The 115,343-nt window shown below is 45.7% G+C and carries 113 protein-coding genes and 2 riboswitches (1 of these 115 only partly in view); of the genes, 23 read left to right on the forward strand and 90 right to left on the reverse strand.

The window, feature by feature from the left end; all coding sequences use genetic code 11:
• Positions 1-206 precede the first annotated feature (206 nt).
• The 6 genes from ACFQ1X_RS04180 to ACFQ1X_RS04205 form a co-directional block, all read right to left on the reverse strand.
• Positions 207-1,811 (reverse strand): pyruvate oxidase, encoded by a 1,605-nt coding sequence (locus tag ACFQ1X_RS04180; protein WP_144840274.1) that lies wholly within the window; start codon positions 1,809-1,811, stop codon positions 207-209.
• A 64-nt stretch (positions 1,812-1,875) separates the two neighbouring features.
• Positions 1,876-2,556, reverse strand: a complete 681-nt coding sequence (locus tag ACFQ1X_RS04185) for a TrkA C-terminal domain-containing protein (RefSeq protein WP_379081489.1) — start codon at positions 2,554-2,556, stop codon at positions 1,876-1,878.
• A 682-nt stretch (positions 2,557-3,238) separates the two neighbouring features.
• Positions 3,239-3,805 carry a D-glycero-alpha-D-manno-heptose-1,7-bisphosphate 7-phosphatase gene (locus ACFQ1X_RS04190; RefSeq protein WP_144840271.1) on the reverse strand — a complete coding sequence of 189 codons (567 nt, stop codon included), beginning with the start codon at positions 3,803-3,805 and terminating at the stop codon, positions 3,239-3,241.
• On the reverse strand, positions 3,786-4,364 hold the full coding sequence (locus tag ACFQ1X_RS04195; RefSeq protein WP_144840270.1) for a nucleoside/nucleotide kinase family protein: 579 nt from the start codon (positions 4,362-4,364) through the stop codon (positions 3,786-3,788). The genes ACFQ1X_RS04190 and ACFQ1X_RS04195 overlap by 20 nt, the downstream gene beginning before the upstream one ends.
• Before the next feature lie 707 nt (positions 4,365-5,071).
• Complete coding sequence (locus ACFQ1X_RS04200; RefSeq protein WP_144840269.1) at positions 5,072-6,055, reverse strand: ring-cleaving dioxygenase; 984 nt, start codon at positions 6,053-6,055, stop codon at positions 5,072-5,074.
• Positions 6,056-6,124: 69 nt separating this feature from the next.
• Complete coding sequence (locus ACFQ1X_RS04205; protein ID WP_144840268.1) at positions 6,125-6,559, reverse strand: MarR family winged helix-turn-helix transcriptional regulator; 435 nt, start codon at positions 6,557-6,559, stop codon at positions 6,125-6,127.
• Between the two features lie 190 nt (positions 6,560-6,749).
• Positions 6,750-6,846, forward strand: a riboswitch (guanidine-I (ykkC/yxkD leader).
• Positions 6,847-6,900: 54 nt separating this feature from the next.
• On the opposite strand from ACFQ1X_RS04205, the gene ACFQ1X_RS04210 reads away from it, so the two are divergent.
• A complete protein-coding gene (locus tag ACFQ1X_RS04210) occupies positions 6,901-7,242 on the forward strand; it encodes a DMT family transporter (protein ID WP_379081494.1) in 342 nt (113 codons plus the stop codon).
• On the forward strand, positions 7,242-7,556 hold the full coding sequence (locus tag ACFQ1X_RS04215; protein ID WP_144840267.1) for a DMT family transporter: 315 nt from the start codon (positions 7,242-7,244) through the stop codon (positions 7,554-7,556). Before ACFQ1X_RS04210 ends, ACFQ1X_RS04215 begins: the two co-directional genes overlap by 1 nt.
• A 114-nt stretch (positions 7,557-7,670) precedes the next feature.
• Here the strand turns inward: ACFQ1X_RS04215 and ACFQ1X_RS04220 are convergent, their stop codons facing one another.
• A complete protein-coding gene (locus tag ACFQ1X_RS04220; RefSeq protein ID WP_144840266.1) occupies positions 7,671-9,551 on the reverse strand; it encodes an FAD-dependent oxidoreductase in 1,881 nt (626 codons plus the stop codon).
• A 188-nt stretch (positions 9,552-9,739) separates the two neighbouring features.
• On the opposite strand from ACFQ1X_RS04220, the gene ACFQ1X_RS04225 reads away from it, so the two are divergent.
• The 4 genes from ACFQ1X_RS04225 (at position 9,740) to ACFQ1X_RS04240 (ending at position 13,641) form a co-directional block, all read left to right on the forward strand.
• Entirely contained in the window at positions 9,740-10,321 is a 582-nt protein-coding gene (locus ACFQ1X_RS04225; RefSeq protein ID WP_144840265.1) for a CDP-alcohol phosphatidyltransferase family protein, read from the forward strand.
• Between the two features lie 15 nt (positions 10,322-10,336).
• Positions 10,337-11,428 (forward strand): FAD-dependent oxidoreductase, encoded by a 1,092-nt coding sequence (locus ACFQ1X_RS04230; RefSeq protein WP_144840264.1) that lies wholly within the window; start codon positions 10,337-10,339, stop codon positions 11,426-11,428.
• Between the two features lie 91 nt (positions 11,429-11,519).
• A complete protein-coding gene (locus ACFQ1X_RS04235) occupies positions 11,520-11,996 on the forward strand; it encodes a DUF948 domain-containing protein (RefSeq protein ID WP_144840263.1) in 477 nt (158 codons plus the stop codon).
• Positions 11,997-12,138: 142 nt separating this feature from the next.
• Positions 12,139-13,641, forward strand: a complete 1,503-nt coding sequence (locus ACFQ1X_RS04240; RefSeq protein ID WP_379081500.1) for a BCCT family transporter — start codon at positions 12,139-12,141, stop codon at positions 13,639-13,641.
• Positions 13,642-13,800: 159 nt separating this feature from the next.
• Here ACFQ1X_RS04240 and ACFQ1X_RS04245 read toward each other — a convergent pair whose 3' ends face one another.
• Both ACFQ1X_RS04245 and ACFQ1X_RS04250 read right to left on the reverse strand, forming a co-directional pair.
• Positions 13,801-14,763: a carbohydrate kinase family protein gene (locus ACFQ1X_RS04245; RefSeq protein WP_144840261.1), complete on the reverse strand. Its 963-nt coding sequence runs from the start codon at positions 14,761-14,763 to the stop codon at positions 13,801-13,803.
• A 32-nt stretch (positions 14,764-14,795) separates the two neighbouring features.
• Positions 14,796-16,265: a glycoside hydrolase family 32 protein gene (locus ACFQ1X_RS04250; RefSeq protein WP_144840260.1), complete on the reverse strand. Its 1,470-nt coding sequence runs from the start codon at positions 16,263-16,265 to the stop codon at positions 14,796-14,798.
• 635 nt (positions 16,266-16,900) lie between these two features.
• On the opposite strand from ACFQ1X_RS04250, the gene ACFQ1X_RS04255 reads away from it, so the two are divergent.
• Complete coding sequence (locus ACFQ1X_RS04255) at positions 16,901-17,221, forward strand: ArsR/SmtB family transcription factor (protein WP_379081503.1); 321 nt, start codon at positions 16,901-16,903, stop codon at positions 17,219-17,221.
• Positions 17,222-17,278: 57 nt separating this feature from the next.
• Positions 17,279-18,565 (forward strand): NAD(P)-binding domain-containing protein, encoded by a 1,287-nt coding sequence (locus tag ACFQ1X_RS04260; RefSeq protein ID WP_144840259.1) that lies wholly within the window; start codon positions 17,279-17,281, stop codon positions 18,563-18,565.
• Between the two features lie 208 nt (positions 18,566-18,773).
• On the opposite strand, the gene parC is transcribed toward ACFQ1X_RS04260, so the two are convergent.
• From parC to ACFQ1X_RS04275, 3 genes are all read right to left on the reverse strand, one after another.
• The gene (gene parC / locus ACFQ1X_RS04265; protein WP_144840258.1) at positions 18,774-21,200 is read right to left on the reverse strand and encodes a DNA topoisomerase IV subunit A; all 2,427 of its coding nucleotides are present in this window, start codon (positions 21,198-21,200) and stop codon (positions 18,774-18,776) included.
• Positions 21,197-23,173: a DNA topoisomerase IV subunit B gene (parE, locus tag ACFQ1X_RS04270; protein WP_144840257.1), complete on the reverse strand. Its 1,977-nt coding sequence runs from the start codon at positions 23,171-23,173 to the stop codon at positions 21,197-21,199. The genes parC and parE overlap by 4 nt, the downstream gene beginning before the upstream one ends.
• 119 nt (positions 23,174-23,292) lie before the next feature.
• Positions 23,293-23,706 carry a CoA-binding protein gene (locus ACFQ1X_RS04275; protein WP_144840331.1) on the reverse strand — a complete coding sequence of 138 codons (414 nt, stop codon included), beginning with the start codon at positions 23,704-23,706 and terminating at the stop codon, positions 23,293-23,295.
• Between the two features lie 129 nt (positions 23,707-23,835).
• On the opposite strand from ACFQ1X_RS04275, the gene plsY reads away from it, so the two are divergent.
• Positions 23,836-24,426, forward strand: coding sequence for a glycerol-3-phosphate 1-O-acyltransferase PlsY (gene plsY / locus ACFQ1X_RS04280; RefSeq protein ID WP_144840256.1), 591 nt, complete (start codon positions 23,836-23,838; stop codon positions 24,424-24,426).
• Positions 24,427-24,467: 41 nt separating this feature from the next.
• Positions 24,468-24,752: a HesB/YadR/YfhF family protein gene (locus ACFQ1X_RS04285; protein ID WP_144840255.1), complete on the forward strand. Its 285-nt coding sequence runs from the start codon at positions 24,468-24,470 to the stop codon at positions 24,750-24,752.
• Between the two features lie 87 nt (positions 24,753-24,839).
• Here ACFQ1X_RS04285 and ACFQ1X_RS04290 read toward each other — a convergent pair whose 3' ends face one another.
• From ACFQ1X_RS04290 to ACFQ1X_RS04305, 4 genes are all read right to left on the reverse strand, one after another.
• Positions 24,840-25,142, reverse strand: a complete 303-nt coding sequence (locus tag ACFQ1X_RS04290) for a hypothetical protein (protein ID WP_144840254.1) — start codon at positions 25,140-25,142, stop codon at positions 24,840-24,842.
• Positions 25,126-25,566 (reverse strand): acyl-CoA thioesterase, encoded by a 441-nt coding sequence (locus tag ACFQ1X_RS04295; RefSeq protein ID WP_144840253.1) that lies wholly within the window; start codon positions 25,564-25,566, stop codon positions 25,126-25,128. The genes ACFQ1X_RS04290 and ACFQ1X_RS04295 overlap by 17 nt, the downstream gene beginning before the upstream one ends.
• Before the next feature lie 582 nt (positions 25,567-26,148).
• A complete protein-coding gene (acnA, locus tag ACFQ1X_RS04300; RefSeq protein ID WP_144840252.1) occupies positions 26,149-28,863 on the reverse strand; it encodes an aconitate hydratase AcnA in 2,715 nt (904 codons plus the stop codon).
• Between the two features lie 125 nt (positions 28,864-28,988).
• Entirely contained in the window at positions 28,989-29,495 is a 507-nt protein-coding gene (locus ACFQ1X_RS04305; RefSeq protein ID WP_144840251.1) for a DinB family protein, read from the reverse strand.
• Between the two features lie 318 nt (positions 29,496-29,813).
• Here ACFQ1X_RS04305 and ACFQ1X_RS04310 point away from each other — a divergent pair, with 318 nt between their 5' ends.
• From ACFQ1X_RS04310 to ACFQ1X_RS04320, 3 genes are all read left to right on the forward strand, one after another.
• A complete protein-coding gene (locus tag ACFQ1X_RS04310) occupies positions 29,814-30,665 on the forward strand; it encodes a site-specific integrase (RefSeq protein ID WP_144840250.1) in 852 nt (283 codons plus the stop codon).
• A gap of 519 nt (positions 30,666-31,184) precedes the next feature.
• Positions 31,185-31,727 carry a cysteine hydrolase family protein gene (locus ACFQ1X_RS04315; RefSeq protein ID WP_144840249.1) on the forward strand — a complete coding sequence of 181 codons (543 nt, stop codon included), beginning with the start codon at positions 31,185-31,187 and terminating at the stop codon, positions 31,725-31,727.
• Positions 31,728-31,816: 89 nt separating this feature from the next.
• Positions 31,817-32,083 carry a GlsB/YeaQ/YmgE family stress response membrane protein gene (locus ACFQ1X_RS04320; protein ID WP_144840248.1) on the forward strand — a complete coding sequence of 89 codons (267 nt, stop codon included), beginning with the start codon at positions 31,817-31,819 and terminating at the stop codon, positions 32,081-32,083.
• A 53-nt stretch (positions 32,084-32,136) separates the two neighbouring features.
• On the opposite strand, the gene ACFQ1X_RS04325 is transcribed toward ACFQ1X_RS04320, so the two are convergent.
• Positions 32,137-32,784 carry a lytic transglycosylase domain-containing protein gene (locus tag ACFQ1X_RS04325; RefSeq protein WP_144840247.1) on the reverse strand — a complete coding sequence of 216 codons (648 nt, stop codon included), beginning with the start codon at positions 32,782-32,784 and terminating at the stop codon, positions 32,137-32,139.
• 121 nt (positions 32,785-32,905) lie between these two features.
• Here ACFQ1X_RS04325 and mscL point away from each other — a divergent pair, with 121 nt between their 5' ends.
• The gene (gene mscL / locus ACFQ1X_RS04330; protein WP_144840246.1) at positions 32,906-33,289 is read left to right on the forward strand and encodes a large conductance mechanosensitive channel protein MscL; all 384 of its coding nucleotides are present in this window, start codon (positions 32,906-32,908) and stop codon (positions 33,287-33,289) included.
• Between the two features lie 392 nt (positions 33,290-33,681).
• On the opposite strand, the gene ACFQ1X_RS04335 is transcribed toward mscL, so the two are convergent.
• The 4 genes from ACFQ1X_RS04335 to ACFQ1X_RS04350 form a co-directional block, all read right to left on the reverse strand.
• On the reverse strand, positions 33,682-34,239 hold the full coding sequence (locus tag ACFQ1X_RS04335; protein WP_144840245.1) for an SCO family protein: 558 nt from the start codon (positions 34,237-34,239) through the stop codon (positions 33,682-33,684).
• A gap of 95 nt (positions 34,240-34,334) precedes the next feature.
• Positions 34,335-34,460, reverse strand: a complete 126-nt coding sequence (locus tag ACFQ1X_RS04340) for a YvrJ family protein (protein WP_144840244.1) — start codon at positions 34,458-34,460, stop codon at positions 34,335-34,337.
• 61 nt (positions 34,461-34,521) lie between these two features.
• Positions 34,522-34,737 carry a DUF2922 domain-containing protein gene (locus tag ACFQ1X_RS04345; RefSeq protein WP_144840243.1) on the reverse strand — a complete coding sequence of 72 codons (216 nt, stop codon included), beginning with the start codon at positions 34,735-34,737 and terminating at the stop codon, positions 34,522-34,524.
• A 22-nt stretch (positions 34,738-34,759) separates the two neighbouring features.
• Positions 34,760-34,978, reverse strand: coding sequence for a DUF1659 domain-containing protein (locus ACFQ1X_RS04350; RefSeq protein ID WP_144840242.1), 219 nt, complete (start codon positions 34,976-34,978; stop codon positions 34,760-34,762).
• 120 nt (positions 34,979-35,098) lie between these two features.
• Here ACFQ1X_RS04350 and ACFQ1X_RS04355 point away from each other — a divergent pair, with 120 nt between their 5' ends.
• Positions 35,099-35,533 (forward strand): DUF2621 family protein, encoded by a 435-nt coding sequence (locus tag ACFQ1X_RS04355; protein WP_144840241.1) that lies wholly within the window; start codon positions 35,099-35,101, stop codon positions 35,531-35,533.
• Positions 35,534-35,551: 18 nt separating this feature from the next.
• On the opposite strand, the gene ACFQ1X_RS04360 is transcribed toward ACFQ1X_RS04355, so the two are convergent.
• The 8 genes from ACFQ1X_RS04360 to ACFQ1X_RS04395 form a co-directional block, all read right to left on the reverse strand.
• Positions 35,552-36,052, reverse strand: coding sequence for a CcdC family protein (locus ACFQ1X_RS04360; RefSeq protein ID WP_144840240.1), 501 nt, complete (start codon positions 36,050-36,052; stop codon positions 35,552-35,554).
• The gene (locus tag ACFQ1X_RS04365) at positions 36,045-36,368 is read right to left on the reverse strand and encodes a thioredoxin family protein (protein WP_144840239.1); all 324 of its coding nucleotides are present in this window, start codon (positions 36,366-36,368) and stop codon (positions 36,045-36,047) included. The genes ACFQ1X_RS04360 and ACFQ1X_RS04365 overlap by 8 nt, the downstream gene beginning before the upstream one ends.
• Positions 36,369-36,392: 24 nt before the next feature.
• On the reverse strand, positions 36,393-37,103 hold the full coding sequence (locus tag ACFQ1X_RS04370; RefSeq protein ID WP_144840238.1) for a cytochrome c biogenesis CcdA family protein: 711 nt from the start codon (positions 37,101-37,103) through the stop codon (positions 36,393-36,395).
• A gap of 344 nt (positions 37,104-37,447) precedes the next feature.
• Positions 37,448-39,229, reverse strand: coding sequence for an ABC transporter ATP-binding protein (locus ACFQ1X_RS04375; protein WP_379081518.1), 1,782 nt, complete (start codon positions 39,227-39,229; stop codon positions 37,448-37,450).
• Positions 39,226-40,983, reverse strand: a complete 1,758-nt coding sequence (locus tag ACFQ1X_RS04380; RefSeq protein ID WP_144840237.1) for an ABC transporter transmembrane domain-containing protein — start codon at positions 40,981-40,983, stop codon at positions 39,226-39,228. Before ACFQ1X_RS04380 ends, ACFQ1X_RS04375 begins: the two co-directional genes overlap by 4 nt.
• A 190-nt stretch (positions 40,984-41,173) precedes the next feature.
• Complete coding sequence (gene argH / locus ACFQ1X_RS04385) at positions 41,174-42,550, reverse strand: argininosuccinate lyase (protein ID WP_144840236.1); 1,377 nt, start codon at positions 42,548-42,550, stop codon at positions 41,174-41,176.
• Positions 42,547-43,809, reverse strand: a complete 1,263-nt coding sequence (locus ACFQ1X_RS04390) for an argininosuccinate synthase (RefSeq protein WP_379081522.1) — start codon at positions 43,807-43,809, stop codon at positions 42,547-42,549. Before ACFQ1X_RS04390 ends, argH begins: the two co-directional genes overlap by 4 nt.
• Positions 43,810-43,965: 156 nt before the next feature.
• A complete protein-coding gene (locus tag ACFQ1X_RS04395) occupies positions 43,966-44,913 on the reverse strand; it encodes an MBL fold metallo-hydrolase (protein WP_144840234.1) in 948 nt (315 codons plus the stop codon).
• A gap of 375 nt (positions 44,914-45,288) precedes the next feature.
• On the opposite strand from ACFQ1X_RS04395, the gene proC reads away from it, so the two are divergent.
• Together proC and namA are read left to right on the forward strand one after the other, a co-directional pair.
• Positions 45,289-46,092: a pyrroline-5-carboxylate reductase gene (proC, locus tag ACFQ1X_RS04400; protein ID WP_144840233.1), complete on the forward strand. Its 804-nt coding sequence runs from the start codon at positions 45,289-45,291 to the stop codon at positions 46,090-46,092.
• A gap of 42 nt (positions 46,093-46,134) precedes the next feature.
• Positions 46,135-47,151 (forward strand): NADPH dehydrogenase NamA, encoded by a 1,017-nt coding sequence (gene namA / locus ACFQ1X_RS04405; protein WP_144840232.1) that lies wholly within the window; start codon positions 46,135-46,137, stop codon positions 47,149-47,151.
• 536 nt (positions 47,152-47,687) lie between these two features.
• Here namA and rnz read toward each other — a convergent pair.
• Together rnz and ACFQ1X_RS04415 are read right to left on the reverse strand one after the other, a co-directional pair.
• A complete protein-coding gene (gene rnz, locus ACFQ1X_RS04410; RefSeq protein WP_144840231.1) occupies positions 47,688-48,632 on the reverse strand; it encodes a ribonuclease Z in 945 nt (314 codons plus the stop codon).
• Positions 48,633-48,639: 7 nt separating this feature from the next.
• The gene (locus tag ACFQ1X_RS04415; RefSeq protein WP_144840230.1) at positions 48,640-49,881 is read right to left on the reverse strand and encodes a DNA polymerase IV; all 1,242 of its coding nucleotides are present in this window, start codon (positions 49,879-49,881) and stop codon (positions 48,640-48,642) included.
• 476 nt (positions 49,882-50,357) lie between these two features.
• On the opposite strand from ACFQ1X_RS04415, the gene ACFQ1X_RS04420 reads away from it, so the two are divergent.
• Positions 50,358-50,489 carry a hypothetical protein gene (locus tag ACFQ1X_RS04420; RefSeq protein ID WP_379081611.1) on the forward strand — a complete coding sequence of 44 codons (132 nt, stop codon included), beginning with the start codon at positions 50,358-50,360 and terminating at the stop codon, positions 50,487-50,489.
• Here ACFQ1X_RS04420 and ACFQ1X_RS04425 read toward each other — a convergent pair.
• The 4 genes from ACFQ1X_RS04425 to mce form a co-directional block, all read right to left on the reverse strand.
• Entirely contained in the window at positions 50,437-50,733 is a 297-nt protein-coding gene (locus ACFQ1X_RS04425; RefSeq protein ID WP_144840229.1) for a TIGR04104 family putative zinc finger protein, read from the reverse strand. The two genes, ACFQ1X_RS04420 and ACFQ1X_RS04425, sit on opposite strands and share 53 nt — an antisense overlap.
• 262 nt (positions 50,734-50,995) lie before the next feature.
• A complete protein-coding gene (locus tag ACFQ1X_RS04430; protein ID WP_144840228.1) occupies positions 50,996-52,114 on the reverse strand; it encodes a M20/M25/M40 family metallo-hydrolase in 1,119 nt (372 codons plus the stop codon).
• A gap of 18 nt (positions 52,115-52,132) precedes the next feature.
• Positions 52,133-53,674, reverse strand: a complete 1,542-nt coding sequence (locus tag ACFQ1X_RS04435) for an acyl-CoA carboxylase subunit beta (RefSeq protein ID WP_144840227.1) — start codon at positions 53,672-53,674, stop codon at positions 52,133-52,135.
• A 15-nt stretch (positions 53,675-53,689) separates the two neighbouring features.
• Positions 53,690-54,088, reverse strand: a complete 399-nt coding sequence (gene mce / locus ACFQ1X_RS04440; protein WP_144840226.1) for a methylmalonyl-CoA epimerase — start codon at positions 54,086-54,088, stop codon at positions 53,690-53,692.
• 167 nt (positions 54,089-54,255) lie between these two features.
• On the opposite strand from mce, the gene prli42 reads away from it, so the two are divergent.
• Positions 54,256-54,351, forward strand: coding sequence for a stressosome-associated protein Prli42 (gene prli42, locus ACFQ1X_RS04445; RefSeq protein ID WP_154718724.1), 96 nt, complete (start codon positions 54,256-54,258; stop codon positions 54,349-54,351).
• 39 nt (positions 54,352-54,390) lie between these two features.
• Here prli42 and ACFQ1X_RS04450 read toward each other — a convergent pair whose 3' ends face one another.
• The 13 genes from ACFQ1X_RS04450 to ACFQ1X_RS04510 form a co-directional block, all read right to left on the reverse strand.
• Complete coding sequence (locus ACFQ1X_RS04450; RefSeq protein ID WP_379081603.1) at positions 54,391-55,380, reverse strand: aromatic acid exporter family protein; 990 nt, start codon at positions 55,378-55,380, stop codon at positions 54,391-54,393.
• A gap of 67 nt (positions 55,381-55,447) precedes the next feature.
• Positions 55,448-55,888: a BrxA/BrxB family bacilliredoxin gene (locus ACFQ1X_RS04455; protein WP_144840225.1), complete on the reverse strand. Its 441-nt coding sequence runs from the start codon at positions 55,886-55,888 to the stop codon at positions 55,448-55,450.
• Positions 55,889-55,952: 64 nt separating this feature from the next.
• Positions 55,953-57,020, reverse strand: a complete 1,068-nt coding sequence (gene meaB / locus ACFQ1X_RS04460) for a methylmalonyl Co-A mutase-associated GTPase MeaB (protein ID WP_144840224.1) — start codon at positions 57,018-57,020, stop codon at positions 55,953-55,955.
• On the reverse strand, positions 57,020-59,167 hold the full coding sequence (scpA, locus tag ACFQ1X_RS04465) for a methylmalonyl-CoA mutase (protein WP_144840223.1): 2,148 nt from the start codon (positions 59,165-59,167) through the stop codon (positions 57,020-57,022). The genes meaB and scpA overlap by 1 nt, the downstream gene beginning before the upstream one ends.
• Positions 59,160-60,863, reverse strand: a complete 1,704-nt coding sequence (locus tag ACFQ1X_RS04470) for a methylmalonyl-CoA mutase family protein (RefSeq protein ID WP_144840222.1) — start codon at positions 60,861-60,863, stop codon at positions 59,160-59,162. Before ACFQ1X_RS04470 ends, scpA begins: the two co-directional genes overlap by 8 nt.
• A gap of 275 nt (positions 60,864-61,138) precedes the next feature.
• Complete coding sequence (locus tag ACFQ1X_RS04475; RefSeq protein ID WP_144840221.1) at positions 61,139-62,470, reverse strand: dihydrolipoamide acetyltransferase family protein; 1,332 nt, start codon at positions 62,468-62,470, stop codon at positions 61,139-61,141.
• A gap of 606 nt (positions 62,471-63,076) precedes the next feature.
• Positions 63,077-64,060, reverse strand: coding sequence for an alpha-ketoacid dehydrogenase subunit beta (locus ACFQ1X_RS04480; protein ID WP_144840214.1), 984 nt, complete (start codon positions 64,058-64,060; stop codon positions 63,077-63,079).
• Positions 64,060-65,064 (reverse strand): thiamine pyrophosphate-dependent dehydrogenase E1 component subunit alpha, encoded by a 1,005-nt coding sequence (locus tag ACFQ1X_RS04485; RefSeq protein WP_144840213.1) that lies wholly within the window; start codon positions 65,062-65,064, stop codon positions 64,060-64,062. Before ACFQ1X_RS04485 ends, ACFQ1X_RS04480 begins: the two co-directional genes overlap by 1 nt.
• 15 nt (positions 65,065-65,079) lie before the next feature.
• The gene (gene lpdA, locus ACFQ1X_RS04490; protein WP_144840212.1) at positions 65,080-66,507 is read right to left on the reverse strand and encodes a dihydrolipoyl dehydrogenase; all 1,428 of its coding nucleotides are present in this window, start codon (positions 66,505-66,507) and stop codon (positions 65,080-65,082) included.
• Between the two features lie 27 nt (positions 66,508-66,534).
• On the reverse strand, positions 66,535-67,611 hold the full coding sequence (gene buk / locus ACFQ1X_RS04495) for a butyrate kinase (protein ID WP_144840211.1): 1,077 nt from the start codon (positions 67,609-67,611) through the stop codon (positions 66,535-66,537).
• Between the two features lie 20 nt (positions 67,612-67,631).
• Positions 67,632-68,726, reverse strand: coding sequence for a Leu/Phe/Val dehydrogenase (locus ACFQ1X_RS04500; RefSeq protein WP_144840210.1), 1,095 nt, complete (start codon positions 68,724-68,726; stop codon positions 67,632-67,634).
• Between the two features lie 23 nt (positions 68,727-68,749).
• A complete protein-coding gene (gene yqiS / locus ACFQ1X_RS04505; protein ID WP_144840209.1) occupies positions 68,750-69,664 on the reverse strand; it encodes a phosphate butyryltransferase in 915 nt (304 codons plus the stop codon).
• A gap of 132 nt (positions 69,665-69,796) precedes the next feature.
• Complete coding sequence (locus ACFQ1X_RS04510; RefSeq protein ID WP_144840208.1) at positions 69,797-71,842, reverse strand: sigma-54 interaction domain-containing protein; 2,046 nt, start codon at positions 71,840-71,842, stop codon at positions 69,797-69,799.
• 122 nt (positions 71,843-71,964) lie between these two features.
• Between ACFQ1X_RS04510 and ACFQ1X_RS04515 the strand changes: the two genes are divergently transcribed.
• A complete protein-coding gene (locus ACFQ1X_RS04515; RefSeq protein WP_144840207.1) occupies positions 71,965-72,198 on the forward strand; it encodes a DUF2627 domain-containing protein in 234 nt (77 codons plus the stop codon).
• A gap of 654 nt (positions 72,199-72,852) precedes the next feature.
• Here the strand turns inward: ACFQ1X_RS04515 and ACFQ1X_RS04520 are convergent.
• From ACFQ1X_RS04520 to ACFQ1X_RS04605, 18 genes are all read right to left on the reverse strand, one after another.
• On the reverse strand, positions 72,853-73,569 hold the full coding sequence (locus tag ACFQ1X_RS04520) for a glycerophosphodiester phosphodiesterase (protein WP_144840206.1): 717 nt from the start codon (positions 73,567-73,569) through the stop codon (positions 72,853-72,855).
• 172 nt (positions 73,570-73,741) lie between these two features.
• The gene (gene spo0A, locus ACFQ1X_RS04525) at positions 73,742-74,500 is read right to left on the reverse strand and encodes a sporulation transcription factor Spo0A (protein WP_144840205.1); all 759 of its coding nucleotides are present in this window, start codon (positions 74,498-74,500) and stop codon (positions 73,742-73,744) included.
• A gap of 34 nt (positions 74,501-74,534) precedes the next feature.
• Positions 74,535-76,232, reverse strand: coding sequence for a DNA repair protein RecN (gene recN / locus ACFQ1X_RS04530; RefSeq protein WP_144840204.1), 1,698 nt, complete (start codon positions 76,230-76,232; stop codon positions 74,535-74,537).
• Between the two features lie 17 nt (positions 76,233-76,249).
• Positions 76,250-76,699 (reverse strand): transcriptional regulator AhrC/ArgR, encoded by a 450-nt coding sequence (gene ahrC, locus ACFQ1X_RS04535; RefSeq protein ID WP_144840203.1) that lies wholly within the window; start codon positions 76,697-76,699, stop codon positions 76,250-76,252.
• Positions 76,700-76,801: 102 nt separating this feature from the next.
• Positions 76,802-77,623 (reverse strand): TlyA family RNA methyltransferase, encoded by an 822-nt coding sequence (locus ACFQ1X_RS04540; RefSeq protein ID WP_144840202.1) that lies wholly within the window; start codon positions 77,621-77,623, stop codon positions 76,802-76,804.
• Positions 77,620-79,524: a 1-deoxy-D-xylulose-5-phosphate synthase gene (gene dxs, locus ACFQ1X_RS04545; RefSeq protein ID WP_144840201.1), complete on the reverse strand. Its 1,905-nt coding sequence runs from the start codon at positions 79,522-79,524 to the stop codon at positions 77,620-77,622. The genes ACFQ1X_RS04540 and dxs overlap by 4 nt, the downstream gene beginning before the upstream one ends.
• A gap of 94 nt (positions 79,525-79,618) precedes the next feature.
• Positions 79,619-80,497, reverse strand: a complete 879-nt coding sequence (locus tag ACFQ1X_RS04550) for a polyprenyl synthetase family protein (RefSeq protein WP_144840200.1) — start codon at positions 80,495-80,497, stop codon at positions 79,619-79,621.
• Entirely contained in the window at positions 80,494-80,730 is a 237-nt protein-coding gene (locus tag ACFQ1X_RS04555) for an exodeoxyribonuclease VII small subunit (protein WP_144840199.1), read from the reverse strand. Before ACFQ1X_RS04555 ends, ACFQ1X_RS04550 begins: the two co-directional genes overlap by 4 nt.
• The gene (gene xseA, locus ACFQ1X_RS04560; protein ID WP_144840198.1) at positions 80,723-82,084 is read right to left on the reverse strand and encodes an exodeoxyribonuclease VII large subunit; all 1,362 of its coding nucleotides are present in this window, start codon (positions 82,082-82,084) and stop codon (positions 80,723-80,725) included. Before xseA ends, ACFQ1X_RS04555 begins: the two co-directional genes overlap by 8 nt.
• Before the next feature lie 84 nt (positions 82,085-82,168).
• Complete coding sequence (gene folD / locus ACFQ1X_RS04565; protein ID WP_144840197.1) at positions 82,169-83,029, reverse strand: bifunctional methylenetetrahydrofolate dehydrogenase/methenyltetrahydrofolate cyclohydrolase FolD; 861 nt, start codon at positions 83,027-83,029, stop codon at positions 82,169-82,171.
• A 15-nt stretch (positions 83,030-83,044) separates the two neighbouring features.
• A complete protein-coding gene (gene nusB / locus ACFQ1X_RS04570) occupies positions 83,045-83,434 on the reverse strand; it encodes a transcription antitermination factor NusB (protein WP_144840196.1) in 390 nt (129 codons plus the stop codon).
• Positions 83,435-83,640: 206 nt separating this feature from the next.
• Entirely contained in the window at positions 83,641-84,039 is a 399-nt protein-coding gene (locus ACFQ1X_RS04575) for an Asp23/Gls24 family envelope stress response protein (protein ID WP_144840195.1), read from the reverse strand.
• Between the two features lie 14 nt (positions 84,040-84,053).
• Entirely contained in the window at positions 84,054-85,403 is a 1,350-nt protein-coding gene (accC, locus tag ACFQ1X_RS04580; RefSeq protein ID WP_144840220.1) for an acetyl-CoA carboxylase biotin carboxylase subunit, read from the reverse strand.
• Positions 85,404-85,420: 17 nt separating this feature from the next.
• Complete coding sequence (gene accB, locus ACFQ1X_RS04585) at positions 85,421-85,918, reverse strand: acetyl-CoA carboxylase biotin carboxyl carrier protein (RefSeq protein WP_144840194.1); 498 nt, start codon at positions 85,916-85,918, stop codon at positions 85,421-85,423.
• 229 nt (positions 85,919-86,147) lie between these two features.
• Positions 86,148-86,708, reverse strand: coding sequence for an elongation factor P (gene efp / locus ACFQ1X_RS04590; protein WP_144840193.1), 561 nt, complete (start codon positions 86,706-86,708; stop codon positions 86,148-86,150).
• 16 nt (positions 86,709-86,724) lie between these two features.
• Entirely contained in the window at positions 86,725-87,792 is a 1,068-nt protein-coding gene (locus tag ACFQ1X_RS04595; RefSeq protein WP_379081548.1) for a M24 family metallopeptidase, read from the reverse strand.
• Positions 87,789-88,229 carry a type II 3-dehydroquinate dehydratase gene (aroQ, locus tag ACFQ1X_RS04600; RefSeq protein WP_144840191.1) on the reverse strand — a complete coding sequence of 147 codons (441 nt, stop codon included), beginning with the start codon at positions 88,227-88,229 and terminating at the stop codon, positions 87,789-87,791. Before aroQ ends, ACFQ1X_RS04595 begins: the two co-directional genes overlap by 4 nt.
• 369 nt (positions 88,230-88,598) lie before the next feature.
• On the reverse strand, positions 88,599-91,157 hold the full coding sequence (locus ACFQ1X_RS04605) for a vitamin B12-dependent ribonucleotide reductase (RefSeq protein ID WP_144840190.1): 2,559 nt from the start codon (positions 91,155-91,157) through the stop codon (positions 88,599-88,601).
• A gap of 484 nt (positions 91,158-91,641) precedes the next feature.
• Here ACFQ1X_RS04605 and ACFQ1X_RS04610 point away from each other — a divergent pair, with 484 nt between their 5' ends.
• Positions 91,642-92,025, forward strand: a complete 384-nt coding sequence (locus tag ACFQ1X_RS04610; RefSeq protein ID WP_144840189.1) for a rhodanese-like domain-containing protein — start codon at positions 91,642-91,644, stop codon at positions 92,023-92,025.
• Positions 92,026-92,128: 103 nt separating this feature from the next.
• Here ACFQ1X_RS04610 and gcvPB read toward each other — a convergent pair whose 3' ends face one another.
• From gcvPB to comGA, 10 genes are all read right to left on the reverse strand, one after another.
• Positions 92,129-93,592, reverse strand: a complete 1,464-nt coding sequence (gcvPB, locus tag ACFQ1X_RS04615) for an aminomethyl-transferring glycine dehydrogenase subunit GcvPB (RefSeq protein WP_144840188.1) — start codon at positions 93,590-93,592, stop codon at positions 92,129-92,131.
• Positions 93,585-94,931 (reverse strand): aminomethyl-transferring glycine dehydrogenase subunit GcvPA, encoded by a 1,347-nt coding sequence (gene gcvPA, locus ACFQ1X_RS04620; RefSeq protein ID WP_144840187.1) that lies wholly within the window; start codon positions 94,929-94,931, stop codon positions 93,585-93,587. The genes gcvPB and gcvPA overlap by 8 nt, the downstream gene beginning before the upstream one ends.
• 27 nt (positions 94,932-94,958) lie before the next feature.
• Entirely contained in the window at positions 94,959-96,056 is a 1,098-nt protein-coding gene (gene gcvT / locus ACFQ1X_RS04625; protein ID WP_144840186.1) for a glycine cleavage system aminomethyltransferase GcvT, read from the reverse strand.
• 141 nt (positions 96,057-96,197) lie between these two features.
• Positions 96,198-96,289: riboswitch (glycine riboswitch) on the reverse strand.
• A gap of 132 nt (positions 96,290-96,421) precedes the next feature.
• A complete protein-coding gene (locus ACFQ1X_RS04630) occupies positions 96,422-96,943 on the reverse strand; it encodes a shikimate kinase (RefSeq protein WP_144840185.1) in 522 nt (173 codons plus the stop codon).
• Positions 96,944-97,150: 207 nt separating this feature from the next.
• Complete coding sequence (locus ACFQ1X_RS04635) at positions 97,151-97,600, reverse strand: competence type IV pilus minor pilin ComGF (protein ID WP_144840184.1); 450 nt, start codon at positions 97,598-97,600, stop codon at positions 97,151-97,153.
• On the reverse strand, positions 97,588-97,908 hold the full coding sequence (locus ACFQ1X_RS04640) for a hypothetical protein (protein WP_379081555.1): 321 nt from the start codon (positions 97,906-97,908) through the stop codon (positions 97,588-97,590). Before ACFQ1X_RS04640 ends, ACFQ1X_RS04635 begins: the two co-directional genes overlap by 13 nt.
• Positions 97,877-98,281: a GspH/FimT family pseudopilin gene (locus ACFQ1X_RS04645; RefSeq protein ID WP_144840183.1), complete on the reverse strand. Its 405-nt coding sequence runs from the start codon at positions 98,279-98,281 to the stop codon at positions 97,877-97,879. Before ACFQ1X_RS04645 ends, ACFQ1X_RS04640 begins: the two co-directional genes overlap by 32 nt.
• Positions 98,282-98,307: 26 nt before the next feature.
• Positions 98,308-98,622: a competence type IV pilus major pilin ComGC gene (gene comGC, locus ACFQ1X_RS04650; RefSeq protein WP_144840182.1), complete on the reverse strand. Its 315-nt coding sequence runs from the start codon at positions 98,620-98,622 to the stop codon at positions 98,308-98,310.
• A 12-nt stretch (positions 98,623-98,634) separates the two neighbouring features.
• A complete protein-coding gene (comGB, locus tag ACFQ1X_RS04655) occupies positions 98,635-99,675 on the reverse strand; it encodes a competence type IV pilus assembly protein ComGB (RefSeq protein ID WP_144840181.1) in 1,041 nt (346 codons plus the stop codon).
• Positions 99,632-100,672: a competence type IV pilus ATPase ComGA gene (gene comGA / locus ACFQ1X_RS04660; RefSeq protein ID WP_144840180.1), complete on the reverse strand. Its 1,041-nt coding sequence runs from the start codon at positions 100,670-100,672 to the stop codon at positions 99,632-99,634. Before comGA ends, comGB begins: the two co-directional genes overlap by 44 nt.
• Before the next feature lie 722 nt (positions 100,673-101,394).
• Between comGA and ACFQ1X_RS04665 the strand changes: the two genes are divergently transcribed.
• Complete coding sequence (locus tag ACFQ1X_RS04665; RefSeq protein WP_144840179.1) at positions 101,395-101,637, forward strand: DUF2626 domain-containing protein; 243 nt, start codon at positions 101,395-101,397, stop codon at positions 101,635-101,637.
• A gap of 66 nt (positions 101,638-101,703) precedes the next feature.
• On the opposite strand, the gene ACFQ1X_RS04670 is transcribed toward ACFQ1X_RS04665, so the two are convergent.
• Positions 101,704-102,342, reverse strand: a complete 639-nt coding sequence (locus ACFQ1X_RS04670; protein ID WP_144840178.1) for an MBL fold metallo-hydrolase — start codon at positions 102,340-102,342, stop codon at positions 101,704-101,706.
• 151 nt (positions 102,343-102,493) lie between these two features.
• Here ACFQ1X_RS04670 and ACFQ1X_RS04675 point away from each other — a divergent pair, with 151 nt between their 5' ends.
• Positions 102,494-102,676, forward strand: coding sequence for a DUF2759 domain-containing protein (locus tag ACFQ1X_RS04675; protein WP_144840177.1), 183 nt, complete (start codon positions 102,494-102,496; stop codon positions 102,674-102,676).
• 99 nt (positions 102,677-102,775) lie between these two features.
• On the opposite strand, the gene ACFQ1X_RS04680 is transcribed toward ACFQ1X_RS04675, so the two are convergent.
• The 13 genes from ACFQ1X_RS04680 to ACFQ1X_RS04740 all read right to left on the reverse strand — a co-directional run.
• The gene (locus ACFQ1X_RS04680) at positions 102,776-104,689 is read right to left on the reverse strand and encodes an LTA synthase family protein (RefSeq protein WP_144840176.1); all 1,914 of its coding nucleotides are present in this window, start codon (positions 104,687-104,689) and stop codon (positions 102,776-102,778) included.
• 178 nt (positions 104,690-104,867) lie between these two features.
• Positions 104,868-105,059 (reverse strand): YqgQ family protein, encoded by a 192-nt coding sequence (locus ACFQ1X_RS04685; RefSeq protein ID WP_144840175.1) that lies wholly within the window; start codon positions 105,057-105,059, stop codon positions 104,868-104,870.
• Positions 105,056-105,631 (reverse strand): 5-formyltetrahydrofolate cyclo-ligase, encoded by a 576-nt coding sequence (locus tag ACFQ1X_RS04690; protein WP_144840174.1) that lies wholly within the window; start codon positions 105,629-105,631, stop codon positions 105,056-105,058. The genes ACFQ1X_RS04685 and ACFQ1X_RS04690 overlap by 4 nt, the downstream gene beginning before the upstream one ends.
• 59 nt (positions 105,632-105,690) lie before the next feature.
• Positions 105,691-105,840 (reverse strand): 50S ribosomal protein L33, encoded by a 150-nt coding sequence (rpmG, locus tag ACFQ1X_RS04695; RefSeq protein WP_084226083.1) that lies wholly within the window; start codon positions 105,838-105,840, stop codon positions 105,691-105,693.
• A 226-nt stretch (positions 105,841-106,066) separates the two neighbouring features.
• Positions 106,067-106,726, reverse strand: coding sequence for a phosphate signaling complex protein PhoU (phoU, locus tag ACFQ1X_RS04700; RefSeq protein WP_144840173.1), 660 nt, complete (start codon positions 106,724-106,726; stop codon positions 106,067-106,069).
• A gap of 18 nt (positions 106,727-106,744) precedes the next feature.
• Positions 106,745-107,575 carry a phosphate ABC transporter ATP-binding protein PstB gene (pstB, locus tag ACFQ1X_RS04705; RefSeq protein WP_144840172.1) on the reverse strand — a complete coding sequence of 277 codons (831 nt, stop codon included), beginning with the start codon at positions 107,573-107,575 and terminating at the stop codon, positions 106,745-106,747.
• A gap of 18 nt (positions 107,576-107,593) precedes the next feature.
• A complete protein-coding gene (pstA, locus tag ACFQ1X_RS04710) occupies positions 107,594-108,472 on the reverse strand; it encodes a phosphate ABC transporter permease PstA (RefSeq protein ID WP_144840171.1) in 879 nt (292 codons plus the stop codon).
• 1 nt (position 108,473) lies between these two features.
• Positions 108,474-109,400: a phosphate ABC transporter permease subunit PstC gene (gene pstC, locus ACFQ1X_RS04715; protein WP_144840170.1), complete on the reverse strand. Its 927-nt coding sequence runs from the start codon at positions 109,398-109,400 to the stop codon at positions 108,474-108,476.
• Between the two features lie 67 nt (positions 109,401-109,467).
• Positions 109,468-110,418: a PstS family phosphate ABC transporter substrate-binding protein gene (locus ACFQ1X_RS04720; RefSeq protein WP_144840169.1), complete on the reverse strand. Its 951-nt coding sequence runs from the start codon at positions 110,416-110,418 to the stop codon at positions 109,468-109,470.
• 184 nt (positions 110,419-110,602) lie between these two features.
• Positions 110,603-112,810 carry a peptidoglycan D,D-transpeptidase FtsI family protein gene (locus ACFQ1X_RS04725; protein WP_144840168.1) on the reverse strand — a complete coding sequence of 736 codons (2,208 nt, stop codon included), beginning with the start codon at positions 112,808-112,810 and terminating at the stop codon, positions 110,603-110,605.
• 114 nt (positions 112,811-112,924) lie between these two features.
• Complete coding sequence (locus ACFQ1X_RS04730) at positions 112,925-113,533, reverse strand: superoxide dismutase (RefSeq protein ID WP_144840167.1); 609 nt, start codon at positions 113,531-113,533, stop codon at positions 112,925-112,927.
• A 110-nt stretch (positions 113,534-113,643) separates the two neighbouring features.
• Complete coding sequence (locus ACFQ1X_RS04735) at positions 113,644-114,123, reverse strand: DUF456 domain-containing protein (RefSeq protein WP_144840166.1); 480 nt, start codon at positions 114,121-114,123, stop codon at positions 113,644-113,646.
• An 83-nt stretch (positions 114,124-114,206) separates the two neighbouring features.
• On the reverse strand, positions 114,207-115,343 hold the 3' portion of the coding sequence (locus tag ACFQ1X_RS04740; protein ID WP_144840165.1) for a Na/Pi cotransporter family protein. It continues 495 nt past the right edge of the window; only the last 1,137 of its 1,632 coding nucleotides appear in the window; the start codon falls outside the window, past its right edge; it ends in the stop codon at positions 114,207-114,209.

Consider the following 115,343-nt stretch of genomic DNA (forward strand, 5'->3'; position numbering starts at 1 on the left):
CTGTTTTATTGGTGTTAAAATTGCTGATGACATAAAATTAAATATGTTCATACTGTCACAAAACAAAAAAACGAAATTGCCTGTGGAACTTTCAGCAATCTCGTTTTTTGTTTCTTTAATCTTTTTTGTACAGTTTCAATTTTTAATTGTTTGCTGCATTCCAATTTTTATCATTCCATTTAATCCAAATCATCTCTGATTCAACTTTACAGCGTCTCAAAATCAATATCTTCCACATACGCATCAATTACCGCAGCTTTGTTGCCGGCTTTAGCCATTTTCAGCGCTTCTTTTAACTCCTGCCGGTTTCTGGCTGTGTATCCGCGGCCGCCGCATGCTTCAGCAAACGCCGCAAAATCAATATTGGCCAGCTCAATATTCGTCGGTTTATTCCCCATTTCTTCCTGTTCAGTTTCAATCAATTGAATTTTCTGGTTGTTCATGACCACAATAATGATTGCCAGATCGTATTTGATCGCTGTCACAAAATCCTGCATGCCCATTGAAAATCCACCATCACCGATTAAAGCGATTACTTGTTTTTCGGGATATGCCAGTTTTCCGGCTATTGCTCCGGGCAACCCACACCCCATCGTTGCAATCCACGCGGAAACGACCAGTTTCTGATCCGTCAATTTTAAATAACGTGCTGACCAAAGCGTCACGCTTCCGACATCGAGAGATACGACCGCTCCAGGTTCCAAAATATGCTGCACTTCTGCTATGACTTGCTGCGGTTGCAGCTGTTCTGTTTCCCGCTCCATCTCCTGCTGCAACTGCTGATCCCACTTGTCCCGTTTATCCTGGTACTTTTTCAGGAAATCTTCCTGTTTTGGTTCAATATTCTCAATCAACCAGGCCATCACGGGTTCGAGTTCGCTGGCAATGCCTGTAGTTACCGGGTAATATTTGCCGATGACAGCCGGATCAATATCAATCTGTATAGCAGTTGCGTCGCTCGGTAAATAATCCCGATAAGGATAAGCGGTTCCCGCCAATATCAGAAGATCCGCTTCCTTCATAACTTCCTTAGCCGGTTCAGTACCCAATTGCCCCAGATGGCCCAAATGGTTTGGATGTTCATCTGGAATCAAGCCTTTTGAAGGAAATGATGCGATAACCGGCGCTTTGATCTCTTCAGCAAACAACAATAACTCGGCTACTGCCCCTTTTGCCCCTTTGCCTGCTAAAATGACTGGTTTTTTTGCAGTTTCAATCAATTCTGCCGCTTTTTTCAGGTCTTCCGCCGCCGCTCTGATTTTCGGTTGGGAATACGAAGCTGAAGTCATTGGTTTTTCATATTTTATCTTCGTGCTGAATAAATCGTCCGAAACAATCAGCACTGCTGGGCCATTTTCTGCATACGCTGTCCGAATTGCCTGATTCAGCATGTCCGGCAGCTGCTCGGCTGTCTGCACACGTCTATTGTAGACCGCAACCTGCTCAAACATCGATTCCAGTTTCAGTTCCTGGAAATTATCTGTTCCGACCAATTCGCTGCTGACCTGGCCGACAATCGCCAGCATCGGCACTTTGTCTTTTTTCGCGTCATACAAGCCGTTTTGCAGGTGAACCGCTCCGGGACCGGCGATAGACATGCAGACACCGATTTGCCCTGTCAATTTGGCATAAGCAGCCGCAGCAAGTGCACCGGTCTCTTCATGGCGAATCTGGATAAACCGGATTGCTTCTTCCTTCCGCAGCTCTTCCATGAATTCATTGATTGAATCACCGGGCATACCGTAAATATGGTTAACCTGCCATTCTTTTAAAAGATCAATGACATAGGCCCCTGCTTTTTTTTCGAACATCAAATCACTCCTTTTTTCGCATTGTATAACACTTGTTTACTTTAATTGTTCACTTTTTAATTGTTTACGTCTCATCTTCCGATAGCATTCCTTCAAATTTTTCTTTTATATCATCCTCTTTCCCGATAACCATCACTTTGTCGCCAACCTGCAGCTCTTCTTCAAAAAGGTCGAAACGCAGAATTTCATCTCCTCTCCTGAGGATCAGCAGGACGACATCACGATTTTCTTCCACTAAAGTTTTGCCTTTAGCACCGATATAGTTGGAATCGTTTTTGATTTCGATAATGGCCACCATCTCTTCGTCATCAAGAGCAAGTGCGGTCTTCATCGGCCAGTCTTCCAAATTGTATTCGGTATCCATTTCATGCTCGAAGCGGTTTTCCAAAGTGGCAAAAATCTTTTTATTCCTAAAAATCAGTAGCGCTGCCAGTAAAATGGAGATGATTATGAACAGCAATTCTATCCGAAGATCATTGGAGAGCAAGTTTGCAATGGAGGAAATGATGACTGCAAGGGAAAAGTAACCGAAGAGAATGATCCCGCTACTGATTCGTCTCCGGATCGGATGGTCAATGATCAGAGCCGATTCCTCCGTAGTAAAGCCAGTGCCCGTCAACATGGATATCACTTGGTAGCGCGCAATTTCCTTTTTCAGGCCAGTCATATGAAAAAGTATCACGCCTATTTCAATTACAATTGCCATTATCAATGCATAGAGGGCAATAAACGAAAAATTCCACATGAACATCACCTCATTTTCTATCCTTTACCTTATGAAATTGTTTTTAAACCCTTACTGCCCTAAACAGGATGATTAAAAAATAAGAAATAACGTTCAGTGCAATATCATTCATATTTAATATTTAATCAAAAATATATTAATTTATCTTTACTTCCCCGAATAAACTGGATATTGTGAAGAGAAAGATATTATTGAAATCATTCGACTTGATACCTGATATCGTCACTTGCTCTATTGTTTCACCAGGTTCTGACTTCAGCACAAATATACCTTATCAACGCAAGTGCGGAATTGCTTTTGCACATCCGTTATCTAGGCATTAGAGGAGTGAAATACATGAAGTATTTTGTCGATCACCTGAGAAAAAGAATCCATTCCCAAAAATTTGCAGGAGATTCCTGCGGGTTTATTAACACCCCTGTCAATTACCGGGAATTCACGACTTGCTCTGCTTATGTCAAAAGGCTGACAGGTGAGAAAGATTATACTGAATGTCCTAACTGTGTTACAGCTCCAACACGGCTCCAAGAAAAAGTGATTTCTTAACTTACAAGAACCTGTCATCCTGGTTTTCTCGATTTGCGCCGTTTCACCGAGTCAACCGCTGTCCATTAGAACCGAGTTTTAACTAGTAAAAGCGGGAATGTCTGAAAGGACATTCCCGCTTTTATGGTGATTATGTTTATGTGTTATTCTTACCCTTCAGATCGTTCAGAATCCACTCTGCCGCTCCCAATAAATTTTCAGCAATATGGTCCGGTTCAGTACCTGGCCAATGGCTATTGTATTCGGTGAGCGAATCTTCTCCCTTGCCGGTTTTCACCAATACCATTTTGGTGCCGGCCCGGCTTGCAGCCAGCATGTCCGAGCCTCCATTGTCCCCCACCACATAGCATTGACCAAGATCAAGAGAATGTTCCTTTCTGGCCCGCTCCAGCATGCCGGTTTCGGGTTTCAGGCAGTCACAATTGTCCTCCGGATGATGCGGACAATAATAAATGCCGTCCAGAAAGGCAGATTGTCTTTTCAGTTCGTTTTCCATCTTCTCAAAGCCCTTGAGCAATTCCTCTTCAGTAAAATAACCTCTTCCCACCCTGGACTGATTGGTGAACAGCAACACTTTCACCCCCGCATCATTCAGCAATTTAATGGCAACAGGCGTAAAATCAAACATCGTGAACTTGTCGGGATCAATGCCATGGCCATCTCCGCCCATCGTTCCGTCACGGTCAAGAAAAACTGCTTTCATTTGTTATCCCCCTATTTCGAAAGAGCTTACTTTTTTCAGCAATTGAATGAACGATATCTAAAACGGTTTGATTGCCATCTATTACTGCATCGGAATCCGGTTTTATCGTCGATAACATATGGAGATATGCCTCTCTGCCGCTCCGGGCATAATAGCGGACATCCTCAAGTATCCTATCCCCGGCAGCACCGGAAAAATCTCTCATCAACCGGCGTGATAAAGCGAGATCGAGCGGTGTATCAATGAATACAGTGAAATCGATGTATCGGCAGGACTGGGCTTGCTGATAAGCAAAAGGAAAATCCAGAATTATGTAATCCAACGGTTCGGCAAGCAATAGTTTCAGCTCAGCCAACAATGGCGTCAGGTCCCATTCATTGGGATCGGCTCCCTTGTCCAGCCATTGCATCATATCCTCGGGTCCTGCGAAGTCGTATTGATCAAAGTAAAGCGCTTTGGCATTCGGCAGAACTTGCGTTAAGCTCTCGACTGCGGTCGTTTTGCCGCCGCCTGATACACTGGCAATTGCAATTACAAACGGTGCTGCTATAGATTCCATGGCTCGATTCCCCTTTTGCTTCTTTTTCTTAATCATACAGGAAGACTCGTTTTGATTATAGAATTTATGCCATTAGCCAAAAGTATTGTGCCAATAAAAAAAGATGCCGCGGAGGCACCTTCAAACTTATTCTATTTAAGTTGAACTAAAGATTTTTTATAACCGATATTCCGCAAAACAGCTTCGAAGACAGTAGACGTGTCCTGCACGGAAACTGTCTTTGCGACGAAGTGCGCAGCACTGCAGGAGCACGATTTTAAGGCTGCTCCTGCATCGCTTCGCTAGCTTCGTCGCAAAGCGTCGGCCGAACTACCTTCGGCCAACACTTGGCTCGCGCTGAGCTAACTCGGTCTCGTTTCACTTCGCCCGAGTGGATCTTGCACTTCGTCGGCATTCGCCTGCTCCCCTGGGCGTCTGCGCTGTTTTGCTCCATATCTAAGCAATTCTCTCAGCACTGGCGCTGCTCAGGAGCAGGCGAATGCCGACGGAGCAATAAGTCGAGTGGTCATTTCAGCTTATTGCGGGAGCCAAGGTGTGCCCATACGAAGATGGCACCTCCTTTGCGACGAGCTTGCGCAGGAGCATAATCTTTGTTTTGGCCCTTCTGCGACGAGCAGTGCGCAGGAGCATATTCTTTACCCTTGTCCATAGCGCCAGAGCGATATAGAAATCCTAATTCTATATTTCAACATATATAAAATTATTTCTTACAAATACTCTTTTTCAATCGTCCGCGTACTCCGGACAGTATCAATCGGGCGCACCATATTTTCTATGCGATCGCGCTGTACTTCAAGGAATGGCGGAAGACTCAGCTTTTCGCCAAGCGTTTCATATGGCTCATCCCCGAGGAAGCCTGGTCCATCGGTTGCCCACTCAAACAAAATCCCCGGTGCCACTCGTGCATAAAGGGATTCAAAGAAAAAGCGGTCGACATAGCCGGAAGTGCCGAAGCCTGCCGTTTGCATATGATCGATCCATTCGTTCAATGCTGCTGTGTCATGCACACGGAAAGCAGTGTGATGGACCGTGCCGAACCCTTGCTGGCCGGCTGGCAGGATAGCGTTGTATTCGACGATGACTTGTGCACCGTTTCCGCCCTGGCCCATTTCGAATAAATGCAACGCACCTTCTTTTTCAATTTCCCGCATGTTCATCACTTTTTCCAGCACTTCTTTCAGGTAATCGAATTGCGCAATGCGGATGTGCATCGGTCCCAAACCGGTGATTGCGAACTCGAGCGGAACGGGTCCATTTTGCCATGGCGTGCCTGACTCTACCCCTTCATTGAGTTCATCTGACACAAGCATATACTGTTGATCATCGAAATCGGCGAAAGAAAGGGTGTTCTTGCCGAATAGATCTTTGATGCCGGTATGCTTCACTTCGTATTTATCAAAGCGTTTGATCCAATATTCCAGTGCCGCATCTGTCGGTACACGGAATGAGGTCTTATAGATTTCATTCGTGCCGTGGCTGCCTTTGGGGATTCCAGGAAAATCGAAGAATGTCATATCGGTTCCTGCTGACCCCTTATCATCGGCAAAGAATAAATGATAGGTCTGGATATCGTCCTGGTTGACGGTTTTTTTAACAAGGCGCATGCCCAGTACATAGGTGAAAAATTCGTAGTTCTTTTCTGCACTGCTGGTGATTGCGGTTACGTGGTGGATACCTTTTAATTCATTCATTATTGATTCTCTCCTTTAAGGTTATCGTTGCTATTATCTCGAAGTAAGGATAATTTCCCATAAAATTTTTTAGACTTTCATTGCCTGATAACCCACTTTTTTCAGATCGCTGATCATCGCTTCGGTTTCATCGTCATTCAAGCCCGAAAATAATTCATCGATCTTCGCTTCATGTTCCGGCCAGATCCGGTTCATCAAACCATTGCCTTCATCAGTCAGTTCTGCGTAGGTGACTCTGCGGTCTTCCGCGCATTCCGAACGTTTGACATAATCTTTTGCTTCGAGCTTGTCGACTACATACGTAATGCTGCTGCTGGCAATCAATACTTTTTTGCCGATAGCTTGAATCGGCTGTCTGCCCTGATGATACAGCAGTTCCAGTACGGAAAATTCGGTAGGATTAAGGCCATTGCTTGCTGCATCGCTTTTAATCACTTCACGAATGGCATCAGCAGCCCGGATAATGACAGTGACGGCTTTTAAATTGCGGTTCAGCACTTCCATCCTTTTCACCTCATATTATTTGTAATTCATATATCTTTAATTCGAGATAAGTATATCATGCTGAAATTTAACTGTCAACAGGACTGCTTCCCTCCCTGGTACTTCTTTTAACAATTCTCCCGCGAACTCAAAAGCTTTTACTACCCCTCCTCCGCAAACCTGTGTATAATTTGGGGTAATCATATAGAACAAAAATGTTTTCTAGGGTTCCGCAAGCTGCTGCTTGGCCTGGTCCGAGAGAAAACGCACAGCTTGCTGTGACACGGAAGGACAAAAGCCTGGGAGAAACTGTTTAACAGTGGCTTCCCAGGCTTTTTTATTTGGAAACAGGAGGTTTCAGCATGAATATTGAATGGACAAAAGTGTATATTGCGGCTTTTTTCGAAGTTTTCTGGGTCATTGGCCTGAAACATGCGGACGGCTTCTGGCCATGGAGCGGAACGATACTGGCGATCATCATCAGTTTCTATCTGATGATCATGGCAGGAAAAAAGCTGCCGGTCGGCACGGTTTATGCGGTTTTTGTCGGCATAGGGACAGCCGGAACCGTACTGTCAGAAATTCTGTTTTTCGGTGAACCGCTGCAATTGGCGAAACTATTGCTGATTGGTGTATTGCTTGCTGGAGTCATCGGATTGAAATTGGTTACCGATGATCATCCCGAAAAAGGAGTTGAAGCGTGATGGCCTGGATGTTTCTTGTAGCCGCTGGTGTCTTTGAAATGGCCGGCGTGGCAATGATCAACAAATGGCATTTGGAACGGAATTGGCCGGCCTTCCTGCTGATGTTGTTAGGATTCGGACTCAGTTTCATCTTCCTGTCACTGGCGATGCAGACGCTTCCGATGGGAACGGCCTACGCAGTGTGGACGGGAATCGGTGCGTCCGGTGGCGCGATCCTCGGCATGCTTTTTTACAATGAAGCAAGAGACTGGAAACGCATCCTTTTCATTGCCATGGTGCTCGGTTCTGCAGTCGGTTTGAAAATGGTTTCCTGAATTCAATTTTCATCAAAAAAGAAGGCTTCCGGCAAATTCCGGAAGCCTTCTTTACTTTTGCCGAGAAAGTTATCAACCAACGCGTAAAGAGTACATAATATCTCTTCTTTTCCACTAGCTGCGTTTGTGTGAAGCGATGGTCATATATCTTCTTTTCATTTCTTCATAGCGCTCGCGATTGACTCCTGCATCTGAATAGCCGACACGAGAGGCTGAACGAAATTCGATCTGTCCATCATCATCGTTAAAGTAGAATTCAAGATCGTCTTTAAACTTGAATGCCTTTGATTTGGCAATAGCATAGACATAATTCTGTTCTACCTGAACAATATCCACCCCTTCATAACCTTTCAGCATACCGATCAAACATTTTTCCGCTTCCTCCCGGCTTCCTGAGTAGGGAAAGGCCGGCACATATTTATCCTCAGCTTTCGTTTGGGAGGAAACAGCGTTCGGTGTTTTCGGCACTTCTTTCAACTGTCCGTCTTTCACTCCCAGCTTGGGTTTGATGTTGTTCTTAATGGCCATATTGGCAACAGCGATTCCTGCAACAGTTACAGCGCCGAAAATCGCTATTTTTTCAGCAGGCAATTCGCCGGCTCTCGCTTTGTTGAAGGTTTTCACAACCGGCTGATTCATAAGATTATCGACATACACTTTTTTGCCGATTTTCACCAGTACTTCACTATAGGTCGGATAAGGATGAATGACACCCGATAATTTACCCATATTGATATGAAGCGATTTAATCGTCTGGATCTGGCTGATGATTTCCCCTGCACGGTCTCCCAGTATACTTGCACCAAGAATGTAGCCTTTTTTATCCAGGATAACCTTCACGTGGCCGATGCTGTCTTTTTTCGTGTTGGCCCGGTCGATATCAGCATAATCATGTTCATAAACCCGGATGTCTTCTCCGTATTTCTCACGTGCTTGCTCTTCTGACAAACCGGCCCTGCCGAGTTCAGGATCCGTATAAGTGCACCATGTCACCTGTTCGTAATCGATCTTTTTATTGATCGGTAAAATGGCATTTTGTGTGGCAGTGATGCCCTGATAATTTGCCATATGCGATAGCTGGTATGGTCCCACGACATCCCCGATGGCATAAATCCCTTTTGCGCTCGTTTCCATATGATCGTCCACCTGGATACTTTTCGAATCATAGTTTACACCAGCTGTTTCAAGGTTGTAGCCATCCACATTCGCTTTGCGGCCAAGTGCCACCAATAATCCTTCGTTGGTAATCGTCGTTTCCTTGCCATCCTTTTCGATAACCAGATCAATTTTCTCACCGTTCTGTGCAGCTTTGACTGCTGTTGCAGAAGTATGGATCGTCACCCCTTCATCCAGCAGGCGCTGATGAATCAGCCGTACCTGGTCTTCCTCATCTTTCGGCAATATTCTTTCGGATTTCTCGACGATTGTCACACGGACCCCAATCCGGTTCAATGCCTGGCTCAATTCAACTCCAATTGGCCCACCCCCCAGAATGGTCATTGTCTTGGGGAAGGTTGTCAGGTTAAAAATGGAGTCATTCGTCAAATACGACGCCTTATCAAGCCCTTCAATCGGCGGCACCAATGGAGATGAACCGGTAGACAGGATGATCTTCTTCGCTTCAATGCGCTCGCCTTCAACTTCCACAGTGTGGGTGCCGACGAATTTTGCATAACCATTGATGAAATCGATGCCCGACTCTTTCAAAACTTCCGGGGATTCACCTGCATAAACTTTTTGGATGATATCCTGTATATCTTTCAATACAACTGCTGTATCGACTTGAAGATCCGGTGTGTATTTTTTTGCATGATGGACTTCTTCAGCAATATTGATCAATGATTTACTGGGAATGCAGCCTGACCAGGTACATTCTCCACCCGGCAGGTTTTTGTCGATCAGCACTACTTTTTTTGAAAATCCCGCAGCTGTAAATGCAGCTGTCAGACCGGCGGCACCCGCTCCAATTACTGCTATGTCGTATTTTTTTACCATCTATACCATTTCCTTTCTGTTCCTTTACTCACTGTATTTTAACCATACAGTTTGAATACCTGTTCTTATTTTCCCTCGAGTTGACGCAACAAATCCTATACTATGTCTTTTGCATTAAAGCAAAAATACAGGTTTGAATTTCAAAGTTATACTATACTGATATTATCTTTAAACGAAAAGGTGATTCTATGCTGGATACTCATGCACGAAAATATATTCAGCCTGTAATCGAAAAAACGGCTGATTTTTTACTGAAACGGGGCTTTACAGCTGATGGCGTAACAAAAGCTGCCTTCGCAGTCGGAATCTCTTCCGGTGTTTTCATTTATCTGGACCTTCCTTTCCTGGCTGTATTGGCTCTGTGGATATCCGGTTATTTGGATGTAGTGGACGGAACCATGGCCCGGAAAACAAAGCCTTCCTCCTGGGGAACCCTGTTGGATATCAGCTTTGACCGCCTAGTGGAAATCTCCGTTATTTTAGGGTTGGCATTCCGATTTCCCGAATCGATGTGGGCATTGTTGCTGTTGAGTGCATCCATCATTATAGCCATGACTGTGTTTCTCACTGTGGGCGCCCTGTCCGACAAACAAGGAATGAAATCCTTTTATTACCAGGCCGGACTCACTGAAAGAACCGAAGGGTTTATTCTCTTTACCCTAATGATTATCTTTTCAACATATTTAACTGCCATTACTCTGATTTTTTTGGCCATGCAAATCATTACCATTTTCCAACGCATGACAGAAGCAAGAAAAATTTTAAAATAGATGGGAGGTGGTTTAGTGAAAACTCTAGTCCTGGTTGGAGGTGGGCATGCTCATCTGCATTGCCTTGAGCAGATGAACAAACAATCACTTCCGGGATGGCGTGTGCTTTTAATTTCTTCATCCGTCCATCAATATTATTCCGGGATGTTTTCCGGATTTACAGAAGGCGTTTATACTTTGGAGGATATAAGGATTGACCTGAAGCGGCTGTGCGAAAAAATTGGTGCAGATTTCAAAGCTGACCGAATTGTTTCGATAGATCCACATTCCAGGCAACTGACAGGTGCTCACGGCTCTGTTTACGGCTATGACCTTGTATCTTTTGATATTGGCTCAATAACTGCTGTGCCACAGGGTTTTCAACAACAAATTTCAACAATAAAGCCGAATCATCTTTTTCCGGAGCAACTAATGCGGATCAGGGAGGCTGTATCCCCGGTCATTGTAGGTGGCGGCGCATCGGGGATTGAGCTGTCGTTTTCGATTCATGCCTGGAGAAAACAGCGACAGCTTCCAGCGAATGTTGTCCTTTTGAGTTCCACTCCCCTTCTGCACAGCCAGGGCAATGGGGTGGCGGATACCATCGAAGCGATAGCAGATCGTAAAGCCCTGCCATACTATACGGGAGAAAAAGTTGAACAAATTGACGACGATAGAGTTTACACACATAATGGCCGGTCGTTTCCACAATCCGATGTCCTGTGGTTAACCGGTCCGAGCAGTACGGACCTGTTCAAGTCTTCGGGTGTGCCGACAAATCACAGGGGTTTTCTTCTCGTCACCAATCAGCTGCAAAGTGTGGAATACCCGGAAATGTTTGGAGCGGGAGATTGCATCTCTATTGAAGAAAATCCAAACCTGCCCAAGAACGGTGTTTATGCAGTCAGGCAAGGTCCGATCCTGTGGCACAATCTTATGAACAGTGCTGTTTCCGATAAACTCAAATCCTTTAATCCCCAAAAACGATATCTGTCCATTCTTTCTACAGGTGACGGTGAAGCTTTATTAACTTACGGAAAACGCCGGATCCACGGAAAACTGCCCTGGCTGATCAAGCAGACAATTGACCGCCAATTCATGAAGCGATACAAAAAGCTCTATGAATAAAATGCGGAATACATAATGGGGTTTAGGTTAATTGGCATAACTTTAGGGTATAGGAAGAGCAATACACGAATGAAATGAAGGAGGAAAAAGAATGGACTTAACAATGTGGCTGTGGATCGCACTCGCAATTCTTGTAGTAGGACTAATTATTGCAGGCATCGGAGTGGGTATGTTTGTAAAAGGCATGAAGGAACCGATGAAAAAAATTAAAGGATCGGCAAACAACCTGAAAGAGCGAGTCGATAAGTTAAACTTGGAGGCATCAAGCCTCACACACACGACTACTGAACTGCAGGAAGAAATTGCAGTGAAATCCGAAAAAGTAAGTGTTCTTACTGACGCCATCAAAGGCACCAAAAATTCGCTAATCGATTTAAATGCGTCCGTGCGGTCGGTTACAGACAAAATCGTCTACCGGGCGGAACATGACCGGGAAAATGTACGGCAGGTCAAGAAAATTACCTCTACCACGGAAGACATCCTCCACTTGCCGGAGAATCTGCAGACACTCAATCCGGATGCTTCAAATGAAAATTACGATACTCTATATTTTGGAAAAGTACGCTAATCCAGATCAAAAAGGCAGCCTAAGCCGGCTGCCTTTTTTTGATGGAATGCTTTTAGTGAATATATACGAAGACGTGTTTAGTTCTTTTCAAAAGGTGGAAAACCTTTTATTAACAATGTCTTTTTGCTTAAGGAGTAATTTTATGCGTGACAAAAATATTGGAACAGTATTTTATGTTTCTTTCACTATAGTCATCGCCCTGGTTTTGACAGGCATCTTTATTCCTGAAGTCCTACAGCAATGGAGCAGCGCAGCATTGACATGGGTACAAAAAGGTTTTAGCTGGTTCTATATGTTGATCATGACATTTTTTGTAGTAATGGCACTCTTTCTTGGATTTGGGCCTTACCGGAAAATGCGTCTCGGTAAATCAGATGAGGAGCCTGAGTATTCATTCTACACTTGGATCGGGTTGATTTTTGCGGCTGGCATGGGTGTGGGTCTTGTATTTTACGGAACAGCTGAACCTATTCTCCATTACACCAATCCGCCGCCCGGTACAGAAGCGGAAACCGTGGAAGCGGCGAGAACTTCCCTGAAATACAGTGCCTTTCACTGGGGGCTTCAGCCATGGGCCGTTTACGCCACGGTGGGACTGGCAATCGCCTTCATCAAATTTCGGGAAGGCTACCCGGTTCTTCTCAGCCAGGCCTTCCGTCCATTGATCGGCGACAGGGTTGAGGGGTTCGCTGGAAAAACGATCAACATTGTGGCGGTCATTACAACAGCTATCGGTGTTGCCACAACTTTCGGTTTGAGCGCGCTGCAGGTCACCGGCGGCATTTCTGAAGTGTTTCCTGTGCCAAATTCAACAGCCACTCAAATGACTATCATCGCAGTCATCTCTGTTCTGTTTATGATTTCTGCATTATCCGGTGTCAATAAAGGCATTCGGTATTTAAGCATGGTCAACCTGGCCATTGCAGGTCTACTATTACTCGCCGTTATCATTCTCGGACCGACCGCCTTTTTGTTTGAGAACTTTACAACGGCAATCGGCTCCTATTTAGGCAATTACATCGAACTCAGTCTGACACTTGCACCCTATTCCGATGAAGGCTGGTTCGGCGAATGGACCATCTTCTTCTGGGCATGGGGCATTTCATGGGCACCCTATGTCGGGACATTCATCGCCAGGGTATCGCGCGGGCGTACTATCCAGGAATTCATCATCGGTGTGCTTGCAGTGCCTTCCCTACTGGGCATTTTATGGTTTACGGTATTCGGCGGCACAGCGATTGACCAACAGATTAGCGGCGTCGCTGATATTGCTGGTCCCAGCCAGGAAAATCAGGAGCTTGCCCTATTCCTGATGCTGCAGAACCTGCCCGGAGGATTAATCCTTAGTATCATAGCTTTGTTGCTGATCATTATTTTCTTTATCACATCCGCTGACTCGGCCAGTTATGTACTCAGTACATTAACCTCAAAGGGGGCCATTAAGCCCGGCAAAGCAATCCGACTTACCTGGGGCATTCTGATCGCCGCCACTGCAGCAGCACTGCTGTTGAGCGGTGGGCTTCAGGCTCTCCGATCAATAGCAATCATCACTGCGCTGCCGTTTTCAATCATCATATCTGTTATGGCCTTTTCACTCATCAAAGGTCTTAAAAATGACAAAAACCGAAAAGAGTGGAAAAAATGACTGCTCAGCAAGCTCTTTCTTTCTACTAGATTACTTTCAATTAAGTAAAAATAAAGCTCATTACATCAGTTAATGAAACTAATGTAATGAGCTTTTCTATAACCTTTAAGACCCTCAACAATTTTGTGTAAATAAGTAAATCCTATTCTTGTCTGTTTACTATATTAACTGCAAGACCTGTTCTTTCGTGGGAAGGGAAGAAATGGCCCCTTTTCCGGTAGTAACCAAAGCTCCACTGGCGTTTGCAAACGCCAGTAATTCCTGGTGATGTTCACTTACTATGTCCTCCAGATTGTCCTGTCCTGCATTCAACTTCAGCAATTGGTACAAGAACCCGCCAGTGAACGCATCTCCCGCCCCCGTCGTGTCCTCCACTTTCACAGCATATCCCGCGGATGAATATTTTTGATCCTGTACATATAGATCTGCCCCTTTCGCCCCTTTCGTTAACACCACTACCTTTACATCCCCGGTGAACAAAGTTGCAATTGCTTTTGATTCATCCGCAATACCTGTGATAAACTCCAGCTCATCATCGGAGATTTTGACAATATGGGCCATCGGAATAAATTCCAGAATGGTCTTCCGGCATTCTTCCGGAACGTCCCACAGAGGCAGACGCACATTTGGATCAAAACTGATAACGCTGCCCCGCGCCTTGGCTGCTCCAATCGCTTTCACATGTGCTTGTTTCATCGGGCTTTCGACTAAATCCACAGAACCAAAATGCAAAAAATCCCCTTGTTGGAACCAGTCGTCATTTACTTCTGAGTCTTCAAGCAGCAGATCTGCAGAAGGGTTACGGTAAAATGAAAAGTCGCGTTCACCGTTTTCCAGCAAGGATACAAAGGCAAGTCCGGTATTCGCCTCCTTGGTTCTTACAATCTTATCTGTTTTCACACCGTTTTTTGTCAGTTCTTCCAAAAGAAAATCACCAAAGGCATCTTTCCCTACTTTGGTGATCAGTGAAGCGGTTCCGCCAAACTTGGCAACTGCGGCTGCCACATTTGCAGGAGCACCGCCAGGAACTCGCGTAAAAGAAACCACGTCTTTTAAGGCGATTCCTTTTTGGTGGGGGATAAAATCTATTAATATTTCGCCAATAGAGAACAAATTTCCCATTCAGCACATCTCCCTCTTTGGACTTTCATCTATTAATAGTCCCACTTTACTGCTTTAAACGCCGCAGAACCACCTGTTGCATAAAACCGGATTTCCTGGCTTCTGATATCCGGGAAAATCCGGGCGGTAAACACTTCTTCTCCATCGTCCACAAAAATCTCCACGGAGGAAGAATCAACAAACAAATGAAACTTGTGAGCATCCCCAACAATTTGGCATTTTCTTTCTGTTCCATACTTGCTGCCAATCACTTTGCCCGAAAATGTGCGGTCCAGTATGATTTTCCCCTGGACTGCATCATATTTGATCACCGTTTTTTCTTCAGAACCAGCACGGATTTCTATGCCATATTCCAAGGCGTCTCCTTGTTCAAACTCACAGACAAGCTCATATGTGATCCCTGAGAATCCTTCATACGTTTTCTTTTCATCCCAAATTTCATCTTGTGCTTCGATTTTGTTTTTACGGAGTGACTGAAGTTCCGGAACAGGTTTTTGTATCAGTTTTCCATCGTGAAGCGATAATTCTCTAAGGATGGTCAAGCAGTTTGCCCATCCATTTATATCGCTTGGGTACTCGATTTCAGGCAAACCCATCCAGGCGACCATAAGACGTCTGCCATTTGGGTCCTTCATGGTTTGCGGGGCATAAAAATCAAAACCACGATCGAGTTCGATAAAATCTCCGTGAGTCAATTCCCGTCGTTGCAGATCGATTTTCTCGCCAACCACGTAACCCGCCTGGTAGATATTTTGATAAAGATCTCCAACAGGCTCCAGTCCTTGCGGAGAGAAAATCAGGATCCCCTTATCCTCCATTTCAAAATAATCCGGACATTCCCACATAAAACCGAAGTCATCCAGGTTTGTGGCCAGTTCTCCTTCAAATTTCCATTCCAACAAGTCCGATGAACTTAATAAGCAGACCCCCCCTGTTTTATCGGTTCTTTGGGCACCTATAACCGCATAAAATTTTTCATCCTCTTTCCATAATTTCGGATCGCGGAAATGCTCGGTATATCCTTCTGGAACTTTATCGAGAACTGATTTTTTCGATTTAATGATATTCCCGTCATCATCCATCAGGGCTATACAGAGATAAGGATGTCTCTCGAGATTCTCATCCCGGGTATTGCCTGTGTATAACAGATACAAGTTTCCGTTATGCTCAACCGCACTTCCCGAATAGGCGCCGTGGCTGTCGAAATACTCGTCCGGCTTAATGGCAATCCCGACATTCGTCCAGTTTACAAGGTCTGTTGATTTGGTATGGTACCAATATTTCAAGCCATGAAAAGGCCCTAACGGATGCCATTGATAATACAAATGATATTCACCATTGTAAAAACAGAAACCGTTCGGATCATTGAGAAGGCCGGAAACCGGTTGGATATGAAACGTTTGCCGCCACGTACAGCTATTTACCCTTAAAATCAACTTATCTATATCTTCCTGGTTGACCTGATCGAGACGGATATAACTTTTCCCCCGTGGTAATTCCATTTTATTTGTACTCCTTTCTTGTAAAAGTAAAAGCAACATTTTCCTTGCAGCATGTACCGAAAAATTATCTTGTAATGAACCCTTCCCCCGGCCAAAAGCGTTTATTGAACCGGTTCCATGAATGGCTTTAAATAGATGCTGTTCTTGCAGTGGTTGTTAAATGAAGTTAATCGCTGAATCCATCAATATACAAGATATTTTTTAATTCTGCGTGGAGTATATGAGGGGAAGCCAATGCTCGTGACAACAATGGCTGTTTTGTCTGAGGGTTAAAAGAACTGCTGCCTGGTTTTCCAGGTTTGTAATATGAGGGTGGCATTCGCTCGCTTCATTCCCAGGAAGGGTTGTCATCCATTTTTGTGAAAATGGTAACAATTCACTCGAAATGTAATCGCTTACACACTTAAATTATATTCCCCCTTTAATTTATTTGCAACGCTGGCTCCTTCAATAATCTGGGATTCTGACCAATTTATGAGCGGATTGTGACGACTTTCAACAAGGTATTTGCTGTATCTTAAATGCTAAAATAAATTAATCAAATTATTTTGATTTAATAGTTGAAACTGAAATTATTATAAGGTATTATTGATATATCAAATAAATTTGATATATTCGAAAGTGAGGGATGGTTTATGTCTGCTGTTTCCGTTGAACCTTTAAAGAAATCCGATGAGCTTGAGAAGCTGGCTATGAAATACAAAGCGTTGGCAGATCCAAAGCGGCTCGAAATCCTCAATAGAATTTGTATGAAAAAAACCGCCTGTGTCTGTGATCTGACAGATGAAATGGATCTCCCACAGTCAAAACTATCGTATCATTTGAAAATCCTGTTGAACGCCGGGTTATTGGATAAGGAAACTAAAGGTACATGGAGTTTCTACTCGATCAATCAGAAAGAAATGAACCGGTTGATTTCCAACCAGATTTGCAATGTCATCACGCCTTCCTGTTAAAGGAAGGCTCCACTTTAACTTTATACATCAAAAAAAATTGATGAAGGAGCGGAAAAAATGAAAAACTCACAATTGCCAGTAGCTATAATCGGTGGTGGACCTGTCGGAATGGCTGCAGCTGCTCAGCTTGCAGTAAAAGGACAAGATTTCATGTTATTTGAGGCAGGGTCTGAGCTTGGTGCAAACTTTTTGGATTATGGACACGTACGATTGTTTTCCACCTGGCGCTATAATATGGATGCTGCAGCTAAACAATTGCTTCAGAAACATGGAATTTCGCTTCCGGATGAAGAGCACCTTCCGTTGGGGCGTGAAATCGTTACCGAATACCTGAAACCTCTTGGAGAATTGCCGGAAATGACCCCTTTTATTCATTTGAACAGCAAAGTGGTCCATATTTCCAGAAAAGGCCTGGATAAGATGAAAGACCGTAATCGGGAAGAACTTCCCTTCCTGCTGGTCATTGAACAGGATGGCAGACACATCGAATTTGAAGCGAAAGCAGCCATAGATGCTACAGGAACTTGGCGCAATCCAAACCCGCTGATTTCAGGCGGGCTACCGCTAAATGATGATTCCATTCATTTCCGTCTGCCTGATATTCCAGGGAAAGACCGAAGAGCTTTTGCCGGAAAAAATATAGCAGTTGCCGGAAGCGGCCATTCCGCTTTCAATTCGCTGTTGGATTTATTGGAACTGCAAAAAACGGCACCTGAAACCACCATTACATGGATTGTACGAGGTGAACTCAAACCTTCTCTATTTGGTGGCGGTGCTTCCGATCAGCTTGCTGCCAGAGGCGAACTGGGAACTCGGATAAAAGAGATCATAGACCAAGGGGGAGTTAATCTTATCCCCGAGTGTTTCATACGGAAAATCGAACGCAATGAGGATGGAAAAATTTTGCTGACAGCAATCCAAAAAGACGCCGAAAAAATCATTGGCCCTTTTGATGAAGTGATTGCCAATACAGGATCCCGTCCAGATTTTTCGTTTTTAGGTGAAGTCCGCTATTCATTCGACTCTTCCCTGGAAAGCGTCTCGGCTCTGGCTCCACTGATAGACCCGAATGTCCATAGTTGTGGAACTGTTAGGCCGCACGGTGAAAAGGAATTACGCCAACCAGAAAAGAATTTCTATATCGTTGGAGCGAAAAGTTACGGGCGAGCCCCTACTTTCCTGTTGGCTACCGGTTATGAGCAAGTCCGGTCAGTCGTAGCTTATTTAACAGGAGACCAGGAAGCAGCAAACAGAGTGGAATTATCACTGCCTGAAACAGGTGTCTGCAGTTCCCGGTCTATTCCAGTAAATTTGATTGGAAAACCAAGTGTCGCTTGCTGTTAAAGCACGTTGACAAGAAGGCTTCTTACCAGAAGCCTTCTTTCTATTTTACTGTGTGCATAATCATCAATTAAATCAAATTATAACCCAAAATTTTAGTTTACATAATAATAATATAATAACATAAGTAATTACTTATGAGTGATGTCAGGTCCCTTCCCTGTTGATTTTAGCCGAAAAAAATACCCCCCATTACGGGAGGTATTCCACATCACTCTTTAACTTGTTTCAAGTAAACTTCCTGTACTTTTCCGTCCGTAGACTCATCAAGTACAAATGAACCGTTCGAATAACGGTCTACCGGTTTGAGATTCGCTGCAGGCAATGTCAGACGAATATTTTTGGTTGTCTCCAATATTATCTCTTCGCCGCCTGTTACTCCGTGAATTGAAACGATCCTATGGGGATTCGATTTCAGTTCACGTAACATCACAACTCCGCGCTTGGCTCGGCTGCCGGTTTCAAATTCGTTGATACGCATCTTTTTGGCTGCCCCGCGCTGTGTTACGAGAACAAGATCCTGCTTCACTTCTGAATCGATCAGAATCGCTGATATGGCCACATCTTTATCTTTCAGATTAATGCCTTTGACTCCCCCAGTACGGAGGCCAGTCAACGGAACTTCTTCCATTGGGAACCGGACGCCATAAGCATGGTTCGTGCCAATGAACAGTTCGTTTTCTTTAGTAACAAGTCCTGCAAAAATCATCGCATCGTCTTTTTTCAGATTCATCGTCTTGATTGCACGTGAGTAACGCTGAACTTTATAGTCCTGCAAAGCAGAGCGCTTGACCTGGCCCAGCTTCGAAACCGTCAGGATACTGGCATCTGCATCAAAGTTTTCAAAAGGATAGACGGCCAGAATCGATTCGTCGGATTCCAATTGGACGATGCTGGATAAATGCTGTCCAAGATCCTTCCATTTGATATCCGGCAACTCATTGATCGGCTGATAGACAAAATTTCCTTTTGTCGTGAAAATCAATATAGTGTGCTGAGTATTCAGATTCGCTTCGAACAAGAGGTGATCCGATTCCTTCATCGCAAAATCCCGGCCGTTGGAAGCTGCATGGCTTCTTGTGCTCGTTCTCTTCACATAGCCTTCTTTGGTTACTGTCACAACCACTTCTTCGCTTGGAATCATCACTTCGCGTGTGATTGTAATTTCTTCAATTTTGTCCTCTATAACCGAACGACGTGGTTCTGCAAACTGTTTGCGTACACCGGCCAGCTCTTTTTTGATGACATTCTTTAATTTCGTCGTGCTTGTCAGGATGCCGGTCAATTCATCAATCAGTTTTTTTAACGCCGTTTCCTCTTTCTGCAATTCCGTGATATCTGTATTGGTCAATCTGTATAATTGCAGGGAAACGATGGCCTCTGCCTGCGCTTCAGAAAATGAAAATGATTCGATCAGGTTATTTTTAGCGTCGCGCTTGTCTTTTGAAGCACGGATGGTTTTGATGACTTTATCCAGAATGGATAAAGCTTTCATAAGCCCTTCCACAATATGCATGCGGTCTTTGGCTTTATGAAGATCAAATTCCGAGCGTTTGGTCACGATCTCTTTTTGATGTGCAATATAAGCATCGAGCAGCGTTTGCAGTGTCATCATCGTCGGACGGCGTTTGTAGATGGCAACCATGTTGAAATTATAGCTGACCTGAAGATCTGTATTCTTATACAAATAATTCAGGATACCCGCTGCCTGAACATCTTTTTTCAATTCAATGACGATGCGCAGACCGCTGCGGTCCGACTCATCGCGGACCTCGGAAATGCCCTCAAGTTTGCGGTCAAAGCGCTGATCATCAATTTTTTTGATCATCGTGGCTTTATTGACTTCAAAAGGAACTTCCGTAATGACAATCTGCTCCTTACCGCCTTTCAGCGGTTCAATGGCGGCTTTTGAACGGACAATGATCTTGCCTTTACCTGTTTCATAAGCTTTTTTGATGCCATCAATACCCTGGATGATTCCGCCTGTGGGGAAATCGGGCCCTTTGATGACTTTCATCAATTCATCAACAGTGGCATCCGGATTGTCCATTCGCATCAATACAGCGTCCAGCACTTCATGCAGCGCATGCGGCGGAATATCCGTGGCATAACCGGCGGAAATACCGGTGGAACCATTCACCATCAAGTTCGGGAAACGGGCGGGCAGAACAGTCGGCTCCATATCGGAATCATCAAAGTTTGGAATGAATTCGACAGTCCGTTTATCGATGTCACGCAGCAATTCACCTGAAATGGCGGAAAGACGCGCTTCTGTGTAACGCATCGCTGCAGGTGAATCCCCGTCCATCGACCCGTTGTTGCCGTGCATTTCCACGAGCATATGGCGTATCTTCCAGTCCTGGCTGAGGCGCACCATCGCTTCGTAGACGGAACTGTCACCGTGCGGATGATAGTTGCCGATAACATTACCGACAGTTTTTGCCGATTTACGGAACGCTTTGTCATTGGTATTGCCTTCGTGGTACATCGCATACAGGATGCGGCGCTGAACCGGCTTCAAGCCGTCACGCGCATCTGGCAACGCCCGGTCCTGGATGATGTATTTACTGTAACGCCCAAATCGATCGCCGATGACTTCTTCCAATGGCAGATCTTGATAACGTTCGATTTGCGTCATACGAGTTCCTCCTCAGCGTGGATCAGGTCGTTCTCCAGAATATTGCTGTCTTCTTCCATACCAAAGTCGACATTATTCTCTATCCACTTTCTTCTTGGTTCAACTTTATCGCCCATCAATGTTGTAATGCGGCGTTCAGCGCGGGCGCCGTCTTCAATGGTGACACGGATCAATGTACGCGATTCCGGGTTCATCGTCGTTTCCCATAACTGGTCTGCGTTCATCTCCCCGAGACCTTTGTAGCGTTGCAGCGTATAGCCCTTGCCAACTTTTTTCGTCGAGGCTTCAAGATCAGCTTCTGTCCAGGCGTAATCGACCACTTCTTTTTTGCCGATTCCTTTGGATACTTTATAAAGCGGTGGCAATGCAATGAAGATTTTTCCTGCTTCAATCAGAGGTTTCATGTAACGGAAGAAGAAGGTCAACAGCAACACCTGGATATGGGCTCCGTCTGTGTCCGCATCCGTCATGATGATGATTTTATTGTAAGCAATGTCGTCTATTGAAAAATCAGAAGAAACCCCGCCGCCGATCGCGTGGATGATTGTCGAAATCTCTTCGTTTTTCATGATTTCCTCAAGTTTTGCTTTTTCCGTATTGACCACTTTTCCGCGCAGCGGAAGAATGGCCTGGAATGAGCGGTCACGGCCCTGTTTCGCAGAACCTCCTGCAGAATCACCCTCCACCAGATACAGTTCATTTTTCGCTGCATTGCGCGATTGCGCAGGAGTCAATTTGCCGGACAATAAAAGATCGGATTTTTTGCGCTTTTTGCCATTTCTTGCGTCTTCACGTGCTTTGCGTGCGGCCAGGCGTGCCTGTGATGCACGAATCGCTTTGCGCACCAAAGAGGCACTGAGATCAGCATTTTCTTCCAAAAAGTACATCAGCTTCTGGGATACGACCGCATCTACGATACTTCGTGCCTCACTTGTTCCCAGTTTGCTTTTGGTCTGCCCTTCAAATTGAAGCAAAGCTTCAGGAATCCGGACAGAAACAATCGCCGCTATCCCTTCACGGATATCAGAGCCTTCGAGGTTTTTGTCTTTATCCTTCAATAAATTGATTTTCCGCGCATAATCATTGAAAACACGTGTCATTGCCGCTTTTGCGCCAGTTTCATGCGTACCGCCGTCACGTGTCCGGACATTATTGACAAACGACAGAATCGTTTCGGAGTAACCGTCATTGAACTGGAATGAAAATTCGACTTCCAGTTCATCCTGTTTGCCTTCGATATAGGCAACTTTATGGAGAACGTCTTTTTCTTCATTCAGGTATTCGACAAATGCTTCAATACCGGTTTCATAGAAAAATTCCGCGTATTGCTCTTCATCGCTCCGTTTATCGGTAAGTTCAATCTTCAAACCTTTTAACAGGAATGCAGACTCGCGCAGCCGTTCACTCAAAGTTTCGTAATTGTATTTTGTAGCGGAAAAAATGGCCGGGTCGGGGCGGAAATGTATATTCGTTCCACTTTCCTTTGTCGAGCCGATCTCTTCCAGTGTGGTGGCCGGCTTGCCGCCGTTTTCAAAGCGCTGACGGTATTTTTTGCCATCCCGGTAGATTGTCACTTCCAGGTGTTCTGACAATGCATTCACTACCGACGCACCAACCCCGTGAAGCCCTCCACTGGTTTTATAGCCTCCCTGCCCGAATTTACCTCCGGCATGAAGAACCGTCAAAATAACCTCAGGCGTCGGCTTGCCGCTGCGGTGCATACCTGTTGGCATGCCGCGGCCATAATCCCGAACGCTGATGCTATTATCTTCGTGTATAGTGACACTGATCTTATCGCCGAAACCGGCCAATGCTTCATCAACAGAATTATCGATGATTTCATAGACCAAGTGGTGAAGTCCGCGTGTATCCGTGGAACCGATATACATACCTGGACGCTTTCTAACGGCATCTAAGCCCTCGAGTACCTGGATCGCTTCTTCGTTGTATGCCGTATTCTTCGTTTTAGCCATCTAATTCCCTCCAACAAACATCTGTTCGCATATCTCTATCTTTTAATCGTATCGATAAGTCCGGCATCTGTCAATATCCATAGAAAAAGAGCGCCAGGCGCCCTTTTCCTCTTGCAGCCCTATTTAAGGATGGCGTGTTCGACTTTGATGCAACGGTCCATTATGACCGTATAACCAAGATCGGTTAAACGTTTGAAGACATTATCATCCACAACATTCAATTGGGTCCAGAAAACCGGGCTATCGATTTCGGTGAATTCTTCAGCCAGCTCTTCCAGAAATTCACTGCGCCTGAAAACGTTGACGATATCCACTGGCTCGGGAATATCTTTCAGCGAAGCATAGCTCTTTTCGCCCAAAACTTCATCAGCAGCCGGATTAACAGGAATGATCCGGTAGCCTGCCTTTTGCATCGATTCTGATACCATATAGGATGTTCTGTTCGGATTGGGACTGAGTCCTACTACAGCTATCGTTTTGGCATTGTCCAAAACTTCTTTGATCACTTCGCGCGTTGGATTATTCAAGTGGATCACCTGTCCTTTTTATTCTATCATACACGATATTCTCGCTGTTTCATAAAAATCCTGCAAGTATTGTTCACAAATCTTGTAGCGTGTTAAACTTAGATTACTAAATAGAGAGATTAAAAGGAGTCTGTTATGGAAATATTGCTTCCTGTGTTATTGGCCTACTTACTTGGCTCGATCCCTTCTGCATTATGGGTCGGCAAAATATTTTATAATACCGATGTACGCACTAAAGGCAGCGGAAATCTTGGCGCCACCAACACCTTCCGGGTGCTTGGCAAAACTGCAGGACTGATTGTCACCATCCTGGACATTCTGAAAGGTACTGCGGCAACCCTCATTCCCTTCTTCATCGATACGAACATCCACCCTCTTGTTTTCGGGCTTATCGCTGTCGTGGGTCATATGTACCCGGTGTTCGCAAAATTCAAAGGCGGGAAAGCTGTCGCTACTTCCGGCGGCATCCTGTTGGGCTATCAATGGCCGTTGTTTCTCGTTGCAGTTGCAGTGTTGCTCATCGGCCTGAAAATCACCAAGATGGTATCGCTGTCTTCGATGATCCTCGCTGTAGTTGCTGTTATTTATGCCATCATCTATGCTGTAAATACTGGAGACTATCCATTCCTCGCCGTGATTCTGGTGCTGGCAACATTTATCTTTTACCGCCACCGGGCGAACATATCGCGAATCCGGGCGGGTACAGAGCCTAAAATCAAGTGGTAAGATCGGTTTACAACCTGTAATCTGAAAGGACGTGTTGCTTGATGGAAATTAAAATCAGTGAAGATGCTTTCAAATGGTTCCAGGAAGAAATGGAAGTCGCGGAAGGGGAAGCCGTACGATTTTATGTGCGGTACGGTGGATCTGGATTGCAGCCCGGTTTTTCACTGGGGGTTACAAAAGACCAGCCCGATGAAACTGCTGCAGAAGTTGAAAAGGACCAAGTCGTTTATTTTGTCGAACAGAAAGACCTCTGGTACTTCGACAGCCACAATCTCACAGTAACTGTGAATGATGAACTCGATGAATTGGATTATTCATACGAATAAAGCAGGAAAGCCGGAAAGAAGAGTCAAATCTTCTTTCCGGCTTTTTGAGTTCATATTCAGATTTTACTGCGCTTGTTTATAAGTGGCCTATTTTCTCTCCAGTTTATGGAGCTGTTCAAGCATATTTTCTGCTTCCAGAATGAATCTCTGCCGGTCGCCGAACAGGTCAAAATGGGGATAGTTTCCGCGCAGGTCCAACCATTCGGGACGAAGACCATATTGCAGTCCCCAATCCTTCAATTTAACCAAATCGCTGCAGCCGACTTTCGTCACGGTGCTGCAGCCGGGAAACCGGTCATCGATCCAGTAATGGGTCAGGAAAGAAATATTGCCTTCTTCCACGTCCACTTTCCACCGGTTCAATTCTGCTCTTCTAATTCCGAACGCCATATTCTTCCCTCTTTTTTATTTCTTCATATTTCTCGTGCCATTCCGGGTAAATTTTCTGCAAAGAAACTGGCCGGAAATTCTCTTTCTTCACTACGACGTGTTCAGACGTTGCTTTTGCTGCCAATGTTCCATCTTCGTGCAGCACTTCGTAACCATATTTTGTCCGTAATCGCCCGTGCTCTTCCACCCACGTTTTGATGATTGCTTTCTGGCCATAGCGCAAGGCTGCTTTGTATTGGATGGAAATATCGGTAACCGGAGACAAATAGCCCTGGCTCTCCATTTCCGCATAGGTGAAACCGACGTCTTCAATTAATTTCGTTCTGCCGATTTCCAACCACACCAGGTAATTGGCGTGATAAACGACTCCCATCTGATCTGTTTCCGCATAGCGGATTTCTATTTCTTTTTCACTGATATGCATTCCAGTTTCACCTCTAAAGTAAGTATACAGAATCCCGTTGTTATTTTCTAAAAGAAAAGACTGTCGATATACATCATCTACTTCAACCATTTCGCTGCAGGCGGACGCGTTCCGCGGGGAGCTGCCTGAGTCTCCTCGTCGCTTCGCTCCTGCGGGGTCTCAGGACTAGCTCTATTTCCCGCAGGAGTCGCCGCCTGCTGCTCCATTCACTTTGTGACTTAAACTAAATCACTGGTCACTTAACTACTTAAAATATTTTCTAGATTCTTATATTATGGAAAGTTATTTTAGATATGGAGCAAAACAGCGAAGAGTTGAACGAAGCCTGCGAGGGCAACTCTTTGCGACGAAGCTAGCGCAGCGATGCAGGAGCACAGGGTTTAATTAGCTCAGCGCAAGCCAAATAAAAAACCGTGCTCCTGCAGTGCTACGCACTTCGTCGCAAAGGCATTATCCTCGCAGGCGTCGGCTAATGCCTTCGAAGCTGTTTTGCGGAATATCGGTTTATTCAATAATATTTAAAAGCAAGACAAAAAGGCTACCCGAGGGCAGCCTTATTTATTTTTCTATAGGATTCTGAAATTATACTTCCAATAACTTATTGCGAAGCACCATTTGCAGGATGCCGCCGTGGCGGTAGTAATCTACTTCAACTTCAGAGTCGAAACGTGCAAGAACATTAAACTCTGTCACTTTGCCGTCTTCTGCTGTAGCAGTCACTTTCAGAATATCACGCGGTTTAACGTTATCCGATAAGTTGACTGAGATCGATTCGTGGCCGGTAAGACCAAGAGAATCAGCACTTTCACCATTCAGGAACTGAAGTGGCAGAACGCCCATCATGACAAGGTTAGAACGGTGGATCCGCTCGTAGCTTTCAGCGATGACCGTTTTGATGCCCAGGAGGAATGTCCCTTTGGCAGCCCAGTCACGTGAAGAGCCCATGCCGTAATCTTTTCCTGTCAGGATTGCAAGACCAGTGCCCTGTTCCTGATATTTCATGGCTGCATCGTAAATCGCCATTGTTTCACCCGTTGGCCAGTAAGTTGTGTAGCCGCCAGTTGTTCCTGGTGCCACCTGGTTACGGATACGGATATTAGCGAATGTTCCGCGCATCATAACCTGGTGGTTACCGCGACGAGAACCATACGAGTTGAAATTGCGTGGTTCCACGCCGTTTTCACGCAAGTATTTGCCTGCCGGCGTATCTTTGCCGATAGCGCCTGCCGGTGAAATATGGTCCGTTGTGATCGAGTCAGCGAATTTCGCGACTACACGCAAATCAGATAACGGTTGGATCGGTGCCGGTTCTGTCGACATATTTTCGAAGAACGGCGGGTTTTGGATATATGTTGAATTATCATCGAAATCGTAAAGCGCGTCGTCATTCGTTTCAATGGCATTCCAGGCTTCGTTTTCGCTGAATACATGCTCGTATTCTTTGCGGAACAATTCCGGAGTCACTGTTGAATGAACAACATCTTTGATTTCGGCTGTTGTTGGCCAGATATCTTTGAAGAAGACATCGTTGCCGTTTTTGTCCTGTCCGATTGGATCCACTTCAAAATCGATATCCACTGTACCTGCAAGTGCATAAGCAACAACAAGCATCGGTGATGCAAGGTAGTTGGCTTTCACTAACGGGTGGATACGGCCTTCAAAGTTACGGTTACCAGAAAGAACAGAAGAGACAAGCAAGTCGTTGTCCAGAATCGTATCTTCGATTTCAGGAAGCAATGGACCCGAGTTACCGATACAAGTCGTACAGCCGTAACCGACAAGGTTAAAGCCGATTTGGTTCAAGGAATCAAGCAATCCTGAATCCTGTAAGTAACCTGTAACAACTTTCGAACCTGGCGCAAGTGAAGTTTTCACATATGCAGGAGGAGTCAGTCCCAAATCGACCGCTTTTTGCGCGACAAGACCAGCACCGAGCATAACGTATGGATTCGATGTGTTCGTACAAGATGTGATTGCTGCTATAGCCAGTGAACCGGTTTTCATTTCAACGGAACGACCGTCTTTGAAATCAACAGTCGCTGTTTTGGCGATTTCAGCATCATTAAGCGCAAAACCGTGTGGGCCTTCAGGCGCTGTAACGGCTTTGTTGAATTCTGTTTTCATTTGAGACAATGGGATCAAATCCTGCGGACGTTTCGGCCCTGCAAGGTTCGGTTCGATTTCAGAAAGGTTGATTTCAACCATATCCGTGTAAATCGGATCTTCATTCTCAACAGTGAAGAACATATCGTTCGCTTTCAAGTATTCTTTCGTGATTGCGATCTGCTCTTCAGTACGGGCAGTCAGACGCATATAATTCAATGCCTCTTCATCAACCGGGAAGAAACCGCAAGTTGCGCCGTATTCTGGCGCCATATTGGCAATCGTAGCACGGTCAGCAAGCGGTAAAGTTGTAACACCAGTTCCGAAGAACTCGACGAATTTACCAACTACACCTTTTTTACGCAATGTTTCAGTGACTTTAAGCGCCAAATCTGTTGCAGTTGCGCCGTTTGGCAATTCGCCAGTCATTTTCACACCGATAACTTCCGGAATCGGGAAATAAGATGGCTGTCCAAGCATACCGGCTTCCGCCTCGATGCCGCCAACGCCCCAGCCAAGTACGCCGATGCCATTGATCATTGTCGTATGGGAATCCGTACCAACCAATGTATCCGGGAACGCTTCGAATGTGCCGTCTGCATTTTCAACTGCATGGACGACATTCGCCAGATACTCAAGGTTAACCTGGTGAACGATACCTGTAGCCGGTGGCACTGCACGGTAGTTGTCATAAGCTTTTTGTGCCCAGTTCAGGAACTGGTAACGTTCCGCGTTGCGGTCAAATTCCAATTCCATGTTGATGCGAAGTGCATCTTCAGTACCGTAGTTGTCTACTTGTACAGAGTGGTCAATGACCAGGTCAACCGGAATTTCCGGATTGATCTTGTCAGGGTCTCCGCCAAGTTTCGACATTGCAGAACGCAATGCTGCCAAGTCAACTACAACTGGAACTCCAGTGAAATCCTGCAAAATTACGCGGGATGGTTTGAATGGAACTTCAGCTTCCTTGTTGGCATTTTTGCCCCATTTTGCTAATTCTTCAACGTGCTCATCTTTGATCACATATCCGTCATGCTGGCGCAATACGGATTCCAATAGAACTTTGATTGAATAAGGAAGGCGTGATACTTTCGCGATTCCTGCTTCTTCTAGTGCAGCTAAACGATAGTAATTATATGTGTTGCCGTTTAGCTCAAAAGAAGTACGGCTGTTGTGCAAACTGCTTTTTGCCATGTCGTGTTCCTCCTTTGAATCTTCTGAAAAGGCCTAAAATAGTTCTTTTCTCCAATACCATCATAACGAAATCCCATGCATAAGTAAATTACATTAAAATTATGGAATGTGATAAGTTTTTCTAATTACTGATTTGTTTGTCCATTGATTTTGCTTAACGTGTCTTCCAACTGTTTAAAATGCCTTTTTTCATGAAGCCCGACAAATGGGAACCATTGGATCAGCGGTACTTTACCGAAAACCGGATGGGGCAATGATTTGGATTTCAAAGTTTCCTTTGAAGCATTATCGAAAATCTGATTCAGCTGGTTGCGCGATGTTTCCAGTCTGGATTTCATCTCAGCTAAATCAATAAAGTCTGCTGAAGGCTGCGTATAGGAAGGCGCATCGACTTTGATGGTTCTGCTGACTGTCAATTGAATCGGTTTTTTCACCGCTTTTTTACTGCTTCCCCGCTCCAGTTCTTTTGCTATGTTCCTTGCAATGACGTTTTCCATCAATTGTAGGTGATCCAGGATTTGCATCGCCGACCATTTTCCCTCTGCTGGCTTGTGATTCAATTGGTCATCAGAAAACCTTTCTGCTGATTCCAGAATGCGTCTTCTGATTCTTTCATTGTCTTCTTTGAACATGTTCCCTCCCCTTTCTGCTTGGATAACCAGCCTTACTCTTTCCATACCCTGTTTTTGCAGGTACAACTCACTGTTTTTCGTTACTTCTTTCCATATAAGTATGAACGATTTCATTTTTCTTGTCGACTTGTTTTGAACTTTCTGTTATGACCTTATGTATTAAAATATTCAAGGAAATCCATTATTTAAATAAATTCCTGCGAACTTTTTCTTACTCAATCTCAAATCCCTCCCTTTCGCCTTTATGGGAAAGTACGTTCCCTCTCTCTTTGATTATGATATAATTAACAGTAAATACAGGAGCAGAGGTGAACTGATATGCCCTATGGCTATGAAAAATATCGGCTGCAAAATGGCATCAGCCCGAATACGGTTGTCCATGAAGTCCAGTTGATCCATTCCCTGTTCGCTTTCCTCACCCGGCATTACAAAAAGCGTATTGAGCCGCATGAAATTCGGCCAGCGGATATCCAGCTATTTTTACAGGAACAGCGTGCTAAAGGCATCAAAGACAGCACATTGAACAGAAAAATCATCTTCATCCGCCAATGGTTCGATTATATGTGGCGAATCGGGCGGATTCCTGTCGATTTTATGCCGAAATTCAAATTTTCCGAGAAGCTGGACCTTACTCCCCCTGACATTCATCTGGATTATGGCACCTTGCTGGAGAAGAAAGAAGCCGTCCTGGCATCGGATCAGCTGTCATTGAATGCCAAGATCCTCTACCTCCTTTATATGCGGGGACTCCGTCTTCGGGATATGGCTTCGATTGACATCAGCTCTTTTGAAGACAAAGGCCATAAGTTGACGCTCGCCTTTGAAAAGAAAGACGGTTATATGAGCCGCATCGATTTTACCGGTAAAGAAATTACGATCCTGCTTGAAGGAATCGAACGCGCCATTTTTCGGGGCACGCCTTATCTCCTGTCTTCCAAAGTGAATAACGAGTACACCATGTTCCAAATGGGTTCGCTTTCAGATTATACAGAAGCGCTGTCTTCTTTTATCGGTGTGCCGATGCGTTCAGGAGATATCCGTTTCGCTTATGTCCATTATCTCTATTCAGAAGAACAGAAAAACCTGGAGGAAATCCAGGAAATTCTAGGTGTATCGCTCGATTCCGCTTCCCGGATCCTGAAGGATTCCTTGCAGCGTCTGAAGAAATAATTCAGTAGAAGTATTTTTAATAAGCGATATTGCGCAAAACAGCTTCGCTTGCCTGGGGGCTCGCGCTGAGCTAACTCGGTCTCGTTTCACTTCGCCCGAGTGGATCTCAACACTTCGCTTGGTCCCCTGGGCGTCTTTGCTGTTTTGCTCCATATCTCAGATATTCTCTCTGCAAATAATAATTCTTTAGCTTTACTTATAAAGTCATCATTGGTTTAATATAAATTTAAAAGAAGGAAACGGCTGAGAAATTATTCTCAGCCGTTTCCTTCTTTTTTTCCTGCCTGTCCTAAGCGAAGAAACCAAAATTCAGAGCCATACTCAATACTACCAGCGTGTGAAAGACAACAAACCACATTCCTTGTCTGTTCAGCCGCTCGTAATTTTCATATTGCATGTGGTTTCACCCTCTCTTTTCTTTTCATTATACCGAATATTCAGTTATATTTCAATACTTAACGCCTACTATATTTAATCAGTTATAATTAAGTCATAAAAAAAGATACAGGAGGGATTTAGATGAAGAAAGCTTTGCTGGTGGTGGATTATACAGTGGATTTTGTAGCTGATGAAGGCCGCCTTACGTGTGGCAGGCCCGGTCAGGCAATCGAAGATAAGATCTGTGAATTAACAGAACAATTTCTCAAGCAAGAGGACTTTGTGGTGATGCCGGTCGACCTCCACGAAGAAGGGGACGTCCTTCATCCCGAGCATAAACTGTTTCCCCCTCATAACATCAGAGGAACCGCTGGCCGGGAATTATACGGCAGATTGAAAGGCCTGCATGAAGCCAATGAAGAAAAAATCGTCTGGATGGATAAGACCAGATACAGTGCCTTTGCCGGTACACCGCTTGAATTATTGCTACGCGAACGGAACATAGAAGAAATCCATATTATCGGTGTGTGCACCGATATCTGTGTGCTGCATACAGCAGTCGATGCTTACAATAAAGGTTTCAATATTGTGATCCATAAAGATGCTGTCGCAAGTTTTGATCCCGAAGGCCATGATTGGGCATTGAGGCATTTCGCCAATACCTTGGGTGCAGAAGTTTTATAAATTTTTCCTTCTCGATGTTTTGAATCTCCTGAATAAGGTTATATCTGTAGTGTAGCACTTATAACTACTACAAAAGGAGATGGAAAACGATGGGCTTTATTTTATTCTTAATCATGGGCGGTATCATCGGTTGGCTAGCAGGACTTATTTTAGGTAAAGATATTCCAGGTGGTATCATCGGCAACATTATCGCAGGTATTATCGGAGCATGGCTGGGAAGCCTGATCCTTGGAGACTGGGGTCCTGAAATCTGGGATGTCTACATTGTTCCTGCATTAATAGGAGCTTTGATCCTGGTATTTGTCTTAAGCCTGATTCTTGGTTCAATGGGCAGAAAAAACCGCAACCGTACGTAATTAAATGGAGTATCAAAAAAAGAGTGGACATTGTGTCCACTCTTTTTTATGTTTTATTTTCCAAATTGGTCTTCATACAGCTTGTGGTAATGCAAAATATCCTCTACGTATTCATCGCTGTGATTATACTGGAAAATAGCTTTTTCAAGTTCTCCGTCAGCTGCCCCGTTCTTCGACAAGTAATTGGCTGCACTATAGAGTGCATCAGTCAGGTTATAGGGATCGGCTATGCCATCGCCGTCACCGTCAATGCCGTATCCTCCATATGCCTGAATAATATCGGGATCTTTTTTTTCATCTTCAGGAATTCCCCCCTGGCCCAATCCACTGCATGTCGGATGGCTCCAACCGACAAATGTGCATGGCATGAACTGCATATGGCCTTCAGCACCTACCGGTGATAATAAGGGATCCATCGTGGAGAATCGTGTTTCCACTCTATGATGGGCGGCCAGCAGCGTCCACGGGATGCCATATTCTTCTGCGGTTTCTTTATACAAGGGAATATATTCCTCCGGCACTTCCACTTCCCTGAATAGATTCGGGGTTTCTTTAATAGCCGTCATGACTGTATCTGGATTAAAAATAGTATAGACGGTAATAAATAAAGTCACGCCCACAATGAGTGCCGGGAATAAAATGAGGAGAAACAGCAGTTTGAACTTGTTGCCTTTTTTCAATTTGTTCTTTTTCTTCTTCATGTGTTCACGCCCAGTTGCTTTTTTCTCTTCAGTTTAACACAACCCCCCCTTTTATTCTGCTTCAACCGGGACTATCTTTTGAATGGATCCAGAGGTAAAGTGAAAGATGGAGGTGATATAGATGTGGAAAGATTTTAAAGATTTTGCTATGAAAGGCAATGTATTGGACCTCGCCATAGCAGTTGTCATCGGTGCCGCTTTCAGTAAAATCATTACTTCTTTGGTGGAAGATCTGATTATGCCGGCAGTGGGTTTGCTGTTGGGCGGATTCAGTATCGCCGGAGCAGAATACCAGGTCGGGGATGCCACTTTAAGGTATGGGGCATTTTTACAGTCGGTATTGGACTTTTTAATAATTGCATTTTCTATCTTCCTGATCGTACGGGTGTTTATGAATTTCAGAAGGAAAGAAAAGATGCCTGAAGAAGAAACTGTGCCGGAAATGGATAAAAAAGAGGAATTACTCGTAGAAATACGCGACCTGCTGAAAAAGCAGCAGCTGTGAAACTCCAAAAAAAGGCTATATTCCCTATCGGAATATAGCCTCAGCTTGTTGAGAAAGTAAAAATGAAAACCGATATTCCGCAAAACAGCTTCGCTTGCCTGGGGGCTTGCGCTGAGCTAACTCGGTCTCGTTTCACTTCGCCCGAGTGGATCTCAGCACTTCGCTTGGACCCCTGGGCGTCTTCGCTGTTTTGCTCCATATCTCAGATTGCTTTCTCTAAAAGCATACACTTTTAAGTCAATTTCAAGAAACAAGTATTCCGATTTTACATTGAACACGAGTGAAGCGTCCGTCTAAAACGAAATGACTTTAGAAGTGGACAGTTTCTCGACAGCCTCAGGCTATATTCCCTATCGGAATATAGCCTTTTAAACTATTTATTCAATTCATGACTACTCAAGCAGCTCCTGCATGTCCTGGGCAATTTGCTCCACCGGTACATCCGTAAAGCCATCGTAATTATGTGCAATATTTCCGGTTCCATCGACCAGGTAAAAGCTTGTGCCGTGGACGACCTGATTGCTCGCCGGATCATCTTTCACAAACGCCTTGAAATTGTCTTTTGCATATGTTGCGATGTCATCCTGGGAGTAACCGGTCAGTAAATGCCATTTAGAAGGATCCGGAACATTGAATTTATCCAGATAGTCAGCCAATACTTCCGGTTTATCGGTCACAGGGTCCACACTGAATGCAACGATTTTATAGTCTTCAATGCCCTGCGCCTCCAATTCCTCCTGAATTGCCACCATATTAAATGTCATCGGCGGGCAAACCGTTGTGCAATTGGTGAAGACGAATGTAGCCAGCCACGGGCTGCCTTTCAAATCTTCAAGTGATACTTCTTCCCCGCGCTGGTCGGAATGGGAAAAACCTTCGATTGCGGAATCGCCGCAAGCAGCCAAAATCATCATAAGGCTGATCAGGACCAATAGATACAGTTTCTTCATGATGCCGCCTCCACAATACTTACTGCCTCCATCTTAAATGAAGAAACGATTCACGACAACTGCATTCCCCCGTCCTTTGTCACAGATTTGTGAAATCAGAGCCGGATTGCGATCAAAGCTTCATGAATTGCCACAAGCTTGGTTTCAACTCGATGCATCAGATAGAATGATACAAATATTGGGAAACCTACCTCCTGGATCAAACGCATCCATTCTTCCATCCTTTTCTCCTCCTCTACAGTATTAAGAAAAAAGCCCTCCATCTCAGGAGGGCTCCAATTCTTATACTTCGTAATCGACGACGTTCCGTTCAATTACACGTGCACCTTTAGCCACTGCAAAAGGCGAGCCTTCCACTTGAAAAATGTTTTGAGTGATAATCGTCTGCATACCGGTAGCGAGTTCCAGAGCCGTCAGGTCTTCCCTCGGTTCTTCCACAGATAACAAAACGTCCTTTCCTTCACCTGTTTCAAAAATCAATTCCAATGTTTTTGCCATTACCTATTCCCCCTTGGTTTTATTAAGCGTAAATCGATTGATTGGACTGTTTTTCCAGATTGATCAGCGGTTTCGTACCGAAATCCGCCATTACGTTTGCTGTTTCGAAAATCTCAGTGGCTGCTGCACTGTCTGATACATTGTGATATGCCTTCAGTTTCTTTTTCGGTTTGCCCAGTTCATCGACACCATTGTCGAATGTCAGGCGGATGCTTGCGTTCTTGAAGTAGCTGTTTGCCATGTTGTTTCACCTCCTTTCACCCCCTATATAGACAGTTAGGGCAAAAAGGGATACATTTTTAATGAATTATTTTTATTTAGCTCTTATAATGGAGATATCGGAAGGTTAGAGGTGAATAAAGTGGCTTTAGACGGTTGGTTTTTATGGTTCATCCTGTTTTGGGTAGTTGTGCTTGTCGGTTTATTCGCGATCGGCGGCTTTTTCATGTTCAGGAAATTCCTGAAATCGATTCCTAAAAGCGATGGGCTGTCTGATTTGAATTGGGAAGAATATTACGTCGACAAGACGATTCATTTATGGGGTGAGCAAGAAAAAGAGTTGCTGAATGAATTGGTCCAACCCGTGCCAGACCTGTTCCGCCCTGTTGCGAAACAAAAAATTGCCGGCCGGATCGGACAGATTCTGCTCGAAGAGAAAGTCACCAGGATGGAACATCAGCATATTATCAGGGGCTATATCCTGGCCACGCCAAAACGGGATCATAAGTTTCTGCGGAAGAAATTGCATGAACTCGAAATTGATGTCAGCCCGTATGAACAGTATTTTGAGCAATAGAGAAAAGCGCAGTACCCATCAACCGGGTACTGCGCTTTTATGTTTTTCCTGCAGATTTTTGTACTGATAATACATTGCGATACGCCACGGGATGATCATGCCAAAAGCAAGAATCCAGAACATGCCGGCAAGTTCGCCGACATCAATGGTCGAACTGAGTATCACTTTCGCAGCAATGCGCACAAGCAATAAACCAATTAAAATATAAAGAAATGCCTTTGATTGTTTTAAATAAATTTCGCCTTTTTTCACTTCAAATTTCGAAGTCCAGATCAGGACGATTGAAAACACGATTCCCGCTGCGAGTGCTTCTGCAATTTGGGCCGGCGCCACTCTGAAGAATGGGAAAATGAACATCAGAGCGCCGGTGGACATGAACAAAGGCGGCAGCAGTATTTTCTTGACCGAAGCAGGTTTCTTAGCTGCACGCGATCTGACAAACATGGCCAGCACACCCATTATAATAGCCCCAACTGTTGTTATGGCCAGATAGACTTCTGAAGGGATTTCATTAAACATCCAATGCCTCCTCCAGTTCTTCCAGGCGGCTGCGCAATTCATCAATTCTTACAAAACGAACAAACCGATGAATTTCTTTGCCTTCATGATAAATCAGAACGATTGGCGCTGAAAAGAGCAGAAGCTCACCCGCGAGTTCAGGCAACCTCGCTCCGTTTACCAAATAGAAAGGAACTTCGTAATCGCCTTCGAAACCCTCGACTTGCGGACGCAAGCCTTCGCAAACCGAACAATTATCGGTCTTCACAAATAACAGGAAAGATTCGTTCCCCTTGATCATTTGATGGTATTCGTTTATTGAATGAATGGTTTTCATAGCTTTCACCTGCTTTGGGCTCAATTAAAATCCTTGGAAATCACCGAATATCGGACTCAGGATACGGATGAGATACGTCAATCCGTCGAAGAACAGCAAAATTCCGACTGCAATCATGATAAATCCACCGATTTTCATGATGGTGTTATTGTGCTTGCGCAACCATCCAAGACGAGTCACGAAAAACGATAACACGAAGAATGGGATTGCAAATCCAAGAACATAAGCAAGCATATACCAGACTCCCGAGCCGGGATTGGCTGCCGCAAGGGTATAGATGGCGGCGGTAATCGGTCCTGTACACGGCGTCCATCCAGCTGCAAACGCCAGGCCGATGACAAATGTTCCAAGAAAACCGGATGGCCTGTTTTTGAATGAAAACTTTTTATCCGCCATCAGAAATTTCGGCTGGAAAAATCCGATAATCATAAGTCCGAATATCACAATGAATATAGCACCGATCTGGCGAATCAAGTCATCATAAGTGATAAACCATTCATAGAAAAATGACGTACTGAAACCGAGTGCGATAAAAATCGTTGAAAAGCCGAGCAGGAAGAAAAGCGTGTGGAACATGCCTCTGCGCTGCATGACTTTTTTGTCGTTTTTGATTTCATCCAGTGACATACCAGTAATATATGATAAAAATGCCGGATATAATGGCAATGTACACGGTGAAATGAAACTTAGGAATCCTGCACCAAAAGCCAGGAATAGGTTGATATCACTTGCCACTTTCTCCACTCCTTCATTATACTCTATCCATCTTATCAAATTAACTCCAAGAAAACTGCCCTTTTGCCTGTGAACTCTTTGTGAATGACCTGGCCAAAAGCATTTTGGCCAGGTCATTTGCGACGAAGCTAGCGAAGCGATGCAGGAGCAAAGGTTTTAGACACAAGTATTTTGTCCGACGCATTTGCGACGAAGCTAGCGAAGCGATGCAGGAGAATGGGTTTTGGCAAGGAAGGTTTTTATGGAATATCGATTGTTATGGTTCATAAACTCAACATAAAGATTAAATAAAAAATGCGAATGGAGAAAAGCCAGCTTTTCTCCATTCGCATATAAAAGAACAATTATTTTTGTAATTCCACAATGCCATTCTGCAGAAGGTACATCTTATGATAAAGTCCCCGTTCAGCCAACAGCTGCTGATGAGTTCCCTTCTCCACTATTTCTCCCTGGTGCAGAACGATAATCAGTTCAGCATCCTGGATTGTGCTCAGCCTGTGTGCGATGGCAATCGTTGTCCTGCCGCGCCTCATTTTTTCCAAACTCGTCTGGATCGCAACTTCGGTTTCGGTATCGATATTGGCTGTGGCTTCGTCGAGAACCAGAATTTTCGGGTCCGCAGCCATCGTACGGGCGAATGCCAGCAATTGACGCTGGCCGCTTGAGAATGTTGAACCTCTTTCCGTCACTTTATGGTCATAGCCGTCGGGCAATTCCCCGATGAATTTATCGGCCTGCACAAATTCTGCGGCGGCTCGTACTTCAGAGAACATCATTTTCGGATTATACAAGCGGATATTGCTTTCGATTGTGCCATAAAACAGGAATGGATCCTGCAGTACAAGGCCCATCTTCCTGCGCAATTCGGAAGTTCGGTATTCTTTCACTGAACGTCCATCAATCAGGATATCGCCTCGTTCAAACTCATAGAATCGCATAAGCAGATTGATGATTGAACTTTTCCCGCTCCCGGTGTGGCCTACGAGTGCCACGGTCTGCCCCGGTTCAGCGGTAAATGAAATATTTTTCAGAACATCTGCTTTGCCATCATAGGAAAAACTGACATTCCGGAATTCGATGCGGCCATCCAAAATTTCGCTTTCACTATCCTCTTGAGCAGGTGCTTCATCCGTTTCATCGAGTAAATCGAACACGCGCGAGGCAGCGACAATCGCCTGCTGGAAAATCGACAGCCGTTGCATCACCTGGTTGATCGGCTCAAAGAACCGGTCGATGTAAGTGACAAATGCATAAATGACCCCAACTTCAATTGTGGATGAAAATGAAGTGATGCCGAAATAACTAAGCAGCATGATGAGCGCAAGCGTATAAACCAGATCAATTGCGGGACGCAGCAGCAAACCATCGATTTTGATATTGCGCTTGCCCGCATTCCAATGCTTTTCATTGATTTCATTGAACTCGTCCTGCATCCGCCCTTCCTGGCTGAACGCCTGGATCATGCCCATGCCCTGCACAGATTCGGAAATTTTGGCATTTAACTGGCCGAGCCGCTCCCGCAGGTCCTGGTAGAAAATCGAACTGTATTTCCGGTAAATATACATGATCCACAGCAGGATCGGCAGCAGGATAAGCGTGATCAGCGCAAGCTGGACATTCAGGAAGAACATCGCGATATAGACACCGACAATCAGAAAGATGCTCTGGATAAAGCCGATCAGAACGGTAACAAACATTTCCTTGATCGCTTCTGTATCATTCGTCACCCGCGAGACGATTCCGCCCGCCGGAGTCTTATCGAAATAACGCATACCGAGCCGCTGCACTTTCGTAAACACATCGATGCGCATCTGCTGAATAATTTTCAGCGCCGCCTCCTGGAACTTCAATAACTGGAAATAGCTGATGATGACATTTGAAATCTGGATGAATAAATACCCGAGTGCCAGTCCCACGATCGGTCCGGTCGGGAAATTGCCCGGCGTCAGATAATTATCGATAAAAGTTTTGATGAGCAGGGGCCCGACTACATCCCCGATTACTGTCAGAACCAGAAGCAGCATTGCGACTGCTAACATTTTTTTATGTGGCAACAGGTACTGGAGAAGCCGTTTGAAAACAAGCCATTGGTCTTTGCCGGTCAATTCCTTCTGCTTTTCGATCATTTGCTCTCGCCTCCCTGTTCGACGAGCGCTTCCAATTGCTGCAGCTCATACATTTCATAATAAATGCCGTGTTTCTTCATCAATTCCTCGTGTGTTCCGATTTCCGCCACCGAGCCGGCATCCATCACCAGAATCTGGTGGGCATGCTGGATGGCACTGAGGCGATGTGAAGTGATGATGGTTGTTTCACCTGTCCGTGTCTGCTTCAACGATTCGAGAATCGCTTCTTCTGTTTTGGCATCAACTGCAGACAGTGAATCATCCAAAATCAGCAGTTCCGGTTGCATCATCAATGCCCGGGCGATTGAAATCCGCTGCTTCTGCCCTCCTGACAGGGATACGCCCCGCTCCCCGACAATCGTTCCATAACCATGTGTAAAATCCAGAATGTCCTGATGAATATGGGAAAGTTGTGCGGCGTGATGTATTTCTTCTTCTGTCGACTCAGGTCTCGCAAAGGCGATATTGCCTGCTACCGTCGTTGAAAACAGGAAATGATCCTGCGGTACATAGCCGATTGCTTCTCTCAGTTTTTTCTTTTTGTAATCGTTGATCGACCGTCCGCCGAAAGTGATTTCGCCGCTGTAATTTTCAAACTCCCTGAGGAGCAGGCGAAGAATGGCGGATTTTCCTGATCCGGTTTTACCGACAATCCCCAAAGTTTCACCGCGTTTTACAGTAAAATTAACGTTATGCAGCGCTGCCCGGTCATCACCGGTGAATTTGAATTCCTGTAAACTGAAAATGATGTCCCCTTCAGGATGGACATCCAGCGCGCCTTCCTGGTCATCAATATCCGCCGGTTCAGCCAGCAATTGGCGGATCCGGTCGTATGACGCCCGGCCACGCTCCACAATATTGAAAAGCCAGCCGAATGCCAGCATCGGCCATACCAAAAGCCCAAGATAAGCAGTAAAAGCGATCAAATCTCCGATCGTCATGTCGCCGTTCGTGACGAAATAAGAGCCGAATCCGATGGCCAAAAAATAACAGATGCCGATAATCGCTGATATGGTCGGGTCGAATAACGAATCGACTCTGGCCACTCGAATATTTTCATCCACTACTTTTTTTGACAGAGCCCGGAAATCTTCCACATCTTCTTTCTCCTGGCCAAAAGTCTTGATCACTTTCATACCGGAAATACTTTCCTGGGTTTTGTCGTTCAAACCGGAAAATGCTGCCTGGGCATCATGAAAGCGTTGATGCATCAATCGGCCGTAATAATTAGTCATGTACGCCATTAAAGGCAATGGCAGCAACACGATCAATGTCAGTTTCCAGTCAATCGTGATGGCCATCGCGGCGATGACAAATCCACCGGTAGCCAAGGAATCGAATAGCGTCAACACTCCGGCGCCGGCAGTCATTTGCACTGCCTGCAAATCATTGGTGGCATGCGCCATCAGATCCCCTACACGCCGCTTCTGATAAAAGGATGGAGACATTTGGGTAAAATGATGAAACAATTTTTGCCGCAGATTACGCGCCAATACGATGGATGAACCGAAAATCATCAGCCGCCATGCGTAGCGCAGTACGTACATAATCAGGGCGGAACCAGCCAGAATACTGAGCCATTTGATGAGATAAGCCGGCGTAAGTGTCCCCTGACTTATTTCGTCCACCACAAAACCGATGATGCGGGGCGGCAGAACACCGATGGCCGCAACAATCAGCAACAGGAAAATGCCAATGGCGTATTGCTTTTTCCGTTCTTTAAAAAACCAGCCTAATTCCAAAAAAACGCGCATCCGTTCGTGCTCCCTGCTGTATATTATTGTATGTATCTAACTTTTTCATTTTAGCAAATTTTTGGACAAAATAGGAAGAAGTATTTCGTTTCAAGAAATAAATCCGCCTTTGGTTGTAGAATACAAACAATTGGAAAAAGCCTCTACAGAATATGAATTCTGCAGAGGCTTTAGATAATGTGATTCATTTTTATTTCTCAATCAGCGTTTTCGCCTGGTCCAATTGGATGCGGACCTGGGTAAAGCCTGTGCCGCCGAATGAGTTTCTTCTATCAACAGCAGTGCGCGGCTGTAAGGTTTCATAAATATCTTCTTCGAGCAGAGGACTGGCAGCTTTCATATCTTCAAGAGGCAGGTCTTTTAAATAATAGCCCCGCTGGATGCAGGTGAAGACCAATTTGCCGGTCACATCATGCGCTTTCCGGAAAGGCATCCCCTTAGCCGCCAGATAATCGGCAAGTTCGGTTGCATTGGAAAAATCCGACGCGACCGCTTTTTCCATGGATTCCGTGCGAACCTTCATCGTGCGCACCATTCCTTCGAAAATCGGCAGCGACCCCATCAAGGTATGGACAGTATCGAACATGCCTTCCTTGTCTTCCTGCATATCCTTATTATAAGCCAGCGGCAAGCCTTTCAACGTCGTCAGCAAGCCAAACAGATTGCCGTAGACACGACCGGTTTTGCCGCGGATCAGTTCTGCCATATCCGGATTTTTCTTTTGCGGCATGATGCTTGATCCAGTGGCGAACGTATCGTCGAGTTCGATGAAACGGAATTCCTCACTTGACCACAGGATAATTTCTTCCGCAAAACGCGACATGTGCATCATCAGCATCGAAGCATTCGACAGGAATTCAACGATAAAATCGCGGTCGCTGACGGCGTCGATGCTGTTGGGATAAACGCCGGCAAAACCGAGATGCTCTGCTGCCAATTGGCGGTCAATCGGAAATGTCGTACCGGACATCGCTCCCGCTCCGAGCGGAGACACATCGATACGCGCCATGGATTCCTGCAAGCGATCTTTATCCCGTTGCAGCATCCAGAAATACGTCATCAGATGATGGCCGAATGATATCGGCTGGGCACGCTGCAGATGGGTATAGCCCGGCACTATCGTTTCAATATGAGTTTCCGCCTGCTCTACGATTGCCTGCTGGAAATGGTTGATGGCTGTAATTATTTCGCTGACCCGGTTTTTCAGGTACAGATGCATATCGGTCGCCACCTGGTCGTTGCGGCTTCTTCCGGTATGGAGCTTGCCGCCGACCGGGCCGATTTCATCAATCAGGAATTTTTCCAGATTCAAATGGATGTCTTCGTTTGCTGCGCTGTATTCGAGCTCACCAGCTGCTGCTTTTCCTTTTAAGGTTTCAAGGCCCGAAAGAATAAGTGATATGTCATCTTCAGAAAGGATTCCACAGGCGCCGAGCATTTTGACATGCGCTTTGCTGCCTTCGATATCTTCCATCACCAGCTTTTGGTCAAAGCCGATTGATGCACCAAACTCATCTACCCATTGTTCGGCCGATTTCTGAAAGCGGCCTCCCCAGAGCTTGGTCATGATTTCACCTCTTCTTTCACCTGTTCGGTGACAGGCACCGCCTTTTTATTGACCATCGCATTGACGACTGTCGGCAGTCCCCATAACTCGATGAAACCTACGGCAGATTCGTGATTGAATGTGTCATCTGTGGAATAAGTCGCCAATTGCTCGCTGTACAATGAATTCGGAGACTTGCGCCCTTCGACGATGGCATGGCCTTTGAACATCTTCACTCGCACAGTTCCATTGACGAACTCCTGTGTTTCTTTTAAAAAAGCTTCCAGTGCTGTGCGAAGTGGTGAGAACCATAAACCTTCATAAATCATTTCAGTCATTTTTTTCTCGATGACCGGCTTGAAATGCGCCATTTCTTTGACCAGCGTAATGTCTTCCAATTCTTTATGCGCAGCGATCAGGGTCATGGCAGCCGGGGCTTCATAAATTTCACGGGATTTGATGCCAACCAGACGATTTTCAACATGATCGATACGACCGATTCCGTGTTTTCCGGCGACGTGGTTCAATTCGAAAATCAGTTCTTTGAATGTATAGGAAATGCCATCGAGTTTGACCGGCACTCCTTTGACAAATTCGATTTCCACCGTATCCGCTGTATCGGGAGTGTTTTCAAGTGCATTCGTCAGTTCATAGGCTTCTTCCGGTGGTGTTGCCCATGGATCTTCCAGAACGCCGCATTCATTGGCGCGGCCCCAAAGATTCATATCAATCGAAAACGGGCTATCCAGATTAACAGGAATCGGCACATTGTTTTCTTTGGCATACGCAATTTCTTCATCACGTGACCAGCCCCATTGTCTTACGGGAGCTACGACTTCAAGATTCGGATTCAGTGATTTGATCGACACCTCAAAACGCACCTGATCGTTTCCTTTGCCTGTGCAACCGTGGGCCACAGCAGTTGCGCCGCTCATTTCAGCGATTTCCACAAGCTTTTTCGAGATCAGCGGACGGGATAACGCGGACACCAACGGGTATTTCCCTTCGTATAATGTATGTGCCTGCATGGATATTAATGCATAATTATCAGCAAATTCATCTCTGGCATCGATCATATAACTTTCAACCGCTCCAACCTGCAGCGCTTTTTTCTTGATAAACTCCAAATCTTTGCCTTCTCCAATATCGAGGCAGACCGCCACTACGTCATATCCTTCTGATTTCAGCCACGGAATGGCCACCGATGTATCTAGTCCACCTGAATAGGCAAGAACGATTTTTTTATTCAATAGAAAAACCACCTTTGTATTTTTATACATTAATTAAAATTAATATACACAGAATATCATGCTCAAAAAATTAGCGCAAGTGGTAAGGGTTAAAAAACGCAAAAAAAAACGGTGGAATTGGATTCCACCGTTGTTCATTATTATTGGATATTCTACTGCTGAAATTCATCGGGACCAATAGGCAATTTACGCCTCCCTATAATGAAAGATCCCTTTGTCATCCATACTCTCCGTAATGAGTCCATCTTCAAGCAGATAATCGATCTGTCCGATTGTTTCAGAAAGAGTCAAGCCCAATTCCTTTTCATAGGCATGCGGAAATAGTTGTTTCGTCAAGTCGTAGATTGTCTTATCTTCATTGCCGATCATCGCCAGCACTTTCATTGCCCGCTGATGCTGTTTGGCAAGTCTTTCGGTAATCAATTCATGGACATTGTGGACATCCTCTCCGTGCCCGCTGTAAATCACTTCAATCGGCATTTTCAGAAGCCGGCCGAGAGATGCGTTATATTGCAGCAAGGATTTGGGACGGCCCATCGATGGATCGAGGGGCGGCTCAATCAGCGGATTGGAGGAAACTTTTGCGATAACGTGATCTCCCCCGATCATCTCTCCGCTTTCTTTGTTCCAAAAAGACAGATGGCTCTGTGCGTGACCGAGCGTCTCCATTACTTCCCAGCCAGGATGGCCAGGAAGAGCATCCCCTTCGTTAATGGTCATATCAAGCGGACGGCTGCCCATCAGAGTAAGCGGACGTTTCATCCGTTTGATCCAAAGATGGTGGTCATCCGGAACCCCTTCTTCTTTCAGGCGCTCCAGATAGAATGCATCATGAAATTCAAAAAATGCCTCATCTCTCCGAAGCCAAAAATCGTTATAAGGATGGCCGTATAATTTGGCGTTGTCAAAACCGTCGATCCAGCCGGCATGGTCTGGATGGTGATGGGTTAACACCACCTGCTCAATATCTTCAGCACGCACCCCCGCTTCCTTCAGTCCAAATTCTAAAGCCTGCCACGCTTCCGGTGTTTTTGGCCCGGCATCGACCAATGTCAATGCGTCGCCTTTCAATAAATAGGAATTTACATCGCCGACTGCAAACGGCGTAGGAATAATTATTTTATGTATGCTCACGGCTTTTCTCTCCTTTGAAAATGAATCACTGTTCATCTATCATACCCTTTTCAAAGCCCGGCGTCATCCCGAAACCTCATTTGACATTCAATTGGGCTGTCCGTATAATTTATATAGATAAGTTAGCGATGATAAAGATCAGTACAGATGGTGATGGTGCAAAGAGAGTGCTGCTAAAGCTGAAAGGCGCACCCCCGCTCCCGTCTGGAACCTGCTTTTGAGCTGCCGTGCAAACACGGCCGTAGATCCGCGTTAAGGGTATCGAGTGGTGTCTGAATTGACAAAGCTGGGTGGTACCGCGGAAACAAAGCGTTTTCGTCCTTGAGGAACAGGGATGAATGCGCTTTTTATTATGATAAAAGGAAGTGGAGAAAGATGAAAATTGTATGTGTAGGAGCCGGGTCAATGGCTGAATCCATGATTCATGGATGGATCAATAAAAGAATAATGAAACCTGAGGAAATTTCGGTGATGAACAGATCGGACCAGGAGCGTCTGGAATTTTTACACGATGAATACGGTGTCAATATCGTCGATGAAGATAAGACGGAATTGAAAGATGCTAATTTTATCCTGCTGGCGATGAAACCGAAAGATGTTGCCGTTGCCCTCGCAGGCATCAAAAAGAAACTTACCGGCAATACGGTGATCGTCTCTGTAGCGGCAGGTGTCTCGATCGAAACGATTCAGCGCCATGTTGGGAACTTTCCTGTGGCCCGGGCGATGCCTAATACATCGGCTCAAGTTGGAAAGTCAGCAACCGGTGTTGCCTGGAGCAAATTTGTGACGGTCGATCAGCAGCACGAATTGCGCAAGCTTCTTACTTCCATCGGCAGCGTTACTGTAGTTGAAGAAGACCAATTGCACGCTTTGACCGGCGTAGCGGGAAGCGGTCCGGCTTACCTTTACTATTTTGCTGAAGCAATGCGCGAAGCAGGTGTCACCAACGGACTTTCAGCGGCTGATGCAAAAAAACTCGTACGCCAGACATTTCTTGGAGCTGCAGAGATGATGCAGCAGGAAGACTTTGCAGAATTGCGTATAAAAGTGACGAGCCCGAATGGCACCACTGCAGCCGGCCTTGATTCACTGGCAGATAACGATTTCAAAGGCATCGTTGAACAATGTGTCACTGCCGCAGCAAATCGCTCGAGGGAACTTGGAAAAGAATTCAAATAAATCAATCGCTATAGCCACAAATGTCAAGAGGAGGCATTATCCATGGTAAAACTTTTTGAACCGATGACAATCAAGGGTGTGACTTTCAAAAACAGAATTGTGATGGCTCCGATGTGCATGTACCAGAGCGACCAGGAAGACGGATCCATCACTGACTGGCACCGCATCCATTATCCAAGCCGCGCAGTCGGCGGCACAGGATTGATCATTTTGGAAGCGACAGCTGTCCAGCCTCAGGGCCGCATTTCATCTCACGATCTGGGCATCTGGGAAGACAGCCATATAGATGGATTGGCGGAGATTGTCCGTTTGACGAAGCTGAACGGTGCGAGAGTCGGCATCCAGCTTGCACATGCAGGCAGAAAAGCGACCGTTGATGGAGAAATCCATGCTCCGAGCCCCTTGCCTTTCAGCGATAAATACAAGAGGCCGACTGAAATGTCGAAAAAAGACATCCAGCAAACAGTAGAAGCCTTCCGAAAAGCTGCCATCCGTGCCGACAGTGCCGGATTCGATGTTATTGAGCTCCACGGCGCCCACGGCTATTTGCTGAATGAATTTTTGTCGCCTCTGACAAACAAACGGACCGATGTATACGGCGGCAGTGCTGAAAACCGCTACCGCCTGTTGCGTGAAGTTACCGATGCAGTGAATGAAGTCTGGGACAAGCCTCTATTTGTCCGTATTTCCGCCCATGATTATACAGAAGGCGGAATGACTCCGGACCACTATATTGAAATGGCCTTATGGATGAAACAGCAAGGTGTCGATTTGATCGATGTCAGTTCAGGTGCTTTGGTGCCTGCCAAAATTCCTGTATATCCAGGTTATCAAGTGAATTTTGCCGAGACCATCAAACATCAGGCCGGAATCGCGACCGGGGCCGTCGGTCTGATCACCAGTCCGCTTCATGCAGAGGAAATTCTGCAGAACGGACGCGCAGATATGATCTTTCTGGCCAGGGAATTGCTTCGGGACCCTTATTGGGCCTTCCGGGCTGCCAAAGAATTGGATGCTGAAATTGAAGCTCCGGTCCCTTACGAACGCGGATGGGTATAAGTCAGTTGCAAAATAGACTGGATTTAGTATAATAAGGATAGTATAAAAAACCGAATGCATAAGCATTCGGCCAGCTGCATGCCGCTTCGAGAGCGGTTGGCTGGAATTCCAGGCATTAAATAACCGTCATTCCACGCCACATGGGACGGTTATTTTTTTTTATTTGTGACTAAAATCATTGAAAGGATCAGTGTCAAGCCGCTCATTGTCAGCCCGATGCTTGTGAAGACCAATCCGAATGATTCGTAAATCGTCATATCACCACCCCCTTTCCTGGGGAATGGCCAAACCGCCCTCATGCAACTGTACCTTTATTTTACCACAAAACGAACGTTTGTTCTATTATTTAGTTAAAAATATTAAATATTATCCATTAATATGAAATTTCATAATTTTTTATAGAAAAAGTTTCTAAATTTTTTATGTATTGTTTGAGTTTCTTCTATATAAAGTATATTCATCCCCATGCGACCTATACATAAGTCACTGTAAACAAAAAAAGCCTTTGTGCATAAAGGCTTTCTGTTGGATCCCTCTTATTTCTTCTTCAATGCATGGTCATGAATTTTCCAGTCGAACTCATCGAAATCATGGGCAATAAAACTGTCTGCATGGACTTTGCGCATTTCTTTAACAAGCTTCTTTTCATCTTCCGGTAAAAATCTGGAACTCAAATGATTGACGATCAGCGTTTTCACGGAAGCCAGATTGGCGATCTCGGCAGCATCCCTGATTGTCGAATGGCCATATTCTCCTGCCAGCTTTTGTGTATCCGCATCGAATGTCGCTTCGTGGACCAGCACATCCGCCCCGCTTCCCAGCTCAATGGCAGCCTGGCAATAACGGGTATCCCCAAGAATCGCTACGATAAACCCTTTATTTTCCGCCTCAGTTACTTCGCTGCTCTTCACCAGTCGCCCATTCTCAAGCAGGACGTCTTCACCTGCTTTTAATTTTGCCAGTAAAGGGCCTTTCGGAACACCCAAGTCGCGCGCCCGTTCAATCAGCAGCTTTGGAGGCAGCGGTTTTTGTTCAATTCGGAAGCCATAGGATGGAATGACGTGATCCAGTTTTGCAGCTTGCACTGACACCTCTTCATCCTCAAAAACCAGTCCGTCGAGTTCCTCTATAAAATGAATCGGATAATTCAAATGAGTTCTGCTGATGCGGAGTACGCTCTCAACATATTCCCGAATACCCGGAGGTCCATAAATTTCGACCGTTTCATCGCCGCCCTGAAAAGAGCGGGAACCCAAAAATCCGGGCAAGCCGAAAATATGGTCACCGTGAAGATGGGTGATAAATATCTTCTCGACTTTCCGTGGTTTCAATGTGGTATGCAAAATTTGATGCTGTGTAGCTTCACCGCAGTCGAACAGCCAAACCGCTCCGCGTTCCTCCAGCAATTTTAACGCCAGTGATGATGTATTCCGCTGTTTGGACGGCATCCCGGCCCCGGTCCCCAGAAATAATAATTGCATAGTTCTCCTACTTTCTGTCGTGATCATGGTCATCAAGAAAATCTTTGCTGAAACTCGTTTTTGAATCAAAATTCGATTTTTTCAATTTTGTTCCTTTTGACAAGACACTTTTCCCGAACTTTTTCTCAAGTTTGGACATCAGATCAAGAATTGGTTCGTCTTTTGCGTGTTCCTGGAAATTGAACAGTGATAATTGCTCGGTCATTTCCCCTTTATCAACGACATTGGAAACCGTCACCCCAACAAGGCGCAATGGCTCGCCATTCCAATGTTTCGTAAAGAGATGCCAGGCATTGCGGTTGATATCTTCAGCTTTCCACACCGTGTTCTTTAATGTCACACTGCGAGTCCGGTTCTGCCAGTCGGAGCTGCGGGTCTGGATGCTGACGGTCGGACCCGCCAGTTCTTTTGCTTCGAGCCGGTTGGCCACTTTTTCGCTGAGTTGACGAAAAATTTTTTGGAGATTTAGTTCATCTGTTTCATCGATCGGCAACGTAGTGGATGTTCCCACACTTTTCGTGTCATAAATCGACTCGGGATCCACTTCCCTGCTGTCGATGCCTTTTGCTCGTGCCTGCAGCCGGATTCCGTTTTTGCCCATTTTCTCTTTTATCAAACCGGGATTGGCGGTAGCAAGATCGCCGATGGTCAAAATTTCCAGCCTTTTCAGTTTTTCTGCTGTACTGTCACCGATACCATGCATTTCAATTACAGCCAATGGCCAGAGCAATTGCTGAATATCTCTTTTACGAAGAATTGTAATGCCCATCGGCTTTTTCATATCGGAGGCGGTTTTTGCCAAAAATTTATTGGGTGCGATGCCGATTGAACAAGGCAGATCAAGTTCTGCTTTGATGCGATGCTGAAGCTCTTCGGCAAGAGCGGGGGCTGAATGTTCATCCATTAAATCCGTAACATCCAAAAAAGCCTCGTCTATCGAGACAGGTTCCACCATCGGAGTATAGGAACGGAGTATGTCGAACATCGCTTTGGAAGCTGCCCGATACCGTTCGAAATTCGGCGGCATTAAAATTAAAGCTGGATATTTTCGCTTTGCTTCGTGCACCTGCATTGTCGTGTAGATACCATGTGCACGGGCTTCATAGGAGCAAGTCACAATAATGCCGCGCCGTTCTTTCGGATTTCCGGCAATCGCCAGAGCTTTCCCTTTTAAAGCCGGATCATGCGATTGTTCCACAGAGGCATAGAAACTATTCATATCGATATGGAATATAACTCGGCCCGCCATTGCAATCGCTCCTGTTGTTTTTTTTAAGTGTATCATAAAGAAAAGCGATAGTGAGAGACAGGCCCAAACTCGTTTGGGCCTGTCTCTTGCGACGAAGCAGCGCAGCGATGCAGGAGCATCGGTTTTCAATGCAACTAATGAGACCTCAGGCCGTTTCGCGCGGAAAGCGACCGCCTAGAGCACAATGATTGGAGAAGTTGTCGGTTTCTCAACAGTTAGAAAAAGAGAGAACATACATCCTAACGGGTTCCGTTTCCTGTCGAAAAACTAAAAAATGTATAACAAAATGACTGGCAAATTGTACGCTGATTTTTCGGTCTTTTTTTGTCGGTATATCAAGGTTTTCACTCAAATCCTATCTTTTTTTGTAATGTAATTGATACCTCAATTTGTTAGCAAACAATCAGTAGTGTAAGGCGACAAACTGCATTACAAATTATCTTACATAAATTTACCTGAAAAAGGGAGATGAACAAATGAAAATCGAACCAAAGCGAGAAAATGAGAAGAAAAAACGCCACCCGAAGGCAGCGTTAGTTCTATATAGAATGTTTTTTACCAAAGTGGTTTTTGTTCATTTGAAAGTTTTATTGTATACGGCATTATGACAAACATAATTAGAGCAAATAAAATTCCAAAAGAAATATAAACTGTGTCACTTAAATCGAAAAAGGGGCGTGAAAATAGAAGTACGATTAAAGAGGCAAAAAATACAAAATATATCGCTTTACTTTTTTTTAGCATTACATATTGCCTCTCTCCGCAATTCGGACACTTTTTGTTATTCGTAACTCCAATTTTAAACGTATCGAACCAACTCCATTTATAATCACAGTTTTCACAGTTTGGCATTATTTTTCCTCTCTTCTTTGAACTTCAGAATATTTCGCTATTACCCATTATACATTTTTTCCATTTAAAAACCAAATTACCTTTAAATAATGCTAAAAAACACCTCACTGTGGAAAACCTGAATTACCAGTAATCATCACAAAATGAGGTGCAGATTGTTATACATATTTAATTAAATTTTTGGGTGCATTTTAACGTTTTGCGACAGGAAAAGGAACCCGTTACATACATCCTGTTCTCTCTTTTTCATATAGTTATTCGATTAGGAATTCGTGGTTTCCTTCACAATTTCAATCAGCAATTCAGTCAACTTTTCCAATTCTTCAATCGGCATGCGTTCACTCTTTGTATGGATTTCTTCATAACCGACACACAAGTTGACTGTCGGAATTCCAAACCCGTTGAAAATATTGGCATCACTTCCCCCGCCGCTCGTCAAGACAGGAGATGGGCGCCCAATTTTCTCTGCGGCCCGCTTCGCAATTTCAACGACTGGTTCATCTTCCCCAAAATGGAAGCCGGGGTACATCAATTTGACTTCGGTTTTAGCCGAGCAGCCGAAACTTTCAGCAGTATCTTCAAAGACACTTTCCATATGGGCAGTCTGTGCAGCGAGTTTGTCTTCAGAGATGGAACGCGCTTCGGACAGGATATTCACTTCTTCACAAACAATATTCGTCGCTTTTCCGCCTTCAAAACGGCCGATATTGGCAGTCGTTTCCGAATCGATGCGTCCAAGTTTCATCGATGAAATGGCTTTGGCCGCAATATTGATTGCAGAAACCCCTTTTTCCGGAGCTACACCGGCATGAGCGGTTTTGCCATAGATGGTCGTCCAGATTTTTGCCTGGTTTGGAGCAGATGTCACGATGCCTCCAACTTTGCCGTCGCTGTCGACCGCATAGCCGAATTTGGCGAACAGCAGTGAAGAATCGAATTCTTTTGCCCCCGCCAAACCGCTTTCTTCTCCAGCGGTAATGACCAATTGAATATCACCATGTTCGATTTGCTGCTCCTGAATCGAACGGATCATTTCAAACAATGCCGCAATGCCCGCTTTATCATCGGCGCCGAGTATCGTAGTGCCATCAGAATAGACGTAACCGTCACGAATTTGAGGCTTTATCTCGTTTCCAGGTACAACCGTGTCCATATGCGCCGTGAAATAGATCGGCGGAACATCGGTGGCCGAACCGCGGAGCGTGGCAACCAGGTTATTCGCCCCATGGCCATTCCGCAGGGATGAATCGTCTTCCGCTACATGGAATCCCAGCACTTCAAGCTTGTTTTTCAAAACCTCTGCAATATGGCCTTCATTTTTGGTTTCAGAATCGATTTGAATCAATTCCAGAAATTCATTCAATAATCTCTCGTTTTTCATCTGTTGCTCATCCCTTCTTTAAAGCGGCATATTGCCATGTTTTTTTGCCGGCCGTGATTCTTTTTTATGGCGCATCATTTCAAGCGCCTGTATCAATTTGATGCGCGTTTCGCGTGGATCGATGACATCATCCACCATGCCGCGGGCAGCTGCCACATAAGGATTGGCGAATTTCACGCGGTATTCCTCGATTTTCGCCGCCCGTGTCGCTTCGGGATTATCGCTTGCAGCAATTTCCCGTGCAAAAATAATATTGGCTGCCCCTTGTGGTCCCATCACGGCGATTTCGGCATTCGGCCAAGAATACACCAGATCAGCACCAATCGACTTCGAATTGAGTGCAACATAGGCACCGCCATATGCTTTACGCAAAATGACAGTCATTTTTGGAACTGTCGCTTCTGAATACGCATAAAGAATCTTGGCTCCGTGGCGAATAATTCCGCCATGCTCCTGTTTGATTCCCGGGAAAAATCCGGTTACGTCTTCAAATGTGATTAACGGAATATTAAATGAGTCACAGAAACGGATGAACCGTGCCGCTTTATCGGAAGAGTCGATATCGAGGCCCCCAGCCATAACTTTCGGCTGGTTGCAGACAAGACCGACTGTTTCGCCTTTGATGCGGGCAAGTCCCACTACGATATTGCGGGCGAATTCCGGATGCACCTCCATAAAACTGTCGAGATCCACAACTTGCTCCACCACTTTCCGCACATCGTAGGGACGTATCGCTTCAAATGGTACAACGTCGGCAAGATCCGGACGGTAATCATCCGCATCATCAGTTTCCAACCGCGGTGGCAACTCCTGGTTGTTCTGTGGTAAGTAGGCGATCAGCCGGCGCACCATATCCAGGACTTTTTCTTCTGAGTCCGACCGGAAATGGGCATTGCCGCTGATGGCAGTATGTACACGTGATCCTCCCAGATCTTCGGAAGAAATCTTTTCGCCGGTAACCGTTTCGATGACTTTCGGTCCTGTGATGAACATCTGGCTCGTTTTGTCGACCATGAACACGAAATCCGTAATGGCCGGTGAATAAACAGCACCGCCGGCAGAAGGCCCCAAAATAACTGAGATCTGCGGAATGACCCCGGAATAGATGGAATTCCGATAAAATATCTGGCCATAGCCATCAAGCGACAAAACACCTTCCTGAATACGGGCGCCGCCTGAATCATTCAATCCGATGAACGGAGCGCCATTTTTGGCGGCAAGATCCATCACATTGGCAATTTTCATGGCGTGCATTTCACCCAGCGCACCCCCGAAAACGGTGAAATCCTGTGAAAATAAATAGATCGGGCGGCCGTTCACTTTGCCGTAGCCGGTTACTACCCCTTCACCGGGACCTTCCGGCAAATCAAAATCAACTGTGCGATGTTCAACAAACGGGTTCAATTCAACAAATGAATCTTCGTCTACCAGCAGATCTATGCGTTCGCGTGCCGTCAACTTACCTTTTTCATGCTGCTTGTCAATTCTCTCTTCTCCGCCGCCGAGCTCAATTTTCCTTTTGCGGTCATATAATTCATTTATTCTTTCATAAATATCCATATTGCCACCCCTTATTTACTGTTTCTGACACAATTCATAGAGTACGCCATTTGATGATTTAGGATGCATAAAGGCCACCAAGGCACCTCCAGCACCCTTTTGCGGCTGGTCATTCAATAACTGGACGCCATCCTTTTTTAATTCTTCCATGCGCTGCTCGATATTTTCCACGCCGAAAGCGATATGATGGATGCCTTCGCCTTTTTTCTCGATGAATTTGTGAATGGCACTGCTGCTGTCCATTGGCTCAAGCAGCTCCAGCTTGATATTGCCGGCATCAATAAAAGCCACACGCACCTTTTGGGATGCCACTTCCTCGATTTTCAGCAATGGGCAGCCGAGTGTATCTGTGTAATAAGGAATAACATCATTCAGGTTGCTTACTGCAATTCCGATATGATCGACTTTCTTCATAAGTATACCCCACCTTTTTTCTGCTTCTTTCTTATTGTACCGATTCACAGACGAAAACTCTAGTTGTGGAAAGATATTTGACACAAAGGACTTGCCTCTTCAAAAATGCTGGAATTTATGTTATTCTACGTGTAAGTTCAAATGCACATAAAGGAGATTATTGATTAATGAGAAATCAGACTTTCCGTAAAGTCATCGTTTATGCGATGGTCGCGTTAATGCTTCTGTCCAGTTTAATGATGGGATTAAGTTTCGTAATTTAGAAGATAAATTATATTTATACAGAAAAAGACGGCCGGGATCTATTCCTCGGCCGTCTTTTTATTGGTGAAACCCCTATACGATTTCTTGATTTCCAGATAAGAGTCCAATTCTTCAATGATCTGGTACAATGCTGCCATCGACTGGAATTCCTCGTGGTTGTTGGGGAGGGGCAATTTTGAAAACTCCATTTTCACATCATCCAATTTCCCCAAATATCGGCTGGCGGTGTTGCCTGCATGGACATGATCTGCCAGGTCGTTCAGGAAGTCTCCGATCAATTGCGCGTGTTTAACCAATACCGGCAAAGTGGAGATTTTCGGCAGGATGCGTTCAATGATTTCATATTGATCCTGCCGCATATCAAAGTAGCGATAATATTTATTTTCCAGACGGGTGACGTGATTCTCTACATCCTGGTAGGCAAGTGCCTTGGCTTTGCTGAGCAGCTCAGCGGTTTCCACAAGTTCGCTGCCATCCCAATCGCTTTTTCCTTCTTTTAAAAACTGAGCCATTTCGTGCAGGATTTTGGCATAGAGCACCTCAATCCTGAAACGATAATCTTCCAGTTTATTCTCAATGCTCGGCATATACATATTTACGATAAGCGCTGTACCAAAACCGATTACCATCAGCAGAATTTCGTTTAAAATCAAACTGCCCGTCAAATCCCCCGCACTGTAAATGTGGAAAATGATAACGGAACTCGACACAAAACCATCTGCAAAGCGCAGGCTTACGAGAACCGGAATGAACAGCAGAATCATCATTCCAATCACTACTGGATGATAAGCAATTCCTTCAAAAAAGATCATGGCATAAAAAATGGCAATCAAGCTGGCAATAAATCGGGAGACAGCTGCACGGATGGACCGTTTTTTCGTCGGCTGGATGCATAGGATGGTCAGTATACCGGCTGATACAAAAAAATCGAGCTGCAATAATTGTGCCAATGAAATAGCGATGATTACGCCGACAGCGGTTTTCATTGTACGATAGCCGATCGATAAGCGTTTCAGTTTCAGTTTCAGTTTCAGCTGACTTCCCTCCCTTTTGTTCCGGCATAAAAAAACACCCCTTTTGAGGGGCATTTCAATTTTAGATTTCGCTGCAATGCTCTTCAAACAATGCTTGTATGTGGGTGATGACCGACATTGGGTCATGGCCTTCGATTTCATGGCGTCCAATTTCGTCAACCATTTTTCCATCTTTGACAATTGCAAAAGATGGTGACGAAGGAAGGTGATCATCTCCAAAAATTTCACGCGCCTGAGCTGTTGCTTCTTTGTCCTGTCCGGCAAACACCGTGTAAAGATTATCCGGGCGTTTATCGTAATGGATCGCATGAAGCGCGGCCGGGCGTGCAATTCCTCCCGCACATCCGCAAACCGAGTTGATCATGACGAGACTTGTACCGGATTTAGCCAATGCTTCATTGACTTCATCAGGTGTCGTCAATTCTTTATACCCGCCGTCCACTAATTCTTTTCGGGCTTGTGTCGCTATATCATTCATCAGAAAATTGAAATCCATGCTCATAGGTACCACTCCTTCTATTATCTGTAATTATCATATCAGGTGTTCGAGCAGACTGCAAAGGAGCCTACTCGAATAATTCATGGATAGCCTGAGCCACTGTCAGCCGATCATCCAATATCTGCTGTTCAAGTTTTTTGACCAATTCGCGCCTGTCGGGATCTTCAAAAAACCTGCCATACAGCTCGTCTGTAATCATCGACCGAAACCAGTCCTTCGTTTGGGTCTGCCGGCGCTTATCAAAAACACCATTTTCTTTGGCAGCAGATTCAAATTCTTTTGCCAGCTGCCATACTTCCTCGATGCCGGTATGTTCTATGGAAGAAACGGCGAGCGCCTGCGTTTTCCAGTTTTCGGTTGCCGGCTGCAGAAAATGGAGCATGCCTTTGTATTCGCGAACTGTTTTCTGAGCCAATTCCAGGTTGCCGCTGTCTGCTTTGTGCACCAGGAGGGCGTCCGCCAGTTCGAGAATTCCTTTTTTCATCCCCTGCAATTCATCCCCTGCTCCAGTCAGAACGAGCAGCAGAAACATATCGACCATGCCCCGCACCAATGTCTCACTTTGGCCTACGCCAACCGTTTCGACCAGGATGACGTCATACCCTGCCGCTTCACATAACAGCATCGTTTCACGCGTTTTTTTATGGACACCGCCAAGCGTTCCGGCAGTCGGTGAAGGACGAATAAAGGCCCGCGGGTTTTTCGCCAGCTGCTCCATCCTTGTTTTATCGCCAAGGATACTGCCTCCTGTAATCGAGGAGCTTGGATCAATAGCCAACACCGCAACCCGGAAGCCCTTATCCGTCAGCATCTCACCAAACGTCTCGATAAAAGTGCTTTTGCCGGCGCCTGGCACACCTGTAATGCCGATCCGCAGGCTATTGCCGGTATGCGTCAACAGCATTTTCAAAAGTTCCTGTCCATCCCGTTTATCCGATGGATTCGAACTTTCGAGCAGCGTGATCCCTTTGCCCAGGTGAAGGCGGGATCCCTGTTTCACACCTTCTGCTATTTCATGTATATCCAGGTTCTTTTTATCCGGTTTTCTGAATTTTTTCCGGGGCGAAGGCGACATTCCATCATGTTTGGCATTGACGCCCACCATGACCTGTCTTGAGCCTTTTTCTCGCTTCATCAGTCAGCCACTTCCTCGTATCCGAGGCGCACATAGATTTCTTCGATGACTTTCTGTGCAGCAACCGGAATCACCGTTCCGGGCCCGAAGATGGCGCTTGCTCCGTTCTTGCGCAGGAATTCATAATCCTGAGCCGGAATGACGCCGCCCACCACGATGAGTATATCTTCGCGGCCGACTTTCTTCAATTCTGCTGCAAGATCCGGAACCAGTGTACGATGGCCTGCTGCCAATGAACTAACGCCGATCACATGGACATCATTTTCCGCTGCCTGCTGTGCTGTTTCTGCCGGTGTTTGGAAAAGTGGCCCGATATCGACATCAAAGCCCAGGTCCGAGAATGCAGTTGCAATGATTTTTGCCCCGCGGTCATGGCCATCCTGTCCCATTTTAGCGACAAGAATCCGAGGTCTGCGCCCTTCATTCTCGATAAAGTCTTCTGTCATTTCCTTGACGGTTTCAATTTCCTGCTGATTGGAGAAATTAGAACTGTATACACCGCTCACCGATCGGATCACCGCCTTATGTCTTCCGGAAGCCAATTCTACAGCGTCGGAAATTTCACCCAGTGTTGCACGTTCCCTCGCTGCGCGAACCGCGCATTCAAGAATATTGTCATTTCCTTCTTTTGCGGCTTTTGTCAGTTCTTCAAGTGCGATTCTGACCTTTTCACTGTCTCTTTTCGCTTTCGCCATCTCAATGCGTTCAATTTGTTTCTTGCGCACCATCGTGTTATCGATATTCAAAATATCGATAGGATCTTCTTCTTCAAGCCGGAAGCGGTTAACGCCGATGATCGACTCTTCTCCAGAATCGATCTGTGCCTGTTTTTTCGCTGCCGCTTCTTCGATCCGCATTTTCGGCAACCCGGTTTCAATCGCTTTCGCCATGCCGCCAAGTTCCTCGACTTCCTGGATCAATTCCCATGCTTTGTCGGTTAATTGCTTCGTCAGGCTCTCGACGTAATATGAACCGCCCCACGGATCAATGACTTTTGTCATCGCCGTTTCATCCTGCAGGAACAATTGCGTATTTCTGGCTATGCGGGCAGAAAAATCTGTCGGCAATGCAATCGCTTCATCAAGGGCATTCGTATGAAGTGACTGTGTATGGCCCATCGCTGCAGCATTCGCTTCCAATAATGTGCGCGTCACATTATTGAACGGATCCTGTTCAGTCAAACTCCAGCCGGACGTTTGGGAATGTGTCCGCAATGCCAGTGATTTAGGATTCTGCGGATCGAAGGATTTCATCATTTTCGCCCAGATTTCACGGGCAGCACGCATTTTCGCCACTTCCATGAAATAATTCATGCCGATTCCCCAGAAGAAGGAAAGACGCGGGGCAAATGAATCGATGCCGATTCCTGCTTTAAGCCCGGTCCGGACATACTCCAGTCCGTCTGCCAGTGTATAGGCAAGTTCAATATCTGCAGTTGCTCCCGCTTCCTGGATATGGTAGCCCGATATGGAGATTGAGTTGAATTTCGGCATTTTCTGCGAAGTGAATTCAAAGATATCCGCAATGATCTGCATTGACATTGCCGGGGGATAGATATACGTATTGCGCACCATATATTCCTTCAGGATATCGTTCTGAATAGTTCCGGAAAGCTGGTCCGGTGAAACACCCTGCTCTTCAGCAGCCACAATGAAAAAGGCCATAATCGGCAAAACCGCCCCATTCATTGTCATGGATACGGACATTTTATCGAGAGGGATGCCATCAAAAAGGATTTTCATGTCTTCCACACTGTCGATTGCGACGCCGGCTTTTCCTACATCCCCTAAAACGCGTGGGTGATCGGAATCGTAGCCGCGGTGCGTGGCCAAATCGAATGCCACGGAAAGGCCTTTTTGGCCCATGGCCAGATTGCGCCGGTAAAAGGCATTGCTTTCTTCAGCTGTTGAAAATCCGGCATATTGCCTTACCGTCCATGGGCGGGATACATACATGGTCGGGTAAGGTCCACGGACGTACGGGGCATGACCAGGCATTGAGTCTTCTATACCTGCAACGTCTGCTTCACTGTAAGCAGATTTTATGGAAATTCCTTCATTTGTCAGAAAATCGTCCTGTTCTGGTGCAGAGATTTTATTTATTTCTAATTTTTGTAATTCGACTTTGGAAAAATCTGGTTTAGTCATTTGGAAGAACCTTCTTTCCTAAGTTCAGAATCTGTTCAAGCTTGGAAACGATATTCTGTCCGGAATAGACTGCATCTGAAATGGCTCCTGTTTTCCACGCTGCCATCTGAGAAGCGTCAAACCTGCCCGCTACATCAAGCACCGCTGCAGTCTGAATTTCCGGTATCAGTCGATCCAGGGTTTCAGCATCTCCGCAAAGGACTGCATAATCGATGTGATGATCGTTCAGATAGCGATTGACCGATGCTGCATCACACAACTCCGGGCTGATTTCCGGCTCGATTCCGCCGACAGCCAATAGACCTTCGACAAAATCAGATTTCGCTTTTACTTCTTTCAGAGGTCCCAAATGCAGAATTGCGACTTTCAACTCCAATTCACGTGCCTGTGCACGCAATTTCTCGAAAGACGTCGCCAGCCGTTTCGCCGTAATATACTCCAGATGGCTGCTGTCGATTGACTGGTCTTTAACCGCTTCCTGGGGATTGGCGTAGACATTGGTGCCGACCAGTGAGATTTTTCGCTCAGCAGCCAACTTTTTCCGTTCCATCCATTTCGACTGAATATCATCGGTCAGCCAGCCGGACCCGATTACTTCGGAATAACCGCCAGCTTCTTCGATTTCAAGAAAATAATTCCACGACGCCTCAACGTATTCATTGGTCAACTGCTCGATGAAATAGGAACCGGCAGAGGCGTCCATTACTCGTGACACATGGCTTTCTTCCTTTATGACCAATTGCACATTGCGGGCAATGCGCCGGCTTGTAGGCTGTGATATGGTCAGAAAATCATGCGGATGGACCGTGTGGGCATCAGTGCCGCCAAGAACCGCTGAAAATGTTGCATTGCCGGCTCGCAAGAGATTGACGTAAGGATCCAGTTTTGAATAGGAGCGGACCGAAGTTTCCGTGTAAACAGGAATAGTCACTGCCTCTTCTCCGTAGGCTTCACTGAATGCTCTCCACAAGACACGGAAGGCGCGCAGCTTCGCAATTTCCTGGAAGAATTGCGTATCCACTGCAAAGCGGATCCAGGTATTCCTGGCTGTTTCCATATATTCGCCGTCTTTGATGCTTTCAGCAAGTATACTCAGCGCCACACCCAATTCATGGATAATCGTACCTCCTGCATGATGAATCGGAATCGTATCCACCAATCGCGTTCTGACATTTCCTGGAGCAGCAGCTTGTTCTTCGGAGAAAATTACGCCTTTCAGTTCCTTTTTTTGTTCATCATCAATAAAATCGAAAACCCGCAGGATGCCGGTGTCTTCACTCGTCACTTTAAAATAGAAAGGATGCTTGACGATGAGTTTAGCCAATTGCTTCAGTGAGCTGTCTGTCCAGTCGAATTCGTGTGAGCTCGTATAGACGACCATGTCATTTCCTTTTGACAGATCTTCTTTCGTCTTCGCCAGGAAATCTTCCGGGGAATCCGTCAGCACTTCCTGTGCAATAAGCCAGCCGGCCTTCCTCTTGCCGGAACGGACCGCTTCCTGTTGGAAATCTGTAATGCCGCCAAGCTTGTTGAGCATTTCTTGTGTATATAAAGGTTCCAATGTAATGCCTTCGATTGTCTGTGTTCTCAGTGCAGCTTCAACGGACTTGCCGCCGATCGCTTTTTCAGCGGAATTCTGCCACTCATCATATGTACGCGTCGGAAATTTTGTCTGTTTCATCGATTCGATCGTCAAAATTTTCCCTCCTCATATATCTTTACTCCATTTTACCTGAGAACGCCGGTCTATAAAAGCCAAAAAAGCTTGAAGTCCGAAGACTTCAAGCTTTTTCTGTATGGCTATGAAAGTTTTTGCTTTATTTTTTTGAGAAAGCTTTGGATGGAGCTGGTTTCTGTCCAGACTCCAGCAGCCCAGCTCCACGGGGCATAAGCCAACTCAGCTACGCGAAAAGGACAGCTTCGCTGATTCGACTTATGCCTTTTGGAGCTGATGGGGCCCTGTCACTTTTCTTAATAAACCGATGTATTTTCTTTTGACATATTTTCAAGGATTTCCTTGACGCGTCCGAGGAATTGGCCGCAAACAAGGCCATCAAGCACACGATGGTCAAGTGACAGACAAAGGTTCACCATGTCGCGTGCCGCAATCATGCCGTTATCCATGATCATCGGACGTTTAACAATCGATTCAACCTGAACGATTGCTGCCTGTGGGTGGTTGATGATGCCCATCGACTGGACAGAACCGAAAGATCCGGTGTTATTGACAGTGAAGGTTCCGTCTTTCATTTCAGCAGAGCCAAGTTTTCCGGAACGGGCTTTTAATGCCAGTTCATTGATTTCTTTTCCAATGCCTTTGACCGATTTTTCGTCAGCGGCTTTAATGACCGGTACGAATAATGCGCTGTCGGATGCAACGGCGATCGAGATATTGATGTCTTTCTTTTGAATGATCTTATCGCCGGCCCACATCGAGTTCATCATCGGGTACTCTTTCAGCGCCTGTGAAATTGCTTTGACGAAGAAAGCGAAATAGGTGATATTGAATCCTTCTTTTTTCTTGAAATCGCCTTTGATTGAGTCACGGTACTGAACGAGATTCGTTACATCAACTTCTATCATCATCCAGGCATGTGGAGCTTCATGCTTGCTCTTCAGCATATTTGCGGCAATTGCACGGCGAACGCCGGTCACTGGAATTTCGATATCTCCAGGTGCACTTTGGATTGGTGCAGATGGAGCTTTTTCTGCAGCTGGTTGGGATTGCTGTTGTGGTGCTTGTTCTGCCGGTTTTGGAGTTTCAGCCGGAGCATCTCCCGCTTTCGGGATATTGCCGCTTTCGATCAGCGCCATGATATCTTTGCGTGTGATGCGGCCTTCATTTCCAGAGCCTTCCACTTGAGTCAAGTCGATATCGTTCTCCTGTGCCAAACGCATAACAGCCGGAGAGTAGCGCGCTTTTGAACCACTGGCTTTGACCGGCTTGGAAGATCCTTTTTCGCCTTTCAAATCTTCAGTCGGTTTTGCACCGGCAGCCGGCATCTCATTGGCTTTTTCATCTGCAGCCGGTTTTGCTTCTTCAACCGGTGCAGCATCGCCGCCTTCTGTTTCGATCGTGCAGACTATTTCTCCGACAGCCAGCGTGTCGCCTTCTGCCGCGATTAATTCCTTGATCGTTCCAGTAAATGAAGAAGGCACTTCTGCTGTCACTTTGTCAGTATTCACTTCAGCTAGAGCATCGTATTTATTGACATGGTCGCCCGGCTGGACGAGCCATTTTTCGATCGTTCCTTCAGTGACACTTTCGCCAAGTTGAGGCATTTTAATATTTTCGGTAGCCAAAGGGGTTCCTCCTTTTTGTTCTATTTAAAATCAAACTATATAAGTTGAACTAATGATTTTTAATAACCGATATTGCGCAAAACAGCTTCGAAGGCAGTATCCGACGCCTGCGAGGATATTGCCTTTGCGACGAAGTGCGTAGCACTGCAGGAGCACGCTTTTTTTTGGTGCTCCTGCATCGCTGCGCTGCTTCGTCGCAAAGCGTCGGCCGAACTCCCTTCGGCCAACACTTGGCTTGCGCTGAGCTAACTCGGTCTCGTTGCACTTCGCCCGAGTGGATCTCAGCACTTCGCTTGGACCCCTGGGCGTCTTCGCTGTTTTGCTCCATATCTAAATGATTAACATAAGATGAATAAGCGGAAGACGGCGAAGAGCAAACATGTGCTCCTGCATCGCTTCGCTAGCTTCGTCGCAAACGATTTGCGCAAGCGCCAATCGCTTCCTGCGGGAGCAGTGACAAAGCTTGCGACGGAGCGACATGAGACGAAGACCCCACAGTGAGTGAAACGAGCGAGGAGGCTCAAGCCATGCCCGCGGAAAGCGTCCGTCTGAAGCGATTCATCATTTAATTTATTTTCTATTTCTTATAATTATATTTTTTAAAAATTAGTATTCAGCAAGCTCACGCATCGCTTTTTCTACTTTATCCGGATTGATCATGAAGAATTTCTCCATTGTCGGCGCATACGGCATTGCCGGTATATCTGGTCCGGCGAGTCGCTGGATCGGCGCATCTAGGTCGAATAGGCAGTTTTCAGCAATGATCGCTGCCACTTCCCCGATGATGCTTCCTTCTTTATTGTCTTCAGTCACGAGCAGAACTTTACCGGTTTTCTTGGCAGCTTCGATAATTCCTTCTTTATCCAATGGGTAAATGGTGCGAAGGTCAAGAATGTGCGCCGAATAGCCGTCTTCCGCAAGGCGTTCAGCAGCCTGCAGGGCAAAATGAACTGCAAGGCCGTAAGTGATAACTGTGATGTCTTCACCTTCACGTTTAACATCAGCTTTACCGATTTCAATCGTGTAGTCCTCTTCAGGCACTTCGCCTTTGATCAGACGGTAAGCACGTTTATGTTCAAAGAACATAACTGGATCATCATCACGGATTGCCGCTTTCAAAAGACCTTTTGCGTCGTATGGTGTAGATGGGATAACGATTTTTAGGCCAGGCTGGTTTGCAAATACCGCTTCCACGGATTGCGAATGGTAAAGTGCGCCGTGAACGCCGCCGCCGAATGGTGCGCGGAAAACGATCGGGCAAGACCAGTCGTTATTTGAACGATAGCGGATGCGGGAAGCTTCCGAGATGATCTGGTTGACGGCAGGCATGATGAAATCAGCAAACTGCATTTCAGCAATCGGACGTAAACCGTACATCGCTGCACCAATCCCGACACCGGCAATGGCCGATTCCGCAAGTGGCGTATCGAGTACGCGGTCTTCTCCAAACTGGTCGTAAAGTCCGGCAGTCGCTTTAAAAACCCCGCCTTTTTTACCAACGTCTTCCCCGAGAACGAAAACGTTGTCGTCACGTTCCATCTCTTCTTTCATGGCGAGCGTTATGGCGTCAATATAATTCATTACTGCCATTATTCGTTCCCTCCTTTTTCTGCATATACATATTTCAATGCATCTTCAGGGGCAGCATACGGTGCATTTTCCGCATAATCAGTTGCTTCGTTTACAATGACCATGATGCGGTCATTGATCTCTTTTTCAAGTTCGTCATCCAAAATATTGTTTTCTTTCAGGTAAGCACCAAACAGCAGGATTGGATCTTTTTCTTTTTGAGCAGCCAATTCATCTGCAGAGCGGTATTGTCTATGGTCGTCATCCGATGAATGGGCAGTCATGCGTTCGGAAACGGTTTCGATAAGGCTTGGACCTTCGCCACGACGTGCGCGGTCAGCCGCCTCCTTAACATGCTTATAAACTTCGATCGGGTCGTTGCCATCGATTGTAACTCCAGGCATACCATAGCCGATTGCGCGGTCCGAAACATTCTTGCTGGCAACCTGGCGATCATAAGGGACCGAAATGGCATATTTATTGTTTTCCACCATAATGATGACCGGCAATTTGTGGACGCCGGCAAAGTTCATGCCCTCGTGGAAATCTCCCTGGTTGGATGAACCTTCACCCAGTGTTGTGAACGCGATGAAATCTTTTTTCTTCATTTTTCCGGCCAAAGCAACTCCTACTGCATGGGGAAGCTGCGTTGTCACAGGTGAAGAACCTGTAATGATGCGGTTTTTCTTCTGCCCGAAATGGCCAGGCATCTGGCGCCCTCCGGAGTTTGGATCTTCCGCTTTGGCAAAAGCAGACAGCATCAGGTCTTTTGGTGTCATTCCGAAATGCAGGACAACTCCCATATCGCGGTAGTATGGAGCGATGTAATCCTTTTCGTTATCCAAAGCGAAAGCAGCACCTACTTGAGCCGCTTCCTGTCCCTGACACGAAATTACGAACGGAATTTTACCAGCGCGGTTCAAAAGCCACATGCGTTCATCAACGCGGCGCGCCATAAGCATTGTTTCATAGATTTTCAGAACGTCGTCATTCGACAAGCCGATTTCTTCGTGTTTTGCTGACATTCAATATTTCCTCCCTTAACTGTGGATTGCTTTGCCGTCAACGGCAAGAGCCGCTTCACCCATGACTTCGGATAACGTCGGATGCGGATGGATCGTATCTGCGATTTCCCATGGAGTCGCGTCAAGTACCATCGCGAGTCCTGCCTCAGAAATCATATCTGTAACATGCGGTCCGATCATATGGACACCGAGGACGTCATTTGTTTCTTTATCTGCGATGATTTTGACGAATCCGTCACTTTCGCCGTACACAAGGGCTTTTCCGATTGCTTTAAAAGAAAATTTGCCGACTTTGACGTCAAAGCCTTTTTCTTTCGCCTGCTCTTCGGTAATGCCGACACTGGCCGCTTCCGGATTTGAATAAATGCATTTTGAAACCTGATCGTAATTAATGGCGTGCGGTTTGTTTCCTTTAATATGTTCAACCGCGGTGATTCCTTCGTGAGAAGCTACATGCGCCAATTGAAGGCCACCGATGACATCACCAATTGCGTAAATATGGGATTCCCGGGTTTGGAAAGTATTCTTCACCTGAATGAAACCTTTATCAACAATGATATCAGTGTTTTCAATCCCGATATTCTCAACATTCGCCTGGCGTCCTACTGACACCAGCATTTTTTCAGCCGAGAAGCTCTGGTTTTCACCATTGATTTCCGCCTGAATAGTAACGCCCTTATCGTTTTTCTCAAGGGTTTCAGCAATAACTTTTGCATTTGTAACGAAAGTAATGCCTTTTTTCTTCAATAGTTTCTGCATTTCTTTCGAAACGTCTTTGTCTTCCGTCGGGATGATGCGGTCAGCATACTCAATGACCGTTATCTCAACACCAAAATCATTCAGCATGGAGGCCCATTCGATGCCGATAACACCGCCACCGACGATCACCATCGATTTCGGAAGTTCCGTCATTTCCAGCGCTTCATCAGAGCTCATCATGAACTCACCATCGATTTCGAGGCCTGGAAGGCTGCGTGGACGGGATCCGGTAGCGATGATGACGTTATGGGGAATCAGCATTTCGTTTTCTTCGCCATTGTTCATTTCCACTGAAATCGTTCCAGGGTTCGGGGAGAAGATTGAAGGACCTAGAATTCGCCCGAGACCTTCATAGACATCAATTTTCCCTTTTTTCATCAACCCTTGTACGCCGGCATGCAATTGATCGACAATCCCTTGTTTGCGCTGCTGAACGCGTGAAAAGTCGAGGCTCACTTCGCCTGTATTGACGCCGAAATCAGCTGCATGATTTTTCGTCGTCGAGTAAACTTCTGCACTTCGAAGCAGAGCTTTGCTTGGGATGCATCCTCTGTGGAGGCAAGTTCCACCCAAATCACCTTTTTCAACAATTGCGGTTTTCAAGCCAAGCTGCGCTGAGCGTATGGCGGCAACATATCCGCCGGTTCCGCCTCCAAGGATGACTACATCATAATTCTGAGCCATGTAAACGTCCTCCTCCTATTATATAACTTAATAATTTTTCGCTGTTTCTTCACCATTCAATACCCGGATAGCACCTTCAGCAAGTGCCTGCAATTCATTTTCCCCAGGATGGACAGCCACGTCAGCTATCCAGCTGATGCGGTCAGAAATCGCTTTGACGAAACTTTTTCCGTAAGCGAGTCCACCGGTAAGAATAATTGCATCGACTTTGCCTTCCAAAACGGCGCTGGCCGAACCTATTTCTTTGGCAACCTGATAAGCCATGGCATCGTACACCAATTCAGCCTGCTTATCGCCTTTTTGAATTCGTTTTTCTATGGTTACCGCATCGTTGGTACCCAGATAACTGACGAGTCCGCCCTGGCCTACAAGCCGTTTCATGATTTCATGACGGTAATACTGCCCGGAAAAGCACAATTCCACCAAATCGCCTGCCGGTACGGTACCCGCCCGTTCCGGACTGAACGGCCCATCGCCGTGAAGTCCGTTGTTGACCTCGACCACACGTCCTTCTTTATGGACACCAACCGTAATGCCGCCGCCCATATGAGTGACGATCAGACGCAAATCTTCATAACGTTTGCCTTTATCTTTTGCATATCGTCTGGCAACCGCTTTCTGATTTAAAGCATGAAAGATTGATTTTCTTTCAATCAGTGAAAAACCGGAAATTCTGGCAATCGGGTCCAATTCATCTACAACGACCGGATCCACGATAAAGGCAGGAATATTCAATCCTTCGGCAATTTCATTTGCAATGATGCCGCCAAGGTTTGAAGCGTGCTGGCCGGACACCCCTTTTCGGAGGTCCTGGAGCATGGCTTCATTTACGGAATAAGTTCCGCCTTCAATTGGCCGGAGCAGTCCGCCCCTTCCGCAAATAGCGGAAAGTTTTGAAACGTTCATTCCTTCTTCATCCAGGGCTTCCAAAATAGTCTGTTTGCGAAAAGCATATTGGTCGATGATCGTGGGAAATTCATTGATCGCTTCAGATGAATGGCGGATCGTTTTTTCCACGATCAGAATATCATTGTCAAAAACACCAATTTTTGTTGATGTAGAGCCGGGGTTGATGACCAATACGCGATACAACTGTTCCTGCAAATCGATCCCTCCATTTCAAATTAGCGTCTGCTGATAATATTGTGTTCATTGCGCAAAAATTGGCTGCGTGATTTATGGACGCGTTCGATACGCTCTTCTGCCATGCGGTCAGCAGCCTGGTAGCTAGGAATTCCGTCGCGTTTTGAAATTTCAAAAATGCGGGTGATGCTGTCGTAAATTGTTTCAACGCGTTTCATCGCACGTTCGTTATTGTATCCGTATAATTCATCGGCAACATTTATGACGCCGCCTGAGTTGATGACAAAATCAGGAGCATAGACGATGCCGCGTGCTTCAAGTTCATCACCGTGGCGTTCCTCTTTCAACTGGTTGTTAGCTGAACCGGCTACGGCTTTCACTTTCAATTGCGGAATTGTATCGTCGTTGATGATGGCGCCCATAGCACACGGAGCAAAGATGTCCGCTTCTTGTGAATAGATATCGTCTGGTTCCACCGCAACTGCTCCAAAATCATTTACTGCACGATCGACTGCTTCTTTATTAATATCCGTAACAATCAGTTTTGCGCCTTCTTTATGCAGGTATTCGCACAAAGTGTAAGCTACGTTTCCGACTCCTTGAACAGTTATCGTTTTGCCTTCCAGTGAATCATCGCCGAAAGCTTCAAGCGCTGCTGCTTTGATACCGATGTAACAGCCATAAGCCGTTACCGGTGATGGATTGCCTGAAGAACCGAAAGCCGGTGAAATCCCTGTAACAAAATCAGTTTCTTCGTGGATCAGGTCCATATCAGCTACAGTTGTTCCAACATCCTCTGCAGTAATATAGCGGCCGTTCAATCCTTGGATAAAACGTCCGAAAGCACGGAACATTTCTTCGTTCTTGTCTTTAAGAGGGTCACCGATGATGACGGTTTTCCCGCCGCCCAGATTCAGGCCGGCTGCAGCGTTTTTATAAGTCATGCCGCGGCCAAGACGGATTGCGTCTTCAATCGCTTCTTCTTCTGTATCGTAATTCCACATGCGCGTTCCACCAAGGGCTGGCCCCAAAGTAGTGTCATGGATGCAGATGATTGCTTTCAAACCGGAATTTTTATCCTGGCAAAATACCAATTGCTCGTAATCGTGTTCTTCCATTTTGTCGAAAATTTTCATTATAAATTCCTCCTAAAAAGTTTTTATTGAATGGCGGATGTTTTGATTGCCAATGCCAGTGAAAAGAGTTTGCTTTCTGCACTGTCTGCACGGGAAGTCAAGACAATCGGCGCTTTAGCACCGGCTATGATGCCGCCAACTTTCGCTTTAGCAAAGTAGACTAATGATTTATACAGGATGTTTCCGGCTTCGATGTTGGGCACCAGCAGAATATCCGCTTTGCCTGCCGTAGCACCAGTTATGCCTTTATGTTCTGCCGCGGTAACTGAGATGGCATTATCGAGTGCCAATGGGCCGTCTACTATACAATCTGCAATCTGTCCCCGGCGGTTCATTGCCGCAAGTGCAGCAGAATCCAAAGTAGCCTGCATGGCCGGATTGACGACTTCCACTGCTGCCAATGGCGCAACAACCGGTGTTTCAACGCCAACAGCACGGGCCGTTTGAACAGCATTTCGGATGATTTGAGCTTTTTGCTTCAAGTCAGGCTCTATATTCATGCCGGCATCCGTAATAAAGATGAGCCGGTCATAGCCTGCGATTTCGAATGCAGCAACATGGGACAGGATATTGCCCGTCCGCAAACCAAAATCCTCATTTAAAACCGCTTTCAATAAAACCGCAGTTGGGATATGGCCTTTCATCAGCACATTCGAATCCTTGACGAAAACAGATTTGACAGCAGCATTCGCTGCCTGGACCGCACCTTTGACATGAATCAGTTTTACCTTCGGGTGACCAAGGAGATGCGGATATTTGGCACCGATCATTTCCTTCAGTTTCGCTTCATCATCGAAAAGGCTGAAACTTGCAATATTGCGGGATATCGCCATGTCGACTGCTTCCAGAACTTCTAGATCTGCAGCCGCTGCGACAGCCACATCATTCAGCTGTGTTTCCGCCGAGATTTGTTTAACAATATCATTTAATGTGGTCATTTTAGTTCACCTCATTCACTCTTAATTAAAACAGAAAAAACCCTGCAGTATAAGGCATGTAAGCGTTTTATTGTTTGAAATCAGCCGTTCTCTTTGCAAATTATTGCAAAACCGTGCAAATAGCTGCAAAAATCAAGTCAATCCGAATTTTTCCAGCTTATAATACAGGGTCCGCAATGACACATCCAACGCTTTTGCAGTTTTGGATTTATTGCCTTTGTTCTGTTCCAGCGCCCTCTGAAGAATACCTCTTTCCACGGTGTCCAATTGCTCCTGCAGGGGACTGCCCACTTCTATTGCCACTTCATTTTTTGCTTCTGTAGATTTGATCATATTGAGAGGGATGTTTTTTTCCGTCAGCACTTTTTCATTGATATTCATAAATATCATGGACCGGCTGATGACATTTTCGAGTTCCCGCACATTTCCGGGCCAGTCATACAGACGCAGCAGCTGAAGCGCTTTGTCGGTGACCGTTTCAATGTTCCGGCCATATTCCTGATTCAGTTTCGTCAGCAGTCGATCCACAATACGGGGAATGTCCTGCTTCCGGCTCCGGAGCGGCGGAATGAGAATCGGCATCCTGTTCAGCCGGTAATAAAGATCTTCCCGGAACGTTCCCTCCAGAAGAGCCTTTTCCATGTTCGCATTTGTCGATGCGATGACCCGGACATTGACCGGCAGCGCTTTCTTCCCTCCTATGCGAAGAGTTTCATGTTCCTGCAGAACCCGGAGCAGTTTACTTTGGATGCCCGCGGACAATTCGCCGATTTCATCGATGAAGATGCTGCCGTTGTTCGCCTCTTCCAGCAGTCCCTTTTTTTCACCGCTCTTGACACCCGGAAGTGCGCCTTCCTCATAGCCGAAAAGCTCGCTTTCAAGCAGTTCCTCTGACAGTGCGGCACAGTTGACCCGAACAAATTTATTGAATTTACGGTCGCTTGCACTATGAATGGCATGCGCGAATAATTCTTTTCCTGTTCCTGACTCCCCCCGCAGCAACACAGTGACCGGCGTTTGCGCTGCCAGCTTCGCCTGCTGCAGCGATAACTGCATTTCCGGAGAAAGGCCGATGATGTCATCAAACGTGTATTTGGATTCCAGCGTCCGAATGATGCTGCGTGCACGGTCCAGTTCTTTCATGAGTGAACGGATCTCGGTAGTATCATGAATGACGCCGACACTGCCTTTCAGTATATTATCCACAATAATTGGTGCAACATTGACAATCACTTCACGGTTCGCCGGCCCGACTTTCAGGTTGACACCACGAACCGGTTTACGGGTTTGCAGCGCTTTCAGATGCATGCTTTCCCCTTCAGAAATATCCGCTGATGCCGGCTGCCCGATCACGTCATCTACCTGGAGTCCGGTGATCCGGGTATAAGCGGGATTCACCAACAGGCCGTATCCATTTTCATCCACAACAGAAATAGCATCGTCACTCGATTGGATGATGGCCTGCAACATCGTCTGGATTTCTTTCAGATCCGTAATCTCTTCCGCCAGTGACACGACTTCTGTTATATCTTTAAAAACCGCAAATGCACCTATAATTTCCCCGGTTTCATCAATAATCGGAAATCGGGAGGCGACAATCTTCAACCCGTTTTTCAATTGCAATTCCTTGTTCAATTCGATTCGGCCAGTTTCATAGATCCTGGGCAATTCACTCGTCGAAATCAATTCCAGAATATGTTTTCCGATGGCTTCCTTTATGTCTTGCTCGATCATTCTCGATGCGGACCGATTCATGAAAATGACCCGGCTGTTCTGATCAATTCCGATCATGCCCTCTTCTATTGAATTGAATATGATATTCTGTTTATGGCTTTCGCCGCCGAGCTTTTTGAGGAAATGTTCTTTTTCATCAACCAGTTTTACTATAGAGTTGGCAAGGCTGCCCGGAACGATTTCGGTGGTGTCGGAAAAGTATTGCTCCAATTGCTTCTGCACCACATTGCTGCCGGAAACATTCATCACAATATCGAATTCATTCGACTCGAATTCAAAATGATTTTCTTTTACCGGAATTCCTAAATTCCTTGCCGCTTCCAGCGCAGGAGCCTGCGGATTAATATCGACCATTCCAGCCAATGTCAGGTATTCCGAATCACCGAGCATATTAAGTAAAGCCATACCTCCGGCGCCACCGCCAATAATCAGAACTTTTTGCAAAATAATTCAAACTCCTTTATCTGCTGTGCAAAGATTTGCAATCTTATTTAAGGGTACCTCAGGTTTGAATTCTTGACAACTTTCACCGATATCGGAACAATAGATGAAGAAGGAGTGGAAACATGGGACGTTTAATAGCATTCATCATTCTTTTAATCCCCGGCATACTGGCCGCTTACGGCATAAAATTAATGAGGGATTCGGTATTCAGTAAATTATTGGAGCCCTACCCGGTACTCTGGCTGCAATTTTCATTGGGCTTGATTTTCACCGTTATCGGCATCGGGTTTTTTGCCGGCTTCCTGCTTAACCGCGACCGCAAAAAAGGTACAGTGTCAAAACGGTTTCAAAAATAAAGGTGAAGTAAATTTGGGGAACGGTTGCTTTCTGTTCCGATGCGCGCTTTCCGCGGGCTCGCGCCCAAGCCTCCTCGGTCACTCCGTTCCCTGCGGGGTCTCGGTCGTCTCGCTAATCCGCAGGAGTCGCACACCTGCACGCCAAGCAACTGGACATTTCTAAAAAATAGTAGCACAGACCATGGCCATGGTCTGTGCTACTATTTTTAATATGTTTTCTCGTGGAGCGGCCAGAGCCTCCACAGTCGAATTGCTCTCTCCGGTATCTCAGGACTCTCTCTGCTTCCCGTAGGAAAGACATTGGCCGAAGACTGCGAGGGCAAGCCTTTGCGACGAAGCAGCGCAGCGATGCAGGGACAGAGACAGGAGCACCTCTTTTCCTTTCGCCGCCTGTCGCTTCATTTTGGTTCTATGTAGAATTGGATTGTCAGTTTCATGAAATAGACTTAAAAGAATATTCTTTTATAGAAAGCAATTTAAGATATGGAGCAAAACAGCGAAGACGCCCAGGGGACCAAGCGAAGTGATGAGATCCACTCGGACGAAGTGAAACGAGACCGAGTTAGCTCAGCGCAAGCCCCCAGGCAAGCAAGCTGTTTTGCGGAATATCGCTTTTCATTTTCACTTTCTCAACTAGCTCAAAATGCGTCCCCCTTATTCATGGGAACGCATTTTCTTTATCCGTGCAGGATGATCTGTGATGATTCCGCAAATGATTGGCGACAATTGTTTCAAGACCTGCTCTCTGCCTGCTATGCCATAAATCCTCACCTTTTTTCCCACACTCTTCAGATTGACGAGGAGGTCTTTCGAGTAAAGGCGTTTATGAAGATGGATGCTGTCGATCCAATGCATATCCGTAATCTGTTCCAGCGCCGAATTCCGTTTGGCCACCAGCGCTGTTTCGATTTCCGGGTTCAGCTCTTTCATTTTTTTCAATAACTCCGGATTGAAAGAGGACAGATGGACATCTCCCACCCCTTCAAGCATAGCCGCGAGAATTTCAGGTCCTTCCCCATGCACTGCAAACGATTCTTTCATTTCGATATTAAGAGGAATCGCCCGTTTCTTAGCCCACTGAAACACTTCATAGGCAAGCGGTATACGCTCAGCTGACGACTTCCGTTTACCTCTTTTCCCAATAATTATATCTTTAATTTTATCGTAATTGACTTCTGAAATTTTCAGGTTCTTGCCACTCAGCCGTTTCAGATTATCATCATGAAAAACGAGTATTACACCGTCACTGGTAATCTGAACGTCCAGTTCAATGCCGACATCCAGTTCGCAGGCACTCCTAAAGGCGGTCCATGTATTTTCAAGCGCGTAAGCAGAAGCTCCGCGATGACTGTAAATTGCCGGATTGTCCATTCTAACCACACTTTCCCATGAAATTTGTAGAGTCCATACTTTTATTCCATTCGGTTAACATTTTATCACGGCACAAATGAATGTACAGTAAGTCGTTCAAAAAGCGTTGCCGCAGGAATGAATTTTTCTGCGGCAACGCTTTTATGGAGTCGGCGGATCCTGCCATTTATGATTACGCCTCATCGGATTTTTCTTTTTCCATATTTTTACTGACAGTATTATATAACATGGCGATAAACTCGGAATTGGACGGACGGCTTCTCAAATGATTTTCACTGTAACCAAAAGTATTGGAAATCATTTTCACATCGCCTCGATTCCATACCAATTCGATGGCATGGCGTATTGAACGTTCCACACGTGTCGAGGTCGTGTCAAACTTTGCAGCAATCCCGGGGTAGAGTGATTTCGTTACTTTATTCAGTACATTCGAATCTTCCAGCACCAGATTAACCGCTTCCTTCAGGTAGATATATCCGTTGATGTGAGGTGGAATTCCAATTTCCTTGATAACAGCTGTGATCGGATCGTCTTTCACTTCCGGCCCGCTCACCTGTTCTTCCATTATGTGTTCGATTTGCATCGCAAGCCGGTCAAGCTCGAAAGGTTTCATGATAAAATAGGAAGCTCCGTTTTTGGCTGCCTGGCTCATAAGGGTATCTTGTCCGAATGCAGACAGCATGATGACACGAAGGTTTTCCAGACCCTTTTCTTTTTTAATGGCGTCGAGAACTCCGATGCCATCAAGAAAAGGCATGATGTTATCCAATAATAGAATATCAACTTTTTGGCCTTTCAGTAATTCGATGCATTCCCGCCCATTATGAGCGACTGCCACGACTTGCATATTGGGTTGTGAATTAAGGTATTCTTCCATCATATCCGCCAATTGTCGATTGTCATCGGCTATCGCGATCGTTATCTTTTCCATTATGTCTCTTCCTCCTGTAACTGCCCGGTGGAGTTTATCTCATCGCCAGCTTCCTGTCTTTCGCGAGTTTCAGCAATTCATCTGCATGCTGTAATGTCAGTTCTGTGATCTCAGCCCCGGACAGCATCCGGCTCATCTCTTCTGTTCGCTCTCGGCCGTCCAACTCATGGACTGCCGTAATCGTGCGTTTTTTCTCAATCCGCTTTTCAATGAAGAGATGCTGATCGGCCATTGCCGCAACCTGCGGCAAATGGGAGATGCAGAGTACCTGAGAGTGCACAGAAATGGCTGCAATTTTCTCAGCAATTGCCTGGGCTACACGACCGCTGACGCCCGTATCCACTTCATCAAAGATAATGGAGGTGATTCCCTGATGTTTCGAAAAAATTGTCTTCAAAGCAAGCATCATCCGAGATAATTCTCCTCCTGAAGCCACTTTTGTCAATGGCTTTAGCGGTTCTCCCATGTTGGTTGAAATGTGGAAAGCAATCGCATCACCGCCGTTGCGGTCGAATTTTCCTTGGGCGAGCGGTTCAAACACCACTTCAAAGGCAGCCTTGCCCATATGCAATTCCCGCAGCTGTTCCATGATATCTTTGCTCAGGCGCACTGCGGCTTTTTTTCGCAACAACATCAGCTCTTCTGCTTCTATTTTCAAATCCTCTGTCAGTTCCTTCAGCTTCTGTTGATCCAGCTGCAGGCGTTTATCGCGATTCAGCAGTTTATCCAGTTCATCTGTCTGAGTTTCATGATAAAGCAGGATATCTTCCACAGAAGCACCGTATTTTCTTTTCAAAGTCTGGATGGTTGCCAGCCGTTGTTCGATTTCATTGAGCCTCGACGGGTCGAATTCCATAAGATCAAGCATCCTCTTGATTTCCGTAGCGGTGTCCTGCAGCTGATAAAACGAACTGTTGACCATTTCAGAATGGCTTTGGTACGTTTCATCCACTGACGCGGCATGTTCCAGCTCCGACATGGCAGAACCCACCCAATCCAAGCCCTTCGACTCGCCTTGGATAGCTTCGTGCGCAGCTGCCACCGATTCATAGATTTTATTGAAGTTCTGAAGTTTTTTCCGCTCCAGAGACAATTCTTCCTCTTCGCCGGCAATCAGGTCTGCAGCATCGATTTCCCGCAGCTGGAATGTCAGAAGATCTATGCGCTGGGCGATTTGCTGTTCATTTTCATTGTAGGAGGCAAAGTCGCGCTTCAATTTCGTGTATTTTTCATAAGTATGCGAATAACTGGCTTTCGCTTTGAATAAACTTTTACCGGCATATTGGTCCAATAAATGAAGGTGGCGTTTTTCATCCATCAATTCCTGGGTTTCGTGCTGCCCATGAATATCAATCAACGCCCCTCCGACTTCCCGGAGAATTGAAATGGTGACAAGCTTTCCATTGATCCGGCAAACATTTTTTCCTTTGTCATTTAATTCACGGCGCAGCAGGACATCCCCGTCGGCAAAATCGATTCCGAGCTCTTCCATTTTGCGGAACACGGGATGTTTGTCATCTTCAATCGAGAAAAGACCTTCTATTTCGGCTTTGCTTGCGCCGTGCCGGATGAACTCCTGACTTCCTCTGCCGCCTGCCAACAAATTGACCGCGTCGATAATGATTGATTTCCCTGCCCCAGTTTCCCCTGTCAATACGGTAAGGCCCTCAGTAAAACTGACAGTGAGATTATCTATAATAGCAAAATTCCGAATATCCAATTCACGAAGCATCCCTATTCACCTCTTCATCAAAGCATTTCAATAAGCCGCTGTCTTAATATATCCCGGTGTTCGGTGTCCCTGCATATGATGAGGCATGTATCATCGCCGCATATCGTTCCAAGTATTTCCGGCCAGTCCAGATGGTCAATCAATGATCCAATCGCATGGGCATTTCCTGGCAAAGTTTTCATAACCAGAAAATGGCTTGCCCCATCAATGCTGACAAATGCGTCCGTCAGCGCCCGGTGCAATTTTTGCATAGGATTAAAACGCTGGTCTGCCGGTAAACTGTATTTATAACGGCCATCCTGCAACGGCACTTTCACAAGATGCAATTCTTTGATATCTCTCGAAACCGTGGCTTGGGTAACTTCATAACCCGCGGCTTTTAATAAATCCACCAGTTCATCCTGTGTTTCGATCTCGCGGTTGGAGATAAGGTCACGGATCTTAATATGGCGTTGCCCTTTATTCATAATGCGCCCCCTGAATGAATAATTATTCTAATTCCTTTATATCGTACCTTTAATTGTTGTCAAAAACAAGAAAACACATGCCCGGTGGGATGTGTTTTCCTGTCAAAGAATTTCATGTGCCATTTTGACTGTCTGTTCTGCCATGGCTTCGGAAATGGGTTCGGTGCTTTCATTTTCGAGTGCCGATTGCAGATGAAACAGGAATTCGATGTTCCCTTCTCCACCAGTAATCGGTGAATAAGACATATTCCGGATGTGGAATCCGGCAGCAGCCGAAAAGCCGCCCACTTTCTTCAGCACTTCCAAATGGATCTTGGGATCACGGATGATTCCCTTTTTTCCCACATTTTCCCGTCCCGCTTCGAACTGTGGCTTGACGAGGGCAATCACATCGCCGCCCGGTACCAAAATCGTCTTCAGGACCGGCAGAATGATTTTAAGTGAAATGAAGCTGACATCTATACTGGCAAATTCCGGAAGTCCTTCAATGAAATCCTCCGGTTTGGAATGCCTGAAATTCACCCGTTCCATAACGGTTACGCGTTCATCCTGCCTGATTTTCCAGGCCAGCTGATTATAACCGACATCAAGAGCGTAGCAGTGTGCTGCCCCGTTCTGCAATGCACAATCCGTAAAACCTCCCGTAGAGGAGCCAATGTCGAGCATCAGCTTTCCATCTACTGAAAGGTCGAATTCCGCCAGTGCTTTTTCAAGTTTTAAGCCACCCCGGCTGACATACTTAAGGTCATTGCCCTTCATATGAAGAGGGGCATCCGAAAGGATCTTCTCGCCGGGTTTATTCATACGCTCAGAACCGGAATAGATGATTCCGGCCATTATGGCGCGCTTTGCTTTTTCACGCGTTTCACAAATTCCCCTTTCAACAAGGAGAACATCAACGCGCTCTTTTTTTATTTTATTCATAGGGCTTTGGAGCCCGCCTGAGTTTTTACAGGTACCATATTTTTCACATTTGCGACCAACTGATCACTGTTCAGATGGATTTCATCCATCAATTCAGCTACATCGCCGTGCTCAATAAATTGATCGGGTATGCCCATGCGGTCGATCACAGCATCGTGATAGGCATTATCATGAACAAATTCAAGAACTGCACTTCCGAAGCCGCCTTGCAGAATCGCTTCTTCCAGGGTGATGACAGGAATATTTCGTTTGAATAGGGAATGAAGCATTGCTTCATCCATCGGTTTGATGAATCGGGCATTGACCACTTCAGCGTTGATCCCATTTTCGGCAAGCTTTTCAGCAGCATCCAGCGCCATTGATATTGTTGTACCAAACGTCAGAATCGCTGCCTCTGTGCCCGGTTTCAGGACTTCCCAACTGCCGATCGGCAAAGCTTTCATCTGCTCATCCATTGGCACACCAAGACCGTTGCCGCGTGGATAGCGCAATGCAATCGGACCGCCATCGTAATCGATGGCCGTTTGGACCATATGCTGGCCTTCGTTTTCATCTTTCGGCATCATGACGACCATATTCGGCAAATTGCGCAGGAATGCGACATCGAATACACCCTGATGGGTCTCTCCGTCAGCGCCTACCAAACCTGAACGGTCGATGCCGATAAAGACATTCAGATTTTGACGGCAAATATCATGGACCAACTGGTCGTATGCGCGTTGTAGGAATGTGGAATATATCGCAAGAAATGGTTTCATATCCTGCGTTGCCAGTCCGGCAGCCATTGTGGTGGCGTGCTGTTCCGCAATTCCTACATCATAAAAGCGTTTCGGGAATTCGGTTGCAAAACCTTCCAGTTTTGACCCGACAGGCATTGCAGGCGTTATGGCAACGATGCGTTCATCGGTACGCGCCAATTTGCGGACAGATTCCGCAATCAAGCCGCTCCATGAAGGAGCTTTAGAAGAGGATTTCACTAAATCGCCGGTGTCGATTTTATAAGGCCCCGTTCCGTGCCAAGTACCGATTTTATCCTGTTCGGCCGGCAGGAATCCTTTGCCTTTTTTTGTGACGACATGGAGAAGCACAGGACCGCCAACTTTTTTGGCGTACAAAAGATTGTCCTCCAGTTCTTCGAGGTCATGGCCATCAATTGGTCCGAGGTAGGTGAATCCAAGCTCTTCAAAAAACATACCGGAAACGACAAGGTATTTCAGGCTGTCTTTTACGCGTTCAGCTGTGGAAGCAAGTTTGCCTCCTACTGCCGGCACTTTTTTCAGCAGGTATTCAAGATCATCTTTGACTTTATTGTATTTGCCTGCAGTCCGCATTCTGCCAAGGACTGAATGCAATGCACCAACATTCGGGGCTATTGACATTTCGTTGTCATTGAGAATAACAATCATATCCGTATTGGCATGGCCTATATGGTTTAAGGCTTCAAGAGCCATACCGCCGGTCAAGGCACCGTCGCCGATAATCGGAATTACGTGATTTTTCGCCCCTTTGATATCACGCGCAGCCGCCATTCCCATCGCTGCTGACAAGGAAGTGGAGCTATGGCCCGTTTCCCAGACATCGTGGTCGCTTTCGTTGCGTTTCGGGAAACCGCAAAGGCCTTTAAACTGGCGCAATGTATCGAACTGCGAAGCTCTCCCGGTAAGAATCTTATGAACGTAGGACTGGTGCCCGACATCCCAGATCAATTTGTCGGAGGGACTGTCGAAAACACGATGAAGAGCCAGTGTCAATTCGACCACGCCGAGGTTAGGGCCGATATGGCCGCCAGTTCTTGATAAGTTCTCTATTAAAAATCGTCTGATATCTTCGCTTAATTCAACGAGCTGTTCATTGTCCAGCCCTTTTAAGAAAGATGGACTAGTAATCGTATGAAGATCCATTCCATCACACACCTTTTTTTAAAAATTTTTCCGACTTTATTTCTCTCTACATTATATCAATTGTCAGCAAATGTACAAACGGGAGCATCCAAAATCAGTTTTTTCTTTTGACAATCATCGCTGTTAATTCCTTCAATAATGCCATTTCCCCGTCCAGTCCATCAATTGATTGCAATGCCTGGGACGCGTGATGATCCAATTTTTCTTTGGCTCGCGGCAAGGTCAGGATGCCCGGATAAGTGCTTTTTTCGCTGTTCTCATCTTTGCCGGCCGTTTTCCCAAGTTCTTCGGAAGTGCCGGTTACATCCAAAATATCATCCTGGATCTGGAAGGCGAGTCCCAGATGTTCACCGAATCGGGTCAGCGCTACAATAGTCTCGGATTTAGCCTGCGCCAGAATCGCTCCTGCCAGAATACTGAAAGTAAGAAGAGCACCCGTTTTCAGCCGGTGCACTTGTTCCAACTCTTCCAATGCCAGTTTTTTCTCTTCACCTTCGATATCAAGAATTTGGCCGCCTACCATTCCTTCAGCGCCGGAGGACACACTCATCAGATCGATCAGATTCACTTTGTCATCGTTTGAAATATTTTCCAGGCGCGCAATCAATCCGAAGCTGTAGGTTAACAGTGCGTCTCCTGCAAGAATGGCAACAGCTTCGCCGTAAACTTTATGATTCGTCGGCATACCCCTTCTTAAATCATCATCATCCATACTGGGCAGATCATCATGGATCAGCGAATACGTATGAATCATTTCAATTGCCGCAGCCACTTTCAAGGCATCGGGATGGTTAGCCCCGAGTTCATGCATGACCGCAAGCATAAGAATCGGACGGATTCGCTTACCGCCTGCCTGAAGTGAGTAATTCATGGATTCCTTCAATGAAGCCGGAATGGATAAGGCTTCAATCTGATCTTGCAATTCCTGCTGAATGAGCGGTTCATAATAGCTGCGGAATTCCTTCAACCTCATTTCTCAGTCCCGTCCTTTCCGATTTCTACAGGCGTTTCCTTCCCATCCTTCATCATCGTCACTAATTGTTCTTCAGCATTCTGCAGTTTGTCGTGGCAAACTTTCGAAAGCTCCATGCCTTTCTGGTATAAGGTCAGCGCCTCTTCAAGCGGAACATCCCCCTGCTCCAATTGACGAACGATTTCTTCCAATTGTTGCATCGCATCGTTGAATTTCAACTCTTTTTCAGCCATTTGTATGCTCCCCTTCTGTTTTTGGAATCGTATTTTTGACGGTTGCTTCGACCACCCCGTCCTGCATTGTCACCGTTAGATCATCACCAGCTTTTACCTGTTGGATGCTTTTAACAACCATGCCGTCTTTGTATGGAATGGTGTAACCTCTTTCCATGAGTTTCAGCGGACTTAACGCATCCAGCGTCCGGATGGCAGATGTTAGATTCATTCTATTATTATTCACTGTAATATGTGCAGATTGATCGAGGCGTTTTTGTAATTGAGCGATATCCGTCTGCGATTGTTTGATCCGCTGAAGCGGTATGCGGTTGGCCAATTGCCTGTCCAGATTGGTGAAGCGTTCCCTCGAGCGATTCAGATGCTGGAAAACTTCACGCTGCAAAGAATCCCCAGCTCGTTCCACCCGTTCGATGAATGGGCGGTATAAACGGTCCGGATAAGCGAAAGGCATCGAAGTCGCCAATTTTCTTAAAGCCGTTTTGTCCCGTTCCAGCATATTCGAGATGACGCGGTACATGCCGCTTTGCTGATTGAGAACTTTGTCCAGCAGGTCTGCCCTGCTTGGCACAGCCAGTTCAGCTGCGGCAGTCGGGGTTGCGGCACGTAAATCAGCCACGAAATCGGCAATGGTTGTATCCGTTTCATGGCCGACAGCAGAAATGACAGGGATCTGCGAATCGAAAATGGCGCGGGCCACAGCTTCTTCATTAAAAGCCCACAGATCTTCGATCGATCCGCCTCCACGGCCGACGATCATGACATCAAAATCCGAGCCATTGGCGGCCTGGATCGATTGGACGATGGATCTTACAGCTTGTTCTCCCTGTACCAAAGTAGGAAATATTGTGATTTTCGCCATCGGATACCGGCGGTTTAAGGTGATGATGATGTCTCTCACCGCGGCTCCGGTCGGCGCAGTGACAATCGCTATTTTTTCAGGAAATCTTGGCAGTGGCTTTTTATGAGCAGTATTGAAAAATCCTTCTTTGGAAAGCTTCTCCTTCAATTGTTCAAAAGCCAGATAATAATCGCCTATACCGTCCGGCTGCATTGACTGGGCATACAACTGATACTGTCCGGACGCTTCATAGACCGATACGTCTCCACGAATTAAAACGGTCATTCCGCTTTCCGGCTTGAATTTGACAGCGCGCGCATTGGCTGCAAACATCACAGCAGGCAGTCTTGAAGTATTGTCTTTTAATGTGAAGTAGATGTGGCCGCTTGTATGGATCTTCACATTCGAAAGTTCCCCTTTTACGTAAACATCACGCAAATGGGGATCTGCATCAAACTTCTTTTTTATGTATTTGGTTAACGCTTTTACACTTAAGTATGGGTCGGACGTCAAATTTTCAGCCCCTATCTTCCATATTAAAAAGCTGCCTTTCTTTCGAAAAACAGCTTTGTTTCTTATTATTTTACATGTTCAGACTCATTTTGTCTCCGGTAATCCTCTTTCAGCAGAAAGCAGTGTGTTTTCCATCAGCATCGCAATGGTCATCGGACCGACTCCACCGGGAACAGGTGTTACATAGGAAGCCTTGTCCAACACATCTTCAAAATCCACATCTCCGCATAAGTTGCCGTTTTCATCTCGGTTCATGCCGACATCGATTACGACAGCACCAGGTTTGATATGCTCTTTTCCGAGAAACTTCGCACGTCCGACAGCGGAAATGAGAATATCCGCCTGGCGTGTGTAATCAATCAGGCCGACTGTTCGTGAATGGCAATATGTGACTGTTGCATCCTTTTGGAGCAGGAGCTGTCCGGCCGGTTTACCGACTATATTGCTGCGGCCAATGACTACAGCATGTTTGCCGGCGGGGTCGATATTGTATTCTTCCAGCAATTTGATGATGCCATGTGGTGTGCAGGGAAGAAATGCTTCCCTGCCAATGATCATATTGCCGACCGAAACCGGATGGAAACCGTCCACATCTTTGTCAGGCTCAATCGCCAGAATCACTTGGAATTCATCGATATGGTCGGGAAGCGGAAGCTGAACCAGAATTCCATGGATTTCCGGATCTTTGTTCAATCCCTCTATCACTTCCAGCAGTTCCTCTTCTTTCAGCGTTTCCGGAAATTGCAGAAGGTCGGAACGCATGCCGAGTGATTCACAGGTCTTTTTTTTGTTTTTGACATATGTATGGGAAGCCGGATTGTCACCGATCAATACGACTGCCAATCCCGGAATTATCCCTCTTGAAGTTAATGATTGCACACGTTGGCCAATCTGTTCTTTAAGTTTCAGGCTCGTTGCTTTTCCATCGATAATGATCGCTGACAAGTGAATCCCCCCAGATTAATTTTCCAGTTCATCGGTAAACTTCGACAATACCCCGTTCACAAACCGGCTGGATTTATCATCACCGAATGTTTTGCTCAATTCGATCGCTTCATTCATGACCACGCGCGATGGTGCATCTTCCATATAAGCCAATTCAAATACAGCCATCCGTAAAATCGTGCGCTCAATTTTCGGCAATCTTTCAAGAGACCAGTTTTCAAGATGACCTTTTAATTTTTCGTCGATGGCCGCCATATTCGAATAGGTGCCTTCGACCAGCAGGTTATAGAAATTATCGTCGCTGCCGTCCATAACGTGCTCGATCGCTTCTGCCACCGTCAATTCTGTGCCCTCCAACTGAAATAAAGTCTGGAGTGCTTTTTCGCGTGCTTCATGTCGTTTCATAATAAACCCGGTCTCCTTTTCACTGCTAATTAACACCCATTATACAGATAATATACCTGAAGTTCCATGTTTGAAATGTTCGGAAAACGGCAGCGGTAAAAAAAGGATGTTATCCCGCATGACTCACCTTTAGTTTACCAGCCTTCAGCTTGTGCGGAATAAAAAAAGCCGGCCAACACTACTTCTGGTGTTGGGCCGCACTCTATTCAGTCGATAATCTGCTGTGATTCGAACTGAATGCCCGTGACATGGACATTCACTTCCTGCGTTTGCAGTGAAGTCATGTTTTCAAGCGTTTGACGCACTTGCGTCTGAATTTTTTGAGCAGTCTTCGGAATCGAAACTCCATAATCGATAACACAGTAGACGTCAATCATCAGACCGTCGGCGGCAAGCTCTGTTTTCACACCTTTGCCGTGCACTTTTTTGCCCAGACGTTCTGCAACCCCGGATGCAAAGTTGCCGCGCATGCTTGCAACTCCCTCGATATCAGAAGCAGCGATACTGGCGATAATTTCAAGCACTTCCGGTGCCACCTCAATATTGCCGAGGTCCTGTTTATTCGTCGGTTTGACCTTTACATAGGGAATCGTTTTTTCAGCCATAAAGACACTCCTCCTTAGGAATTCAACACATCATACTTTTCAAGGAATTTCGTATTGAAATCACCTGATTTGAAAACTTCATGGTCCATCAATTTCAAATGGAAGGGAATGGTAGTGAATACGCCTTCGATGACAAATTCTCCCAATGCCCGTTTCATCTTGGCCACTGCTTCTTCACGTGTATCAGCAAACGTAATCAGTTTCGCCACCATGGAATCGTAATATGGGGGTATGCTGTAACCTGAATACATAGCAGAATCGATGCGCACGCCCATACCGCCCGGCGGCAGATACATATCCACGCGGCCTGCAGACGGCATGAAATTCTTCGCAGGATTTTCAGCGTTGATGCGGCATTCGATGGACCAGCCTTTGAATGTGATGTCTTCCTGGCCAAAGCTCAATGTTTCACCGGAAGCCACACGCAATTGCTGCTGAATCAAATCTACACCAGTGATCATCTCGGTTACCGGATGCTCAACCTGGATACGGGTGTTCATTTCCATGAAATAGAACTTCTGATTTACTGCGTCAAAGATGAATTCCACTGTTCCGGCACCACGGTAATCCACCGCTAATGCGGCTTTCACTGCGGCATCGCCCATTTCAGCCCGAAGCTCAGGAGACAAAGCAGGAGAAGGGGCTTCTTCAACCAATTTTTGCATGCGGCGCTGAATTGAACAATCCCGCTCTCCAAGATGGACAGCATTGCCGTGGGAATCCGCCAATACCTGAATTTCGATATGACGGAAATCTTCGATGAATTTTTCGATATAAACACCAGGATTGCCGAAAGCCGCAGCAGCTTCCTTCTGCGTCATTCGAAGGCCGGTGATGAAATCTTCGCGGCTTCTCGCCACCCGGATCCCTTTTCCGCCGCCTCCTGCAGTTGCTTTGATAATGACCGGAAATCCAAGTTTCTCGGCAATTTTCAATCCATCCTCTTCACTGGCAACGATTCCTGTTGAACCTGGCACGACAGGAACGCCGGCCTTTCTCATGGTTTCACGGGCAACATCCTTCGTCCCCATTCTGGAAATCGCGTCAGACGTTGGACCGATGAACATAATATCGCATTCCTCACACAACTCAGCAAAACTTGCATTTTCAGCAAGGAATCCATAGCCCGGATGGATGCCGTCACAATTGGTTAGTTTGGCAACAGAGATGATATTCGAAAAGTTCAAATAGCTGTCTTTCGAAAGTTTCGGACCGATGCAATAGGCTTCATCAGCCAACTCAACATGAAGAGCCTCTTTATCAGCTTCGGAATAGACCGCGACTGTTTCGATGTCCATTTCCTTACATGCGCGGATAATGCGCACAGCAATTTCTCCGCGATTTGCAATCAATACTTTTTTCATCGTCATGTCCCCCCTCCTCAGTTTGTTTTAACGAGGAATAAAGGCTGGCCATATTCGACGAGTTGTCCGTCTTTTACAAGAATTTCAGCAATTTCCCCATCAACTTCCGCTTCAATTTCATTGAAGAGTTTCATGGCTTCCACGATGCAGACGATCTGTTCAGCAGAAACTTTCGATCCCACTTGCACATATGCAGCTTCTTCCGGTGAAGGCGACTGATAGAAAGTGCCGACCATAGGAGACAGGATTTTATGCATATCGGAATTTGCAGCGTCAGAATCATTGGTTTGTTCCGATGCCTTTTCTTCCGCCACTGGTGCTTGTGGCGCTGCTGGTGCTGCGGAAGCTTGTGGAGTTGGTGCCGCTGAAACTGATGGTGCTGATGGTTCAGCAGCTGCAGAACCATCTTCTTTTTTCAGTTTGAGTTTAATGCCTTCTGCTTCATATTTGAATTCAGTGATTGATGAGCCGTCCACCAATTTTATGATTTCGCGTATTTCCTGTATTTTCAAAATGTCCTACTCCCCTTATGTATGAATATTTTTTCGGCCGATACTCACTTTGCAAAATCAACCTTTTAAAAAATGGCCCCCCATGGGAGGAGGGCGTTTTCGCTTTTCTTTGTCCAGACTCCAGCGGCCCAGCTCTTCGGGTCATAAGTCAACCCAGCTGCGTGGCCAAGGCCACTTCGCTGCTCTGCCTTATGCCTTTCAGAGCTTAACGGGCGCTGTCGCTTTTCTTTGTCTACTGTGCTCTTGAAACGTATGATCCATCAGTAGTGTTGATGATCAGGCGATCGCCTTCATTGATGAAGAACGGCACCTGAACTGATAATCCTGTAGTGAGGACAGCCGGTTTCGTTCCGCCGCTGGCCGTATCCCCTTTAATCCCTGGATCTGTACCAACAACTTCCAACACAACCGTATTTGGCAATTCAACGCCCAAAACTTCTCCATGGAATTCAATAACTTGAACTTCCATATTTTCCTGCAGGAATTTCAACTCATATTCAATGCTTTTTTCCGGCAATTCGATCTGGTCGTATGTTTCGGTATCCATAAATGCATGGACATCACCGTTTGCATATAAATACTGCATTTTTTTGTTGTCAATTTGTGCTTTAGCCACTTTTTCCCCGGCGCGGAATGTTTTTTCAGTCACACTGCCTGTGCGCAGGTTGCGCAGTTTCGAACGAACGAATGCTGCCCCTTTACCAGGTTTTACGTGCTGGAATTCCATGACGCGCCAAATGCCACCATCCACTTCGATTGTTACACCAGTTTTAAAATCGTTTACTGAAATCATATAATTTCCTCCGTTTTTATAAAATGCGCAGTTCTTTTGACGATTTAGTCAGTCTTTCGTTTCCGGACTCGGTAATCAGTATATCATCTTCAATGCGCACTCCGCCAATACCCGGTAAATAAATGCCCGGTTCAACGGTTACAGCCATTCCCGGTTCCAGCACGACTTGCGATTTGGATGAAAGCCCCGGCGCTTCGTGCACTTCGAGTCCTATGCCATGGCCTGTTGAATGGCCGAATGCATCGCCATATCCTTTTGACTTAATATGGTCGCGTCCGATCGCATCGGCATCAAAGCCAGTCATTCCCGGACCAATCTTCTCAACGCCAAGTTCCTGTGCTTCCAAAACAATTTGATAAATTTCCTTCAGTTTTTCAGACGGTTCACCTACAGCAACCGTACGTGTTATGTCGGAGATATAGCCGTTATACAAAGCACCAAAATCCATCGTTACAAAATCACCGGATTCGATCACTTTGTCAGAAGCTCTGCCATGAGGCAACGCTGAACGGAAACCCGAAGCGACAATGATATCAAAAGAAGAAGACTCAGCTCCTTGCTTGCGCATGAAGAATTCGAGTTCATTTGAAACCTCCAATTCCGTCATGCCGGGCTTGATGAAGGTGCAGATGTATTCGAAAGCATCATCGGCGATTTTGGCAGCCGCTTTCAGGGTTGCCACTTCATCTTCTGTTTTGATTATCCGGATTTTTTCGATGACCCCACTGACCGGTACCAATTCCACTTCCATCTTTTCTCTGTATTGTTCATATGATGAATATGTAACAAAATCTTTTTCGAAGCTGAGCGATTTCACTCCCAATTCTTTTACCTGAAGGGCCGTTTCTTCCAGCAGATTGGTTTTGGCTTGGACGATTTCAAAACCTTTGCACTGTTCTGCTGCCTGTTCTGTGTAACGGAAATCCGTGATGAAAAGCGCTTTTTCCGGTGTAACAATTGCAAGGCCTGATGAGCCGGTAAATTCCGTGATATAACGCAGATTAAATTCGCTTGTGATGAGGAATGCCTCAATTTTTTGTTGAGCCATTTCGTTTCGCAATTTTTGCAGTTTCAATGTAGTCATCCTCTCTGATTTCGTAACAGCAAAGCATGCAGACCCAGGAAATATACGTCTTTTCCAAACCCGGTGATCTGCCCTTCCGCAACCGGTGCTATAAAGGAATGGTGGCGAAAGTCCTCGCGTTTATAAACATTTGAAATATGTACTTCAATAACAGGTACGTTAATGGAAGCGATGGCATCCCGAATGGCAATGCTCGTATGCGTGTAAGCACCGGCGTTTAAAACCACCCCATCAAGATCCTGGCGTTCTGCCTGCTGAAGCCAATCAATGATTTCGCCTTCATGATTCGACTGGCTGCATGTCAGCTCAATGCCGTGATCGAATGCGAATTGTTCAAGCTCATGTTCCAGTTCGGCAAGTGTAAATGTGCCGTATGCATCCGGCTCCCGCTTGCCAAGACGGTTCAGATTGGGGCCATTCAGTATCAAAACGCGCATCTTCTCCACTCCCTGTCGATAACTTCTTCATTATTTTATCATACGAGCAGAATCGAGCAACTATAAGAAGGAAAATGGGGAGCCGGGTATAACTTGAATTTTGGTTGCGGTTGCCATAAATAAGTTCGCAAATAAATAAAAGCGGAAGCTAAGGCTTCCGCTTTACAACTTAATTGAGAATGAAAAATGAAAACCGATATTACGCGAAACAGGTTCGCTTTCCTGAAACCCATGCTCCTGTCTCTGTCCCTGCAACGCTGCGCTAGCTTCGGGACATGAAAGTGCGTTGCATCGCTTCGCTAGCTTCGTCGCAAAGCGCCGGCCGGAAGATCTTCGGCCACGCTTGGCTCCCGCTTTTTCGTTTTTAATTTATAGTCCACATTTCAACTGCGCCGCACAATTTGTGCAGGTATTGCAACCGCCCATTTCTTCGACTGTCCCTTTGCGGCATACCGGGCATGTATCGCCCACTTCTGAACCGATGGTGACATTCGTCGAACGCAGATCCTGGATTGTGTCGATCAATACGATCGGGCGTTTAGTCTGAACTTCTTCAGGTGCTTCATCTTCAAACGTATTTTCTTCCGCTTTCAAAGTAAGAACCTGGGAGTCACGGCTGCCATCAACATAAACCGTACCGCCCTTCGCTCCGCCTTTATAAAGTCGTTCGTAGACGCCTTGCACCTGTTCGACTGTATAGCCGCGCGGTGCATTGACGGTTTTTGAAATCGATGAATCGATCCAGCGCTGGATGATGCATTGCACATCAGCGTGAGCTTCCGGTGCCAACTCCATTGATGTAATGAAAGCTTTCGGAAGATCGTCTTCGCGGGCTTCCGGATTGTTTTTCAGATACTCACTGACGATATCCGCTTTGACTTCGATGAACTTGCCAAGGCGTCCACTGCGGTAGTATGTGAATGAATAATATGGCTCAAGCCCTGTGGAGACGCCTACCATCGTGCCAGTGGAACCAGTCGGTGCAACCGTCAACAGATGCGAATTGCGGATTCCGTTTGCCAAAATGCCTTCACGGATCTCTTCCGGCATTCCACGCATAAAGCCTGTTTCAGTAAATGCTTTTCGGAGAGCTGCCGTCTCTTCTTCCGTTTCCCCTTCAAGGAATGGGAAGCTTCCACGTTCGGCCGCCAATTCTGTCGAAACTTCATAAGCTGCTGCAGCAATAGTCTTGAAGAGCTGGTCGACAAGTTCATTGCCTTCCGGCGATCCATATTCTTTATCACAATAAATCAACAGGTCAGCGAGACCCATGACACCGAGGCCGACGCGGCGTTCCCCTAATGCCTGAAGGCGGTTCTCTTCAAGGAAATAAGGGGTTGCGTCTATTACATTGTCCTGCATGCGGACACCTACGCGAACCGTTTCTTTCAGGGCTTCAAAATCGACCGTCTTCGTTTTCGGATCTGCAAATCTTGCCAGGTTGACAGCCGCCAGGTTACAAACTGAATTAGGGGCCAGTGGTTGTTCGCCGCACGGGTTGGTCGCCACCACTTTTTGGCCATAGGCTGTTGCATTTGTTTTTTCATTGGCGTTATCAATGAAGAATATGCCGGGTTCTGCAGAATAAGTGGCGCAAACATTGATGAGATTCCACAAATCACGTGCTTTCATTGTGCGGTAAGTGCGGACTTTATGGCCTAAACGCTCCCAATCACGCACATCGCCGACTTCCTGCCATTGTTCGTTGTATATTGCCATTTCTTCTTTTGAATAAGATTCTACAGCCGGGAAACGCAGATCAAAATCAGCGTCCTTTTCAACAGCTTCCATAAAATCACTCGTCAATGTTACAGAAATGTTTGCTCCTGTAAGAAATTCTTCGTTATGAACAGAGTACGTTCCGCCGTCACGAAGTTTCGTGTCCGCATCACGCATGATTTTTTCATTGAATCCACCCATGCCAGGAATTGTCCGGTAGTTCAGAACTCCTTGATACATTGCTTCTTCCAGTTCTGTCAACGGCTTGAATTTCAATTTATCTTTAGCCAGTTTCCGGATTGTCTCGTCTTCGGTATTCTCGATCAAATAACGGAGGATCCGCGGATTCTGCATTTTGGAGATAATGAATTCTGCGATATCCGGGTGCCAGTCTGCCAGCATGATCATCTGAGCTCCACGTCGCGATCCGCCCTGTTCAACAAGGTGTGTCAGTTTCGCGATATCGTCGAGCCAGGAAACCGAACCTGAAGATTTACCGTTAACACCGCGCGCCAATGTATTGCGTGGACGCAAAGTCGAACCATTTGTCCCCACTCCGCCGCCACGGCTCATAATTTCCATTACTTGTTTGCGATGGTCGGAAATTCCTTCGCGGGAATCTGCCACGAACGGCATTACATAACAGTTAAAATATGTAACATCCGTATCGGCGCCCGCTCCGTATAGAACGCGGCCTGCAGGAATGAACTTAAGACCCACAAGCTGCTCATAAAACTTCGCAAACCATTCCTGCCGTTTTTCCTCTGTTTTTTCAACAGATGCAAGCCCCGTCGCATTCCGTTTGGCAATTTGTTCATAGTAGACTTCAAGTGGTTTTTCGATAACGTCAAGGGATTTTACAACAATGCCATTCTCCAGATCTTCCTGGTTGTCAATCGCGCTGCGGTAATCTTCCTCGATCCAGACTTCTGCCTGATTGGCTTGCTTATTCACTGAAACAATAAACCCAAGACCACGTGCCGGGAATTTCGGATCTTCTTTTACTGTCAGAACGACAAAATCTCCAGCCTTCAATGTTTTCTTCTCGGTATCTTTGAAAGAGTAACGATCGATCATGACCAGCCGCGAAACTCCTTTATGTGTTGTCGTCATGTCCGGTGTAATCGGATGTACTTGTGAAAATTGCTCGATGTCCCTGTTCAGAGCTTCAGGATTTAACGTAAAAACAGATTTAGTTGCAGAAACCATTTGACAAATCCTCCTTTGTATTATAGGGGTAAACACAATATATAGTATTTATACTGTTCCCATGATACTATATGTTGAAACTCCTTTCCATAACAAAATTTTGATTCTCCAACTCGTTTGATGGCAAACTCTGCAATGACAAGCTTTTTACAGTCCGAAATAAAAAAAATGAGTCAAAAGTGATATTATTTGCACCATCCCTTTTCAGGGTAAAATTCCATAGATCTTTTCTTGTTGACACCTCGTTCAACTCGCATGGATATTTTATGTTTTTGAAGTCCGACGGGCAGTTTTTCTTGTTTCCCCATTCCTCCCTGCCCATTAAAAACTAAAGCAATGATAAATTTTCATCAAGATGGATTTGTGTCCGTAGCAATGAATTTTCACAACATCGCCTCTTTTTCATTGTTGCATGGAATATTGCCATTGAATTCAAGAACCATCTTCTCTTATAATGAAGAAAGAATAGAAAGGGGAAAGACCATTGGAATTCTTGTATTTTATCGCCGCAATCCTTTTTGCGATTATCGTTTATGCACTGGTATCGTATTTCCGCATGAAAAAAGCCGTCACGCCGCTGACGCAGGAACAGTTCATCGAAGGTTACCGGAAAGCCCAGCTCATTGATGTTCGCGAACCCAAAGATTTCGCTGCAGGACATATTCTTGGAGCGCGTAATATTCCACAAACCCAGTTAAAACAGCGCCATAAGGAAATCCGCTCTGACAAACCGGTCTATCTGTATGACCAGAACGGCGCACGCGCCGGCCGGGTAGCGATTTACCTGAAAAAACAGGGTTATGACCAGATTTATCAATTGCAAGGCGGTTTCAAGCAATGGACCGGAAAAATCAGATCAAAATCCTAAACCACAAGCTCTTCCTTCATGGAAGAGTTTTTTTTCAAAAAAAATTCATTGCGCAATAGCAAAAATGCCTGGAAGCAAAATCTGCTTCCAGGCATTTTTTCTGTTATTCAGCTTTATGGTAGCGCAACACGGGTTTGCGTGCCGCTTTTGTTTCGTCGAGGCGTTTGATGACCGTGGTGTGAGGTGCATCCTGGACGATTTCCGGATTCTCTTCCACTTCACGTGCAATCTGGATCATTGCATCGATGAAGGCATCAAGCGTTTCTTTCGATTCTGTTTCCGTCGGTTCGATCATCATGCCTTCTTCCACATTTATCGGGAAGTAGATTGTCGGTGGATGGTAACCGAAATCGAGCAGACGTTTTGCCATATCCAGGGTGCGCACACCCATTTTTTTCTGGCGGCGGCCACTCAGGACAAACTCGTGTTTGCAATGGCGGTCATACGGCAGGTCAAAATGCGGCTGCAATCTGCGCATCATATAGTTGGCGTTCAAAACGGCATATTCGGTTACAGCTTTCAAGCCGTCCGGCCCCATAGAACGGATATAAGTGTATGCGCGCACGTTGATGCCGAAGTTGCCGTAAAACGGTTTCACACGGCCGATTGACTGCGGGCGGTCATAGTCAAACGAGAATACGTCGCCGTTCTTAACGAGAATCGGTTTTGGCAGATACGGCAATAAATCTTTATTGACGCCTACAGGACCTGATCCCGGTCCGCCACCGCCGTGAGGGCCGGTAAACGTTTTGTGGAGATTCAAGTGGACCACGTCAAAGCCCATATCTCCCGGGCGTGCTTTTGACATAACCGCGTTGAGGTTGGCACCGTCATAATAAAGCTTGCCGCCAACTTCATGGATGATGGCAGCCATTTCCAGAATCTGTTCTTCGAAAAGGCCCAGTGTGTTTGGATTCGTCAGCATCAAGGCAGCTGTATCCTGCCCGACTACGCGCTGCAAATCTTCCAGGTCGACAAGGCCATGCTCGTTCGATTTAACCGTCACGGTTTCAAATCCGGCTACGGTTGCAGAAGCAGGGTTTGTTCCATGTGCGGAATCGGGAACGATGACTTTTGTGCGATCCATGTCGCCATTCGCTTCATGGAAAGCACGGATCATCATTAATCCTGTCCACTCGCCGTGGGCGCCAGCGGCCGGCTGAAGAGTCACTTCATCCATGCCCGTAATTTCCTTCAGGTGTTCCTGGAGGTCATACATCAATTCCATTGCACCTTGGACAGTGGATTCATCCTGCAACGGATGGATATTGGCAAAGCCGGAATAGCGGGCCACCGATTCGTTGATTTTCGGGTTGTATTTCATTGTGCAGGAGCCGAGCGGATAAAAACCGGAGTCGACTCCGTGGTTGCGCTTCGACAACGCCGTGTAATGGCGCATGATGTCCAGTTCGGAAACTTCCGGCAGGTCCGCAGCTTCTTCGCGGAGCAGGCCTTCCGGCAATAGATCAGCAAGGTCGATTTCAGGAACATCGAGTTCCGGCAGGCTGTAGCCGACGCGGCCTTCTTTAGTCATTTCAAAAATGAGTGGTTGGTTGTCTTTATGCATGAGTAGCCCCCATTTCCTGCACGAATGCATCGATTTCTTCTTTCGTGCGCTGCTCGGTAACGGCAACCAGCACGTGTCCACTGAATTCTTCGTAGCTCAAACCGAGATCATAGCCGCCGATCATCCCTTTTTGCAATAAGGATGCATTCAGCTTTTTGACTGGAGAATCTGTTTTAACGACAATTTCATTGAAATGTGCGCCTTTAAAAGCGATTTCAAAACCGGCGCGCTCCAATTGCTGTTTCATATAATGAGTTTTTGTGATGTTCTGGATGGCGATTTCTTTAGTGCCTTCCTTGCCGAGCGCCGTCATGGCAACAGAAGCGGCCAACGCATTCAATGCCTGGTTCGAACAGATATTCGAGGTGGCTTTATCGCGGCGTATATGCTGCTCTCTTGCCTGAAGGGTCAGAACAAAACCGCGGCGTCCGTCTTCATCTGTCGTTTCACCGACAAGACGTCCTGGTACTTTTCGCATTAAGGCTTTAGTGACTGCAAAATAACCGCAATGAGGGCCTCCGAATGCTTCCGGGATGCCGAATGGCTGCGCATCACCAACTGTGATATCCGCGCCAAGCTTGCCTGGAGGCGTAAGAGCGCCAAGAGCCAGCGGGTTTGATGATACCGCGAACAATGCGCCGGCTCCGTGAACGATCGGCTCGATTTCTTTCAGGTTTTCCACCTGGCCGAAGAAGTTCGGATACTGGATCATCACTGCAGCTGTATTGTCATCGATCATTTCTTTCAACGCTTCGAGATCCGTGTGGCCGTCTTTCAATGGAATTTCTTCCACTGCGATGGACTGTCCAAGTGCATAAGAACGGACAACATCACGCGATTCCGGATGAACTGCACGGGATACAAGAATTTTTTTGCGGCGTGTATGGCCGGCAGCCAGCATGCCCGCTTCAGCAAGCGCTGTTCCGCCGTCATACATCGAAGAGTTGGCAATTTCCATGCCCGTCAATTCGCTGATCATGGTCTGGAATTCAAAAATCGCCTGCAATTCACCCTGAGAAATCTCGGGCTGATAAGGAGTGTAGGCTGTATAGAACTCGGAACGCGATATTACGTGATCCACGATAATCGGTTTATAGTGGTCGTAGACACCAGCACCCAGGAAGGAAGCATAAGTATTTGAATCCGCGTTTTTGGCAGCCAATTGCGACAACTCTTTTGTCAGCGATGACTCTGATTTTGCAGGTTTGATGTTATATTCGCCTTTAAAACGGACTTTTTCCGGAATATCTGCGAATAACTCATCGATGGACTGGATGCCAATTGTATCGAGCATTGCTTTTTCATCTTGCGGCGTCATTGGTAAATAGCGATGTTTCATCGATTGCTGTCCCCTTTTTAAATAGAATTAATTGCTGCGTTTATAGAATGGCGTTTCGACTGTTACTGCTTTCAGTCGTTTATTGCGGATTTCGACTTCCAGTTCTTTGCCGATTTCAGCATATTCCGCCGATACCAGAGCAAGGCCGATGTTTTTCTTTAATGTTGGAGATTGAGTGCCGGTTGTTACTTCACCAATTTTTTCATCATTCAGGTACACGGAATATCCATGGCGCGGAATGCCTTTGTCAATCATTTCAATACCGACCAGCTTGCGCGGAATCCCGTCCTCTTTTTGTGCGGCAAGTGCCTCTTTTCCAATGAAATCTTCCTTCGCCAATTTAACGACAAAGTTGATGCCGGCCTCCAGCGGAGTGATGTCTTTCGACAATTCCTGTCCGTACAGCGCCAGACAAGCTTCGAAACGCAATGTATCACGTGCGCCAAGTCCGGCCGGAATAACGCCGTCCTCTTTGCCTTCTTTTAAGATTTCAGCCCATAACGCTATGGAAGCTTCAGGAGAAGCATAAATCTCAAATCCGTTTTCCCCGGTATAGCCGGTGCGTGAAATGACAACCGGATGACCGCAAATTACAACGTCCTTTTTAAATCGGAAAGGTTTGATATCGGACAAATTTTCGTCGGTCAAGCGTTGAAGAACTGTTTCAGCGAGCGGTCCCTGCAATGCGAGTAAACCATATTGATCTGAAACATTTTCCAGAGTGACTCCTTCAATCGCATTCTTTTGCATCCACTCAAAATCCTTCTCGATATTCGAGGCATTGACGACCAGCATATAATGTTCTTCGTCAAAACGGTAAGTCAACAGGTCGTCGACCGTCCCTCCGTCCGGATAGCACATTGCCGTATATTGAGCTTGCCCGTCCTTGATTTTGGAAATGTCATTCGTCAGCAGGCTCTGAAGGAATTCCAAACTATTCGGACCGGAAACCAAAATTTCGCCCATATGCGATACATCGAAAAGACCGGCTTTGGTTCTCACAGCTTCGTGCTCTTCTTTGATGCTTGAAAACTGCACAGGCAATTCCCAGCCACCGAAATCGATTGTTTTTCCGCCATACTCAGCGTATGACTCAAATAAAGGTGTTCGTTGTAATTCTCCCATTCATCTTCCTCCTCATTTAACAGTTTCCATAAAAAAAGGACAGAGATTTCCCATTGAAGGGAAATCTCTGTCCTGGAACCTGAAAGTTTACCGTTACGGTTTTCCTCTTTGGTAGCTGCCATGCAGCGTTCTCCAGAGATGCGTCCGGCACGAGTCTTTTTGCCTGAGAGATTCATGGCTTTTGCCATTTGCTCCTTCGGCGACGCTTTCGCGTTCTCTCCCCATGCTTTCATCCGCCCAAATCAAATGTTTGGTCCATAGCGTTATATTAATATCATATAACTTCGTCTATATCCTAACATTATTGGAAGGTAAGCGCAATCTATTTTGTGTACACTAGCGAAAGACGAACGTTTGGCGTAATTTTATTTTTTACGTTCGCCTTTTAAGCGATTCACTTGAAATGCTGCATATTGTGTTATTTGTCGGAGCGAGCGGAATTCTGTCCGTATCGTAATATGGGCAGCCGCTTTGTAAAGCGGGTAGCGGGCTTGGTAAAGAGATTCAATCTGCTCTTTTGTCGAATTCACGACAATCGGGCGTCGGGGATCTTTATGAATCCTTCGCCATATTTCACGGAACGGTGCATCCAGAAACAGCACCAACCCTGTCCGGCGCATGATTTTACGGTTTATTTCCCTTATAGCCACACCGCCACCCGTAGAAATGATGCAATCCTCGTCTTTCAAATTTTGCAGAAATTGCGTTTCCAGTTCCCTGAAATACGCTTCCCCATGTTTATCGAAAATTTCAGCGACAGCCATGCCATTCTGCCTTGAAATTTCCTTGTCCATATCGTAATAAGGCATTTTCAGCAAAAAACTGAGCCGTCTGCCTACCGCACTTTTACCGCATCCCATAAACCCAACCAAATAAATTCTTTTCATCCTACCACCCGATACTACCCTAATCACTCAGGTATTTTATTTTTCTCGATTTCTGCCAGTAGTTGTATAGTAGCATGCCGGTGCATATTTTCCAATGCATCGTACGTTTTAAAATGCTGCCCGTACAAGACTCCGGCGTGCGACATGACCATTAATGCAGAAATGAAAAAAATGAGAGTGATCGGATAAACCGCTGCCCTTTCCGACTTAAGGACCTGTAATGGCATACTCGTACCTCTCTTCTGAACCACTCAGCAGCACTGCCGTAATTTTCAACACATCACCTTCCAACTGAAAACTGCACTGGCTGATCCCTGTCATCATAATTTCATGGCCCTGATTGAACTTCTGCTTTCGGATGAAGGAACCATAAACTTCGATATCGTATTCAACCCCCGCCTGTACTACGCGCAACCCTGTATTGCCATGGGTAATCTGAATAGAATCGACAGAGTGCAGATAAGCTTGAAGCTCTGTCGAGAAAAGACGCCATTCGATCTTCCCCGCTTCCAAATCTTCCATGTAATTGGCCGTGTACATATAAAACAGGATGATGAGCGGCATGAGGGCTGCGACCAAAAGCAGGTCAAGCAGTACATTGTAATAAACGTACCCCTGTTGTGTCGATAAAGTCTGCCTGCTGGTCACTCTGCGCATATTGTCTCCGGCAGGTGTCTGTAGTTTTCATAATCCACACATAATTTAGTGCCGTACTCCCATGAAAAGACCGTGCTATTGACTGTCCGAGTGCCGAAATCTTTGCCGGTCGCCTGTATTGTTTTGGCCGCTTCATGCATCGTCTCAAAGGCTATTGTACGTAATTGCTTATCATCCAAGGTCTGATGCATTTTTTGCATGAGCGGCAGCAATGTGCCAAAAAGCATGAAAATAATCAGCAGGCTGAGCATTGTTTCAGCCCAGGATACCCCTTTTTCATTCAGAGAAAACCACCCTCCCTTTGCCAAGATGGACAATCACCCGCTTTTCCCCGCTGCTGGTATTGAAGCGCAGCGTGCCCGAAGCGACCACAGAACCCGTCGGCCAATAAGCGATTTCTTTCAGGTTGCTTAATCGATTCAACGTAACAGAAAGAGGTATCTTCCGTTTTGCGAGAGATGTTTTGATGCTCGGTGTGACATTGTAAAAGCCCAAATCAGACTGAAAGACCAGCGTAACCGTTGTATTCAAGCGGTAAGCTTCGCTTTGTGCATGATAAATATCGTTTCTGAGAAGCTGAAAAAAACGCTCCTCCTCTTGCTGGACTGAAATCTGATGATATGCCGGCAAACCGATGCTGAGGCCCACCATCAGAATGGCCAGCACCAAAACCACTTTCATCAGCGTGAAACCACTGTCTTTTTTATTCAGGGTTTCGCCGATGTTACGACACCTTCTACAGAAATACTTACAACCTCCCCGTTCGGACAATCTGTCTCACCCGTTTTCAGGTAACCTTCTGACACCAATTCTTCCAGCGTCGGAACCTTCTTTTCATCCATTCGGAATGATTCCACCTGGCCCTGGACCATCTGTACAAATGCTTTGCAACCTTTTTCGTCTACTGCAGATGTCTGTTTTGAAACATTCGGAATCGCAATGGCAATGAGCACTGTGATGATCAGCATGACTATCAGCATTTCGATCAGGGTGAACCCTCTTTGGCTTTTTAATCGTTTCATTCTTTTTCCTCCTCAAATGGTTTGGACCAGATTATACATTGGCAATAAAATCGCCAAATATGCCGCGATAATGCAAACTGCAATGATGACAAAAAAAGTCGGCTGAATGATTTTCAGCCATTTTTGGGTAAGCTGCTCAATCTGTTCCATCTGCACTTCGCTGTAAAGGATCAATTCCTTTCCAAGAAAACCGGTCAATTCACCATGCCTTAAAAAAGCCGGCATATCCGTTGACAGAATACCCAGGCGTTCAACTGCAGTCGACATGGAGTCACCGAGAATGATTTGGGATTCTGCGGAGGCGGCAATTGCCTGAATCACTTTATGATGGTTTTGATTGCGCAGCACTGCCAGTGATTCCTGCAGGGAAATCCCGCTGTGAACCAAGGTCCCCAGCTCACGCCCCAAAAGATGAGACCAATAGAGCCGGATATATTTTCTGGCAACCGGAACCTGCAGCAGCCACCTGATCTGCTTTTCAACCGGCTGCAGTTTCAGTAGTCTCCAAAAGAGAAAAGCAGCAGCCAACGCCGCAGCGATAGCCGCAATAAAGAAGTCAGGCAATTTTAAAAGGTAAGCCGGAACGCCTCCGCCCCCTTTACCGGTTTGCATGGATGCCATCAGTTCCGTCAGGTTCGGCACATAGCTCATCCGGAAAAAGAGAAACAGCAGTGAGGTGAACCCGAGCAGCGATAAAGGATAGACCAGAATATTCTTCAGTTTCATCCGCACCTGCTCTGTCCTGCCGTAGCTTTTGGCAATGCTTTGAAGGGAATGGGATAAACGGCCATGATGTTCCGCGATTTCCACCGGAAACAGTACACCTTCTTTAAAACCGAGAAATTTTAACAGCTCTGCCGCGTTGCCCCCGTTTTTTAAAATTGCGGTAAGTCCGCTTTCTGCAGTCTCCCAATTTCGGCTGTGAATTGGCAACAGCAAGGTCAACGCAGTCGGCAGAAGATACCCTTCGCTAAGCAGGACCGCCAGCCTGTCAAGAAAGCGGCTGCGTTCACGCAGGTGAATCTTCAGGGACTTCTTGTTTTTCAAACGCACCGATCGTCACCCCTTCCCGAATTTGTCCGATAAACGACAGCCGGTCAGGAAGTGAATAATCTTTATTTTCCTTCGCGGCAAGCAGCGCTTCCGTTAAACGGCTGCCGTGAAGAATTTCAAATAAGGCACGATAGCTTGGTTTTTCATCACCAAGCTCGGCAAAAACCGGCATAATCCGCTGAGCAGAGATCGCAAGCAAAGTCTGCGACATATCTTCGTGGGAAATCCCGAGATCATTCAGCCGGTGTATACAGCCAACGGAATGCCTGGCATGGATCGTTGAAAAGACGAGATGTCCGGTCAAAGCCGCACGAATGGCTATTTGAGCGGTTTCTGCATCCCGGATTTCGCCGATCATGATAATGTCAGGATCATGCCTTAAAATGGCCTTCAACCCGGCAGCGTAACTGAGTCCGGCTTTTTCATTGACCTGGATTTGCAGAATGGCCTGATTCTTCCGTTCAACCGGATCTTCCAAAGTGATGATATTGCGATTCCATTTGTCAGCGCAATGTTTCAACAAGGAATATAAAGTGGTTGATTTGCCGCATCCGGTTGGTCCAGTCAGCAGAATCAGGCCTTGTGCGGATTCGGAAAGCTTTTCGAGCAGTCTGGCAGAATCACGAAAAGCCGCCAACTCATGGATCGGCTTTGCCGCTTCATCCGGCATGATGCGGATGACGATGCTTTCCTTTGTCAAAACGGAAGGCAGGGTCGAGATACGGAAATAAAAGGATTTGTTGTCGATAGGAAGATGAAAGGAGCCTGTTTGGGGTTTTCTTTTTTCACTCATGTCCAGCAGGGATAGATATTTGAAATAGGCAATCATGCGATCGCCAAAGTCAAAGGGGATTTGTGATACCTGCCGCAGCCCGTCAAAGGAGCGGAAAGAAACTTTGTAGCAAGAAGGTGCGGGTTGGATGTGAATATCGGTTGTATCGCAATCAGCTGCTTTTTGCAGAAGATCGACACATTTTCTTTCGATTATTTCCTGCATGGATCCCTCCAAATTAGTTTTGAACATCGCCGCCTCGCTGTTCCCCCATAGTATAACCGCGGTCTTTGAACAAGAAAATAGTTTGGTCCAAAATAATTTTTTACCCCCCTGTTTTCGGGCCAAAAATGATTTTTGGGCAATACTTTTCTATATACGTTGAAGAAATAAATCAGCATATATACACCGCTTCTGCGCTTTGGATAAGGGTAAAGATCATGCTCTTGCGCAAGCTCGTCGCAAAGGAGGTGCCATCTTCGTATGGCACACCTTGGCTCCCGCCCTAAGCAGAGAAGACCACTCGTCTTATTGCTCCGTCGGCATTCGCCTGCTCCTGGAGCGCGCCGGCGCTAAGAGACACCTAGATATGGAGCAAAACAGCGAAGACGCCCAGGGGAGCAGGCGAATGCCGACGAAGTGCAAGATCCACTCGGGCGAAGTGCAACGAGACCGAGTAAGCTCAGCGCAAGCCAAGAGTTGGCCGAAGGGAGTTCGGCCGAGTCTTTGCGACGAAGCTAGCGCAGCGATGCAGGAGCACGGGGTTTGGCAAGCAAGCTGTTTTGCGGAATATCGGTTACTTACATTTTTTTCTTATATAGTTAATTTACTTACATAAGATTACACCGGTTTGTCACAAAGAAAACGAACTCGCGGTTTACACAATGACTCGCTTTCCTATATAATAAATAAGAGATTATTGTGTTGTGGCAAAGGAGGGATTACCCATGAATAACATGTTTAAATTAATGGGATGGTGGACTGGGATTTTTGCAGTTCTGTTTTATGTAGGCGATATGGTGGAAGTTTCTTTATTGATGGTTGCCAATACCGGCTTTTTTGTACTACTAGGATTTTTAAATATCTCTGAGCGTATGTATTTGTATATCTTCGCAGCTTACTTAACAGTATTCTTCGTCGGCTTCACGTACTACACAACTTTCATCCACATACCTGGTGGAGGACATTAATTAAATTTTTCAACGAAGAAAAAAGCGGCCAGCTCGGCCGCTTTTTTAATTTATCGTTATTCAGATTCAGGATTCTCTCAGAAACGGGTTGCTGTTTTTCTCTTCTGCAGGCGTCGTATCGGGCCCGTGTCCTGGAAACAGCACTGTTTCCCCTGGAAGCGTCAAAAGCGCTGACCTGATTGACTGCAGCAGTTTCGTCTCAGAACCGTCTATGAGGTCTGTTCTGCCAATGCTGCCCCGAAAAAGTGTGTCCCCTACCATGGCAAAACCATCCTCTTTGAAATAGAAACTGATACTGCCTGGAGAATGTCCCGGCGTATGCAACAGCATCATTCTGAATGGACCGATTTCAAGTTCTTTTTCTTCCTTCAGCAAAACATCTGCATCGTTTATGCGATAATCCGGCAGCGCTGCGTACTTGCCGGAGCCATTCAAGTTCGGTCGACCAAGCCAGTCCTTTTCAAGATTATGAAGATAAACCGGAATCCGGTATTCATCCCTGAGCTCATCGACGGCTCCTATATGATCAAAATGAGCATGAGTCAGTAGAATCGCAATTGGCGTCAGACCCCTTCTTTCCAATAATGCTCTGACCTTCTCGCCCTCTTCGCCGGGATCAAAAATCAGCGCCTTCTTATTGGTATCCGATACAATATAACAATTCGTCTGAACAGGACCAAGTTCCATTTGTTCAATTTTTAGCATTGAATTCACCTCTCCCCGATTATATCATGCCTTCTGTCTATGGAATGTTCATGGGAATGCCATTTTTCACGCTCGACAAACACCGTAAAATTCATTACAATAGTATAGAGCAAGACGGCAATGGCTGTTAATGTTGAAGGGAGTGTCCTGAATGAGTTGGTTAGTAGTCGTCATCTTTGGCCTAATTGCTATTTTGGCAGCAATAGGTTCTGTGCAAACATTAAAAAATAAACAAGTATTAGGATTTTTATTTAACTTTGGAACCTTCATTATTTTTGGTGCCTTTGCGGTAGCCACTTTGATCACACAAGGTTATCCACCAGAAGTACATTAATACGGGAAAAGCTGTTGCATTTGATGCAACAGCTTTTTTTTGATATGACTCCACTTTTGGATTTCCACAAAAAAACGGACCCTCTGAAGGGTCCGTTTTTTATTGGGGCTGATCCACGCCATCTTCAACGTCGTCAACCAGTAGTTCGCCAGTTTCTTCATCATAGAATCTCAAAAGATCCCCATTGATGATGGCTTCCGAATATTCCAATTGCTGAACTGTCCGGTCTATATATGGTTCACAAGCTGCAGGATCATCAATTTCCCCTGTTTCACTATCGTAGCATGTTCCAGCGGCATAAACATTTTCATCTGTAACAAAACGTCCATCACGGAACACGGTGAATTCTTCGTATTCTTCCGAAAACAAGTCGGCACCGAGTTGGACATCCTCATCCGAATCCAATCCCATGAGATTCAGAATCGTCGGTCGCATATCTATTTGGCCGCTGACTTTGTCATCTACATGTCCTTCACCATAGCCGGGAATGTGCACAAAGAATGGCACTTTCTGGAGCTGCGCTGTTTCATAAGGAGTGATCTCCTTATCTAGATATTGTGACATTGCCTCATTATGATTTTCAGAGATGCCGTAATGGTCTCCGTACATAACGATAATCGAATTTTCATACAAGCCTTGTTCTTTCAATTCATCAAATAACTCTTTAACCGCTTCATCCAGGTACCTGGAAGTTTGGAAATAACGGTTTAACGTACCGGAGTTGGAATCGAATTCCGAAATATATTTGTCTTCCTCATCCAGATAGAAGGGGTGGTGGTTGGTCAATGTGATCAATCGGCTGTAGAACGGCTGTGGCATTTCTGCCATATGCTCGACCGATTGTTCAAAGAATGGAGTATCTTTCATTCCCCAGTTTACTGCTTGGCCTTCTTCGACAGTAAAGCTCTCAATATCCTGGAATTCATCGATCCCCATTGCTTTGTACATGATATCGCGGTTCCAGAAGCTCGCTGTATTGGCATGCTGAACATTGGTGAAATATCCGTTTTCGCCCAACTTCTCTGCCATCGAGTTATAGGTATTGCCACTATGTGTGAAGAATACCGCACTGCCCGCGCGCGGATAGAGGGAGTTTTCCAACAGGAATTCCGAGTCGGAAGTTTTCCCAAGACCCGTCTGGTGATAGAAATTCGGGAAGTAAATCGTATCTTCGTCACTTGACAATTCGTTCAGGAATGGCGTGATTGTCTGTCCGTTCATCTCATTGTTCATCACAAATGTCTGAAGTGATTCCAGTGTGACGACAATCAGGTTTCGGCCTTCAGCGATGCCTTTCATCTCTTCAGACGGCTCTGCCTGGGTAGAGCTGACATAATTTGTCACTTCAACTAATTCAGATCCATTGGCAAGTGCCCGTTGAGCCTGTGATTTAGACTGGACATAAACATCGTATAAATGATAATTATACATGCCGATGTTTTTGACCAGCATCTCGCGGTCGAAACTGCGTGTCAGCAATTGCGGACGTTCAGCTTCGGCGAGTCCGAGATTGAAGAACATCAAAGCGGCTGACAGGATGAAATAAGCTTTTCTTTGGACAGAACTGGCTTTCTCGCTGATTTTCACTGTAGGCAAAATTTTGATCGCCAATAGCACAATCAAAAAATCCGTGAAGTAGAAAATATCTGTCCAGAAAATACTGGCAGCAGCACTGGCCTTCAAATCGCCGAAATTCTGCGTCTGGAAAAGCAGTGGCAAGGTGATGAAATCACTGAAAAAGCGATAGAATGCCACGTTCGCGTAAAGTATACCCGAGGTTAGCAGCGTCATCACGAGCAAATAGCGATTTTTCGCCTTTTCGCTCTTGAAGAACAGGGCTGCTCCGTACAGGAACAATACTAAGCTCAATGGGTTGATAAATAATATAAACTCCTGCAACGCATTGTCTATAGTGATACTGAACGCGGTCTTATAAACAATATAAGTTAGTAACCAGGTTGCTACAATTGCGATTGCAAGGATTGAATGTTTAGGCCATTCTTTTTTAAACATCCCGCACATCCTCCTCTTGTTGCATTTTTCTCATGGTATCAATTCCATTTCTTTTTTTGTTTGATAAGCCCTAGGGCAGTTAAAGTTGAAAATTTACAAAACTTAACAATGCCTCAACATTTAATGTACCCTCCATTAGACGGATGAAACGTTAAAAAGTTTCAAAATAACGGAAATTTTATCGGATTTTGTTTTGTTCACTCCGCAAAATCAATAACGCCGTTGAAAATTCTTTCGCTGTAATAAATTGCATCCGGTAAAGCTCTCTGACTTCATCTTCCATTAGAAGCAGATCAGCTTTGCGGTCAGCCGTATAGATGATCGTACCGTACCTTTTTAAAAGCTGCATGACATCATATAAATTTTTCATGGCCCCACCAGCCCGGTATCTACGGGTCCATTTTCAGTAAAAATGCGCTGAACGGGCAGATCATGTGCTTCGACCGGTACAGTTTCTACAAGCTGAACAGCGAAAGCGAGTGATCTGGTCGGGCCTTTGTAACGGGTCAGGTAACGATCATAATAGCCCCCTCCGAATCCGATGCGGTAACCTTCTTTAGAAAATACCACACCCGGCACGATCAATAAATCAATTTGTTCGGGGCCGACTTCCTCTGTCAATTCGATTATGGGTTCTTTCAGTTTCATATAGACTTTTTCCAATTGGCTTGGATCATCGACCAGCCTGAATGTCATCGCCCTGGTGAGGGGATCGCATTTCGGCACAGCGGTTTTCTTGCCCGCCTTCCAGCATTCTTCCATCAGCCTGCGGGTGTCCACTTCAGGAAATGCCGAAATTGTCGTTCCGATAATCTTTGCAGACTGAAAGGCGGGATCTTCCATCAGAAATGCCAATATGGCATCCGATTTTTGGCGATGTTCTTCTGTATCCATTCTTTTTAAAAACGCAATCATATCTTTTCGTTGTCCTGCTTTATCCATCATAGACTCTCCTTTAAAAGAAAAAAGCCAAAACCCTTGAGGTTTTGGCGGTCCATTCATTACTTCGTTTCACGGTGTACGGTCATTTTTCTTTCACGTGAGCAATATTTTTTCATTTCAAGACGCTCAGGGTTGTTGCGCTTATTTTTAACAGTGCTGTAGTTACGTTCGCTACATTCTGTACAAGCTAAAGTGATGTTTACACGCATCGGTTTCCCTCCTAATTCTTTCAAGGATCATTTTTAAATAAGCAAGATCTATACGACTTAATTATTATAGCATATCACACAAAAATGTCCACTGAAATATTCCACTGAATTTCTATACTTTTCCTGGGCAAAATTCCGATTTTATTTATGTGAACCTGGGATCTTCCAGTTTACCGAAATAATCACCGTAAAAATAGCCGGCGGAAGGGTTTCCGCCGGCTTCGACTTATTTATTTAAATCGTAATGCCGTCCGCGTACCAGATAGAATAATTGTTCGGCGATATTCGTGGCATGGTCGGCAGACCGTTCCATATAGCGTCCGATAAATGCCAATTGGGTAATCTGGCTTATTTTACCGGGATCTTCACTGCCGGCAAGCATCAATTGTGTCAGCACCTGGCCATAAAGCTCATCGACCTGGTCATCAAGATCGGCAATTTCTTTGGCTTTTAAAACATCTTCTTCCACAAAAGCATCGATAACCTGCATGAGCATGGTCGTAGCCAATTTATGCATCTTTTCAATCTGGGCAATCGGTGCAAGAAGCTCTTCTTTGCCAAGGCGGATTGTCTCTTTGGCGATATTCACTGCATAATCCCCCACCCGCTCCATATCCGTCGCCACTTTAATGATGACGATCAGCCTTCTCAGGTCGGTTGCTACAGGAGATTGTTTGGCAATCAATAAAATAACGCGGTCGTTGATCTCTTCTTCAAGCCGGTTAATTTTCGAGTCATCTTCGATTACTTCCAGAGCCGCGTCAATATCCTGGTTTAATAATGCATTAACTGACTTGCTTAAGGCATCGACGGCCATTGTACTCAATTGAATGAGTTGATCTTGCGAAGAATGTAATTCTGTATCGAACTTTTCACGTACTGACAAAATAGAACGCTCCCTTTCTTAGCCGAACCTGCCGGAAATGTAGTCTTCTGTGCGCTTGTCTGAAGGATTGGAGAAAATTGTATCCGTCTTATCGTATTCGATCACTTCACCGTTCAGGAAAAATGCGGTCTTATCGGAAATGCGGGCAGCCTGCTGCATATTATGCGTCACGATGATGATGCTGTAATCTTTTTTCAATTCCTGAACGAGTTCTTCGATCTTAAGTGTGGAAATGGGATCGAGTGCAGACGTCGGTTCATCCATGAGAATGACATCCGGTTCAATAGCTAATGCGCGAGCGATGCAGATCCGCTGCTGCTGACCACCGGAAATGCTGTAGGCATTTTCATTCAGCCGGTCTTTCACTTCGTCCCAAATGGCGGCACCGCGAAGGCTTTTTTCCACGATTTGATCAAGGATTTTCTTGTTTTTGATGCCATGGATGCGCGGTCCGTATGCGATATTATCATAAATCGACTTCGGGAATGGATTCGGTTTTTGGAAAACCATACCCACCTTGGTGCGCAATTCTTCAACGCCGTAATCTTTGTCAAAAATATTCCTTCCGCGGTACAGGATCTGTCCGGATGTTTTTACGTTCGGCACCAGTTCAACCATGCGGTTCAAAGTTTTCAAATAAGTTGATTTGCCGCATCCTGAAGGTCCAATAATTGCCGTTACTTCATTTTGTTTGATATCCAGTTCAATATTTTTCAAAGCATGATTGTCTCCATACCAAAGATTCAATTGCTTCGTATCATAAACAGAACTTGTTGAACTGACAGTTGTGCTTTCCTGTTCCAATCCTGCTGTTGTGCTTCCATTGTTTATTGCTTGTGATGTTGACATAGTAGAACCCCTTCCACTCTAATAGCGTTTCTCAAATTTGTTTCGAATAATTACTGCGACTGAATTCATCAACAGCAGTACAACCATTAATACGATTATCCCCGCTGCAGCGACTTGCTGGAACTCGGGCTGCGGCCGGCTTGACCAATCATAAATTTGCATCGGCAATGCTGTGAAAGTGTCCATGACACCTTCAGGAAGAAACTGGATGATAACCGGAACACCTATGACGATCAACGGTGCGGTTTCACCGATTGCCCGCGACAGCGCAAGGATACTTCCTGTCAAAATTCCGGGAATCGCTGCTGGCAGGATAATCCTTACAATTGTCTGCCATTTTGTTGCACCCATGCCATATGAAGCGTCGCGCAACTCACCTGGTACCGAACGGATCGCTTCCTGGCTGGCAACGATAATCACCGGCAGAATCAAAAGGCTCATCGTAAATCCTGCTGCAAGAATGCTGTTGCCCAGTGCTAAAGTACGAACGAAGATAGTTAATCCCAGCAATCCGAAGACTACCGATGGCACACCTGCAAGATTTGAAATATTCATCTGGATAAATGTGGTGATCCGATTTTTTCCTGCATATTCTTCGAGGTATAGCGCTGAACCGACACCCAGAATAATTGAAGTTGGGGCAACGACGATCATCAGCCAAATTGACCCGATCAACGCCGCTTTGATACCTGCCTGTGCCGGGAACCGCGATGCAAAATTGGTCAGAAAATCTATAGACAAATGAGTTACCCCTTGCGAAACAATCTGATACAGCAAAATGACCAGTGCCAGCAAAGCTGTGAGCGTTGCCAGAAGAAATATCGCTTTGAAGAGTTTATTGATGATATTTCTGCCATTCATTCGTTTAACGACAGCTTCATGTTCAATATATCTCATCTCAATACTCCTCTCTGAAACGCTTGGAAACGTAATTAGCTAATATATTCATGATCATTGTGAAAACGAACAAGGTAAAACCAACTGCATAGATTGAATAATAGATAGTTGTACCATAACCTGCGTCCCCTTTTGAAACCTGAACGATATAGGCCGTCATTGTTTGGATGGAACCAGTGAAATCTCCATCAAATTTTGGAGTTGAGCCGGCTGCAAGGGAAACGATCATCGTTTCACCGATTGCACGGGATACTGCCAGAACGACTGAAGCTACAATACCCGATACTGCGGCAGGGATGGTGATTTTCATCGCTACCTCGAATTTCGTCGAGCCCATTGCCAAAGCACCTTCACGAATACTCTTAGGTACAGAGGACATTGCATCTTCGGAAAGCGATGCAATCATCGGAATGATCATGATGCCGACAACAATCCCTGGTGAGATTGCATTGAATATCTTAATATCCGGAAAAAATGTTTGGAGAAGCGGTGTGACAAATGTCAATGCAAAGAATCCATAGACAATTGTCGGAATACCGGCAAGAACTTCCAGTACCGGTTTGATTACCCGTCGCACATTCTCAGTAGCGTACTCACTCAGATAAATGGCTGCTGAAATACCTATTGGGACTGCCACCACGATGGCAATTAACGTAATTTTCAACGTTCCGACAATCAAAGGAAGGATGCCGTATTGTGCTTCCCGATTTGAAAACGGCAGCCATGTCGTGCCGAAAATAAACTCACTGATGGAAACTCTGGTAAAGAAAGTGACAGTTTCAACGATCAATGTCAGCATAATACCGATTGTCGTTAACACGGATACCGTTGCGATCAGGAATAAAATCACCGGCATCAATTTTTCCACGAATTTTTTGTTCTTCTTGCCTTTCGACTGCGCGATCATTTCCTGCACAGATTGCCCCATGACGAAACCCCTTTCACACCCAAAAGGTGAGCAAAGGTTGCTCACCTTGATTCTGGACTATTTCAAATTATTTTAAAGCTTCAAGATCTGCCAAACCATTTTCATATTCCTCTTCAGGCAATGCCACATAACCGACTGCCTGTGCCATTTCGCCGGCATTTTCGATTGTGTATTGCATGAAATCGTATGCTGCTTCGTTGTCACTCATTGAAGAGTTTTTCGCATAAGTGAACAATGGACGTGATAATGGAGAATATTCGCCGGATTCAATCGTTTCATCATTCGGTTCAATTCCGTCGATTGTTACTACTTTCAACGTGTCCTTGTTTGCTACGAAGTAAGCATAACCGAAGAATCCGATTGCATTCGGGTCAGACTGGATGCCCTGTACCAACGTATTGTCATCTTCTGATAAAGTAGCTGAGCTGACAATATCTTCATCTTCCAGGATCACTTCGTTGAAGTAATCGTATGTTCCTGAAGCAGTTCCCGGTGCGTAGAATACCACTTCTTCCTCAGGCCACTCAGGATTGATGTCTGACCACATTTTCGTTGTTCCGTCTTCCACCCATAATTTCTTCAGGTCTTCTACAGTAAGATCTTCTACAAAGTCATTTTCCTGGCTGACGACTACTGACAGGCCATCATAAGCCAACAGGATTTCTGTATAATCGATGCCCGCTTCTTCAAGCGCAGCTGCTTCTTCTTCTTTTATGGGACGAGATGCATTGGAGAAATCAGTTTCGCCTTCTATGAACTTCTCAAAGCCTCCGCCTGTACCGGAAACGCCGACTGTCACTTGCACGCCAGGCTGAGCTCCTGCATATTCTTCAACGATACCTTCCATAATTGGTGCTACTGTTGATGATCCATCTCCAATTACCGAACCTTCAACTTCACTCGCTGTTGATGAACCGTTTTCCTCGGTTTCTCCACCTTCATCTGTACTTCCGCATGCTGCAAGTAGTAAAGTCGATCCGAGAATTGTTGATGCCATTTTGAATTTCCAGTTTTTCATCTGTAATGCCCCCAATTAGTTTGTTTTTCTTTACAGTCCTAACTATATAGAAGGATTGTTGAGGACATATGGAGCCAATGTTAAGAAATTGTAAATGTGCATTCACTGAGTCTATCAGTAACTTTCCCGAATAAAAAATATAGAAAAACCCCGACCTGCAGGCTTGCAGGTCGGGGTTCATGGCTTATTCTTCTTCGATTTCTATCGGTTCTTCTTCCCCTTCTTCAATCGTTTCATCCGAATAAGGTGGTTTGATGACGGAAGGAGATTCTTCCGATTTCGTTTCCCGCAGTTCAAAATATTTATCCAGGGCCTCCCGCACGATCAAATTGCTGGTAGGGGGCACTGCGCGTGAGTTTGTAGAGATATATGGAATCATCACGGCATAGGCGACTTCCGGATTGTCATAGGGTGCAAATCCCACGTGTGTCGTTGTAATGGCGGCTTCTTTATAAAAAGGATTTTCTCTGTCATCATTAAACACCACTTCTGCGGTACCGGTTTTGCCGGCAGCGGTAAAATCCGCGTCTGCAAAATAGCTTCTGGCAGTTCCCTGATCTCCGACATACACATTACGCATTCCGGTTTTCAACCGATCAATTTCTGCTTGTGTATTATTGATGCGATTCAGAGTTTTTGGCTCAATGACCGTTTCCACCGGACCCAGATTTTGTCCGTCAGTGGACGGCCCCCGTATTTCTTTGACAAGATGCGGTTCCATTCGGTATCCGTCATTTGCGATGGTTGATACATATTGAGCCAATTGCATCGTCGTGTAAGTATCAAATTGTCCGATTGCAAAGTTGAGCAAGTTGCTTCCAATGTTCGAGGCGCCTTTGTAGCCGGTTCCTTCAAATGGAAGATCGATTCCCGTCTTTACACCAAGGCCGAATTGGGCAAACGAGTTTCTCATCGTATCAAAATGTCTTGGAGGAATATTGATCGGCTGATTGTATTCATATTTTTCATTTGCCAGGGCCAATGCTATTTTGAACATGTAAACGTTTGATGAACGTTCTATGGCTTTGAGGTCAGTAACAGCTACTCTGTTAAATCTAGTCTGGTTAAAAAGTGATCGCTTCGGATCGGTACCTTTTATGATTAAAGGTTCATCAATCAACGTCTGATTCATACTGATGGCGTCTTCCGCATAGCCGGTCAACAGTGTCGCGCCTTTAATAACAGAACCGGTTTCATAAGCTGCCGTCACAGCCGCATAGGACATATCCTGCATAACCAGCTTGCCGTCTTCGGCACGGTCTATCCGCTTACCTATCATCGACAGCATTTCTCCAGTTTGGGGATCCATCATCACCAGGTAGGCATCTTTGACCAATTGCGAATTCGGACCGGCTTTCAACTCACGCAAATGCTTTTCTACTATATCTTCCAAAGAGGAGTTCAATTCACTGTCAATCGTCAGCATCAGGTCCTTGCCGGGTTTGCCCGCATCGGAAGGAATGGTTTCGATGACACGGCCACGGCCATCGGTAATATTTTTTACGACCGATTTCTGGCCCTGCAAAATTTCTTCATATTGCAATTCCAGAAAGCTGGTTCCTACACGGTCATTGCGGGAGTAATCCCGTGCCATGTAATAGTCCAATTTGCTGGAAGGAATTCCTTGTTCAGGAGTTGTCGTGCTCCCCAGAATTGTCAGATCACTGGTTTTTACCCGTTTCCAGTCGGTGATCGTATTGACCCCTTTGAGTTTCGGATCCGTCAGTCTTTCTGAAACCCTTGCAAATTCCTCGGGAGTCACTCCTTCATTTTTAATAATTTGAGGAGACAAAGCGTAGCCTGAAGTCATTTCTCTGAAAATCGCCAAGGTTTCTATGTCTTCAGCGCTAAGGCTCGCTAATTCTTCTTCAGTAATTTTGTCACGGATGAGTGTATCTATTTTGAACTGCTGTTCTTTTTGGGTAAGTCCTTCATTTGCTATCGCAGCGCGTTCCTCGTCCGTGACTTTAGCAGTCGCTTCTACTGTATTGAGCATTATATAGAAATCCTGTTTGTCCCGAACTGACACACGATTATCATCTTTTTCTATCAATTTCGCCAGTTCTCTGGCAGTTTCCAGCATGTCGGTGCGCTTTGTTGTCTGCATTGCCGTATATGTAATGGCGTTTACGGGATCATTATCGACAAGCACACGGCCCTCACTGTCAAAGATCCGACCTCTTGGTACACTTGTATTGACCGGTACTTCTTCAGTTCTTGCCAAAGCACGCGCATAATCCTCGCCTTTGACGATCTGCAAATAACCGAGCCGTAGGATCAGCATAGAGAAAAGTAGAAAGATCGAGAAAAAAAGGATATTCATGCGAAAGACGGTATGGGATTTCAGCTTTGACTTCGCCTGGCTTACTCTCCTTTTATTGGGTTGGCTCATTTATTAATTGGTCTCCTTTCGGTGAAATATCCAAAAGCTAGTATATCATCGAACAATAAAAAACACACACTTTTTCAGACGAAAAAGTGTGTGCCAGGTTTCATATATTGTTGATTATTTTGCAGATTCAAAGCGTTTTGATACTTCATCCCAGTTTACTACGTTCCAGAATGCCGCCAAATAATCCGGGCGTTTGTTCTGGTATTTCAAGTAATAGGCATGTTCCCAAACGTCCACTCCGAGAATCGGCGTTTTGCCGTCCATCAATGGAGAGTCCTGGTTGGCAGTCGAAGTAACTTCGAGTTCACCGTTTGAAACTGTAAGCCAAGCCCAGCCTGAACCGAAGCGAGTTTTACCAGCAGTTTCGAATTTCGTTTTGAATTCGTCAAAGCTGCCAAATTTGCTGTCGATCGCTTCAGCAAGTGCACCAGATGGAGCGCCGGTGCCATTTGGAGTCAGTAATTGCCAGAATAATGAGTGGTTGGCATGTCCGCCACCGTTGTTGCGAACTGCAGTGCGGATGTCTTCAGGGACAGCGTTCAAATCAGAAATCAATTCTTCTACAGATTTTGAAGAAAGATCGTCGTGGCCTTCCAGGGCAGCATTTACGTTTGTTATATAAGTGTTATGGTGTTTAGTGTGATGAATGTTCATCGTTTCCTTGTCGATATGAGGTTCCAGTGCGTCATACGCGTAAGGTAATTCCGGTAATTCATAAGCCATGATTAAATTCCTCCTTGAGTCTATTGTTCTACTTTCATAGCGTATCAAAGTTTACAGATTGATACAATTAAAATGCATGAACATCCATTTTAATCAGACCTTTGACTGAGTCAAACGACGAAGAAGAACAGGATGATCATCACCAGTTGGATAATGCCTTTGGTGAAAACCGATGTTATAAAGCCGACAACGGAACCGATTCCTGACCGGAATGCTTTTTTGAAATTCGAACGGTTGAAAATCAGTTCCGCTCCAATTGCTCCGACAAAAGGTCCGATGATGATTCCGATGATCGGCAGGATGAAAGGACCGAAGATCAGTCCGACCATGCTTCCCCAAAACCCTGCCCTCGATCCGCCGAATCGTTTTACGCTATAGGCATTCGATAATGCATCTGCGCTGAACAGCAAGCCTACAAACAGCAATTGGATCAGCCAGAACCACCAGGGCAGATCTGCAAAGTCGAAAAACAGGCCATACATGATGAATCCTCCAAAAATAAACAGCACTGCAGGAATAATTGGATAAACCAATCCGATAAAACCAATTACAAAAAATAACAGGACGACTATCCAGCCGATTGTTTCCATAACAGTTCCTCCCCAATTAAAAACTCCCTTCCATCGTGCCCTACATTTTTAAAAATGTAAAGAAAGATGAAAGGGAGAAGTTATTATGCGCGATTTCCGAGAATCGCTTCTGCAATATTCACGGAATGGTCACCGATCCGTTCAAGGTTGCTGACAATATCAACAAACACGATTCCTGCCTGTGCAGAACAAGCTCCTTCAGTCAGACGAAGAATATGCTTCTTGCGGAATTTCCGCTCCATCTTGTCGATCAGGTCTTCCTGTTCAGCAACTTCACGCGCAAGCTCATGGCTTGTCGTATCAAGAGCATCCAATGATTTTTGGACGGTGGCAATCGTCAGAGTGAACATTTCTGTCAGGTCTTCCATTGCGTCGTCCGTAATATTCACGCGGTTATTAAGCTGATAATCGATCAATTCGATAATATTTTCGAAATGATCTCCGATGCGTTCGATATCACGCACCGTTTCCATCAGCATGGTGTGACGTGTTGAATCTGCAGAAGAAATGGATTCGGCAGAGATCAAAACAAGGTAATCTGTTATTTTACTGTCCAGGTTATTGATGGCATCTTCCAACTGATAACCTGTTTCAGCGTTTTTAGTATTTTTAGTTTTCAAATATTCATAAGTTTCCTGAAGGCCCTGTACGGAATATTGGCCCATCCGCAGGATTTCTTCTTTTGCCTGTCCCAGCGCAATGGAAGGTGATTGCTCAATGAAATGAAGGTCAAGGTGCTTGGGTTTAAATTCGACAGTTACGTCATCCCCAGGGATTACTTTTGTTACCAGGTATGCCCATAACCCTATTAACGGGAATTGGATGATCGTATTTGCTACGTTGAATGAACCGTGGGCAAAGGCGATTTCCATTTTTGGATCAAGACCGAGGGTAACTGCCAACCATTCCACATAAGCCGTAAATGGCACCAGCAGAATAAGGAATATAATGGATCCTATAATATTGAACAGTACGTGTACGGCTGCTGCACGGCGGGCGGCAACTGATGCTCCGAGTGCGGCAAGAATCGCTGTAACTGTTGTACCAATATTATCGCCGAACAGTACCGGCAATGCTGCATCCAATGTTACGAGGCCTTCTGCATATAACCCCTGCAGAATTGCCACCGTACCACTGGAACTTTGAACGATGAATGTTACAAGTGTTCCGACTGCAACTCCCAGAATCGGAAATTCACTGAGGTTGACGGTCATATCGAT

Source organism: Metaplanococcus flavidus (assembly GCF_042675885.1).
Classification (GTDB): domain Bacteria; phylum Bacillota; class Bacilli; order Bacillales_A; family Planococcaceae; genus Planococcus; species Planococcus flavidus.

What these genes read in the sequence shown, in the direction of transcription:
- ACFQ1X_RS04180 (WP_144840274.1), bottom strand. Translation starts at nt 1,811, where the DNA reads ATGTTCGAAAAAAAAGCAGGGGCCTATGTCATTGATCTTTTAAAAGAA.
- ACFQ1X_RS04185 (WP_379081489.1), bottom strand. Translation starts at nt 2,556, where the DNA reads ATGTGGAATTTTTCGTTTATTGCCCTCTATGCATTGATAATGGCAATT.
- ACFQ1X_RS04190 (WP_144840271.1), bottom strand. Translation starts at nt 3,805, where the DNA reads ATGAAAGCAGTTTTTCTTGACCGTGACGGAACGATGGGCGGAGATGGC.
- ACFQ1X_RS04195 (WP_144840270.1), bottom strand. Translation starts at nt 4,364, where the DNA reads ATGGAATCTATAGCAGCACCGTTTGTAATTGCAATTGCCAGTGTATCA.
- ACFQ1X_RS04200 (WP_144840269.1), bottom strand. Translation starts at nt 6,055, where the DNA reads ATGAATGAATTAAAAGGTATCCACCACGTAACCGCAATCACCAGCAGT.
- ACFQ1X_RS04205 (WP_144840268.1), bottom strand. Translation starts at nt 6,559, where the DNA reads ATGGAAGTGCTGAACCGCAATTTAAAAGCCGTCACTGTCATTATCCGG.
- ACFQ1X_RS04210 (WP_379081494.1), top strand. Translation starts at nt 6,901, where the DNA reads ATGAATATTGAATGGACAAAAGTGTATATTGCGGCTTTTTTCGAAGTT.
- ACFQ1X_RS04215 (WP_144840267.1), top strand. Translation starts at nt 7,242, where the DNA reads ATGGCCTGGATGTTTCTTGTAGCCGCTGGTGTCTTTGAAATGGCCGGC.
- ACFQ1X_RS04220 (WP_144840266.1), bottom strand. Translation starts at nt 9,551, where the DNA reads ATGGTAAAAAAATACGACATAGCAGTAATTGGAGCGGGTGCCGCCGGT.
- ACFQ1X_RS04225 (WP_144840265.1), top strand. Translation starts at nt 9,740, where the DNA reads ATGCTGGATACTCATGCACGAAAATATATTCAGCCTGTAATCGAAAAA.
- ACFQ1X_RS04235 (WP_144840263.1), top strand. Translation starts at nt 11,520, where the DNA reads ATGGACTTAACAATGTGGCTGTGGATCGCACTCGCAATTCTTGTAGTA.
- ACFQ1X_RS04240 (WP_379081500.1), top strand. Translation starts at nt 12,139, where the DNA reads ATGCGTGACAAAAATATTGGAACAGTATTTTATGTTTCTTTCACTATA.
- ACFQ1X_RS04245 (WP_144840261.1), bottom strand. Translation starts at nt 14,763, where the DNA reads ATGGGAAATTTGTTCTCTATTGGCGAAATATTAATAGATTTTATCCCC.
- ACFQ1X_RS04250 (WP_144840260.1), bottom strand. Translation starts at nt 16,265, where the DNA reads ATGGAATTACCACGGGGGAAAAGTTATATCCGTCTCGATCAGGTCAAC.
- ACFQ1X_RS04255 (WP_379081503.1), top strand. Translation starts at nt 16,901, where the DNA reads ATGTCTGCTGTTTCCGTTGAACCTTTAAAGAAATCCGATGAGCTTGAG.
- ACFQ1X_RS04260 (WP_144840259.1), top strand. Translation starts at nt 17,279, where the DNA reads ATGAAAAACTCACAATTGCCAGTAGCTATAATCGGTGGTGGACCTGTC.
- parC (WP_144840258.1), bottom strand. Translation starts at nt 21,200, where the DNA reads ATGACGCAAATCGAACGTTATCAAGATCTGCCATTGGAAGAAGTCATC.
- parE (WP_144840257.1), bottom strand. Translation starts at nt 23,173, where the DNA reads ATGGCTAAAACGAAGAATACGGCATACAACGAAGAAGCGATCCAGGTA.
- plsY (WP_144840256.1), top strand. Translation starts at nt 23,836, where the DNA reads ATGGAAATATTGCTTCCTGTGTTATTGGCCTACTTACTTGGCTCGATC.
- ACFQ1X_RS04285 (WP_144840255.1), top strand. Translation starts at nt 24,468, where the DNA reads ATGGAAATTAAAATCAGTGAAGATGCTTTCAAATGGTTCCAGGAAGAA.
- ACFQ1X_RS04290 (WP_144840254.1), bottom strand. Translation starts at nt 25,142, where the DNA reads ATGGCGTTCGGAATTAGAAGAGCAGAATTGAACCGGTGGAAAGTGGAC.
- ACFQ1X_RS04295 (WP_144840253.1), bottom strand. Translation starts at nt 25,566, where the DNA reads ATGCATATCAGTGAAAAAGAAATAGAAATCCGCTATGCGGAAACAGAT.
- acnA (WP_144840252.1), bottom strand. Translation starts at nt 28,863, where the DNA reads ATGGCAAAAAGCAGTTTGCACAACAGCCGTACTTCTTTTGAGCTAAAC.
- ACFQ1X_RS04305 (WP_144840251.1), bottom strand. Translation starts at nt 29,495, where the DNA reads ATGTTCAAAGAAGACAATGAAAGAATCAGAAGACGCATTCTGGAATCA.
- ACFQ1X_RS04310 (WP_144840250.1), top strand. Translation starts at nt 29,814, where the DNA reads ATGCCCTATGGCTATGAAAAATATCGGCTGCAAAATGGCATCAGCCCG.
- ACFQ1X_RS04315 (WP_144840249.1), top strand. Translation starts at nt 31,185, where the DNA reads ATGAAGAAAGCTTTGCTGGTGGTGGATTATACAGTGGATTTTGTAGCT.
- ACFQ1X_RS04320 (WP_144840248.1), top strand. Translation starts at nt 31,817, where the DNA reads ATGGGCTTTATTTTATTCTTAATCATGGGCGGTATCATCGGTTGGCTA.
- ACFQ1X_RS04325 (WP_144840247.1), bottom strand. Translation starts at nt 32,784, where the DNA reads ATGAAGAAGAAAAAGAACAAATTGAAAAAAGGCAACAAGTTCAAACTG.
- mscL (WP_144840246.1), top strand. Translation starts at nt 32,906, where the DNA reads ATGTGGAAAGATTTTAAAGATTTTGCTATGAAAGGCAATGTATTGGAC.
- ACFQ1X_RS04335 (WP_144840245.1), bottom strand. Translation starts at nt 34,239, where the DNA reads ATGAAGAAACTGTATCTATTGGTCCTGATCAGCCTTATGATGATTTTG.
- ACFQ1X_RS04340 (WP_144840244.1), bottom strand. Translation starts at nt 34,460, where the DNA reads ATGGAAGAATGGATGCGTTTGATCCAGGAGGTAGGTTTCCCAATATTT.
- ACFQ1X_RS04345 (WP_144840243.1), bottom strand. Translation starts at nt 34,737, where the DNA reads ATGGCAAAAACATTGGAATTGATTTTTGAAACAGGTGAAGGAAAGGAC.
- ACFQ1X_RS04350 (WP_144840242.1), bottom strand. Translation starts at nt 34,978, where the DNA reads ATGGCAAACAGCTACTTCAAGAACGCAAGCATCCGCCTGACATTCGAC.
- ACFQ1X_RS04360 (WP_144840240.1), bottom strand. Translation starts at nt 36,052, where the DNA reads ATGTTTAATGAAATCCCTTCAGAAGTCTATCTGGCCATAACAACAGTT.
- ACFQ1X_RS04365 (WP_144840239.1), bottom strand. Translation starts at nt 36,368, where the DNA reads ATGAAAACCATTCATTCAATAAACGAATACCATCAAATGATCAAGGGG.
- ACFQ1X_RS04375 (WP_379081518.1), bottom strand. Translation starts at nt 39,229, where the DNA reads ATGATCGAAAAGCAGAAGGAATTGACCGGCAAAGACCAATGGCTTGTT.
- ACFQ1X_RS04380 (WP_144840237.1), bottom strand. Translation starts at nt 40,983, where the DNA reads ATGCGCGTTTTTTTGGAATTAGGCTGGTTTTTTAAAGAACGGAAAAAG.
- argH (WP_144840236.1), bottom strand. Translation starts at nt 42,550, where the DNA reads ATGACCAAGCTCTGGGGAGGCCGCTTTCAGAAATCGGCCGAACAATGG.
- ACFQ1X_RS04390 (WP_379081522.1), bottom strand. Translation starts at nt 43,809, where the DNA reads ATGTATAAAAATACAAAGGTGGTTTTTCTATTGAATAAAAAAATCGTT.
- proC (WP_144840233.1), top strand. Translation starts at nt 45,289, where the DNA reads ATGAAAATTGTATGTGTAGGAGCCGGGTCAATGGCTGAATCCATGATT.
- namA (WP_144840232.1), top strand. Translation starts at nt 46,135, where the DNA reads ATGGTAAAACTTTTTGAACCGATGACAATCAAGGGTGTGACTTTCAAA.
- rnz (WP_144840231.1), bottom strand. Translation starts at nt 48,632, where the DNA reads ATGCAATTATTATTTCTGGGGACCGGGGCCGGGATGCCGTCCAAACAG.
- ACFQ1X_RS04415 (WP_144840230.1), bottom strand. Translation starts at nt 49,881, where the DNA reads ATGGCGGGCCGAGTTATATTCCATATCGATATGAATAGTTTCTATGCC.
- ACFQ1X_RS04420 (WP_379081611.1), top strand. Translation starts at nt 50,358, where the DNA reads ATGAAAATCGAACCAAAGCGAGAAAATGAGAAGAAAAAACGCCACCCG.
- ACFQ1X_RS04425 (WP_144840229.1), bottom strand. Translation starts at nt 50,733, where the DNA reads ATGCCAAACTGTGAAAACTGTGATTATAAATGGAGTTGGTTCGATACG.
- ACFQ1X_RS04430 (WP_144840228.1), bottom strand. Translation starts at nt 52,114, where the DNA reads ATGAAAAACGAGAGATTATTGAATGAATTTCTGGAATTGATTCAAATC.
- ACFQ1X_RS04435 (WP_144840227.1), bottom strand. Translation starts at nt 53,674, where the DNA reads ATGGATATTTATGAAAGAATAAATGAATTATATGACCGCAAAAGGAAA.
- mce (WP_144840226.1), bottom strand. Translation starts at nt 54,088, where the DNA reads ATGAAGAAAGTCGATCATATCGGAATTGCAGTAAGCAACCTGAATGAT.
- prli42 (WP_154718724.1), top strand. Translation starts at nt 54,256, where the DNA reads ATGAGAAATCAGACTTTCCGTAAAGTCATCGTTTATGCGATGGTCGCG.
- ACFQ1X_RS04455 (WP_144840225.1), bottom strand. Translation starts at nt 55,888, where the DNA reads ATGAGCATGGATTTCAATTTTCTGATGAATGATATAGCGACACAAGCC.
- meaB (WP_144840224.1), bottom strand. Translation starts at nt 57,020, where the DNA reads ATGAAGCGAGAAAAAGGCTCAAGACAGGTCATGGTGGGCGTCAATGCC.
- scpA (WP_144840223.1), bottom strand. Translation starts at nt 59,167, where the DNA reads ATGACTAAACCAGATTTTTCCAAAGTCGAATTACAAAAATTAGAAATA.
- ACFQ1X_RS04480 (WP_144840214.1), bottom strand. Translation starts at nt 64,060, where the DNA reads ATGGCAGTAATGAATTATATTGACGCCATAACGCTCGCCATGAAAGAA.
- ACFQ1X_RS04485 (WP_144840213.1), bottom strand. Translation starts at nt 65,064, where the DNA reads ATGTCAGCAAAACACGAAGAAATCGGCTTGTCGAATGACGACGTTCTG.
- lpdA (WP_144840212.1), bottom strand. Translation starts at nt 66,507, where the DNA reads ATGGCTCAGAATTATGATGTAGTCATCCTTGGAGGCGGAACCGGCGGA.
- ACFQ1X_RS04500 (WP_144840210.1), bottom strand. Translation starts at nt 68,726, where the DNA reads ATGAAAATTTTCGACAAAATGGAAGAACACGATTACGAGCAATTGGTA.
- yqiS (WP_144840209.1), bottom strand. Translation starts at nt 69,664, where the DNA reads ATGACCACATTAAATGATATTGTTAAACAAATCTCGGCGGAAACACAG.
- ACFQ1X_RS04515 (WP_144840207.1), top strand. Translation starts at nt 71,965, where the DNA reads ATGGGACGTTTAATAGCATTCATCATTCTTTTAATCCCCGGCATACTG.
- ACFQ1X_RS04520 (WP_144840206.1), bottom strand. Translation starts at nt 73,569, where the DNA reads ATGGACAATCCGGCAATTTACAGTCATCGCGGAGCTTCTGCTTACGCG.
- spo0A (WP_144840205.1), bottom strand. Translation starts at nt 74,500, where the DNA reads ATGGAAAAGATAACGATCGCGATAGCCGATGACAATCGACAATTGGCG.
- recN (WP_144840204.1), bottom strand. Translation starts at nt 76,232, where the DNA reads ATGCTTCGTGAATTGGATATTCGGAATTTTGCTATTATAGATAATCTC.
- ahrC (WP_144840203.1), bottom strand. Translation starts at nt 76,699, where the DNA reads ATGAATAAAGGGCAACGCCATATTAAGATCCGTGACCTTATCTCCAAC.
- ACFQ1X_RS04540 (WP_144840202.1), bottom strand. Translation starts at nt 77,623, where the DNA reads ATGAATAAAATAAAAAAAGAGCGCGTTGATGTTCTCCTTGTTGAAAGG.
- dxs (WP_144840201.1), bottom strand. Translation starts at nt 79,524, where the DNA reads ATGGATCTTCATACGATTACTAGTCCATCTTTCTTAAAAGGGCTGGAC.
- ACFQ1X_RS04550 (WP_144840200.1), bottom strand. Translation starts at nt 80,497, where the DNA reads ATGAGGTTGAAGGAATTCCGCAGCTATTATGAACCGCTCATTCAGCAG.
- ACFQ1X_RS04555 (WP_144840199.1), bottom strand. Translation starts at nt 80,730, where the DNA reads ATGGCTGAAAAAGAGTTGAAATTCAACGATGCGATGCAACAATTGGAA.
- nusB (WP_144840196.1), bottom strand. Translation starts at nt 83,434, where the DNA reads ATGAAACGACATGAAGCACGCGAAAAAGCACTCCAGACTTTATTTCAG.
- ACFQ1X_RS04575 (WP_144840195.1), bottom strand. Translation starts at nt 84,039, where the DNA reads ATGGCTGAAAAAACGATTCCCTATGTAAAGGTCAAACCGACGAATAAA.
- accC (WP_144840220.1), bottom strand. Translation starts at nt 85,403, where the DNA reads ATGAAAAAAGTATTGATTGCAAATCGCGGAGAAATTGCTGTGCGCATT.
- efp (WP_144840193.1), bottom strand. Translation starts at nt 86,708, where the DNA reads ATGATTTCAGTAAACGATTTTAAAACTGGTGTAACAATCGAAGTGGAT.
- ACFQ1X_RS04595 (WP_379081548.1), bottom strand. Translation starts at nt 87,792, where the DNA reads ATGACTACATTGAAACTGCAAAAATTGCGAAACGAAATGGCTCAACAA.
- aroQ (WP_144840191.1), bottom strand. Translation starts at nt 88,229, where the DNA reads ATGCGCGTTTTGATACTGAATGGCCCCAATCTGAACCGTCTTGGCAAG.
- ACFQ1X_RS04605 (WP_144840190.1), bottom strand. Translation starts at nt 91,157, where the DNA reads ATGGTTTCTGCAACTAAATCTGTTTTTACGTTAAATCCTGAAGCTCTG.
- gcvPB (WP_144840188.1), bottom strand. Translation starts at nt 93,592, where the DNA reads ATGCATAAAGACAACCAACCACTCATTTTTGAAATGACTAAAGAAGGC.
- gcvPA (WP_144840187.1), bottom strand. Translation starts at nt 94,931, where the DNA reads ATGAAACATCGCTATTTACCAATGACGCCGCAAGATGAAAAAGCAATG.
- gcvT (WP_144840186.1), bottom strand. Translation starts at nt 96,056, where the DNA reads ATGGGAGAATTACAACGAACACCTTTATTTGAGTCATACGCTGAGTAT.
- ACFQ1X_RS04630 (WP_144840185.1), bottom strand. Translation starts at nt 96,943, where the DNA reads ATGAAAAGAATTTATTTGGTTGGGTTTATGGGATGCGGTAAAAGTGCG.
- ACFQ1X_RS04635 (WP_144840184.1), bottom strand. Translation starts at nt 97,600, where the DNA reads ATGCGCAGAGTGACCAGCAGGCAGACTTTATCGACACAACAGGGGTAC.
- ACFQ1X_RS04645 (WP_144840183.1), bottom strand. Translation starts at nt 98,281, where the DNA reads ATGAAAGTGGTTTTGGTGCTGGCCATTCTGATGGTGGGCCTCAGCATC.
- comGC (WP_144840182.1), bottom strand. Translation starts at nt 98,622, where the DNA reads ATGAAACGATTAAAAAGCCAAAGAGGGTTCACCCTGATCGAAATGCTG.
- comGA (WP_144840180.1), bottom strand. Translation starts at nt 100,672, where the DNA reads ATGCAGGAAATAATCGAAAGAAAATGTGTCGATCTTCTGCAAAAAGCA.
- ACFQ1X_RS04665 (WP_144840179.1), top strand. Translation starts at nt 101,395, where the DNA reads ATGAATAACATGTTTAAATTAATGGGATGGTGGACTGGGATTTTTGCA.
- ACFQ1X_RS04670 (WP_144840178.1), bottom strand. Translation starts at nt 102,342, where the DNA reads ATGCTAAAAATTGAACAAATGGAACTTGGTCCTGTTCAGACGAATTGT.
- ACFQ1X_RS04675 (WP_144840177.1), top strand. Translation starts at nt 102,494, where the DNA reads ATGAGTTGGTTAGTAGTCGTCATCTTTGGCCTAATTGCTATTTTGGCA.
- ACFQ1X_RS04680 (WP_144840176.1), bottom strand. Translation starts at nt 104,689, where the DNA reads ATGTTTAAAAAAGAATGGCCTAAACATTCAATCCTTGCAATCGCAATT.
- ACFQ1X_RS04685 (WP_144840175.1), bottom strand. Translation starts at nt 105,059, where the DNA reads ATGAAAAATTTATATGATGTCATGCAGCTTTTAAAAAGGTACGGTACG.
- ACFQ1X_RS04690 (WP_144840174.1), bottom strand. Translation starts at nt 105,631, where the DNA reads ATGGATAAAGCAGGACAACGAAAAGATATGATTGCGTTTTTAAAAAGA.
- rpmG (WP_084226083.1), bottom strand. Translation starts at nt 105,840, where the DNA reads ATGCGTGTAAACATCACTTTAGCTTGTACAGAATGTAGCGAACGTAAC.
- pstB (WP_144840172.1), bottom strand. Translation starts at nt 107,575, where the DNA reads ATGTCAACATCACAAGCAATAAACAATGGAAGCACAACAGCAGGATTG.
- pstA (WP_144840171.1), bottom strand. Translation starts at nt 108,472, where the DNA reads ATGAGATATATTGAACATGAAGCTGTCGTTAAACGAATGAATGGCAGA.
- pstC (WP_144840170.1), bottom strand. Translation starts at nt 109,400, where the DNA reads ATGGGGCAATCTGTGCAGGAAATGATCGCGCAGTCGAAAGGCAAGAAG.
- ACFQ1X_RS04720 (WP_144840169.1), bottom strand. Translation starts at nt 110,418, where the DNA reads ATGAAAAACTGGAAATTCAAAATGGCATCAACAATTCTCGGATCGACT.
- ACFQ1X_RS04725 (WP_144840168.1), bottom strand. Translation starts at nt 112,810, where the DNA reads ATGAGCCAACCCAATAAAAGGAGAGTAAGCCAGGCGAAGTCAAAGCTG.
- ACFQ1X_RS04730 (WP_144840167.1), bottom strand. Translation starts at nt 113,533, where the DNA reads ATGGCTTATGAATTACCGGAATTACCTTACGCGTATGACGCACTGGAA.
- ACFQ1X_RS04735 (WP_144840166.1), bottom strand. Translation starts at nt 114,123, where the DNA reads ATGGAAACAATCGGCTGGATAGTCGTCCTGTTATTTTTTGTAATTGGT.